108 protein-coding genes and 6 tRNA genes (2 of these 114 running past the window's edge) are annotated in these 115343 nt (G+C 63.6%); 84 read left to right on the top strand and 30 right to left on the bottom strand.

The genetic code is table 11. The features are described from left to right. Nucleotides 1–605, top strand: partial view of an ammonium transporter gene (locus ACY48M_RS03755; protein ID WP_462818889.1) — the 3' portion only. The gene continues 601 nt to the left of window position 1, outside the view; 605 of the gene's 1206 nt are visible here — the last part of the coding sequence; the start codon falls outside the window, past its left edge; its stop codon occupies nt 603–605. Between the two features lie 157 nt (nt 606–762). Next, nucleotides 763–1626, top strand: a complete 864-nt coding sequence (locus ACY48M_RS03760; RefSeq protein WP_462818890.1) for a hypothetical protein — start codon at nt 763–765, stop codon at nt 1624–1626. A gap of 61 nt (nt 1627–1687) precedes the next feature. On the opposite strand, the gene ACY48M_RS03765 is transcribed toward ACY48M_RS03760, so the two are convergent. From ACY48M_RS03765 to ACY48M_RS03780, 4 genes are all read right to left on the bottom strand, one after another. Next, the gene (locus ACY48M_RS03765; protein WP_462818891.1) at nt 1688–3433 is read right to left on the bottom strand and encodes a YcaO-like family protein; all 1746 of its coding nucleotides are present in this window, start codon (nt 3431–3433) and stop codon (nt 1688–1690) included. Further along, on the bottom strand, nt 3430–5634 hold the full coding sequence (locus ACY48M_RS03770; protein ID WP_462818892.1) for a YcaO-like family protein: 2205 nt from the start codon (nt 5632–5634) through the stop codon (nt 3430–3432). The genes ACY48M_RS03765 and ACY48M_RS03770 overlap by 4 nt, the downstream gene beginning before the upstream one ends. 186 nt (nt 5635–5820) lie before the next feature. Next, nucleotides 5821–7605, bottom strand: a complete 1785-nt coding sequence (locus tag ACY48M_RS03775; protein ID WP_462818893.1) for an ABC transporter ATP-binding protein — start codon at nt 7603–7605, stop codon at nt 5821–5823. Beyond that, nucleotides 7602–9323, bottom strand: a complete 1722-nt coding sequence (locus ACY48M_RS03780) for an ABC transporter ATP-binding protein/permease (protein WP_462818894.1) — start codon at nt 9321–9323, stop codon at nt 7602–7604. Before ACY48M_RS03780 ends, ACY48M_RS03775 begins: the two co-directional genes overlap by 4 nt. Before the next feature lie 167 nt (nt 9324–9490). Here ACY48M_RS03780 and ACY48M_RS03785 point away from each other — a divergent pair, with 167 nt between their 5' ends. The 3 genes from ACY48M_RS03785 to ACY48M_RS03795 are packed head-to-tail and all read left to right on the top strand — an operon-like array spanning nt 9491 to nt 12280. Then, complete coding sequence (locus ACY48M_RS03785) at nt 9491–10471, top strand: FecCD family ABC transporter permease (protein ID WP_462818895.1); 981 nt, start codon at nt 9491–9493, stop codon at nt 10469–10471. A 58-nt stretch (nt 10472–10529) separates the two neighbouring features. Beyond that, a complete protein-coding gene (locus ACY48M_RS03790; RefSeq protein WP_462818896.1) occupies nt 10530–11519 on the top strand; it encodes an ABC transporter substrate-binding protein in 990 nt (329 codons plus the stop codon). Next, entirely contained in the window at nt 11516–12280 is a 765-nt protein-coding gene (locus tag ACY48M_RS03795) for an ABC transporter ATP-binding protein (protein WP_462818897.1), read from the top strand. Before ACY48M_RS03790 ends, ACY48M_RS03795 begins: the two co-directional genes overlap by 4 nt. Nucleotides 12281–12336: 56 nt before the next feature. Here the strand turns inward: ACY48M_RS03795 and ACY48M_RS03800 are convergent. Beyond that, nucleotides 12337–12409 (bottom strand) — tRNA-Val (locus ACY48M_RS03800). A gap of 147 nt (nt 12410–12556) precedes the next feature. Between ACY48M_RS03800 and ACY48M_RS03805 the strand changes: the two genes are divergently transcribed. From ACY48M_RS03805 to ACY48M_RS03815, 3 genes are all read left to right on the top strand, one after another. Then, nucleotides 12557–12628: transfer RNA gene (locus ACY48M_RS03805), tRNA-Gly, on the top strand. Nucleotides 12629–12662: 34 nt separating this feature from the next. Continuing rightward, a tRNA-Cys gene (locus tag ACY48M_RS03810) sits at nt 12663–12736 on the top strand. Between the two features lie 14 nt (nt 12737–12750). After that, nucleotides 12751–12822: transfer RNA gene (locus ACY48M_RS03815), tRNA-Val, on the top strand. 194 nt (nt 12823–13016) lie between these two features. On the opposite strand, the gene ACY48M_RS03820 is transcribed toward ACY48M_RS03815, so the two are convergent. The 16 genes from ACY48M_RS03820 to ACY48M_RS03895 form a co-directional block, all read right to left on the bottom strand. Beyond that, entirely contained in the window at nt 13017–13592 is a 576-nt protein-coding gene (locus ACY48M_RS03820; protein ID WP_462818898.1) for a hypothetical protein, read from the bottom strand. Nucleotides 13593–13732: 140 nt separating this feature from the next. Beyond that, nucleotides 13733–14524 (bottom strand): hypothetical protein, encoded by a 792-nt coding sequence (locus ACY48M_RS03825; RefSeq protein ID WP_462818899.1) that lies wholly within the window; start codon nt 14522–14524, stop codon nt 13733–13735. Between the two features lie 768 nt (nt 14525–15292). Beyond that, nucleotides 15293–15730, bottom strand: coding sequence for a hypothetical protein (locus tag ACY48M_RS03830; protein ID WP_462818900.1), 438 nt, complete (start codon nt 15728–15730; stop codon nt 15293–15295). Between the two features lie 442 nt (nt 15731–16172). Further along, complete coding sequence (locus tag ACY48M_RS03835; protein ID WP_462818901.1) at nt 16173–16295, bottom strand: hypothetical protein; 123 nt, start codon at nt 16293–16295, stop codon at nt 16173–16175. A gap of 10 nt (nt 16296–16305) precedes the next feature. Further along, entirely contained in the window at nt 16306–17046 is a 741-nt protein-coding gene (locus ACY48M_RS03840; protein ID WP_462818902.1) for a hypothetical protein, read from the bottom strand. A 9-nt stretch (nt 17047–17055) separates the two neighbouring features. After that, nucleotides 17056–17391 (bottom strand): hypothetical protein, encoded by a 336-nt coding sequence (locus tag ACY48M_RS03845; protein WP_462818903.1) that lies wholly within the window; start codon nt 17389–17391, stop codon nt 17056–17058. Next, nucleotides 17388–17546 (bottom strand): hypothetical protein, encoded by a 159-nt coding sequence (locus tag ACY48M_RS03850; RefSeq protein WP_462818904.1) that lies wholly within the window; start codon nt 17544–17546, stop codon nt 17388–17390. Before ACY48M_RS03850 ends, ACY48M_RS03845 begins: the two co-directional genes overlap by 4 nt. Then, nucleotides 17546–17842 (bottom strand): WhiB family transcriptional regulator, encoded by a 297-nt coding sequence (locus tag ACY48M_RS03855; RefSeq protein WP_462818905.1) that lies wholly within the window; start codon nt 17840–17842, stop codon nt 17546–17548. Before ACY48M_RS03855 ends, ACY48M_RS03850 begins: the two co-directional genes overlap by 1 nt. Before the next feature lie 106 nt (nt 17843–17948). Continuing rightward, complete coding sequence (locus ACY48M_RS03860) at nt 17949–18989, bottom strand: AAA family ATPase (protein ID WP_462818906.1); 1041 nt, start codon at nt 18987–18989, stop codon at nt 17949–17951. Next, nucleotides 18986–19234, bottom strand: a complete 249-nt coding sequence (locus ACY48M_RS03865) for a hypothetical protein (protein ID WP_462818907.1) — start codon at nt 19232–19234, stop codon at nt 18986–18988. Before ACY48M_RS03865 ends, ACY48M_RS03860 begins: the two co-directional genes overlap by 4 nt. Nucleotides 19235–19350: 116 nt before the next feature. Next, nucleotides 19351–19608 carry a hypothetical protein gene (locus ACY48M_RS03870; RefSeq protein WP_462818908.1) on the bottom strand — a complete coding sequence of 86 codons (258 nt, stop codon included), beginning with the start codon at nt 19606–19608 and terminating at the stop codon, nt 19351–19353. Next, nucleotides 19605–19808 (bottom strand): helix-turn-helix domain-containing protein, encoded by a 204-nt coding sequence (locus ACY48M_RS03875; RefSeq protein ID WP_462818909.1) that lies wholly within the window; start codon nt 19806–19808, stop codon nt 19605–19607. Before ACY48M_RS03875 ends, ACY48M_RS03870 begins: the two co-directional genes overlap by 4 nt. A 260-nt stretch (nt 19809–20068) precedes the next feature. Continuing rightward, a tRNA-Arg gene (locus tag ACY48M_RS03880) sits at nt 20069–20141 on the bottom strand. A gap of 31 nt (nt 20142–20172) precedes the next feature. Then, entirely contained in the window at nt 20173–20463 is a 291-nt protein-coding gene (locus ACY48M_RS03885) for a hypothetical protein (RefSeq protein WP_462818910.1), read from the bottom strand. 2 nt (nt 20464–20465) lie between these two features. Continuing rightward, nucleotides 20466–20798, bottom strand: a complete 333-nt coding sequence (locus tag ACY48M_RS03890; protein ID WP_462818911.1) for a hypothetical protein — start codon at nt 20796–20798, stop codon at nt 20466–20468. Between the two features lie 88 nt (nt 20799–20886). Next, nucleotides 20887–22065, bottom strand: a complete 1179-nt coding sequence (locus ACY48M_RS03895; RefSeq protein ID WP_462818912.1) for a site-specific integrase — start codon at nt 22063–22065, stop codon at nt 20887–20889. Nucleotides 22066–22349: 284 nt separating this feature from the next. On the opposite strand from ACY48M_RS03895, the gene thrS reads away from it, so the two are divergent. From thrS to ACY48M_RS03955, 12 genes are all read left to right on the top strand, one after another. Continuing rightward, nucleotides 22350–24305 carry a threonine--tRNA ligase gene (gene thrS / locus ACY48M_RS03900; RefSeq protein WP_462818913.1) on the top strand — a complete coding sequence of 652 codons (1956 nt, stop codon included), beginning with the start codon at nt 22350–22352 and terminating at the stop codon, nt 24303–24305. After that, complete coding sequence (locus ACY48M_RS03905) at nt 24305–24874, top strand: HIT family protein (protein ID WP_462818914.1); 570 nt, start codon at nt 24305–24307, stop codon at nt 24872–24874. Before thrS ends, ACY48M_RS03905 begins: the two co-directional genes overlap by 1 nt. Before the next feature lie 42 nt (nt 24875–24916). Continuing rightward, on the top strand, nt 24917–25831 hold the full coding sequence (gene pdxS / locus ACY48M_RS03910; protein ID WP_462818915.1) for a pyridoxal 5'-phosphate synthase lyase subunit PdxS: 915 nt from the start codon (nt 24917–24919) through the stop codon (nt 25829–25831). After that, complete coding sequence (pdxT, locus tag ACY48M_RS03915) at nt 25821–26447, top strand: pyridoxal 5'-phosphate synthase glutaminase subunit PdxT (RefSeq protein WP_462818916.1); 627 nt, start codon at nt 25821–25823, stop codon at nt 26445–26447. The genes pdxS and pdxT overlap by 11 nt, the downstream gene beginning before the upstream one ends. Nucleotides 26448–26489: 42 nt before the next feature. Next, complete coding sequence (locus tag ACY48M_RS03920; protein WP_462818917.1) at nt 26490–27248, top strand: YebC/PmpR family DNA-binding transcriptional regulator; 759 nt, start codon at nt 26490–26492, stop codon at nt 27246–27248. Between the two features lie 10 nt (nt 27249–27258). Further along, entirely contained in the window at nt 27259–27846 is a 588-nt protein-coding gene (gene ruvC / locus ACY48M_RS03925; RefSeq protein WP_462818918.1) for a crossover junction endodeoxyribonuclease RuvC, read from the top strand. Next, nucleotides 27843–28469, top strand: coding sequence for a Holliday junction branch migration protein RuvA (gene ruvA / locus ACY48M_RS03930; RefSeq protein ID WP_462818919.1), 627 nt, complete (start codon nt 27843–27845; stop codon nt 28467–28469). Before ruvC ends, ruvA begins: the two co-directional genes overlap by 4 nt. Next, nucleotides 28466–29527, top strand: coding sequence for a Holliday junction branch migration DNA helicase RuvB (gene ruvB, locus ACY48M_RS03935; protein ID WP_462818920.1), 1062 nt, complete (start codon nt 28466–28468; stop codon nt 29525–29527). Before ruvA ends, ruvB begins: the two co-directional genes overlap by 4 nt. A 77-nt stretch (nt 29528–29604) precedes the next feature. Then, nucleotides 29605–29997: a preprotein translocase subunit YajC gene (yajC, locus tag ACY48M_RS03940; protein WP_462818921.1), complete on the top strand. Its 393-nt coding sequence runs from the start codon at nt 29605–29607 to the stop codon at nt 29995–29997. Between the two features lie 94 nt (nt 29998–30091). Next, the gene (gene secD, locus ACY48M_RS03945) at nt 30092–31924 is read left to right on the top strand and encodes a protein translocase subunit SecD (protein WP_462818922.1); all 1833 of its coding nucleotides are present in this window, start codon (nt 30092–30094) and stop codon (nt 31922–31924) included. Continuing rightward, entirely contained in the window at nt 31924–32919 is a 996-nt protein-coding gene (gene secF / locus ACY48M_RS03950; protein ID WP_462818923.1) for a protein translocase subunit SecF, read from the top strand. Before secD ends, secF begins: the two co-directional genes overlap by 1 nt. Before the next feature lie 76 nt (nt 32920–32995). Continuing rightward, nucleotides 32996–35242, top strand: coding sequence for a RelA/SpoT family protein (locus ACY48M_RS03955; protein ID WP_462818924.1), 2247 nt, complete (start codon nt 32996–32998; stop codon nt 35240–35242). Here ACY48M_RS03955 and ACY48M_RS03960 read toward each other — a convergent pair. From ACY48M_RS03960 to ACY48M_RS03970, 3 genes are all read right to left on the bottom strand, one after another. Further along, complete coding sequence (locus tag ACY48M_RS03960; protein WP_462818925.1) at nt 35232–35801, bottom strand: type IV toxin-antitoxin system AbiEi family antitoxin; 570 nt, start codon at nt 35799–35801, stop codon at nt 35232–35234. The genes ACY48M_RS03955 and ACY48M_RS03960 overlap by 11 nt on opposite strands. A 62-nt stretch (nt 35802–35863) precedes the next feature. Beyond that, the gene (locus tag ACY48M_RS03965; RefSeq protein ID WP_462818926.1) at nt 35864–37093 is read right to left on the bottom strand and encodes a DUF349 domain-containing protein; all 1230 of its coding nucleotides are present in this window, start codon (nt 37091–37093) and stop codon (nt 35864–35866) included. A 76-nt stretch (nt 37094–37169) separates the two neighbouring features. After that, complete coding sequence (locus tag ACY48M_RS03970) at nt 37170–37946, bottom strand: peptidylprolyl isomerase (protein WP_462818927.1); 777 nt, start codon at nt 37944–37946, stop codon at nt 37170–37172. A gap of 89 nt (nt 37947–38035) precedes the next feature. Between ACY48M_RS03970 and ACY48M_RS03975 the strand changes: the two genes are divergently transcribed. The 45 genes from ACY48M_RS03975 (at nt 38036) to pyk (ending at nt 87086) form a co-directional block, all read left to right on the top strand. Then, on the top strand, nt 38036–39367 hold the full coding sequence (locus ACY48M_RS03975; RefSeq protein ID WP_462818928.1) for a replication-associated recombination protein A: 1332 nt from the start codon (nt 38036–38038) through the stop codon (nt 39365–39367). A 175-nt stretch (nt 39368–39542) separates the two neighbouring features. Further along, nucleotides 39543–40172 carry a 30S ribosomal protein S4 gene (gene rpsD / locus ACY48M_RS03980; RefSeq protein ID WP_462818929.1) on the top strand — a complete coding sequence of 210 codons (630 nt, stop codon included), beginning with the start codon at nt 39543–39545 and terminating at the stop codon, nt 40170–40172. Between the two features lie 197 nt (nt 40173–40369). Continuing rightward, on the top strand, nt 40370–40597 hold the full coding sequence (locus ACY48M_RS03985; RefSeq protein ID WP_462818930.1) for a hypothetical protein: 228 nt from the start codon (nt 40370–40372) through the stop codon (nt 40595–40597). A 44-nt stretch (nt 40598–40641) separates the two neighbouring features. Then, nucleotides 40642–43299, top strand: a complete 2658-nt coding sequence (alaS, locus tag ACY48M_RS03990) for an alanine--tRNA ligase (protein ID WP_462818931.1) — start codon at nt 40642–40644, stop codon at nt 43297–43299. A gap of 2 nt (nt 43300–43301) precedes the next feature. Continuing rightward, the gene (gene ruvX / locus ACY48M_RS03995; protein WP_462818932.1) at nt 43302–43778 is read left to right on the top strand and encodes a Holliday junction resolvase RuvX; all 477 of its coding nucleotides are present in this window, start codon (nt 43302–43304) and stop codon (nt 43776–43778) included. Continuing rightward, on the top strand, nt 43762–45051 hold the full coding sequence (gene mltG / locus ACY48M_RS04000; RefSeq protein WP_462818933.1) for an endolytic transglycosylase MltG: 1290 nt from the start codon (nt 43762–43764) through the stop codon (nt 45049–45051). The genes ruvX and mltG overlap by 17 nt, the downstream gene beginning before the upstream one ends. Then, nucleotides 45044–45889, top strand: a complete 846-nt coding sequence (locus ACY48M_RS04005; protein ID WP_462818934.1) for a shikimate dehydrogenase — start codon at nt 45044–45046, stop codon at nt 45887–45889. The genes mltG and ACY48M_RS04005 overlap by 8 nt, the downstream gene beginning before the upstream one ends. A 54-nt stretch (nt 45890–45943) precedes the next feature. Next, nucleotides 45944–47155: a chorismate synthase gene (aroC, locus tag ACY48M_RS04010; RefSeq protein ID WP_462818935.1), complete on the top strand. Its 1212-nt coding sequence runs from the start codon at nt 45944–45946 to the stop codon at nt 47153–47155. After that, the gene (locus ACY48M_RS04015; protein ID WP_462818936.1) at nt 47152–47706 is read left to right on the top strand and encodes a shikimate kinase; all 555 of its coding nucleotides are present in this window, start codon (nt 47152–47154) and stop codon (nt 47704–47706) included. The genes aroC and ACY48M_RS04015 overlap by 4 nt, the downstream gene beginning before the upstream one ends. Continuing rightward, nucleotides 47703–48776: a 3-dehydroquinate synthase gene (gene aroB, locus ACY48M_RS04020; protein ID WP_462818937.1), complete on the top strand. Its 1074-nt coding sequence runs from the start codon at nt 47703–47705 to the stop codon at nt 48774–48776. The genes ACY48M_RS04015 and aroB overlap by 4 nt, the downstream gene beginning before the upstream one ends. Before the next feature lie 114 nt (nt 48777–48890). Next, nucleotides 48891–49454 carry an elongation factor P gene (gene efp, locus ACY48M_RS04025; RefSeq protein ID WP_462818938.1) on the top strand — a complete coding sequence of 188 codons (564 nt, stop codon included), beginning with the start codon at nt 48891–48893 and terminating at the stop codon, nt 49452–49454. Next, nucleotides 49454–49870 carry a transcription antitermination factor NusB gene (gene nusB / locus ACY48M_RS04030; RefSeq protein WP_462818939.1) on the top strand — a complete coding sequence of 139 codons (417 nt, stop codon included), beginning with the start codon at nt 49454–49456 and terminating at the stop codon, nt 49868–49870. Before efp ends, nusB begins: the two co-directional genes overlap by 1 nt. Nucleotides 49871–49957: 87 nt before the next feature. Then, on the top strand, nt 49958–50761 hold the full coding sequence (locus ACY48M_RS04035) for an ABC transporter ATP-binding protein (RefSeq protein ID WP_462818940.1): 804 nt from the start codon (nt 49958–49960) through the stop codon (nt 50759–50761). 76 nt (nt 50762–50837) lie between these two features. Beyond that, a complete protein-coding gene (locus ACY48M_RS04040) occupies nt 50838–51863 on the top strand; it encodes an aliphatic sulfonate ABC transporter substrate-binding protein (RefSeq protein WP_462818941.1) in 1026 nt (341 codons plus the stop codon). After that, nucleotides 51863–52771 carry an ABC transporter permease gene (locus ACY48M_RS04045; protein ID WP_462818942.1) on the top strand — a complete coding sequence of 303 codons (909 nt, stop codon included), beginning with the start codon at nt 51863–51865 and terminating at the stop codon, nt 52769–52771. The genes ACY48M_RS04040 and ACY48M_RS04045 overlap by 1 nt, the downstream gene beginning before the upstream one ends. 78 nt (nt 52772–52849) lie before the next feature. Then, nucleotides 52850–53398, top strand: a complete 549-nt coding sequence (gene pyrR / locus ACY48M_RS04050) for a bifunctional pyr operon transcriptional regulator/uracil phosphoribosyltransferase PyrR (protein WP_462818943.1) — start codon at nt 52850–52852, stop codon at nt 53396–53398. Next, the gene (locus ACY48M_RS04055; protein WP_462818944.1) at nt 53395–54348 is read left to right on the top strand and encodes an aspartate carbamoyltransferase catalytic subunit; all 954 of its coding nucleotides are present in this window, start codon (nt 53395–53397) and stop codon (nt 54346–54348) included. The genes pyrR and ACY48M_RS04055 overlap by 4 nt, the downstream gene beginning before the upstream one ends. Beyond that, entirely contained in the window at nt 54345–55676 is a 1332-nt protein-coding gene (locus tag ACY48M_RS04060) for a dihydroorotase (RefSeq protein WP_462818945.1), read from the top strand. Before ACY48M_RS04055 ends, ACY48M_RS04060 begins: the two co-directional genes overlap by 4 nt. Continuing rightward, complete coding sequence (locus ACY48M_RS04065; RefSeq protein ID WP_462818946.1) at nt 55669–56250, top strand: PH-like domain-containing protein; 582 nt, start codon at nt 55669–55671, stop codon at nt 56248–56250. The genes ACY48M_RS04060 and ACY48M_RS04065 overlap by 8 nt, the downstream gene beginning before the upstream one ends. Further along, nucleotides 56250–57395: a glutamine-hydrolyzing carbamoyl-phosphate synthase small subunit gene (gene carA / locus ACY48M_RS04070; protein WP_462818947.1), complete on the top strand. Its 1146-nt coding sequence runs from the start codon at nt 56250–56252 to the stop codon at nt 57393–57395. The genes ACY48M_RS04065 and carA overlap by 1 nt, the downstream gene beginning before the upstream one ends. Continuing rightward, nucleotides 57395–60700, top strand: coding sequence for a carbamoyl-phosphate synthase large subunit (gene carB / locus ACY48M_RS04075; protein WP_462818948.1), 3306 nt, complete (start codon nt 57395–57397; stop codon nt 60698–60700). The genes carA and carB overlap by 1 nt, the downstream gene beginning before the upstream one ends. Next, the gene (pyrF, locus tag ACY48M_RS04080) at nt 60693–61526 is read left to right on the top strand and encodes an orotidine-5'-phosphate decarboxylase (RefSeq protein ID WP_462818949.1); all 834 of its coding nucleotides are present in this window, start codon (nt 60693–60695) and stop codon (nt 61524–61526) included. Before carB ends, pyrF begins: the two co-directional genes overlap by 8 nt. A gap of 9 nt (nt 61527–61535) precedes the next feature. After that, nucleotides 61536–62480 (top strand): guanylate kinase, encoded by a 945-nt coding sequence (gmk, locus tag ACY48M_RS04085; protein WP_462818950.1) that lies wholly within the window; start codon nt 61536–61538, stop codon nt 62478–62480. A gap of 21 nt (nt 62481–62501) precedes the next feature. Beyond that, nucleotides 62502–62759 carry a DNA-directed RNA polymerase subunit omega gene (gene rpoZ, locus ACY48M_RS04090; protein ID WP_462818951.1) on the top strand — a complete coding sequence of 86 codons (258 nt, stop codon included), beginning with the start codon at nt 62502–62504 and terminating at the stop codon, nt 62757–62759. Between the two features lie 20 nt (nt 62760–62779). Beyond that, the gene (coaBC, locus tag ACY48M_RS04095; RefSeq protein WP_462818952.1) at nt 62780–63961 is read left to right on the top strand and encodes a bifunctional phosphopantothenoylcysteine decarboxylase/phosphopantothenate--cysteine ligase CoaBC; all 1182 of its coding nucleotides are present in this window, start codon (nt 62780–62782) and stop codon (nt 63959–63961) included. Nucleotides 63962–63986: 25 nt separating this feature from the next. Then, complete coding sequence (metK, locus tag ACY48M_RS04100) at nt 63987–65183, top strand: methionine adenosyltransferase (RefSeq protein ID WP_462818953.1); 1197 nt, start codon at nt 63987–63989, stop codon at nt 65181–65183. A 32-nt stretch (nt 65184–65215) separates the two neighbouring features. Beyond that, the gene (locus tag ACY48M_RS04105) at nt 65216–67180 is read left to right on the top strand and encodes a primosomal protein N' family DNA-binding protein (RefSeq protein WP_462818954.1); all 1965 of its coding nucleotides are present in this window, start codon (nt 65216–65218) and stop codon (nt 67178–67180) included. A 49-nt stretch (nt 67181–67229) separates the two neighbouring features. Further along, nucleotides 67230–68171, top strand: coding sequence for a methionyl-tRNA formyltransferase (gene fmt / locus ACY48M_RS04110; protein ID WP_462818955.1), 942 nt, complete (start codon nt 67230–67232; stop codon nt 68169–68171). After that, nucleotides 68168–69571, top strand: coding sequence for an RsmB/NOP family class I SAM-dependent RNA methyltransferase (locus ACY48M_RS04115; protein ID WP_462818956.1), 1404 nt, complete (start codon nt 68168–68170; stop codon nt 69569–69571). Before fmt ends, ACY48M_RS04115 begins: the two co-directional genes overlap by 4 nt. 9 nt (nt 69572–69580) lie before the next feature. After that, the gene (gene rpe, locus ACY48M_RS04120; RefSeq protein WP_462818957.1) at nt 69581–70243 is read left to right on the top strand and encodes a ribulose-phosphate 3-epimerase; all 663 of its coding nucleotides are present in this window, start codon (nt 69581–69583) and stop codon (nt 70241–70243) included. A gap of 38 nt (nt 70244–70281) precedes the next feature. Then, on the top strand, nt 70282–70656 hold the full coding sequence (locus ACY48M_RS04125; RefSeq protein WP_462818958.1) for an FKBP-type peptidyl-prolyl cis-trans isomerase: 375 nt from the start codon (nt 70282–70284) through the stop codon (nt 70654–70656). A 69-nt stretch (nt 70657–70725) separates the two neighbouring features. Then, entirely contained in the window at nt 70726–70989 is a 264-nt protein-coding gene (locus tag ACY48M_RS04130) for a phosphoribosyl-ATP diphosphatase (RefSeq protein ID WP_462818959.1), read from the top strand. A 58-nt stretch (nt 70990–71047) separates the two neighbouring features. Further along, on the top strand, nt 71048–71887 hold the full coding sequence (gene hisG, locus ACY48M_RS04135) for an ATP phosphoribosyltransferase (protein WP_462819256.1): 840 nt from the start codon (nt 71048–71050) through the stop codon (nt 71885–71887). Between the two features lie 7 nt (nt 71888–71894). Then, nucleotides 71895–72656, top strand: a complete 762-nt coding sequence (gene hisF, locus ACY48M_RS04140) for an imidazole glycerol phosphate synthase subunit HisF (protein ID WP_462818960.1) — start codon at nt 71895–71897, stop codon at nt 72654–72656. Nucleotides 72657–72681: 25 nt separating this feature from the next. Beyond that, on the top strand, nt 72682–73050 hold the full coding sequence (hisI, locus tag ACY48M_RS04145; RefSeq protein ID WP_462818961.1) for a phosphoribosyl-AMP cyclohydrolase: 369 nt from the start codon (nt 72682–72684) through the stop codon (nt 73048–73050). Beyond that, nucleotides 73043–74566 carry an anthranilate synthase component I gene (locus ACY48M_RS04150; RefSeq protein ID WP_462818962.1) on the top strand — a complete coding sequence of 508 codons (1524 nt, stop codon included), beginning with the start codon at nt 73043–73045 and terminating at the stop codon, nt 74564–74566. Before hisI ends, ACY48M_RS04150 begins: the two co-directional genes overlap by 8 nt. After that, complete coding sequence (locus ACY48M_RS04155; protein WP_462818963.1) at nt 74563–75189, top strand: Trp biosynthesis-associated membrane protein; 627 nt, start codon at nt 74563–74565, stop codon at nt 75187–75189. Before ACY48M_RS04150 ends, ACY48M_RS04155 begins: the two co-directional genes overlap by 4 nt. Before the next feature lie 33 nt (nt 75190–75222). Continuing rightward, a complete protein-coding gene (locus tag ACY48M_RS04160) occupies nt 75223–75453 on the top strand; it encodes a DUF6704 family protein (RefSeq protein WP_462818964.1) in 231 nt (76 codons plus the stop codon). A gap of 6 nt (nt 75454–75459) precedes the next feature. Then, the gene (gene trpC, locus ACY48M_RS04165; protein ID WP_462818965.1) at nt 75460–76233 is read left to right on the top strand and encodes an indole-3-glycerol phosphate synthase TrpC; all 774 of its coding nucleotides are present in this window, start codon (nt 75460–75462) and stop codon (nt 76231–76233) included. A gap of 28 nt (nt 76234–76261) precedes the next feature. Beyond that, nucleotides 76262–77473: a tryptophan synthase subunit beta gene (gene trpB / locus ACY48M_RS04170; RefSeq protein WP_462818966.1), complete on the top strand. Its 1212-nt coding sequence runs from the start codon at nt 76262–76264 to the stop codon at nt 77471–77473. Next, nucleotides 77470–78282 (top strand): tryptophan synthase subunit alpha, encoded by an 813-nt coding sequence (gene trpA / locus ACY48M_RS04175; protein WP_462818967.1) that lies wholly within the window; start codon nt 77470–77472, stop codon nt 78280–78282. Before trpB ends, trpA begins: the two co-directional genes overlap by 4 nt. 70 nt (nt 78283–78352) lie before the next feature. Then, a complete protein-coding gene (gene lgt, locus ACY48M_RS04180) occupies nt 78353–79444 on the top strand; it encodes a prolipoprotein diacylglyceryl transferase (RefSeq protein ID WP_462819257.1) in 1092 nt (363 codons plus the stop codon). 86 nt (nt 79445–79530) lie between these two features. Then, nucleotides 79531–84105, top strand: a complete 4575-nt coding sequence (gltB, locus tag ACY48M_RS04185; RefSeq protein WP_462818968.1) for a glutamate synthase large subunit — start codon at nt 79531–79533, stop codon at nt 84103–84105. Beyond that, nucleotides 84098–85552 (top strand): glutamate synthase subunit beta, encoded by a 1455-nt coding sequence (locus ACY48M_RS04190; RefSeq protein ID WP_462818969.1) that lies wholly within the window; start codon nt 84098–84100, stop codon nt 85550–85552. The genes gltB and ACY48M_RS04190 overlap by 8 nt, the downstream gene beginning before the upstream one ends. Before the next feature lie 85 nt (nt 85553–85637). Further along, nucleotides 85638–87086, top strand: a complete 1449-nt coding sequence (pyk, locus tag ACY48M_RS04195) for a pyruvate kinase (RefSeq protein WP_462818970.1) — start codon at nt 85638–85640, stop codon at nt 87084–87086. A gap of 136 nt (nt 87087–87222) precedes the next feature. On the opposite strand, the gene ACY48M_RS04200 is transcribed toward pyk, so the two are convergent. Then, a tRNA-Leu gene (locus ACY48M_RS04200) sits at nt 87223–87305 on the bottom strand. Between the two features lie 38 nt (nt 87306–87343). Between ACY48M_RS04200 and ACY48M_RS04205 the strand changes: the two genes are divergently transcribed. Continuing rightward, nucleotides 87344–87946, top strand: a complete 603-nt coding sequence (locus tag ACY48M_RS04205; RefSeq protein WP_462818971.1) for an ANTAR domain-containing response regulator — start codon at nt 87344–87346, stop codon at nt 87944–87946. An 11-nt stretch (nt 87947–87957) separates the two neighbouring features. Here ACY48M_RS04205 and ACY48M_RS04210 read toward each other — a convergent pair whose 3' ends face one another. After that, the gene (locus ACY48M_RS04210) at nt 87958–88386 is read right to left on the bottom strand and encodes a PaaI family thioesterase (protein WP_462818972.1); all 429 of its coding nucleotides are present in this window, start codon (nt 88384–88386) and stop codon (nt 87958–87960) included. A 59-nt stretch (nt 88387–88445) separates the two neighbouring features. On the opposite strand from ACY48M_RS04210, the gene polA reads away from it, so the two are divergent. From polA to rpsA, 6 genes are all read left to right on the top strand, one after another. Beyond that, on the top strand, nt 88446–91124 hold the full coding sequence (polA, locus tag ACY48M_RS04215; protein WP_462818973.1) for a DNA polymerase I: 2679 nt from the start codon (nt 88446–88448) through the stop codon (nt 91122–91124). 45 nt (nt 91125–91169) lie between these two features. Beyond that, on the top strand, nt 91170–92828 hold the full coding sequence (locus tag ACY48M_RS04220; RefSeq protein ID WP_462818974.1) for a DUF885 domain-containing protein: 1659 nt from the start codon (nt 91170–91172) through the stop codon (nt 92826–92828). Further along, entirely contained in the window at nt 92797–93456 is a 660-nt protein-coding gene (locus ACY48M_RS04225) for a DUF4166 domain-containing protein (protein WP_462818975.1), read from the top strand. The genes ACY48M_RS04220 and ACY48M_RS04225 overlap by 32 nt, the downstream gene beginning before the upstream one ends. Then, nucleotides 93453–94424: an epimerase gene (locus ACY48M_RS04230; protein WP_462818976.1), complete on the top strand. Its 972-nt coding sequence runs from the start codon at nt 93453–93455 to the stop codon at nt 94422–94424. Before ACY48M_RS04225 ends, ACY48M_RS04230 begins: the two co-directional genes overlap by 4 nt. 83 nt (nt 94425–94507) lie before the next feature. Continuing rightward, nucleotides 94508–96637 carry a zinc-dependent metalloprotease family protein gene (locus ACY48M_RS04235; RefSeq protein WP_462818977.1) on the top strand — a complete coding sequence of 710 codons (2130 nt, stop codon included), beginning with the start codon at nt 94508–94510 and terminating at the stop codon, nt 96635–96637. A gap of 197 nt (nt 96638–96834) precedes the next feature. Continuing rightward, nucleotides 96835–98289 (top strand): 30S ribosomal protein S1, encoded by a 1455-nt coding sequence (rpsA, locus tag ACY48M_RS04240; RefSeq protein ID WP_462818978.1) that lies wholly within the window; start codon nt 96835–96837, stop codon nt 98287–98289. 88 nt (nt 98290–98377) lie between these two features. Here the strand turns inward: rpsA and ACY48M_RS04245 are convergent, their stop codons facing one another. Further along, nucleotides 98378–98968, bottom strand: coding sequence for a DUF4126 domain-containing protein (locus ACY48M_RS04245; protein WP_462818979.1), 591 nt, complete (start codon nt 98966–98968; stop codon nt 98378–98380). Between the two features lie 81 nt (nt 98969–99049). Here ACY48M_RS04245 and coaE point away from each other — a divergent pair, with 81 nt between their 5' ends. The 12 genes from coaE to ACY48M_RS04305 all read left to right on the top strand — a co-directional run bounded on the left by coaE (nt 99050) and on the right by ACY48M_RS04305 (nt 113405). After that, nucleotides 99050–99670, top strand: a complete 621-nt coding sequence (gene coaE / locus ACY48M_RS04250) for a dephospho-CoA kinase (RefSeq protein ID WP_462818980.1) — start codon at nt 99050–99052, stop codon at nt 99668–99670. A gap of 58 nt (nt 99671–99728) precedes the next feature. After that, entirely contained in the window at nt 99729–101807 is a 2079-nt protein-coding gene (gene uvrB / locus ACY48M_RS04255; protein WP_462818981.1) for an excinuclease ABC subunit UvrB, read from the top strand. A 109-nt stretch (nt 101808–101916) separates the two neighbouring features. Continuing rightward, complete coding sequence (uvrA, locus tag ACY48M_RS04260) at nt 101917–104934, top strand: excinuclease ABC subunit UvrA (protein WP_462818982.1); 3018 nt, start codon at nt 101917–101919, stop codon at nt 104932–104934. A gap of 16 nt (nt 104935–104950) precedes the next feature. Beyond that, nucleotides 104951–106828, top strand: a complete 1878-nt coding sequence (gene uvrC / locus ACY48M_RS04265; RefSeq protein WP_462818983.1) for an excinuclease ABC subunit UvrC — start codon at nt 104951–104953, stop codon at nt 106826–106828. A gap of 44 nt (nt 106829–106872) precedes the next feature. Then, nucleotides 106873–107748, top strand: a complete 876-nt coding sequence (gene rapZ, locus ACY48M_RS04270; RefSeq protein ID WP_462818984.1) for an RNase adapter RapZ — start codon at nt 106873–106875, stop codon at nt 107746–107748. A gap of 60 nt (nt 107749–107808) precedes the next feature. Then, nucleotides 107809–108789: a DNA-binding protein WhiA gene (gene whiA, locus ACY48M_RS04275; RefSeq protein ID WP_462818985.1), complete on the top strand. Its 981-nt coding sequence runs from the start codon at nt 107809–107811 to the stop codon at nt 108787–108789. Nucleotides 108790–108856: 67 nt separating this feature from the next. Next, the gene (locus ACY48M_RS04280) at nt 108857–109483 is read left to right on the top strand and encodes a superoxide dismutase (protein ID WP_462818986.1); all 627 of its coding nucleotides are present in this window, start codon (nt 108857–108859) and stop codon (nt 109481–109483) included. 98 nt (nt 109484–109581) lie between these two features. Further along, a complete protein-coding gene (gene gap / locus ACY48M_RS04285; RefSeq protein WP_462818987.1) occupies nt 109582–110586 on the top strand; it encodes a type I glyceraldehyde-3-phosphate dehydrogenase in 1005 nt (334 codons plus the stop codon). 83 nt (nt 110587–110669) lie between these two features. Next, the gene (locus ACY48M_RS04290; RefSeq protein WP_462818988.1) at nt 110670–111884 is read left to right on the top strand and encodes a phosphoglycerate kinase; all 1215 of its coding nucleotides are present in this window, start codon (nt 110670–110672) and stop codon (nt 111882–111884) included. Then, nucleotides 111875–112675, top strand: a complete 801-nt coding sequence (gene tpiA / locus ACY48M_RS04295) for a triose-phosphate isomerase (RefSeq protein ID WP_462818989.1) — start codon at nt 111875–111877, stop codon at nt 112673–112675. The genes ACY48M_RS04290 and tpiA overlap by 10 nt, the downstream gene beginning before the upstream one ends. Nucleotides 112676–112782: 107 nt before the next feature. Next, nucleotides 112783–113034: a preprotein translocase subunit SecG gene (gene secG, locus ACY48M_RS04300; RefSeq protein ID WP_462818990.1), complete on the top strand. Its 252-nt coding sequence runs from the start codon at nt 112783–112785 to the stop codon at nt 113032–113034. 8 nt (nt 113035–113042) lie between these two features. Continuing rightward, on the top strand, nt 113043–113405 hold the full coding sequence (locus tag ACY48M_RS04305; protein WP_462818991.1) for an RNA polymerase-binding protein RbpA: 363 nt from the start codon (nt 113043–113045) through the stop codon (nt 113403–113405). Nucleotides 113406–113457: 52 nt separating this feature from the next. Here ACY48M_RS04305 and pgl read toward each other — a convergent pair whose 3' ends face one another. The 3 genes in view from pgl to zwf are tightly spaced (at most 2 nt apart) and all read right to left on the bottom strand, a layout consistent with a single transcriptional unit that may run on beyond the window. Then, nucleotides 113458–114222, bottom strand: a complete 765-nt coding sequence (gene pgl / locus ACY48M_RS04310) for a 6-phosphogluconolactonase (RefSeq protein WP_462818992.1) — start codon at nt 114220–114222, stop codon at nt 113458–113460. A gap of 2 nt (nt 114223–114224) precedes the next feature. Continuing rightward, the gene (locus ACY48M_RS04315; RefSeq protein WP_462818993.1) at nt 114225–115166 is read right to left on the bottom strand and encodes a glucose-6-phosphate dehydrogenase assembly protein OpcA; all 942 of its coding nucleotides are present in this window, start codon (nt 115164–115166) and stop codon (nt 114225–114227) included. Continuing rightward, nucleotides 115163–115343, bottom strand: partial view of a glucose-6-phosphate dehydrogenase gene (gene zwf, locus ACY48M_RS04320; protein ID WP_462818994.1) — the 3' end only. The gene runs 1358 nt beyond the window's last position; 181 of the gene's 1539 nt are visible here — the last part of the coding sequence; its start codon lies beyond the right edge, outside the window; its stop codon occupies nt 115163–115165. Before zwf ends, ACY48M_RS04315 begins: the two co-directional genes overlap by 4 nt.

Raw genomic sequence — 115343 nt, forward strand, 5'->3', positions numbered from 1 at the left:
GTGCCGCGATCCTGTGGTTCGGCTGGTTCGGCTTCAACGCCGGTGCTGAGTTCCTCAACGACATGGCGAACGTTGGCCTCATCGTCACGAACACGCTCGGTGCCACGTCGGCAGCCATCCTCGGTTGGCTCATCATCGAGAAGCTCAAAGACGGCAAGGCCACCGCGGTTGGCGCTGCTTCCGGTGCGGTTGCCGGCCTCGTCGCCATTACCCCTGCCTGTGCCAACCTTGAGCCCGGCTGGGCCCTGCTCCTCGGCATCATTGCCGGCGCGCTCTGTGCGCTGGCTGTCGAGCTCAAGTTCAAGCTCGGATTTGATGACTCGCTCGACGTCGTGGGCATCCACCTCGTCGGTGGTCTCATCGGTACCCTCTACCTTGGCTTCTTCGCCATGGAGACCGGTCTCTTCACCGGTGGCGACCTCGGTCAGCTTGCAACGCAGACGATCGCGGCCCTCGGCGTCATGATCTACTCGTTCGTCGTCGCCTTCATCCTTGGCTTCGCCATTGAGAAGACGATCGGCTTCCGCGTCAAGAACGAAGACGAGGTTGCTGGCATCGACACGATCGTGCACGGCGAAGAGGGCTACGCCCTCGAGAACGCCTAAGCGACACTAACCCTTCGGGGGTGCGGCCGATAAGGCTGCACCCCCGTTGTCGTGCGCTTGGCGCACATTTCAGCTGCATCGATGCCAGCGGTGCCGTTTCGGCGAGTCGGAATCGTCATTGGCGCGTTGCTCGCGCGGCACGGGGCAAGATGCAATGGTGATCGACCACCTGTACCTGCTGCTGGTTATGGGGCTTGCTGCCACGGGGGCTCTCGCAATCGTGCTTCTGCCATCATTCGGGCGCGGGGCCACTGCGTTCGTGGTAACCGCCTGGTACGGGCTGTGCTTCGTCCCGATCGTGCTGATGCAGTCCGATCATCTGCCCGATCCGCTTTCATTGAGCACAGCAACGGATTATGGCGCCGCGGCTGCGTTTCACGTCTCAATGTTTGGGCTGCTTGCAGCCATCGGCACCATCGGTTCACGGCGCCGATCTTCGCCGGCCATCTCTTCGGGCACGCGGTGGCCGAGTTTCGCCGAGACCATCGGCGTTGTTGTGGCGACAGTGCTCGCATGGACCGCGTGGCTCGTCGCGCTGGAAGGCGAGCTCAGTGCCTACACCTTTGGCATGGCGATCAACTGCCTCATCATGGCCGGCTGCGGGGCGCTCGTCGCCGTAATGCTCGGCCTTCTGCGACGAAACCGGCTCGCGAATCGCGATCTTCTCATCGGTGCCATCGCTGGGCTTGCCGCCGCCACGGCTGCCGCCGCTAGTGTGCCACCCGCTGGTGCCATCGCGGTTGGGGTCCTTGCGGGCGGCGCGGCCTTCTTCGCTTCCATGCGATGGTTGCGCGCTGGGGGGCCGGGGTTCAGCATCGCCCTGGGAGCCGGAGTCGGGGCCGTCATAGGCCTGCTAGCGATCGGCCTGATCGACGCCCGGGCCGGATTCTTCTTCTCGGGGCAGCCGACACTGGCGCTGGCGCAGTTCGCACTCGTCGCGCTGACGCTGACGCTGGGCTTTGCTATCGGGGTAGCTGCAGTGGCTGCAACCTGGCGAGTGCGCCGCAGGACGCAGGGGTGAGAGCGCGGGGAGCTCGGCACAACGCTTCAGCCAAATGGAATGGCAGGGCTGCAGCAGTGAGTTACCACCCGGGGTATGGTGCCGTGTCTTCTATCATCGCTGGAAAGGCGGCAGGCGTGAGCCGCTCGAATTCCGGCGCGAGGACCCGGCACGCGGCGAAGCCTGCCTCCCGCACTCGGGTGGTGGTGACGTCGATGATCACCACTCGAGTGCTGGAAGCGAGCAGCGCTGCAAGAGGCTTCGGCCCCGCCTCCCGGCGGCCAGTCGATCCGCTGGGAACTGTGCGTTTCCGCACGCGGGCGACGCTGGATCGACTGAGTCCATATTGAACGTGGCACATCGGGTCGATGAGGCGTCGCGCATTAGCGAACGTGGCTTCGGCGTAGCGGCGGTTCGCATCGAAGTCCGCGAGGCCAGCAACGCCGCCGTTGCCGATGTGTTCGGCGTCGCGGATGAGACTGCTGGAGGAGTTCAGGTCTTGGGCCGATGCGTACTGGACGAGTGCATCGGCTGCTGCCTGGGCGGCGGCGTCGTCAGGATCAGCTGCGGCCGCGAAGCCCAGGCCGATGATGTCGTCGTGGCGGTCGTCCGCGACGACGAGGCGTACGGGAACGTCGATGGAGGACGGCACATCGAGCACTCGAATCTCCAGGGATGACTCGTTCCACGCCGCGCGAAGGCCCGCGGGCGGATCGCATTCCTGGAGCGCCGTGGGGGTTCGCCACCATCTGGCAATGGCGTCGTGGGCGATGATGTGTGCGGCGGCACGGTTGGCTGCATCGCTGAGGTCTGAGCCAGCCTGGAGCCCGACGAGGTTGTGACTGTTGGTGGGCGGGAGAGGCTGCAGGCCGCTCGCGAGGTAGCCGGCGTGGACGAGGGCGAGCGGGGCCCAGCAGGTGTCGCCGCGCTCGTCGCCCGCGAGCCACCAGTTCATCGCCTGCTCATCGTCTCGAACGAAGGGAAACCCCGGCACTGCGTGCAGGCGTGGGTCGTGGGGCCGCCAATCCGTGACAGTGAGGACGCGGTCTCCGGTGTCGCGGAGTTCGTGGGCGGTGGCGCAGCGGAGCTTTCCTTGCCCGAGGTACGCGCCGCAGTAGTGAGCGATCCCGGAAAGCACGCCAGCACGCTCGGGCGTTTCGGGTCCGCCAGTGAAGGCTCCGGCTGGCGCGAGCAAGTCAGGCTGGAAGCGGGGATCAACGCTTGCGAGATGGGGTAATTCCGCGTGGAGGTGTTGAAAGCCGGGCGGGTGCCAGGGCTCAACGGGGCGGCTAACGATTCGTCGCAAGATGCCCGTGACGGAGTCGGTGCTTGGCGCAGGTCTTAGCCGGTGCGGCACCCATTCGTCACCCTCCCATCGTTCGAGCACGTCGGCGGCGGTGTCACGGGTGTCGCCAGCGAAGGTGCTGAGTTGGTCTGCGAGGAGTGGTCGCTCGATGAGCGCAGCAGCGAGGGCGGGCTCGCTGATGCCCGCGCGCAGGAGATTCTCGACCAGATCGACCGTAGCGCAGGCATTGGCGGGGTGGAGTGCGATGCGGTGTGGTCGTCCGGCGTACCGCCACAGCACGACGCGTTCCACGTCGCATCCGGCAGCGACGTCATGCAGTCCTAGCGTCGATTCAACCGTGATGTCATGCGCGCCGACCGGGATCTCGACATCGGGTGCTGACGCTCGGATCTCGGCAAGGGCGGCGAGGACCGGATCGGAGTGGACTGCCGCCGCCGGAGCATCGAGGATCCAGCGGCGGCCGTCATCTCCGCAGACGACGAGGTGGTCGCTCCCGAGGGCGTGCGCGGTGATTCGGGTCACGCGTGGGGGATGGGGAAGAAATTGAGGTCAGCCTCCGTCAGGCGCCGCGCCCGCCATCCCAATTCGACGGCGAGGTCTTGAACGCGTCCTCGCCCGAGAAACGGGAAGGCGGCGGGTGCGTTGCCGATGGTTCCGGGGACGATTGCTCGCACGACGGCCATCCCGGTGCTGGCGATGTCGGGCGAGGTGATGTCGACCACGATGACTTCGTGACCCGCGTTTTCGAGCGCACTTCGGTACGGGGCCGGTGTCCGTTCGCCGAGGCGGGGAAGGTCAGTGAGTCGGCGGGTGACGGGTCGTTCAAGAAGCGGAGCAACACGCTGGACGGCACGGGGGTCAAGGTGGACCTGTTGCTGCACCATGAGGTCGTCGCAGTCGCGCATGTCTTCCCGATAGGAGTCGAGGTATCGGCGGTCGGCGCGCCACGGCTTGAACGACCGGCTGTTGAGGTCCCCCCGAGCCATCGCATCCCAATGCGCTCCGTCGGCTCGGAGAAGGTCGCGGCTACCCTCTTGGAGTGTGCAGGCCTCCGTCCACGCTTTGAGGGCGGCTGCTTCGGGCGTATCTCGACACGCAAAGCCGACGTTCACCAGCGTGTCTATGTCGTTGTGGAGGACTCCTGCCATCACCGGCACGCCGAACTCGTTGTCCAGATGGATCAACGAGGGGCGCTGGCCGGCATCGAAGGGCACGTCGTCCCAGACGCGAGCGAGCTCGCCGGGATCGATGGCATCCAACGGCTGTCCATTGAGCCACCACACCATCGTCGCGTGACGCTCGATGATCTCCTCGAGTGCGGAGGTCACGGCATAGTCCGGGTTGGGGCCCGCCGCAACACCGGCAAATGGGCAGAATGTGGTGACCGGCGCGCCGGCATACCCTGCCGTAAACCAGTTGACGTAGACGGTGCTTGCGGGCACCAGCACGGCCTCGCCGGTCGTAAGCGATTGACCCGGAACCCAGTGCTGCTCGAGGTCGTGGGTCATCCGCACGAACGGAAAACCTGGGGTGTCGTACTGCTCGTCGGAGTACAGCACGAGTTCGTCCGGGTCGAGCACTCGGATGGAGCCGCGGTGGAGGGAGTTGTAGCTGCCGACGGTGACAGGGAGGGTGTCGAGCAGATTGCCGCAGTAGCGTTCAGCGGCTTCGCCGATTGCGCTCGCCCGTGCCTGTTCGGAGTCGCCGAAGGCGGAGCCTTGGCACGACGTGTTGTTGGCCCATCGTGAGACGCGGCGCATATTGCAGACGTCGCTTTGCGCTGTAGCGAGAAGCGAGGGGATGCTCGGGTGGTGCACGACGTCTCGGGTTCGCTGAACAAGCCCGGTCACCCGGTCGACGAGGTCGGCAGGCGTGTGCTGGCGGGATGCGCTGAGCACGCTGGTCGGCAACGGGAGTACGGGGTGCATGGTCGATGTGCCGTCCGCGGCGATCTCAGTGACGACGTCACCAACCCGGGTTCCGCTGAGAACAGCTACTGCCGCTCGGATGCTCTGGCCAAGGTGGTGCGGAGGGCGACCAGCGTCGCCGCCGGCTGCGGGGGCGCGGAGGGCACGATGGGCGACAGCGTCAAGCGCGGCGGCGGTGCGTCGGGCGGCGAAGTCTTCATAGTTCGCGCCAACTCCTGGTGTCACGAACGGTCCGACCCACAGGGTGGAGCGGGAGACTTCTACCGCTATCCACGGGGTGCGAGCGTCGCTGCAGAGTCGATCCAGGGCGATGAGGGTGGCGTCATCGGCACCGCGGACAGCATAAACGAGGAGTTCCCGGGTGCGGAACGCTCGGTGGATCACGCGCTGCCAATCGTCGGCGGGTACTGCTCGAACGACTCCGTCGCCGCCGTGCTGCAGCGCAGCGACGACCGCGGGGTCCCCGGTGACGAGAAGATCGCCAGGGTTCGCATCCGACCCGTCGCCCGTGTCGTAGTCGGGAGCAGTGTTGGGCAGCGACCCGGCTGGCTCCGGGTCGGTGAATGCGCCGTCGCGTTCGAGGACGTCGCGCAGCATTGCGGCGCCGTCTTCCCATCCGGCGGGAAGAAAAGGGGAGGAGATTCCTGTGCCCCAGGTGTCCAGCATGCGCAGTATGGCGGGAGGCTCGATGTCCACGGCGTAGGAGGTGTCGGCCGGTGTTGTGACGAGGGTTCGGGCGCCGGGCAGCGCGCGGACTTCGACGTGTACGGTGCGGGTGAGGGTGGAAGGGGACATGAGGCTCCGATCGGCGTGCCGGGTTGTTGGTGGTGGGTAGGGTGCCCCGCCGCGAGGACGGGGCACCTGACAGTCAGGACCAGGCGAACGCGGTGGACACGTGTCCGTGGTTATTCGCGTTGGGCGCGAGGATCTGGTCCTCGGAACGCTCCGTCGCAACCTGCGTAATGGTGATCTGCATATTCGTCACCCCCTCTCTTGTTTTTGTGCGCCGACCCGGATGGTCGATGCGTCAGGGTTATTGGTGTGGTCGAGAGCGAGCAGCGAGCAGTACCGAGGGTCGCCAGTGAGGGCGTCATGGGTGCCGTCAGCGATCACGCGACCGTTGTCGATCAGCACCACGCGCGGCATCCGGCGGATAGTGGATACCCGGTGAGCGATCACGATGGTCGTTCGCCTGAATCGGACGCGGGCGAGCATGTCGGCCAGGTCGCGTTCGAGAATGGTGTCGAGGTTCGCGGAGGCTTCGTCGAGGATCAGTACGGCAGGATCGCGGAGCATCGCCTGCGCGATCGCCACCCGCTGGCGTTGGCCTCCCGACAGTGCCGTGCCGCGTTCTCCAACGGGCTCGTCCAGGCCCGCGTCGAAGGCTGCGACGGTGTCACCGAGGCCCGCTCGTCGCACTGCCTCTTCCAGCTCTGCATCGCTCGCATCGGGGTTGGCTAGCAGCAGATTCTCGCGGAGCGAACCGCGGAAAATGAACGGGTGCTGGGGGATGAGTGACACTTCGTGTCGGGCGGTGTCGGCGGTCAGTGTGCGGAGGTCTCGCCCGTCGAGCACGATGCTCCCGGAGGTGGGATTCCAGAGGCGGGTGAGCAGTCGGGCGATTGTGGATTTTCCGGCTCCGGAGGCGCCGACGAGCGCGAGGTGTTCGCCGGGCCGGATGTCGAGATTGAGACCGTCGAGCACGAGTTGATCATCGGTATACCCGAAGCCGACATTGCTGAGTTGCACCGCACCGGAGCCCCCGCCCTGACGAGTGTCTTCTCCAGGGAAGACCTCATCTGGCTCGTCCAGGAGAGAGAGGATGCGGGTTGCGGCCGCTGACATTTCGCCGACGCGCTGCAGCATTGCGAATGCTCCGACGGCCGGGACGATGGACGCGGTCGCCAAGACGGTCGCTGGAGGGATGAGCACCGGGTCGATGGTGCCCGCTGCCGCCGCAGCGACAAGCGCGAGAAGGAACCCGAACGTGGTCGCGGCGACGATCAGGTCAGCCAGACTGCCTTCGATGGCGCTGCGCAGCGAGAAGCGCCGTTTTGCGGACTGAACGGCGCGGGTGTGTGCCAGGACCGTGTCGCGATGTTGATCGGTCAAACCCAGGGCGGCGATCTCCCGACGCGATTCCATCCCTTCGAACGTCGTCGCGCGCAACGCACCAATGCGTTCCCGAATATCTGCGCCTTGTCGGGTCTGCAACGGTGCGAGCAGCCACGGAACCGTCAGAAGCAGCGCGATCCCAAGTGGGACGAGGAGACCGATAGGGCCCACAAGAACTACGAGCGCGATGCCGAACAGTACAGGGGTGAGGAGGGCGTTGAGTGCGGCGCCGAGTGTGTGGGCATAAAACCACTCCATCGCCTCGACATCTCCCATCGCGGTCCCGGTAACCTCGCCAGCGCGTCGGCGAGCCGATCGGCCGGGCACGATGCGTTCGATCGCGTCGTATACCCGCAAGCGAAGTGCGGCAATCACTCGGTAGGCGAGCACGTGGCTCAGCCAGGACTCGACCCACGTGAATGCGCCACAGGTGACGATTGCGACGGCTAGGCCGATGAGGAGTGTTGTTACCAGGGCGCTGTCTCCTGCTGTAACGAAGGAAGCGATGCTGGCGCTGAGTCCAGCGGCCGCAGCTGCGGCGAGTTGGTAGGCGGTCATCGACAGCGCTGACCGGATGAAGAGGAGGCGATCGGCGGGAGCGAGTACCGCGAGGAGACGCAAAACCGGTCGGAGCATTGTCATCGTGCTCATGCCGCGACCTCGTCTCGCTGTGCAGCGTCTAGCTGCGCCAATGCACCGCCGGTCGCGACGAGTTCGTAGTAGCGGCCGCGTTCGAGGACGCGACCCCCGCCCATCACGAACACTTCGTCCGCGTCGCGGATACTGGTCAATCGATGGGCCACAATTACTGTCGTCACCGGTGTCCCGTTGCGCGTGAGCCGGGGGAGGCCTGCCAGCAGCGCGCGCTCTCGACGTGTTTCGATTGCGCTTGTCGCTTCGTCCAACAGCAGGATTGGGGCATCCAGGAGCAGCGAGCGAGCTATGGCGAGACGCTGGCGCTGACCGCCCGAGAGCAGGGCGCCAGCATCGCCGACCGGGGCATCCAAGCCTCCCTGCTCGACGCCAGCGAGCTCGAGCGCCTGTGCTGCTTCGAGCGCCTCGAGAAGGCGTGCGTCGTCGGCGTCTGGCGCGACCACCGCGAGGTTGTCGCGCACCGTGCCCGAGAAGATCACGGGATCCTGCGAGACAAGGGCCACAGCCGCGTGTCCCGGGCTGGTCTCTAGAACGGCAACGCGGCCAGACGCCGGCGCGATGAACCCGAGCAGGATGTTCGCAATGGTCGACTTCCCTGATCCTGACGCTCCCACGACGGCCACGCGGCTGCCTCGCCGAATGCGGAGTGTGACATGGCTGACTGCATCGGTGTCGGTGCCGGGATAGCGGGCGACGACGTCGTCGAGCTCGACCGCATACGGCGGTGCGGCGGCGACTCGCGAATCCGGATGAGCGGAGGCAGACCCGTGTGCACGGTCGAGTTCTGCCACGATGCGGCTGCCGGCAGCGACGCCGAGGTAGCCGGCGTGCCAGTGGTTTGCGAGATCGCGGAAGGGTCGATAGGCCTCGACGGCCAGCATCGTCACCAGGAACAGGGTCGATGCGGGGAGTGCGCCCGCGTTCACTCGGGCGACCCCTACGCAGAGCGCGATGGCGGGACCCGCGAGGAGGAGGAACCCGGTGAGTCCGGATTCGATGAGGGACAGTCTGAGCTGGGCAAGTGTGGCGGTCAGGAGGTTTTCGCCCGCGACGGTGAGCCGGTTCCGGGTTCGACGGGTGGCGCCGAGCAGTTTCAACGTTTCCATTCCTCGCATGGCATCGACGGTGTCGGCGTGGAGACCGGAGTACGCGCCCCAGTGGTCGTCACCGCGACGTTGGAGCGTTGCATCCCAGAGACGCGGCAGCACCGGCACCGCGACGGCTGCGATCCCCGTCACCATCCCCACCACCGGGTCGACCGCCGTGAGCAACACGACTACTGTCAGCGCAGTGATCGCCGTAATTACCACCTGGGGGATGTACCGTGCGACGTACGGCTCGATGTTCTCTACCCCATCGACGAGGAGTGAGTCCGACACCCCCGTCCGCTGCGTACCGGTCGTGATCGGGCCGGCGGCCGCGGCCGCGTCCAGCATCTGAGCCCGCAGCGTCGTCTTGGCCTTGGACGCTGCCGCATGAGCGGAGATCTCGCGACCGGCGGTAGCGAAGGGACGCGCAAGGAGAGCAGCCGCCATCACGAGCATTGGCACGACAAGGGCGGACAGCGATGCTCCCGTCACGATTCCTGAGAACACCTGTGCTGTCGATACGGCCTGCACGATCGCGAGTGCGCTGAGCATCAGACCCATCACGATCGTCGCGGCGACCGCAGCGCGCGCAGGTGCGGCCAGGTGCAAGAGTCGGAGATGAATCACGGCAGTCCTCAGTTTGGTAACGAGAATCAGTATCAGTAAGCTCAGTAACTGTGTACACCATCGATGCGCCTCCGCGCCACTCCGACACGTCATTCGGAACGCCGTTAGGTGACGCCGCCCGCCAAACTCGGCGTCGCGGAACTGTCCTTCTTGCCGCACTCTGCGGGGTGCTCATTGGATCGGCGATCGTCGCGGTCGGCATCGGCCCGGTAGACATTTCTCCGTTGGTTGTCGCACGCGTGGTCGGGGCGCAACTCGGTCTTCCGATCGATGTGACCTGGACCTCGGCCGAGGAATCGATAGTGTGGCTGATCCGGGTTCCTCGGGTGCTGCTTGGCGCGTTCGTCGGAGCCGTGCTCGCGATGACGGGTGCGGCCATCCAATCGCTCGTTCGCAATCCGCTCGCTGACCCTTACCTGCTGGGCATTTCATCCGGCGCATCAACAGGAGCGGCGGCAAGCCTTCTGTTCGGTGTTGGTTCCGGCCTCGGCGCGATCGCCCTCACCGGCAGCGCATTCATCGGGGCGATGCTGGCGATCGTGCTTGTGATGACGATCGCCAGGATCGGTGGCCGGTTCGTGCCCTCGCGACTGATCTTCGCCGGAATCGCGGTCGGTTTCGCGCTCACCGCTCTCACGAACTTCTTGGTGTTCGCCAGCGAATCCCGTGACGGCACTCGCGCTGTGCTCTTCTGGATGCTCGGCTCACTGGGCCAGGCTCGCTGGCAGTCCGTGCCGATCGGACTCGTTGCAGTGATTGTCGCGCTGGTGGCCTTCACTCTGTGGGCTCGCCGCTTCGATGCGATCGCCATCAGCGACGACACCGCGTTGGCGCTCGGCACCAACCCCACCCGCTTTCGGGCGTCTGCGGTGCTCGTTGTGTGTCTCGTTATCGCCGCCGCCGTCTCGGTGTCGGGGCTGATCGGCTTCGTCGGGCTGGTAGTGCCGCACATCGTCAGACGTCTCGTTGGTGGACGACACAGCATCGTCATCCCGACATCCGCTGTCCTTGGAGCCCTCCTGCTGGTCTGGGCCGATGCCGCCGCCCGAATCGCCTTCGCGCCGAGGGAGTTGCCATTGGGAATCCTCACCGCGCTCATCGGGACGCCCCTCCTTATCGCTCTGATCCGGCGTTCGGCAGAGCGTTGACCCAAGAATCACATGCCCCAGATCCAGTTTCACCCACACCGAAAGAGAGAACATTCGTATGACCAATCACCTCCAGAGACTTTCTGGCGCGGCCCTCGTCGCCATCGGAGCGCTCGTCGCAGTGACAGCATGTTCGGCTGCGACGGCAGATGTCGACGCCGATGGCCCGTACCCGCTCACTATTGAAAACTGCGGTGCGGATCTCGAGATCACTTCCGAGCCCATTTCCATCCTGACCATCGGCACCTCGTCGATCGCACTGCTCGATGCAGCGGGCGCATCCGATCGGATCACCGCCCGGAGTGGCGAGTTCGGCGCAGATCTCCCGGATGGCCTCGAGAACCCGCCTGCCGATGTGACGATCGTCGACCCCTCCGACCCGACGGCGGAGTCGATCATCGGAGCGGAACCCGACATCATCGTCGGCTACGGACTGTTCAACGCCTCGTCGAACGACATCGCCGCAGCCGGCATCCCTGAGATTGTCATCGACGGTGAGTGCAGCCATGACGCCGCCCTCACAGAGAAGACCGACTTTGACGCGATCTTCGCCGACGTCGAACGACTCGCGAGCGTCTTCGGCACGCAGACTGCGGCTGACGAACGCCTCACCGAACTCCGCGACGAACTTGATCAGCTCACCGCGTCCGTATCGACCGAGACTGAGAGGGGCACTGCCGCCGTCGTGTACTACTTTTCCTCGTCTTCCACCCTTTCCGCTCGCGGAGGGCAGGGTATCGCCGACGACGTACTGGACCGCGCCGGCTTCGACAACGTTTACGGCGATGAGCCCTCCGTCTACCTGGAGGCAAATGTGGAGACCCTGCTCGACGCTGATCCCGACACCATCGTCCTTGCCTACGGCCTCTACGGCGAAAGCTTCGAAGATGCGAAGACGCACCTGCTTTCCGAGCCCGGCGCGAACGACCTCGCCGCCGTGAAGAACGATCAGATCGTCGGGGTTCCCGCGTCTGATCTGTCGCCTGACCCGGGCGCGCTCCGCGGCCTTCGCGCCGTGCTTGAGGGCACCGGGCGTATTTCGCAGTGATCGACGTCGATGGCCTGGTCGTTCGGTACGGCCAGGCCGTCGCCGTCGCGAACGTGAGTCTTGGCCTTCACACGGGGAGGACTGTCGGACTGATCGGCCCGAATGGTTCGGGAAAGTCTTCGATCGTGCGGGCAATATTCGGCGCCATCGATCGCGTTCGCGGAACGGTCGTCATTGATGGCGACGTGCTTGACACGTTGTCTGCTCGAGATCGCGCCGAACGCATTGCGGTGGTGGCGCAGGAGGAACGCACCGGTCTGCCGCTCACAGCCTGGGAGTCCGTAATTCTCGGACGGTCCATCCGAATGTCGGGATGGAGCCGCTATCAGCCGCAAGATGAAGCAGCAGCCGAAGACGCGATGCAACGCGCGGGCGTCGTCCACCTCGCCCAGAGGTCGGTCGACACGCTGTCCGGTGGCGAACGCCAGCGCGTGTTGATCGCCCGGGCCATCACGCAGGGTGCAACCCACTTGCTCCTCGATGAGCCGACGAACCACCTGGACATCCGGTACCAGCACGAGATTCTGGCACTCGTGCGGAGTCTGCCGCTCACGTCGCTCGTCGTGCTGCACGACTTGAACCTCGCCGCGCGCTACTGCGACGAGCTCGTTCTCCTCGATAAGGGCAACCTTGTGGCCAGCGGTACGCCGGACGAAATACTGCAGCCAGAGCTCATCGCCGCGACGTACGGAATCGGCGCACGCCGCGCCGACAGCGACGGCGTGCCCCAACTGACGTTCTTTCCTCTTCTCGATCGGTGAGACTCAGAAAGGCCATCGGAGCAGCAAGAAACGTATGAACAATCGGGGGTTTTCTGTGGGCGATACCGGACTCGAACCGATGACCTCTTCCGTGTGAAGGAAGCGCGCTACCAACTGCGCCAATCGCCCGTCCGGACAATCTTGCCACAGGTTTCCGCAGCGGGAAGCACAGCATTCGAGCACCCGGGCCGCACGGGACGCGCCGCATGCGGCGCGGGTTTGGTGTGGGGAGATAAGTTCGGATAGAGTCATCGAGCACGCAGAGATGCGGGCAATGCGGATGTGGCGCAGTGGTAGCGCATCACCTTGCCAAGGTGAGGGTCGCGAGTTCGAATCTCGTCATCCGCTCGAGTGAAGTCTCACGCACGTGGGAACCCTCCATGGTGGCGTGGCCGAGAGGCGAGGCAGCGGCCTGCAAAGCCGTCCACACGGGTTCGAATCCCGTCGCCACCTCCACTCACGTACACCCCGGGCGATTGGCGCAGCGGTAGCGCGCTTCCCTGACACGGAAGAGGTCACTGGTTCGATCCCAGTATCGCCCACAGAGAAACCCCCGGGAAACCGGGGGTTTTCTGCTTCTGTGGGGTGGTCATGCAATACCCGTGCAATACCTTCAAACACGAAAAGCGCCCCCAAGAAAAAATCTTGGGAGCGCTTCGTGGTGCTAGCTGGTCAAAGCGTTTCATCCGCTCTCAACATGTAGAGCGAGTTCGCTGTCGTGCCTGCTAAGCGGAAATCAGGACTCCTTCTCCGCTTGCATCTGAGCGGCCCCAATGAGGCGCTGTAAGTCCCCATCTGACGCCCCTACACGCCTCCAGTGGCGTAGGTTGTTCGCGAAGTCACGTGCCCAGATGTTGAGCGGCTCGCCTGCTGCTACGGCGGCAGCTACATCAGCTTCGCTGGCAAGCTGCGGTGGGACCAAACTGAGTCTTCGCATCGTCTCGCGTGCTTGAGCGAGGCCTCTCGCTGTTTCGGTTTCGAACCACTCAGCGAGAAGGGCATTGCCAGAAGAACTAGTCGCAGCCTCGAGCAAAGTCAGGCCCACGCGGAGTTCCCGGAATGGCTCGGCAGCGCTCTCGGCCCGAAGGTTGATCGTGTTGAGAGTCGCAAGAGCACCGAGCGCCCGGACAAAGGCCTCGTCGCTTCTGTCTTCCAATCGGTCGGCCGCGATCTGTGCGCGCTCTTCGTCACGAGCCTCTGCGGCTGCCAGCCGTTCCGACTTGGCTAGGTTCACGGCCACCACTGTCGAGATGATGATGGCTGCTGAGGGAATGGCAACCCCCGCGATGACTTCCAGGAGGGTTTGATCCATGGGCGCACTCTATCGGCCGTGCACCGCGCCCAAGCACCCTGTTCGCCTCGTAAGGATGGACGCTGAGACACGAAGCGGTGCCGAAGCATGGGCGTGCTGAGAATGCGGGCTGGTGCAGCTGTGAAGCAGCCTAGGTTCTGCTAGACCCAAGTGACGCCAGGCTGTTCCTTCGCACGAGCCAGTGCATCCTCGGAGAGCTCCAAGTGAAGTATCTCGTCGGCGTGGTTGCATGCGTCGACCCAAGACGCCAAGCCCGGTTCTAGCAGATCCAGCATGTATCTGATGTCGAACATTACACTTTCGGGGGTTTGGCGATACCAAGTGCCATCCGGAGCCTTCTGACCCGGATGCGGTATCCCGAATACAAGTGACTCGTGGTGTGACACCCGGTTTCGCGCCCACCGAACTCTTCGGGTCAGCCCCGCCGCATCCTCCTGCGACAGCATCGAGTCTCGGAAAACGCCGTTCAGAGCTGGCTTCCACAGGAGTTCCGAGTAGTCCGCATTCTCGCTACTGCCCCGCTCGAGCGCGCTGCCTGGCCCAAATAGATCGGTCCACGCCCCAAAGTTCAGCTCGGCCACGAGCTTCCCAACCGGAAAGCGGCGGGGAAGGTAACGTTTGGCGTCCCGGATCTTCGATTTGGTTCGATAGTCAAACTGACCATGCAGGTCTATGAGCCAGCGCTCAGAGTACGCAGCTGTCATGCTGCGGTGGATCCGCTCTCTCAGGGTCACTTCCGCCAGATGAAGCATCTCGTGCAGAGCGCCAGACAACTCGATGTCCGCTAGATAGAGATCTAGGCCTCGTCGCACGTCCCCGCCGAAGACCGCTCGATAAGGGCGAATACGCGCGGGAGCTAGGGTTGCGTGGAGCGCAGCACGAACGCTCTCGTTAGGTTGACTCAGCATGCTGGACAGCGTATCGTTGGCCAAGAATTCCCCCTCGCAGGGGTTCCGGAACCGTCTCATTCATCGAATGCGACGGTCTCCTATTCATATTGGTTTCTAGAAACCCCAGAAACACAAAGAATGCGCCCTCAAGGATAAGTCCTCGGGGGCGCATTCTTGTTGCGGGCGGGCTAGACCGGTGTGGAGTCAGGGACATACTCGCGGATGGTGCCTTCCTTCGGAAAGATGACCCATTCGGTGACATGCATTGGTCCAAGCTCACCCGTTGCGGACAGGGTGATGCGACCAAAGACTCGTGCAGGCGTGCATGTCCATACTGGCGAGGGATTGCCGTGCCGCATCGTGTATCTCGCGACAGACTCCACAGAATCAGTCCAGGACCACCCATCCGCTAGATGTGAAGGCGCTGCACGGAGTAGGTGCACAGGGGGCGGCGGCGCGGTACTGACTAGAGTTACGTCGACTTCGATCGACGCATATTCGGACTCGCCAACCTGGTCGACAGTGTACGACGCATCGAACGGGCCGATACGGTCGAACTCCCGCAGCCACCACTCTTTCGGTCGCCGCTCGGTTGGGCCTCGCATGTCGCCTCCGCGGGTCCACTCGTAGATGAGACGCCGCGCATACTCATTGTTCCGCAGGCCGTCGATCACTGGCTCTCTCCTGTCATGTCAATGCGCCCGTACAGATCGAAGCTCAGTGGAATAGCGAGATCGTTCATCTTCTTGTCTCCAAACGAAAATGGGCCTCACGCGGAATGCGTGAAGCCCGAACTATGAAACTCGTTACTTACATGTCGACCACCAGCGGTCGAAGCGTTGCCGCCGTGCCCGCCAATGGCGCACCGAGGGCGATGTATCGGCCTTGCGTGTACACCTCGAGGTTGCGCCCGTCCCGAATGACGCGGCCTGGACGTGCCGACAGAAGCCCCCAGATATGCAGACCCTCGCCCGACATCGACACCTCCATGAACGTGCCCTGATTGGCGTCCACAAGCTCCTGCGCCCACGGCAGCAACTTGCCACCTTCGAAGCAGTGATCCAGATCCAGCACAGAGATACCGTCACCGTTCAAGACGAATCCGATGCCCTTGCCGATGGCGCTCGCCTTGGCTTCTGCATATGTGGACCATGTAGCCGGATCGATCGAAGAGGCCGTGCCTCCGTGAACAGAAAAGGGCACTTTCTTGGCATTGAATCGCACGAAACGGGGCTGTTTCTGCATCATTTTCGGCAAGAATGGGCCGTTTTTTGCCCGCCTAGCTGCGTACACGCGACACTTAGGGGAGCAGAACTTGGCGTCAGCCCTATAGAGGGTCAGCGGAGTCCCGCAATACCCGCACCCAGTGTCCATGACTCCAGTCTATCTGGAAACTGTTACGGTTATTCCCTTTGTTTATATGGGAAGTAGCCGAAACATGGGAGACAGAGACGAAAAACCGCCATCTAAGCGATTGAGGGCACCAGAAGCCCGAAAACCCCGGAAACACGGGGCAGAAGACGCATTCTGGGCCGCGCAGACGGGCCTAAAAACACAGCATCAGCGCACGCAGGATCAGAATTGCTATCCGGCGGTTTGGCGAGAGTCCGCGAGGGGGGCACCCCCACGGGATCGGGCTGGTGGTTGCAGCATAGCGGGGATGCCTTGGTGTAGACATCCCCGCTGCTGACTACTTGACTACTGGCAGTGCGTGTCCGCCCGCGATGAGCTGTTCTGCTGCCCCTGGGGTGACAGTGATGACCGCGCCTTGTGGCTTGCCGCCGAGTGGCTTGGTGAGTCGGATGTGCTGCATGGTGTTGTCCTTACTTCCGGTCCTTGGCTGAGTCGGCTTCGGTGTAGATGCCGGGGGTGTGTCCTTCTCGTGCTGCCCATACGAACCACGTGAGGCTGTTGTCTTGCATGTGGTCGCGCTTGCCTGGATCGCCTGTGTACTCGTAGCAGTCCGCGCGCTGGTGTGTGCTGCGGATTACTTCGAGGGTGCGAAGTGCGCGGGTCTGTTCGTAGATGGTGCTGAGTGCCGCCCATGCGTCGGCCACTGCGGGGATGTGCAAGAGGATGTCGAGCTGTCGTGGATCTTCTCGGGGATCCAGGCGCAAGGTTTCGGGTGCAGCGTCGAGAACGGTTCTGACGTGCACATCCACGAGGGGCCGGAACGTCTCAGTTACCCATGCTTCTCCGTGTTCCGCGAATACCGCGTGCGTGTCTCTCGACACAAGGATCTGCGCGTTGTAGAACATCTGCGCGAATGGCGCGTTGGGTGTGTTCGTTACGAGGGTGCGTGCGCTGGCTGCGGCCATGATGTCGGAGAGCTCAGCGGTGCCGTCTGCGATCCTGCGCACAGTGTCCGCGACGATCGTTTCGGGGTTGGATGCCTTGCGCTTCTGTTCGATACCGGCGAGTCGCTCGAGGGTTCGTGAACGTTCCTTCTCGATCTTGGGTGGGATGGTGACGCCTACAGCTTCGAGGGACTCGGTGATGCGCATGAGGTGCTGTGCGGTTGAGGTTCCGACGGGCTGTCGGCGGGTAGTGGTGTAGCGAGACATTGAGGTTCCTTAGTTGTTGAAGAGGTCGGTGACCATGTTGCGAATGGCGGCGTCATCGTCAGGGCCGGATGTGGTGTCGACGTTGCGCTGTGCATCGGTCATGGATTCGCTTAGGCGGTCCCATTCCTGCGCGGCGTGGCCCATCGCTGCATCGCGTCCGTTGGGCGCTTGTGCTGCTACGGAGTTGGCTGCGCGTAGGACTTGGGCGCGGAGTGTTGAGAGTGACTGTCCTGCTGGTAGGTCGGCGTGGTCGAGGAGGGCGAGATCCTTGTCTGTGATGTTCCGTCCGTTCGCTGCTGATTCGATGAGGTAGCGGACAGGGTTGTTCTTGGGCAGGTGGCTCATTTGGTTTCCTTCTTCTTGGGGGTGCGTCGGGTTGTGCGGAGTTCTTCGAGCCATGCCTGCCATTCGTGTCGCAGTTGCTTTTCGAGGTAGGCGATGGCGGTGTGATTCGGGTGGGGGCGGATAAGTCCCAACTCGGTTGGGTTCAGTCGGGGCATCACTTTTCCTTTCGGGTGCTGTAGGTTCTGCCTGCCCATACGCCGGCTTTTGGCCGGTCGAGTTGCGCGTATGTTTCGCATAGCTCGTAGAGGGGGCAGAGGTCGCAGATGGCTTTACAGGCGGCTTTGTCGGCTGCTGTGAGGTCGTCTGCGGTGAATAGCTCGTTCCCTTCACAGTCGGGCGGGGATGTCCACATGGCGGCGGTGAGGCGCTGGTATGCGTCTGAGGCTTGGCTCATGCGATTACGTCTCCTAGGACGATGAGGCGGTGGTTGTGAGTGCATTTGGGGCCGCATCCGAGTGCGTTGGTGAGTGCCAACGATTCGCGCCCCTCGTGCTCGTGATCGAAGAGGCGGATGCTTCCCCGTCCGCAGAAGCTCACTAGGGCGAAGACAGCGGCGGTCATGCTGCTACCTCTGCCCCAGTAGGGGTGTGAGTTGTGTGAGAAGTGGGAGTTTGAGGAGTCTCCGGTTCTCCGAAACTCTCACTTCTCACACTTCTCACAGGGGCATAGAAGCCTCGTGACAGCTTCTCGATGCGGCCTGAATCGAACGCTCGACGCAGGTATTCGTCTACGTTCGTCACGTCTGGGAGGAGTGTCTTGAGGTCGCGAGGCTTGACCCCCTCAGGGAAACGACTCACTGTCTCGATCACTTCGGCCATACGATCCCCGACACCCTGGGATGCCTTGGTGGTTTGAGCTGCACGTGCTGCATCTTCGAGGCTTTCACCGTCGAGCTCCCACACGCCTGAGTCGGTCATTGTGAGCGAGTATTCGCCTTCTGCCGCGTCGCGTGACGTGACTTGGAGCGTTGCCCGCTTCTCTTGGCGATCGCGCCTGAGCACGAGCACCGTATCTGCCGCCCCGGCGATGCCCTGAGTGCCGCTCACAGCGTCTAGGAAGTCACCGCCGTCCATCTTTCGGGTGTGGTGCACGATGACGAGTGACGAGCCTGGTACGGCGTCTGCGGTGCTTTTGAGTGCTGACAGCACCTTGTAGTCGTGGCCGTACTGACTGCTGTTACCTGCTGGTGGCATAACTTTGCCGAGGGTGTCGAGGATGACAACAGGATCTAGACCGTCGTGCTTCTGCATGAAGGCGCGGATGGTTTCCACGACGTGCCCGTCATCGATCGATGTCTGGAACTCGAGCCGGTGAGACACCTCCTGCGGGTTCAGCATTCGCAGTCGTGATTGCAGCCGGCGTTGTCCGTCCTCGAGCGCGAGGTACAGCACGGGGCGGGGGTTGCCAACGGGGATGCGCCCGAATGCGTTGCCGCCGTTGGATAGTTCGAGGCCGAGGCCTAGAACCATCCAGCTCTTGCCGATCTTCGGTGCCGCTACGAGCAGCGTCATGCCTTCGGGGATGATCCCTGGGACGACGTACTTTGTTGGCGGGAAGTGCTGCTGCATCAGCCACTGGGCGTTGAATGGTGTGCTCATCGGCTGGCCTCTTCCCAAAGCTCGTTCGTGGCATGCCTGAGAAAGTCGGCGGGTGTCTTGCGGTTGCTGTAACAGAAATAGAAGAGATCGGCCTCGTAGTTGAGGCGTTCGATGCGCTGCTCGAGCTTCACCATTTCGGCGTCCCGTGAGGCGCGGCCCTGGTCGTAGGCGAGGGTGTGCCATGCGAGCAGAGCAGGAGTGAGCTCGTGCAGTTCGACTTGGCCGAAGAACAACTGCCAGAGCAACGAGTCGAGCTGCTGCTCTACGGAGAAACCGATCAGATCGGCGGTAGAATTGGCGTAGTGGTTAGTGAGATTCGAAGCCGCTCGGTTCCCCTCCGGGCGGCTTTCTCGTTCCCCGGTCAACGGGTGCCCGCCATGACGTTACGAATCGCCGTCTCGCCGGTCGGATCCGCATGGGTCATGAAGTACACGTCGAAGTCGACGCTTGGCCCGCCTCGGCGGATGTAGGCGCGAACGATGCGCGCGACCTTGGCCGGCGAGATGAGCAGGGCTTGACCATCCACGATGTACATGGCGCGCCGGAGGAGTTGTTCGACCGTTTCGGTCTGGCTCACCTCGTGGTTCCAGGTGGCCTTGTTGGCGGTTGCGGCATTCAAGCGGCATCACCGCCGTACTGGAGCCTGTTGCCCATCGACTCGACGCTGCAGATGTCTACGCGGATGAGGCGCGGCCCGAAGCGCTTGGCTTCGATGTGGCCTGCGGTGATCCATCGGCGGATGGTCTTGGCACTGACCTGGTACCGGTCGGCTGATTCTTGGATTGTGGCCCACTCAGGGGCGGGTGCGGCTGTAGCCACGGTTGCACTCCCTATAAAGAGAAAGAACCGAACGCGACATATCTCATAGGGAGATAAATCGTGCTCGGTTCGAGTGCTCGAGGCCCACCAGGGGCGCGCAGCCAATCCGTTAGGCATTCACGCGTTCAAGCCACCAGGGCTCTAGTTCGCTTGCTCCTCCAGGGAGCGAATACGTAGCGTCGGTCTTAAGTTGTAAAGCCACTCTAGCTTCGAACGTGTGTTCGTGTCAACACTTGTCCACTTGCGGCGTGTCGTGGCTGTCCCGATGGCAGGATTCGAACCTGCGGCCAGAAGGGTAGAAACCAACTGCTCTGTCCACTGAGCTACATCGGGGAGTGCCCCGGCTTGTGCCGGGGCGGTGGTTCTAGGACGCGTTGAGCGTGTTCACCTCTGCGATGGCGGCGGTGAGTGCGTCGATGAGTCTCTGCGCCTCAGCCACCGTCAGATCGCCCGTGAAGTCCACGCCGATATCCCATGCTTCGTTGTCTTGGAACCGTTCGATTGTGACGCCGTAGTTCTCTGTTCGTGTGTGTGTGATGCACGGGTCGTGGGCGAGCACTGTCCACGTCTCGTGCCCGATGTCGTAGTGGGTGCAGTTCGGCTCGGTGCACTCTACGAGGGTCTTCTTGTTGGGGTCGATGGTGGCGGTTGACATGATTACTTCACCTCCGCGTTGAGTTCGTCGGCGAGCGTGGACGCTCCGATGAGGTGTTCGGCGTGGCTTCGAGCCTGATCTGCCGTGAAGATGCCGTCCTTCTCCGCGTCTGCGTAGACCGTCCATGTCGTACCCTCGTTACTGTCGATCTCGACGGCCACGAGGCCGGCGCGCGCATCGGGCGGTGTGCACGTGATCTGCCAGATGGTCGTGGGAGATTCATCGCCGTTCATCACATGCGTGAGGGTCAGGCCGCGCGCTCCCGCGATCGCTTCCGCGCGCTTTACGTCGAATCCAGCAGTGATTGCCCGGTCGATTACCATTGAGTTGTTCATGGTTTCCTCTTTCAGTGGGGTTGTGAACTGCCCTCGAACTGTTTGCCCAGGTCGGGGGCTCTTTCTTTGCACCGTGTGGTGCAAGTCTCTAGGCGAGCTCTGACATTCGTTTCGCTAGCTCGGTGTCGCGTCCTGCGGTGTGCTGGTATCGCATCGCAGCGGCCACTGTGGAGTGACCTAGGCGCTCTTGTATCTCTCTGAGGGTTGCGCCCGTCTGGGCGAATCTCGTGGCCCCGTAGTGGCGTAGTGCGTGGAATGGCATGTCGCCACGTTTGGCGGCTTCTCTCGCGGGGTAGTAGTGCTTCACGAATGTGGATTGCGCGAGGTGTGTGGTGCCGTCTGCGGCGGGAAACAGCAGAGCGTCGGGGGAGGCGTCTACGTAGTGCTCTAGGTGCCTCACGATGTCGTCGTGGATGTGTGGTGGCAGCATGATCGACCTCACACCCGCTTCGCTCTTGGTCTTGCCGATCGTGTAGCCGACGCCCGTTGTGTGGGTCACCGCGCGGGTCACGTCGATGATGATCGCTTCAAGCGCCTTGCCGTCCATGACCAAGCGCACATCTTTGCGGCGCAGTTCGGTGAGTTCCCCATAGCGACATCCGGCCCATGCTGCGATCTGCACTGCGGCCTTGTAGCGGGGGGTGATGGCGTCGAGGATCTTCTGCAACTCGACAGCGGTCGGGGGTACAACCTTCTTGCCCGTGTTGGCGTTCTGTGCGCCACGGATCATGCACGGGTTGGTGACGATCCGCCCATCCTGCACGGCGGTCGCAAGAATCGACTTGAGCAGCCCGTAGCCGCGTGCCGTCTGAGTCATCTTCCCGGTCTTCGATTGCGCGGAGTACCAAGCGCGGATCATCTCTGGGGTGAGCATCGCCATGCGTTCGCCCGTGAGCGTGGACAGGGGGCCATCTAGGAGGCGTTCGTACTCGACGCGGGTTCGTGGGCGCAGGGCTTCACCGTGGCGGTTGGTGCGGGTGTCCAGCCACTCGATCGCATAGGTTCCGAGCGTGTCTGTCTTGCCTGCCTTCTTGGCTGCTGCGCGTGATGCTTCGACGGGGGACCATTCACCCTTGACGAGTGCGGCCTGCTGAATCGAGAGCCACCCTCGAGCGTCGGTCTGATTGTCGAACGTGTGCGGAGCGTTGTAACGCTTGCCGTCGAGGCCCGTGTAACTCGCCTGGATACGGCCAGAGGGAAGGGTGCGGAGAGCGCCAAATGACTGCCGGCGCTTCCTGCTCTTCTGGGGTAACTGTTTTGTTCCCATGCCCTGATTCCATCCGATTCGTGCAATACCGTGCAATATCTCGTGTCCACTTGTGTCTACTTGTGAACAACAGTGACGCTACAGCATGAATCGCGAATTGCCTACAACAAAGGGCTAAAGCGGGCATATCCCAGTGGATTCGGGGGTGTAGTCCAGTAGCCCAAATACTGGTTCGATCCCAGTATCGCCCACAGTAGCCCCCGAGAAATCGGGGGCTTCTTTCGTTTGCAAAGCGTCGTATCCGGCGATCTCAGGAGCCGCGCCGCGACACTAAACTTGGCCGAATGAGCCAGCAGTCAGGATTCGACCTCTTTACCGACCGCGACATCGTCGCCATGCGGGTCAACGGTGAGTTGAGAGACTTGGCAGCCAGCGTCGCTGAGTCGGATTCTGTCGAGGCCGTGAGGATTGAGTCGGAGGAGGGCCTCGCGATCCTCCGCCATTCGGCCGCCCACGTCGCCGCTCAGGCAGTCCAGACGATCAATCCCGACGCAAGGCTCGGCATCGGCCCGCCCATCACGGATGGCTTCTACTACGACTTCGATGTCGCTGATCCCTTCACTCCCGACGATGTCAAAGCCATCGAGAAGGCCATGGAGCGCATCATCAAGCAGGGTCAGCGGTTCGTGCGGCGCGTGGTGACCGATGAGGAAGCACGTGCTGAGCTCGCATCCGAGCCCTACAAGCTCGAACTGATCGGGCTGAAGGGCTCGGCATCAGAGGGTGGCGACAACGAGTCGGTCGAGGTCGGCGCCGGCGAACTCACGATCTACGACAACGTCGATCCGAAGACGGGCGAGACGGTCTGGAAGGACCTCTGCCGCGGCCCCCACATCCCGAGCACACGGATGCTCGGCAACGGGTGGAAGCTCATGCGCACGGCGGCCGCCTACTGGAGGGGCTCGGAGAAGAACCCCCAGCTCCAGCGTGTCTACGGCACCGCCTGGGCGTCCAAGGATGACCTCCGTGCATACACGGCACGGCTCGAGGAAGCGGCGAAGCGCGACCACCGCAAGCTCGGCTCGGAACTCGACCTCTTTTCGTTCCCCGACGAGATCGGCTCGGGGCTCGCAGTGTTTCACCCTCGCGGCGGCATCATCCGCAACGAGATCGAGAACTACATGCGGCAGCAGCTGCTCGCCTACGACTACGACCTCGTCAACACGCCCCACATCACAAAGGGGCACCTGTTCGAGACCAGCCAGCACCTCAACTGGTACAAGGACGGCATGTTCCCCGCGATGCATCTCGACGAGGAGCGGGATGCCGCCGGCAATGTGACGAAGCAGGGCCAGGACTATTACCTGAAGCCCATGAACTGTCCATTCCACAACCTCATCTTCCGTGCGCGCGGACGCAGCTACCGGGAATTACCGCTTCGCCTGGCCGAATTTGGCACGGTGTATCGCTACGAGAAGAGCGGCACGCTTTCGGGCCTCACCAGGGTGCGAGGCCTGACTCAGGACGACGCACACATTTACGTCACACCCGAGCAGGTGAAGGACGAAATCGGTCGTCAGCTCGACTTCGTCTTCGAGACGCTTCGCGGGTACGGCCTCGAGGACTTCTATCTCGAGCTCTCCACTCGAGACCCTGAGAAATCTGTCGGCAGTGATGCGCAATGGGAGGAGGCGACTGAGACCCTCCGGCAGGTCGGCGTCGAATCCGGTCTTGAGCTTGTCAACGATCCCGGCGGCGCCGCGTTCTATGGCCCGAAGATCTCGGTGCAGGCGCGAGACGCCATCGGTCGGACCTGGCAGCTCTCCACCGTGCAACTCGACTTCAACCAGCCCGCGCTGTTTGAGCTCGAGTACACAGCATCCGATGGCAGCCGCCAGCAGCCCGTCATGATCCACCGCGCCCTGCTCGGTTCGATTGAGCGGTTCTTCGCCATCCTGCTCGAGCACTACGCGGGTGCATTCCCCGTGTGGCTCGCCCCTGTCCAGGTCGTCGGCATCCCTGTGGCCGAGGAATACAACGAGTACCTCGGGGAGATCATTGCGCGCCTCAAGTCGCGGGGCGTCCGTGCCGAGGTCGATCTCTCGAGCGATCGGATGCCGAAAAAGATCCGCAATCACACGAAGGCGAAAGTGCCGTTCCAGCTCATTGCCGGTGAGGACGACCGTGCCGCTGGCGCCGTGAGCTTCCGGTTCCGGGACGGAACGCAGGAGAACGGCGTGCTGATCGAGACAGCGGTTGCTCGCATCCTGGATGCGATCGCGTCGAAGGCGCAAGTCTGATGCCGAGTTCTGGTCCGGATGAGTTCGCCGGCGTCGAAGCTGAGACGGCAGACGGGTTCGCCGCCGTGCCGGATGCCTTTCAGAGGCTCTGGACGCCGCACCGTCTTGTATACATCCAGGACGGGCAGCAGCCACAGGCGCACGAGTGCCCCTTTTGCATTGCGCCAGGTCGCGATGACGAAACCGCCCTCATCGTTGCTCGAGGAGACCACGCGTTCGTCTTGCTCAACCTGTATCCGTACAACTCCGGGCATCTCCTCGTGTGCCCATATCGCCATGTTGCGACGTATGACGAGGCGAGCCTCGAGGAGATTGGGGAGATCGCTACGCTGACGCAGACCGCAATGCGGGTCTTGCGTGAGACATCCCTGTGCGACGGCTTCAACATCGGCATGAACCAGGGGAGGATCGCGGGGGCGGGCATCGCTGAGCACCTTCACCAGCACATCGTGCCGCGCTGGGCGCTCGACTCAAACTTTTTTCCGATCATCGCGGGCACCAAGGCAGTGCCTCGGCTTCTCGGCGAGGTGCGCGACGAGCTTGCGTCCGCGTGGCCCGCGTCGGCTTGACCGTGCGAAATCCGCACTCCACACGAAGGTAGAATTGCCGCTATGGCCAACAGCACTGCGAACGAGAACCCCAGCACCGAAACCGGCTCAAACCGCGTTAAGCGCGGCCTCGCCGAGATGCTGAAGGGCGGCGTCATCATGGACGTCGTCACAGCAGATCAGGCGCGCATTGCCGAGGATGCCGGGGCCGTCGCCGTGATGGCGCTTGAGCGTGTTCCTGCCGATATCCGTTCACAGGGTGGCGTGGCGCGCATGAGCGATCCAGACCTCATCGACGGCATCATCGAAGCGGTATCGATTCCCGTCATGGCAAAAGCCCGCATCGGCCACTTCGTGGAAGCCCAGGTGCTGCAGTCGCTCGGTGTCGACTACATCGACGAGTCTGAAGTGCTCAGCCCGGCCGACTACGTGAACCACATCGACAAGTGGCCGTTCACCGTGCCGTTCGTCTGCGGCGCGACCAATCTTGGCGAGGCGCTCCGACGCATCAACGAGGGTGCCGCCATGATCCGCTCAAAGGGCGAGGCTGGCACCGGCGATGTTTCAGAGGCTACGAAGCACATCCGCACCATCCGCCGCGAAATCGCACGCCTGACATCGCTGAGCAACGACGAGCTCTATGTTGCGGCGAAAGAGCTCCAGGCGCCGTATGAACTCGTTCTCGAGATCGCGAAGACCGGCACGCTCCCGGTCGTGCTCTTCACCGCAGGCGGTGTAGCGACACCAGCGGATGCTGCGCTCATGATGCAGCTCGGCGCTGACGGGGTCTTCGTCGGATCCGGCATCTTCAAGTCTGGTGACCCTGCAAAGCGTGCTGCCGCCATCGTGAAGGCCACCACCTTCTTCGACGACGCCGATGTCATCGCCGAGACGTCGAGGGGCCTTGGCGAGGCGATGGTCGGCATCAATGTCGCTGACCTTGCAGCCCCGCACCGCCTCGCCGAGCGTGGCTGGTAGGTCCGCTGCATCCGTGTCGCCCAGGGTTGGAGTCCTCGCGCTGCAGGGTGACTTTCGAGAACACCTGAAGGTCCTCCACTCGCTCGGTGCTGACGCTCGACCGGTTCGCACGCCTCACGATCTCAACGAGGTCGACGGACTCGTGATCCCCGGTGGTGAATCGACCGTCATCGACAAGCTGTCACGCACGTTCGGGCTGGCGGACCCAATCCGAGAGTCGGTGGCCGCGGGGATGCCGATGTTCGGCACGTGTGCCGGGCTCATCATGCTTGCTGACCGTGTGCTCGATGCTGGCCCAGGGCAGCAGTCGTTTGGCGGCATTGATGTGACGGTGCGCCGCAACGCGTTTGGCTCCCAGGGCGATTCATTCGAGACCGATCTCGACGTGCCGGACCTCGGGGAGCCGCCAGTCCATGCGGTGTTCATTCGAGCACCGGTCGTCTCGGAGGTCGGCGCAGGCGTGAGCGTGCTCGCGTCGCTCAACGACGGGCGCGTCGTTGCGGTGCGGCAGGGCAACCTTCTTGGAACATCGTTCCATCCCGAAGTGACACAGGATTACCGCTTTCACGAGCACTTCCTCGGGATGGTCAGCGAAGCACCCCGGCGGCGGAGCTGACGGGAATCTTGGCTGCGCTCGTGGCTGGGTAGAATATTTCCCATGTCAGGTCACTCCAAATGGGCAACCACGAAACACAAGAAGGCGGTCATCGACGCACGAAGGGCGAAGTCCTTCGCGAAGCTGATCAAGAACATCGAAGTTGCCGCGAAGATGGGCGGCGCTGATCTCTCGGGCAACCCAACGCTCGTCGACGCCATTCAGAAGGCCAAAAAGACCTCCGTTCCAAACGACAACATCGATCGCGCGGTCAAACGTGGCGCCGGGCTCAGCGGTGAGTCCATCGATTACGCGACCATCATGTACGAGGCCTACGCGCAGGGCGGTGTGGCATTGCTCGTTGAATGTCTCACCGACAACAAGAACCGCGCCGCTGCTGAAGTGCGCACCGCGATGACCCGCAATGGTGGCACCATGGCCGATCCTGGTAGCGTCGCGTACAACTTCAGTCGCAAAGGTGTCATCTCGATCACCAAGACCGACGACGTTACGGAAGACGACATCCTGCTGGCGGTGCTCGATGCGGGAGCCGAGGAGGTCAAGGACCACGGGGGTGGTTTCGAGGTGATCACGGAGCCTTCCGAGCTCGTCGCGGCGCGCTCGGCGCTGCAGGAGGCCGGCATCGACTACGACTCTGCCGAGGCGGAGTTCGTTCCGAATCTCCTCGTCGAGCTCGATGCCGAGACCGCTCGCAAGGTCTTCAAACTCATCGATGCGCTCGACGACCTCGACGACGTGCAGAACATCTTCGCCAACTATTCTGTGGCGCCCGAGACGCAGGCCGAACTCGACGAGGACTAGGCGCCGCCCCGTGAGTGTTCGCATCCTCGGCATCGATCCGGGGCTCACACGATGCGGGGTCGGCATCATTGACGTCGGTCGCGGTCGTGACGCCACACTGGTAGAGGTCGGCGTCATCAGGACCCCAACTGACCTTCCCCTCGAGCATCGCCTGCTCCTCATCGGCGACGCGCTCGATCGCATCCTTGCCGAGTTCACGCCAACGGCGGTTGCGCTCGAACGCGTGTTCGCGCAGCACAACCTCAAGTCAGTCATGGGGACCGCCCAGGTGAGCGGGGTCGTGCTCCTTGCCGCCGCGCGGCACTCGCTCGCCGTCGGTCTACACACCCCTTCGGAGGTGAAAGCTGCGGTCACGGGCTACGGCGCTGCCGACAAGCAGCAGGTGGGGCAGATGGTCGCGCGAATCCTGCGGCTGGACGCCCCACCGAAGCCGGCGGATGCTGCAGATGCGCTCGCACTCGCGCTGTGCCATGCCTGGCGTGGTAATCCGGCGGGCGAGACGCCCTCGTCGGATGCCGCGACTCCAGCGCTTCGTGCGTGGCGCGCCGCCGAGCGCTCCACGGCAAGGTCGGCGGAGGCTCGTAGGCTGAACCCATGATCTCTTCGGTCCGTGGCGTCGTGCTTTCCGTTTCCGGCACGTCGACCGTGGTTGAAGTCGGCGGAATCGGATTGGCGATGAGTGTCACCCCCGATCACGCCAGGATGCTGCGCGTCGGTTCAGAGGCGAGCATCCGTACTGCGCTCGTCGTTAAAGAGGATGACCTTGCGCTGTTCGGCTTCGCCGACGGCGATCGCCTCGCAGTGTTCGATCTCCTCCGCGGGGTGACCGGCGTCGGCCCCAAGTCGGCGATGGGGGTGCTCTCGGTGATGTCGCCGGATGAGGTTGCGCGCGCGGTCAATGCCGATGATGACAGCGCCTTCCGCAAGGTGTCGGGCATCGGGCCGAAGACGGCCAAGCTCATTGTCTTGTCGCTCGCAGGCAAAGTCCACGCAACCCGCTCGGCCACCTCATCCACCGCGCGGGTTCCCGGCGATGCGAGGGCGGATCTCGTTGAAGCGCTCATGGGCCTCGGGTGGAACGAGCGTGCCGCTGTCCAGGCTGCCGATGATGCGGTCGAGGTCGTGGAGCCTGCGCTTCGCGACAGCGTTCCCGCACTGTTGCGGGTTGCGCTCACGTCGCTTGGCCCCGCGCAGCCGGCAGGCAGGGGAGTCGGGCGATGACGGCGAGTGACCGGGTTGAGTACGGCAGTTTTGAGCGGAGCGCTGATTCGGTCGTGACGCCGAAGCCAGAATCCCAGGCAGAACTCGCGTTCGAAGGCGCACTGCGACCGAAATCCCTCGCTGAGTTCGTCGGACAGTCGAAAGTCCGAGCTCAACTGGAACTGCTGCTCGACGCGGCGGCGATCCAGAATCGGGCGCCAGACCACATTCTGCTTGCAGGGCCTCCAGGGCTCGGCAAGACGACCCTCGCCATGATCATCGCGCAGGAGAGCGCTCGCCCGCTCCGGCTCTCCAGCGGGCCGGCGATTCAGCACGCGGGAGACCTCGCGGCCCTGCTGTCGTCGCTGATTCCCGGAGAGGTGCTCTTCATCGATGAGATCCACCGGATGGCGCGCTCCGCTGAAGAGATGTTGTATCTCGCGATGGAAGACTTCCGAATCGACATCATGGTGGGCAAAGGGGCGGGCGCAGCATCGATCCCACTTGACCTCGCGCCATTCACCCTCGTCGGTGCCACCACCAGGTCGGGCCTCCTCCCGAACCCATTGCGCGACCGCTTCGGATTCACCGCACACCTCGAGTTCTACTCTGAAGACGAGCTCGGCAGCGTTATCGCCCGCGCTGCCCGGCTGCTCGACCTCGACGTCGATGACACCTCGCGCGCCGAGATCGCCGGCAGGAGTCGGGGTACGCCTCGCATCGCGAACCGACTGCTTCGTCGCGTGCGCGACTACTCGCTCGTGCATCGCACGGATGGCCTCGATGCCGTCAGGGCCGCGCTGCACCTGTACGATGTCGACGCGCTCGGGCTCGACCGGCTCGACCGCGCCATCCTCACCACCATCGTGCGGCAGTTCGATGGTGGGCCCGTAGGTCTCAGCACCCTCGCGGCATCCGTTGGAGAAGAGGCCGAAACGATTGAGTCGGTGGTCGAACCCTTCCTCGTGCGGATGGGTCTACTGGCACGAACTCCGCGCGGACGAGTTGCCACGCGCGCGGCCTGGGCCCATCTCGGAGTCGAACCGAGCACGTCGGGTGTATTCGGAGAAGGCCTGTAGTCTTTTACGGTCGCGCCAGACGCGTGACTATCGTGCGCAGTACTGCGCGTCTCCACCCCGGAAGGTCTCCACTCCGCATGGATCCCCTGCTCATTGTCATGATCGCCGTTCTGGCGCTGTTCGTGTTTTTTCAGTTCCGCACCTCGAAGAAGCGCCGTGCTGAGCAGGAACAGCTCAGCAGCAAGATGGTGCCCGGCGCCGAGATCATGACGCAGTTCGGTCTGTACGGCACCCTCCTGTCGATCGACGAAGACAAGAACGAGGCGTTCGTCGAGACAACCCCTGGCACCATCATCCGTCTGCACCGTCAGACCATCCTCAAGGTCGTTGAAGACGAGCCCACCGAAGACGAAGCAGTCGATGCTGACTCGACGGTTGCCGTTGATGAGCCGGCCGCTGATTCCGTCGTTGACCCCCTCGATGACCCGAAGGGTCAGACCCCTCGGGCAAACGGCAAGAGCGACGACTAAGCACTAGTCTTTTCTGAGTTCGGGCGAGGACGCATCGAACCACCCGTCTGATCCGCGCGCACCCTGCGCCGGAGCGTAGAAAGCTGAGTTCCCGTTGGCTGCACCACGATCGACACCGGCCAAGAAGGCCTGGCGTTCCCTGAGCTGGCTTGGCGTCATCATTGCTGGGCTCATCGGCCTCAACCTTGCTGGCGTGTTGTGGCAGGGATCCGGATGGACGCCAAAGCTTGCGCTCGACCTCGAGGGCGGAACGCAGATCATCCTTGCCCCGCAGCTTGAGAGCGGCCAGCAGGTCACCAGCGAGCAGCTCGATCAAGCAGTTTCGATTATTCGCCAGAGAATCGACGCCGCGGGTGTCTCCGAGTCCGAGATCAACACTCAGGGCGCGCAGAACATTGTCGTTTCGATTCCCGGTACCCCAGACCAAGAGACGCTCGATCGCATCGAGTCCTCGGCCAAGCTTGAGTTCCGCCCGGTGCTGCAGTCAGCGTCAGCAACCGAGACTGCGACAGATACGACGACAGACGACGGTACTGTCACCGATGAATCCGTTTCGCCCTCTGCTGACACGGGGGAGACTGACACGGGAGAATCGGGCACCGGTGAAGGCGGCTCAGGAGGAGTCACTACTGAGGCAGAACCTTCGGCGTCTGAAACCCCGGTTGAGGGTGAAGAGACCGTTGAGGAGTCTCCCACGCCGACCGACGCGAGCGACCTCGCCTGGATCACGGATGAACTCCAAGACGAGTTCAACAACTTCGACTGCGCTTCAGTCGATGATTCCGGCACGAATGTTGCACCGGCGGCAGAGCCACTCATCACCTGTGACAGCTCGCAGACAGTGAAGTACATCCTCGGCCCTGTCGAGGTCTCCGGTGAGGAGATCGACGACGCTACTCACAGCCTTGTGGCGAATAGCCAGGGCGTGAGCACGGGGCAGTGGGGCGTGAACATTGTCTTCAGTGACAAGGGCACAGAGCAGTTTGCTGAGGTGACCACCCGCCTGTATTCGTTGGAGGGCGTGCAAAACCAGTTCGCGATTGTGCTCGACGGCAGTGTCATTTCTGCGCCGACCACGAATGCGGTGATCACGAACGGTCAGCCTCAGATCACAGGAAGTTTCACGCAGGAGACGGCGCAGACCCTTGCCGACCAGCTGAAGTTCGGTGCGCTCCCGATCGGCTTCGAGGTGCAGAGCAGTGAGAACATCTCCGCAACCCTCGGCGAGAGCCAGCTGTGGAGCGGTCTCATCGCCGGCTTCATTGGGCTCGGTCTCGTGGTGGTCTACTCACTATTCCAGTACCGCACCCTCGGTCTTGTCACGGTAGCCTCGCTCGGTGTTGCTGGCGTCATTGTCTACCTCGTCATCAACCTCATGTCGTGGCGCGAAGGCTACCGGCTCTCTCTCGCCGGTGTCGCGGGGCTCATCGTGGCGATCGGCATCATCGCAGACTCCTTCATCGTGTACTTCGAGCGCATCCGAGATGAGCTTCGTGACGGAAGGATGCTCGGCTCCGCTGTCGAAGCGGGCTGGAAGCGTGCGATCCGTACGGTGCTCGCATCGGACTCGGTCAACTTCTTAGCCGCAGCGGTCCTGTTCCTTCTCGCCATCGGCAACGTTCGCGGCTTCGCACTGACGCTCGGCATCACGACGCTCATCGACCTCGTCGTCGTCATGCTCTTCACACATCCGCTCATGCAGCTGCTCGCGAAGACGAAGTTCTTTGGCGAGGGGCACCGACTGAGTGGGCTGAATCCGCAGGCACTCGGCGCCGTGTATCGGGGCCGAGCAACGTTCCGAGAACCGACCGGTGTGAGTAGCGCGAAGCGCACCACGAGCAGTCGCGAGGCTCTCAAGCGACAGACGATCGCCGAACGCAAGGCGGCAGAAGCATCTGCTCCCGCTTCGAAGGGCAAGGATTCCTGATGGCAAGCTTCTCTCAGTTCGGCAATGACCTCTACACCGGCCGCCGTTCCATCAACTTCATTGGTCGCCGCAAACTCTGGTACGGCATCGCGGCCGTTTTGATCGTCGCCTCCATTGTCGGACCGTGGCTTCGTGGGGGATTCGAGTTCGGCATCGAGTTCCGTGGAGGCTCGCAGTTTCAGGTGGAGCGCACCTCAGAGCTGAGTCAGGAACTCGGCGAAGAAGCCGTGCAGAGCATTGTCGAAGATGCGCTCCCGCGCGTGAGCATCATCGGTTCAGACACGGTTCGCATTCAAACCGACACTGTCACCGACGATGAAGCCATTGAGGTTCGTGAAGCGCTCGCCACCGCGTACAACGTTCCGGTCGAGCAGGTCAGCTCCTCGTTCATCGGTGCGACCTGGGGTGCTGACATCACGGCACAGTCGATTCGAGCGCTTCTCGTCTTCATCGCACTCGCAGGCGTGTTCATGGCCCTGTACTTCCGCACCTGGAAGATGTCGCTCGCGGCGACGCTCGCACTCGCCCATGACCTCATCATCACAGCAGGGATCTACGGAATTCTCGGCTTCGAGGTCACGCCGGCCGCGGTCATCGGCTTCCTCACAATTCTTGGATACTCCCTCTACGACACGGTTGTGGTCTTCGACAAGATTCGTGAGAACACGGGAGAAGACGGCGAGGCGTCGCGGCGGACATTCGGTGAATCGGTGAACCTTGCGGTCAATCAGACCCTCGTTCGTTCGATTAACACCTCGGTGGTCGCGGTGCTCCCGGTGGCGGCGATTCTCTTCATTGGGTCATTCGTACTCGGCGCGGGAACCCTTCGTGATATTTCGCTCGCGCTGTTCATCGGCATCATCGTCGGTGCGTATTCGACGATCTTCATCGCCGCGCCCGTCTATGCACACCTGCGCGAGAGTGAGCCGGACATCGCAAAGCAGGCCAAGCGGGTTGCGACCGACCGAGAGGCAGCGACGGCTGCAACTCGCTGATCTCCAGGGTGCTGCGCCGTCTCTAGGCCAGCACCACTGGTGATAGTTTTGCACTCACAATTCGTTGGGAGGTGAGATGACCGAGGTCAGCACGAACAGCCCAGCCACGCGCCGGATGCTGCTGCCACGGCTCTTTTCGCGTGCCCAGTATGCCGGTGCGATCGAGAACCTTATTCGCACTGTGCGAACCCACCACCCCAAGGCCGATGTTGACACGATCGAGCGTGCGTACAAGGTCGCGGAGGTTGCGCATCGGGGACAGCAGCGCAAGAGCGGCGAGCCCTACATCACGCATCCGGTGGCAGTCGCCCAGATCCTCGCCGATCTCGGCATCGGATCGAAGACGATTGCGGCAGCGCTCCTCCACGACACGGTTGAAGACACCGAGTACACGCTCGATATGGTGCGCAAGGACTTTGGCGATGAGATCGCGATGCTCGTCGATGGGGTCACCAAGCTCGACAAGCTGAAGTACGGCGACAGCGCTCAGGCTGAGACCGTACGCAAAATGGTCGTGGCGATGTCGAAAGACATCCGTGTGCTCGTAATCAAACTTGCAGACCGCCTGCATAACGCGCGAACCTGGGGCTTCGTTTCATCGGAATCCGCCAAGCGCAAGGCGCAGGAGACACTCGAGATTTACGCTCCGCTGGCGCATCGGCTCGGCATCCAGGCCATCAAGTGGGAGCTTGAAGACCTCTCATTCGCCGTGCTGCATCCGAAGCTGTATGTCGAGATCGAGAGCCTCGTTAAGCAGCGCACCCCGCAGCGTGAAGAATTCGTACAGCAGGTCATCGACGCGGTGAACGAAGATCTCAAGGCTGCGCGCATCAAGGGCAAGGTCGTCGGGCGTCCGAAGCAGTATTACTCGATCTACCAGAAGATGATTCTCCGCGGTCGAGAGTTCGACGAGATCTATGACCTCGTCGGCCTCCGCGTGCTCGTGGCCTCAGTGCGTGACTGCTACGCCGTTCTCGGTTCGATCCACGCACGGTGGACCCCGATCCCTGGTCGATTCAAGGACTACATCGCGACACCGAAGTTCAACCTGTATCAGTCGTTGCACACCACCGTGATTGGCCCGCAGGGTCGGCCGGTTGAGATTCAGATTCGCACTGAAGAGATGCACCAGCGCGCTGAGTATGGCGTCGCGGCACACTGGAAGTACAAGGAGCGTGTCGCCGGAGCGCGCGATGTGAGCTCGGGAGCCGTCGGGGATTCGGACATGGCGTGGCTCGCCCACATCTCGGATTGGCAGGCCGAGACCTCAGACCCAACCGAGTTCCTCGACTCACTTCGCTTCGAAATTGGGGCGAAGGAGGTCTACGTGTTCACCCCGCAGGGCAAGGTCATCGGTTTGCCGGCGGGAGCGACACCCGTTGACTTTGCCTACGCGGTGCACACCGAAGTCGGCCACCGCACAATGGGGTCCAAGGTGAACGGACGCCTCGTTCCGCTGGAGAGTGAGCTCTCCAGCGGTGACGTTGTCGAGGTATTCACGTCGAAGAATCCAGACGCCGGCCCGAGCCAGGGATGGCTCACGTTCGTCAAGAGCACCCGCGCACGAAACAAGATTCGGCAGTGGTTCACCAAAGAACGTCGTGACGAGGCGATGGAACAGGGCAAGGATGCCATTGCCCGCGCCATGCGCAAACAGAACCTTCCCCTGCAGAAGCTCATGAATCAGGGCGCGATCAGTGAGGTCGCCGCCCAGCTGCGCTACGACGACATTTCTGCGCTCTACGCTGCGGTCGGTGAAGGTCACGTCTCGACACAGTCGGTGATCGAGAAGATCGTTTCGACGCTGCAGGTCGAGAGTGAGGCCGAGGAGGAGTTCACGGTCGCGCGGGGCCGAAGCAAGCAGCGCAGGTCCGGCAATTCCGGGGTGCTCGTGAAAGGCGCCCCAGACATCCTCGTCAAGCTTGCCAAGTGCTGCACACCGGTGCCCGGCGACACGATCATGGGCTTCGTCACGCGCGGTTCAGGCGTATCGGTGCACCAATCATCCTGTGTCAACGTCGCGTCGCTGCTGAAAGAGCCCGAGCGGGTGGTCGACGTCGAATGGGCGCCCTCATCGACAAGCCTTTTCTTGGTGCAGATTCAGGTGGAGGCGCTCGACCGGTCCGGCCTGCTCTCGGATGTCACCAGGGTGCTGTCCGAGCATCATGTCAACATTCTCTCCGCGACTGTCGCTACCTCGAACGACCGCCTTGCCATCAGCAGGTTCGTCTTCGAGATGGGCGACACTACGCACCTCGACCGCGTGCTCAATGCCGTGCGAAGGATCGATGCGGTGTACGACGTGTACCGCGTCACGAGTTAGTAGCGCACTCTGGCCGCGCTTCTAGCGCAGTGATTCGCTCGAGAGCATTGCGCTTGCCGGCGAGCTTGTGCCGTCGAGTGACGTCCCGGCGGCAATCGCCGAGGCTGAATCCGTGCGTTGTACTGAGCTGACGCACAACGGCGCGCTCTTCCGAGTCAAAACGTGCACCGCGGATGATGTCGACGGCCGTGCGCAGCGGCGTCGTCACGGTGATTCCCCCAATGCGCACGGTGTCGTTGCCGTCGATCGCAACTTCCCGAAAGCGAAAGCGCCGTGTCGAAGGCACCCGTATGCGTGCAGTGAGCGAGACGCAGAACTCGTGAGTGATCGGTGGGTGCCGCCGGGCGCCGTGAACCCATGCGGCCGACATCCCCTCCGCGATCAGCCGTGGCGTCATGAGGATGGCCAACGATTGTGCGCGATGGCGACTCTGTTCGAATTCGTCGATGGGCGCGAATCCTTCGCCGATCATGTAGACCTCGCCATCGAGCCGCGCTGCCTGAAGTTCTTCGAGCGGGAGGTCGAGCGCGCTGAGCACGGGGGAGAGCTTCGGGTTCATCGCACCATGGTCGCGCAGCCTTTCCTCGAGAGGGGACAGCGCGAACAATCTGTGGAGAGTGGCTAGACGATCACTCCGAGCCATGCGCGGCGAGCATCCAGGGCCTCCTGTGCTTCGGCAATCCGCTTCGCATCGCCGCTCGCTTTTGCCTCTGCGAGGTCCCGCTCGAGCTGCTCAATCGCGGCTTCGAGCTGAGCAGCGAGGCCCTCGGCACGAGCCTTGCGCTCGGGGTTGTTGCGCTGCCAGTGGTCTTCATCGAGCTTGCGGACGGCGGCTTCAACCTTCCGAAGTCGATCCTCGACTACCTTGACCTTCGCGCGCGGAACCTTGCCGATGGCATCCCACTTCGTCTGAATGTTTGCCAGCGAGGCACGGGCCGCATCGCGGTCGGTTGCGGTGAGCAACGACTCGGCCTCTTTGAGCAGTGCTTCTTTCAACACCAGGTTCGCTTCGAACTCTTCGTTGTCCCGTGCGTCGACTTCTGACTTTGCTCCGTAGAGTGCGTCGCCGGCGGCCTTGAACTTGGCCCAGAGTGCGTCGTCATACTTCTTGCCCGCACGGCCGGCGGCCTTCCACGCGTCGAGGAGACGGCGATACTCGGGGATCCCGTCCGCTCCTTTCGAGACCAGGCTCTCGGCCTGGGCGACGAGCTCCTGCTTCTGCGTGCGAGCGTGCTTGTGGGTCGCATCAAGTTCGGCGAAGAATGCCTTGCGGTGAGTTTCGATGATGGAGCGCGCAGCACGGAAGCGTTTCCAAAGATCGTTGCCTTCGCCCTTTGGCAGGCGCGGCCCGGTCTGCTGGTGGGTCTGCCACCGCGAGAACAGCTCGTCCATCGAGGCGCTGACCTGCTTCCACTGCGCCTTCGCGGGATCCTGCGCGGCGAGCGTCTCAGCCTCGACGACGAGCGCCGTGCGATACGCGATCGCCTCGTCGAGTGCGGCGCGATCCTCAGCCTGCTGCTTCTCGGTGAGCTCCCCGACAGCGCCACCGAGGGCTTCGAGGCGGGCTTTGAGTGATGCCAGATCGCCGACGGCATTCGCCGTAACGACCGTCGCCAAGAGTGCATCAACGGTTTTGGAAACATCCGAAGGAGGCGTGCCGCGCTTGATGCGCTGTTCCAGCAGCGTGACTTGCCCGGCGAGGTCGGTGAACTTGCGTTCGAAATAGGCCATGGCTTCGTCAGCAGTTCCATCGGGATACTGGCCGACGGCACGCTCGCCATCGCCCTCGCGCACGTAGACGGTGCCTGTCTCGTCGACGCGACCCCATGGTGCCTGGTTGTTGTTCGTCAAAGCCTCACCTTGCTGCCGGGGCCGACCCGCTTCGGCCGACCGCGCACTAGCCTATTGCACCGGCATGCGACGGCGATCAGTCAAGCGTGACGGAGGTGATCGTCGTCGCGACGACTGGCGAGCCGTCGGTTTCGGAGCTGCCAGGGGTCACCCCGGCATCGGTGATTCCCGCGCGAAGCTCATCGAGCCCGCTGGTGATCCGGCCAAGCACGGTGTAGCCACCCGCCTCGTCCGCGGGGATGGTCGTGTCTTCGTAGACGATAAAGAACTGGCGGCCGTTGCTCTCGGCGTCATTCGACGCGCGTGCCATGGCAATAGTTCCCGCCGGATAGACGTCGTCGGCGGGGGCATTCTCGATCGGGCCGAACGTGAAGGTGGAATCGGGTGACCCCGCCCCGTCAATCGAGCCACACTGCAACACATAAAAGCCACCGTTGGTGAGTCGGTGGCACGTCTTGTCGACGAAATAGCCGTCGCGGGTGGTCTGCACGAAAGCAGCGACCGCTTGCGGAGCGGCCTGGCCGTCGAGTTCGATCGTGAGCGGGATGTCGTTGAGGACAAGTTCGCCGGTCCAGATGCGATCCTCGGCGAGGTCGGGAGAGGGAACCGTTGAGGTCTCCGCCTCCGCCGAGGCTTCTGGAGTCGGCTCCGGCTGTCCTGGGCCGACCGTGAAGAAGAGCACTTGCGCCACAACGGCGAGCGTGACGATGAGCACGGATGCGATCACCGCAACAATGTTGTCCCTACGCCGACGAGCGATGCGATGCTGGTGCACTCCCTGGCGAGCGCGATACACCCGCAAACGCTCGCGCGCCGCGCGCGTGTCCTTCTCGCTGCTCCGGTTCGTTCCCACTGGTCCTCCGACTCGCCGTGATTGCCACGAGAACCCTAGCCGAACAATGGAGGACTTCGGCGTCGTCGGGGGCCCGTACCATGGCCTCCATGAGTGCCATGCAAGGCCTGTTCTCCGGGTCAACCCCCTTGGCCGTGCGTATGCGTCCACGAAGCCTCGACGAAGTTGCTGGGCAGAAGCACCTCCTCACTCCCGGGTCACCACTTGTCTCGCTCGCCGCCCCAGAAGCACAGCAGGGCGCGGTGTCACTCATCCTCTGGGGCCCGCCGGGCACCGGCAAGACGACGCTTGCACAGGCCATCGCCCACAGTTCTGGCCGGCGCTTCGTCGAGCTTTCCGCCGTGACCGCCGGAGTGAAAGACGTGCGAGAGGTGATGGAATCAGCCCTCTCGCAGCGCGACCTTTACGGTCAGTCGACCGTGCTGTTTCTTGACGAGATCCACAGGTTCACCAAGGCCCAGCAGGATGCCCTGCTTCCAGGGGTCGAGAACGGGTGGGTAATCCTTGTGGCGGCGACGACAGAGAACCCGTCGTTCTCCGTCATTTCGCCATTGCTCTCGCGCTCGCTCTTGCTCACACTCGAACCGCTGAGCGATGAGGACCTCGGGGTGCTCGTCGATCGCGCGGTGTCAGACGAGCGCGGGCTCAAGGGGCGCTTCACTCTCGATGACGATGCCCGCGAGTCCATCGTGCGGCTCGCATCCGGCGATGCACGCCGAGCGCTCACAGCGCTCGAGGCTGCGGCCGCCTCGGTCGCGGCAGGTATGGGCGACGACCCCGGTCCCGCACCAATCACCGCCGAATCCGTCGCACTTGCCGTCGATCGAGCGCTCCTGCGTTATGACCGCAACGGCGACGAGCACTACGACGTGATCAGCGCCTTCATTAAGTCGATCAGGGGTTCCGATCCCGACGCCGCGTTGCACTACCTCGCCCGAATGGTCGAGGCGGGGGAGGACCCTCGCTTTATCGCACGCCGAATCATCATCAGTGCCGCTGAAGACATCGGCCTGGCAGACCCACAGGCACTCGTTATTGCGACCTCGGCAGCAAACGCCGTGCAGCTCATCGGCATGCCAGAGGGGCGGCTGCCGCTCGCAGAGGCAGTCGTCTACCTCGCGACGGCTCCCAAGTCGAATGCCGCCTATGCGGGAATCAATGCGGCGGTCGCGGATGTCCGCGCTGGCAAGTCCGGCCGCGTGCCAAAGCACCTGCGAGACGCGCACTATGCCGGCGCAAAGAAGCTCGGCCACGGCAAGGGGTATCGCTACCCCCACGACGCCGAACTGGGTGTCGTCGAGCAGGACTATCTGCCGTCAACACTGCGCGGGCGCAGATACTACGAGCCGACCGACCACGGGCACGAACGCGAGATCGGCCCCCGACTGCAGAAGTTGCTTCGGATCATCCGGGGCAAGTGATAGTATTGGCCCCGCCTACAGTGGGTATTCGTGCACGGCTGCCTCGATACCAACGCTGACGGGGAGAGTCCTTTAGCCGGGCGCCCCACGGCACCATCCCTCTTCTGTTCGTTCGCAGGCCTGCGCCTGCGGAACCACTGTTGAAGACCGATGACGTCTGTATCGAAAGGAACTCGTGTCTACTAAGTCACGTACTCGTAGCAAGACCAAGCTCTCCCGTGCGCTTGGCATCCCGCTGACCCCGAAGGCCGCCAAGGGCTTTGAGAAGCGTCCATACCCGCCCGGAGAGCACGGTCGCACCAAGCGCAAGACCGACAGTGACTACGCCGTCCGTCTCCGCGAGAAGCAGCGCCTGCGCGCCCAGTACGGCATCCGTGAAGCGCAGCTTCGGATCGCCTTTGCCGAGGCACGCCGCACCGAAGGCCTGACGGGTGAGAACCTCGTCGAGCTGCTGGAGATGCGTCTCGACGCGATCCTCGTTCGCGCCGCGATCGCTCGCACCACCGCCCAGGCCCGCCAGATGATCGTGCACCGTCACATCATCGTCGACGGCCAGCGCGTCGACCGCCCGTCGTTCCGCGTGAAGCCCGGTCAGCTCGTTGCCGTGCACCAGCGCAGCGAGGGCATGGAGCCATTCCAGGTTGCCGCGGCCGGAGGTCACGTCGATCTCCTCCCCAAGACGCCCGCCTACCTCGAGGTCGAGCTCGACAAGCTTCAGGTGCGTCTTGTGCGTCGCCCGAAACGTGCCGAGGTTCCGGTCACGTGTGAGGTCCAGCTCGTCGTCGAGTACTACGCCGCACGCTAGTCTCGATTTACGCTTGGAAGCGGGTCGCCTTTGGCGGCCCGCTTTCGGCGTTTGAGACTTGCGCACACTTCTTGAGGGTTGCCTCAACAGAGCACTCACGTTGTGGCAGGTTCGAGCCGATAGGCTCGCAGACAACGACCTAGCGGGCTCATTCGATGCTCGCACTATCAACGACGACAACTTCCAGGGAGCCAGTCATGAAGAACCTTCTGATGCTCATCATCGGCGTCGGCATCGGATTCGTCGCCGCGCACCAGATCAATAAGACTCCCGAGGGTCGCCGCTTCTTCGAAGAGGTCGACAGCCGAGTGGGGGAGTTCACCGGTGCCGTCGTCGATGGCTACCGTGCTCGCGAAGCGGAACTCCGTGCCGCCGTCGCCGAGGCTGAAGAGACGATCGCTGACCTCAAGCGCGCGCAGGGTTAGCCTTTCGCACGCTTCTCATTTCGCACCAGAACCAACAGGAACCCATGCAGACTGCTGAACTTCGTCAACGCTGGCTCGACTATTTTGCCGAACGGGGTCACACCGTCGTGCCGTCAGCTTCGCTCGTGAGCGACGATCCGACGCTGATGTTCACGGTCGCTGGAATGGTGCCATTTATTCCGTATCTTTCCGGACTCATTCCTGCGCCATATCCGAGAGCCACGAGTGTGCAGAAGTGCATTCGCACGCTCGACATTGAAGAGGTGGGCAAGACCACCCGGCACGGCACGTTCTTCCAGATGGCCGGCAACTTTTCATTCGGGGACTACTTCAAGGAGCAGGCGATCACCTACGCCTGGGATCTTCTGACGTCGAGCGAAGCCGATGGTGGTTACGGATTCGAAGAACGCGACCTCTGGGTCACCGTGTACGAAGACGACGATGAGGCGATCGAACTCTGGAAGCGCATCGCCGGTCTGCCGGAACACCGCATTCAGCGCCTCGGCAAGGCCGACAATTACTGGCACACTGGCCAACCGGGCCCCGGCGGGCCGTGTTCGGAGATCTACTTCGACCGTGGCCCGAAATACGGGGCAGAAGGCGGCCCGGCAGTCGACGACTCTCGGTATGTCGAAATCTGGAACCTCGTCTTTATGCAGTACCTCCTCGATGATGTGAAGAGCAAGACCGACTTCACGGTCGTCCGCGAACTGCCGAAGAAGAACATTGACACGGGGCTCGGGCTTGAGCGTGTTGCGTTTCTCAAGCAGGGCGTTGAGAACATGTACGAGATCGATCAGGTGCGTCCCGTGCTCGATCGTGCCGCCGCACTGTCCGGGCGTCGCTACGGCGCAGATCACGACGACGACGTGCGGATGCGCGTGGTTGCCGACCACGTGCGTTCGGCCCTCATGCTCATGGCTGACGGCGTTACACCGTCGAACGAAGGCCGCGGATACATCCTCCGTCGCCTGCTGCGTCGTTCGGTGCGAGCGATGCGGCTGCTCGGCGTCGACACTTCTACCTTCAGCGAGCTTTTTCCGGCATCACGAGAAGCGATGAAGGATGCCTACCCGGAGGTGCAGCAGAACTACGATCGCATCGCACGCCTCGCCTACGCCGAGGAGGAGAACTTTCTCGGAACCCTCGCAAGCGGCACCAGCATCCTCGATCTGGCCGTCTCGAAGACGCGGGATGAGGGCCGCCGCCAGCTTCCTGGCGATACCGCTTTCCTTCTGCACGACACGTTTGGGTTCCCGATCGACCTGACGCTTGAGATGGCTGAGGAGGCTGGACTCACGGTCGACCGTGTCGCTTTTGATTCACTCATGACCGAGCAGAGAACGAAAGCCAAGGCGGATGCGAAGGCGAAGAAGACTGCCCTCGCCGATCTCTCGGTCTACAGCGACTTCCGCGCGCAGGGCGAGACGGTGTTCACCGGGTACGACTACCTCCAGACAGAAACGCGGGTGCTCGGCCTCATCGTCGATGGGGCAAGCGTCATGCGCGCGGTCGCCGGGCAGACGGCCGAGGTCATCCTCTCCGAAACGTCGCTCTATGCAGAATCGGGCGGGCAAGAGGCCGACGCCGGGACCATATTTGGGGCCGGGTTCGAGCTCGAGGTGCTCGATGTGCAAAAGCCTGTCAAGGGCCTTGTGAGTCATCGAGTGATGGTGGTTTCCGGCGAGGTTGGCATCGACGACGCCGCAACCACGATTGTCGATGCCGAGTGGCGCAGGGGAGCGACGCAGGCTCATTCCGCGACCCACCTTGTTCATGCAGCGTTGCGTCAGGTCCTCGGACCGGATGCCCACCAGTCGGGTTCATACAACAAGGCCGGCTATATGCGTCTCGACTTCGGCTGGAATCAGGCACTGTCAGCAGAGACGCGCAGCGAAATCGAGGAGATCACGAACCTCGCGATTCGACGCGATCTCGACGTCGAGACGCGCATCATGCCGCTCGACGAGGCGAAAGGCCTCGGTGCAATGGCGCTGTTCGGAGAGAAGTATGGCGATAGCGTCCGCGTTGTCGATATTGGCGGGCCATGGTCACGCGAACTCTGCGCTGGAACCCACGTGACGAGTACTGCCGGCGTCGGCCTCGTGAACCTTGTCAGCGAGGCATCCGTCGGGTCCACGAACCGGCGAGTCGAGGCGCTCGTTGGCATGGATGCCTTCCGTGACCTCGCTGTCGAGCGAACGATCGTTTCGCAGCTCACGGCGAACCTCAAGACACCGCGAGACGCCCTGCCGGCGAAGATTGCGGACCTTCTGTCGTCACTCAAAGCAGCAGAAAAGCGCATCGCCGAGTTCGAATCAGCCGCGCTGACTCAGCGCATTCCGGAGATCGTCAGCGGTGCGACTCGTCGTGGATCGCTCACGCTTGTCCGAGAGAGCGTCGGCTCGCTCGGATCAGCAGACGATTTGCGCAATCTCGTGATCGGCGTGCGTGGTCGCCTTGGCAGCGACGCCGCTGTTGTCGTGCTTGCCGCCGACGTGCAGGGCAAGCCAGCGGTCATCGTTGCAGCGAACGACGCGGCACGGACGCTCGGCGTCAAGGCCGGCGCCCTTGCGAAGGCCGCAGCAGGCGTGCTCGGCGGCGGCGGCGGCGGTAAAGACGATCTTGCACAGGGAGGCGGGGTTGACGTTGCTGCCATTCCTGCCGCGCTGGACATCGTCGTCGAGGGGCTCCCGCACTGACGATGCGAAGCGGCGTGCGACTGGGAATCGATGTGGGCCGTGCCCGCATCGGTCTCGCTCGCAGCGACCTCCACGGAATGCTTGCGACGCCCGTCGCGACGATTCAGCGCGGCACCGGTGACGTCGCCGAGATCATTCGCCTCGCTCATGAGATCGACGCCGACGAAGTGATCGTCGGGCTTCCCCTCTCGCTGTCCGGTGCTGCCACGGCATCGACGGAGGATGCACGATCGTTTGCCCACCTCATCGCGGCGCAGGGTTTGATCGTGCGCCTCGTCGATGAGCGACTGTCAACTGTCTCTGCGAACCAGGCACTCCGAGCGAACGGACGGACAGCACGGAATTCGCGGTCGGTCGTCGACCAAGTTGCGGCCGTTATAATCCTCCAGCATGCCCTCGATATCGAGAGATCTAGGGGAGTTCCCCCCGGTTCGCTCGTTGTCCCGCACGAAGGACCACTCAATGCACCAGGACAATGACCGTCGCGACGGTGAGAACGCGGGCAATGGCGAACCCGACTGGGATGCGATATTCACATCGCAGCCCGACGCGGAGCCATCACCTTCTCCGAATGTCGGCGAGGAGCCGCTTCGCCGCGACCGCCGATCGGCCTCATCGTCCCGCAGACAGCCGCGTGAGCCGCGTGAGCGGCGTGACCGCAGCGAGCGACCGCGCCGACGTTGGATCGGGTGGGTCATCGCCCTCCTCGTTGTGTTCGGCCTCGGCGCGGGTGCCGTTGCATTCGTCTGGCTGAATTTTGAGGAGCAGGTCCGCAGTGTGATGGGCTGGGAGATCCCGCCGGAGGACTATACGGGCGAGGGCACAGGAGAGGCGTCGATCGTCATCGCCGAGGGCGATACGGGCGGCGACGTCGCAAACTCTTTGCTGGAGGCCGGTGTCATCAAGAGTTATGACGCGTTCTGGGACTTGCTGCTCAAAGAGAACCCGCAATTTTTTCCGGGCTACTACGTTCTCGCACAGGAGATGAGCTCGCAAGCGGCCCTCGATGCACTCCTCGATCCGGCGAATCGCGTCGAGAACACCGCGCTCGTGCAGGAGGGGTGGAGTGCCGACCAGGCATACGAGGTTCTCAGCGCTGCAACGGGTCTGTCGATCGAAGACTTCGAGGCGGCCGCAGCAGATCCGACCGTGTACGGCATCGGGGCAGAGGCCGTTAACATCGAGGGCTATCTCTTCCCTGCCCGGTATACCTTCGATCCCGGAGTGGACGCAGTGACTGTGCTCTCCACCATGGTGAATCGCACATTCCAGTCGCTTGACGCCGCCGGCGTCGCACCAGAGGATCGCCACCGAGTGCTCACCATCGCGGCGCTGATCCAGCGCGAGGCTGGCAGCAAGAGCGAGGACTTTTACAAGGTCTCACGCGTCATCCAAAACAGGCTCGACCAGGGGATGCTGCTGCAGTTCGATTCGACAGCGCACTACGGCTACGCCTGGGCGCATGGTGAGCGTCAGCTTGGCGGAGTATTCAGCACGAGCGAAGAGCTCAATGATGACAATCCGTACAACACATACGTGCATACCGGTCTGCCTCCAGGCCCCATTTCGGCGGCAGGCGATCTCGCCATCGAGGCCGCACTGGCGCCGGCAGACGGCGCCTGGCTCTACTTCGTGACCGTCAACCTCGACACGGGTGAGACGAAGTTCACCGACACGCTTGATCAGCACAACGCGGCGGTCCGAGAGCTGCAGGAGTGGTGCCGTTCCTCGGACAGCGAGAACTGTGGTTGACGCCGCCCGACGCCTGGCAGTGCTGGGAAGCCCAATCGGGCATTCCCGCTCACCGCGGCTACACCGTGCCGCCTACGCTGCGTTGGACCTGCCGTGGACGTATGAGGCGGTCGAGATGCCTGCTGAGCGTCTTGAACCATTTCTCGACGGTCTTGGCGGGGAGTGGCGCGGATTGTCTCTCACGATGCCTCTCAAACACACCGTCATTCCTCTCCTGCATGAGGCGCACGAGCGTGTTCGCCTCACTGGGGTCTGCAACACCCTTCTTCTCGACTCCGGCCGGCGCCGTGGTTTCAACACCGATATCCACGGCATCGTCGCAGCATGTGCCGAATCCGGGGTCACTCACTGCACCGACGTGCAGATTCTCGGTGGTGGTGCCACTGCGTCGTCGGCGATCGCAGCGGCGGCTGAGCTCGGCGCTCGTCGCGTGACGCTGTCGGTCCGGAATCCACAGCGAGCCCTTCAGCTTGTCGAGCTCGGGCCGCTCCTCGGAGTCCACATCGAGATCGTCCGCTTGGAGGACGCGCCACCCACGGCACCGGATCTTGTCATCAGCACCCTCCCGAATGGTGCAGACGCAATGGTAACGTTCGACCCGGCGCTTCGACGGGATGCAACATTGCTTGATGTCGCGTACGACCCGTGGCCGAGCGCGCTCGCGTCGCGCTGGAGCGAGGTCAACGGCCGTGTGATCTCGGGTCTCGAAATGCTGCTGCATCAGGCGGTAATGCAGGTCCGCATCTTCGTCAATGGTGATCAGGATGCTCAGCTCCCTGACGAAGCGAAGGTCACGACCGCCATGCGGGCAGCATTGCACGTCTCCTCGCCGCGCTGAGCGCGCCATCGCGGGCGGACATCCCTGCTCCGGGGCTGTGGGAGGATCGTGTACATGCTTCGTTGGTTGACCGCTGGAGAATCTCACGGCCCCGAACTGGTGGCGATCCTTGAGGGATTGCCTGCCGGGGTTCCCGTATCGCTCGATGACATCCGTGCAGATCTTGCACGCCGCAAGCTCGGGTATGGGCGAGGCGCTCGCATGAAGTTCGAGGAGGACGAGCTCTCGATCTCTGGAGGCATCCGGTTCGGGGCGACTATGGGAAGCCCGGTGGCGCTTCGTATCGGCAACACTGAATGGCCGCGCTGGGTCGACGTGATGAGCGCCGAACCGGTCGACCCCGCAACCCTCCCGAAGGGGAGGGGAGCGCCACTCACCCGTCCCCGTCCCGGCCATGCAGATCTGGTCGGCATGCAGAAGTATGAATTCCCTGAAGCCCGAAACGTGCTCGAGCGTGCGAGTGCGCGTGAAACGGCTGCACGAGTCGCCCTCGGTGCCGTTGCTCGCCGGTTCCTCGCTGAGCTTGGGGTCGAGCTCGTGAGTCACACGCTCTCGATCGGCACCGTAAAGGTTCCTGAGGGCAGCATCCTCCCGAAGGCGTCGGATGTTGCTGCACTCGACGCCGACCCGCTGCGCTGTTTCGACGCCGGAACGTCCGAGCGCATGGTTGCCGAGGTTGACCGTGCGCACGATGACGGCGATACCCTCGGCGGTGTTGTCGAGGTGCTTGCCTATGGCCTTCCACCCGGACTTGGTTCGTACGTGCACTGGGATCGTCGACTCGATTCGCAGCTCGCTGCCGCACTCATGGGGATTCAAGCGATCAAGGGAGTGGAGCTCGGTGACGGCTTCCTCACCACCACACGGCGAGGCTCCGAGGCGCACGATGAGCTCTTTCAGTCGGATGGCGCGATCAGCCGAGCGACGGACCGGGCCGGTGGCACTGAGGGGGGCATGTCCACCGGGACAGTGTTGCGAGTGCGCGCTGGCATGAAGCCAATCGCCACCGTCCCGCACGCCCTGCGCACGGTCGATGTTGCCGCCGGTGGCCCGGCCGAGGCGCACCACCAGCGGTCGGACGTGTGCGCTGTGCCCGCTGCTGGGGTCGTGGCTGAAGCGATGGTTGCTCTCGTCCTCGCCAACTCGATGCTTGAGAAGTTTGGTGGCGACTCAGTCGCAGAGACGCGGCGAAACCTTCGGGCATACCGCGACGCAATACCGTCAGCACTCTCGACCTCGGCTAGTTCCGACCCCGATCTGCAGTGAGCACCTCCATCGCCACTCCGATTGTGGTCTTCATCGGGGCCCCTGGCTCTGGCAAGACGCGGATCGGCAAGCGGGTCGCCCGCTTACTCGGTGTCGAGTTCGTCGATACCGACAAGCGCATCGTTGCGACGCATGGTCCGATCGCTGATCTCTTCGAGCAGTTCGGCGAACCGCACTTTCGCGCACTCGAGCGCGACGCCGTTGTCACGGCACTTCAGGAACCCGTGGTCATGTCGGTGGGTGGCGGAGCAATTATTGATTCCGCCACCCGGTCCGATCTCGAGGGTCGCCGGGTCGTGCGCCTGATCGTGAGTCCAGAAGCCGTGGCCAAACGAATCGCTGGCGGCAAACGTCCTCTACTCTCAGGCGGTGTCGAGGCCTGGAAGGCGCTCGTCGAGCAACGAGCACCGCTGTATGACGCCGTGGAGTCGTCGATATGGGACACCTCATCGCGCCCGATCGATCAGATCGCATACGAGATTGCGACCTGGATCGCAGAGGACACGGGCATGCCGCTGAAGGACCCACGCGAGAAGGAGAACGAACTGTGAGCATCACGAGAATCACCGTCGGGGGAGAGGCACCGTACGACGTGCTCGTTGGCCGCGACATCCTGAGCGAACTCGGTGACCTCATCGGATCGGATGCACGCAAAGTGCTCATCGTGCACCCGCCGACACTCGGTGCGCGCGCCTCAGCGCTCCGCGACGCGCTTCTCGACCAATTCGAGGTGCTGCTCGCGGAGGTGCCCGATGCGGAGGCCGGCAAGCGGGTGGAGGTTGCCGCGTTCTGTTGGCAGGTGCTCGGGCAGGCCGATTTCACGAGGAGCGATGTCGTCATCGGGTTCGGCGGCGGCGCTGTCACCGACCTCGCGGGATTCGTCGCGGCAACGTGGCTGCGTGGGGTACGTCTCGTCCAGGTGCCGACGACACTGCTCGGCATGGTCGATGCTGCAATTGGCGGCAAGACCGGCATCAATACCAACGAGGGCAAGAATCTCGTCGGCGCCTTCTACGCTCCTGCCGCGGTTCTCGTCGACCTCTCATTGCTCGAGGGGCTGAGCCCCATGGAGATCCTCGCGGGCTTCGGCGAGGTCGTGAAGTATGGCTTCATTGCTGAGCCGGAGATCCTCGACATCATCGAACGCGATGTGGATGTCGCGACCGACCCGCGCACGGAGGAGTTCCGCCGTCTCGTCGAGCTTTCCATCGGCATCAAGGCCCGCGTGGTGGGCGGCGACTTTCGCGAGGCGGGGGAGCGCGAGATCCTGAACTACGGCCACACCCTCGGCCACGCCGTAGAGTTCGCCGAGCGATTCCAGTGGCGTCATGGTGCTGCCGTCGCGATCGGCATGATGTTCGCGGCTGAACTGGCCCGACTCAGCGGTCGCCTCTCTGACGAGGTTGTCGACCGGCATCGCCGTATCCTCGAGTCTCTGCAACTGCCGACGACGTATCCCGCTGGCCGGTGGAACACCCTCTTTGCCGTCATGAAGCGCGACAAGAAGGCCAGGGGCGACCTCCTCCGGTTCATCGTCCTCGATGACATCGGGAGACCCACCGTGCTTGCCGGCCCGGACCAGAGCCTGCTCTTTGCCGCCTACCAAGAAATCGGGGTCTGAGCCGTGCATTCGGTAGTGACCAGGTCGAGCCGGTAAACTCTCCCTTCGGCGCTCACGCCACCGAACACCGGCCACCACACCGGCTCACGTCCCGATCGAACGGATCCCCCTCTCATGGCCTCTACCGCTGACATCAAGAACGGCGTCGTCATCAAGATTGACGGCCAGCTTTGGACGGTTATTGACTTCCAGCACGTCAAGCCGGGCAAGGGCGGCGCGTTCGTTCGCACCAAGATGAAGAACGTCGTCACCGGGAAGACCGTTGACAAGACGTACAACGCCGGCACGAAGATCGAGACTGAGAACGTTGACCGTCGTGACTTCACGTACCTTTACGCCGACGGCGAGTCGTTCGTGTTCATGGACTCGACCGACTACGACCAGATCACGATCCCCGACTCCATCGTCGGCGACGCCAAGAATTTCATGCTCGAGAACCAGCCGGTGACGATCGCGCTCAACAACGGCAACCCGCTGTATATCGACCTGCCGGCATCCGTCGTGCTCGAGGTGACGTACACGGAGCCTGGCCTTCAGGGCGACCGGTCGACCGGTGGCACCAAGCCGGCGACCGTCGAGACGGGCTATGAGATCCAGGTCCCGCTCTTCCTTGAGACCGGCACACGGGTTAAGGTCGACACGCGCACGGGCGACTACCTGGGCCGCGTCAACGACTAGTGAGTGCTCGCAGCAAGGCGCGCAAGCGCGCCCTCGACCTCTTGTACGGCGCAGATCTTCGCGAAATCTCACTCAACAGCGCCATCGCGACAGAGTCTGAGCGTGCCGCCCTCGAACCGGCGCGCCGCGACTCGTGGCGATATGCGCTCGAGATCGTTACCGGAATCACCGAGCATGGCGACGAGATCGATGAGCTTATCGAGACGTATGCGCAGGGCTGGACTATCGACAGGATGCCCGTGCTCGACCGTGCGCTCGTGCGCATCGGCATTTGGGAAATCATGTTCAACGACGAGGTCCCAGACGCTGTCGCAATCGCGGAGGCCGTCAAGCTTGCAGAGGAGCTGAGCACCGACGACTCCGCTGGTTTCGTCAACGGACTGCTCGGCCGGATTGCCACGCTGCACTCCGCCTAAGTCATTCGCTTAGCCGATCCGCCTGCAACATTTCGCTGCGTTACGACGCGGTTTTTGGCTCGGCATTACGAGACCTACGCTCGGTATGTGACCTTCGCCTCTACGCTCGCGCCCTCGACCGGTGCCCTCGCCGTACGCCTCGACGGCGTCGGGAGGACCTTCGACGAGCGCGTGGTGCTTCGTGACATCGACCTTGACATTGCATCGGGCGAGATCGTTGCGCTCATCGGGGCATCCGGATGCGGAAAGTCGACGCTGCTTCGCCAGGTCTCCGGCCTCGACCACCCAACGGCAGGGGCGATCGCCATCGGCCGCACCCCCGTATCGGGCATCGACCTCCGCTGCTCCGTCGGCTTTCAGGAGCCGAGGCTGTTGCCATGGCGCACGATCGAGCACAACGTGTCGCTCGGCCTGCCAAAGGGCGTCGATCGCCAACTCGGCCGGGATCGTGTCGCTGAGCTTCTTCGATTGGTGGGACTCGGGGCATCCTCGGGTCTTCGTCCCCGCCAGGTGTCCGGCGGCATGGCGCAGCGCGCCTCGCTCGCGAGAGCCCTCGCCCGCCGCCCAGGCGTTCTCGTACTCGATGAGCCGTTCGGTGCTCTCGACGCTCTCACCCGGCTGCAGATGCAGGATCTCCTCCTCGAAGTCCACTCTGCCGAGCCGACCACCATTCTGCTCGTGACGCACGACGTCGATGAGGCCTTGTATCTTTCCGACCGAGTCGTGCTGATCGGCACCGACCCCGACGCCCCTGCGGGCTCGGGCGCGACCATCCGCAGCATCACACAGGTCCCCGGCGCACGACCGCGAGACCGGGGGGATGCCACACTCGCGCACCTCCGCGCCGAACTCCTCACGGGGCTCGGTGTTTCAACACACCACCACAGTTAGACCCATCACCGCCCGACGGCCACAGCAATCGTCGCCGGGCAACACGTCCCCACCAATCCCGAACCAAGGAAATGCAATGCGATTCAAGCCCACCATCACCGCGGCAGCCCTGCTCGCCGCCGGTTCACTCGTGCTCACCGGCTGCGCCGCCGGCGAAGGCTCCGCCACACAGGCTGAGTCCACCTCCGGCGAGTGGAGCACCGACACGCTCAACATCGACTTCGCCACCTACAACCCGTTGAGCCTCATCATCAAAGATCAGGGCTGGCTCGAGGAAGAACTCGACGGCGTCACCGTGACGTGGCTGCAGTCGGCAGGCTCCAACAAGGCCAACGAGGCCCTCCGCGCCGGTGCCGTCGATGTTGGATCGACGGCAGGCTCGGCGGCACTGCTCGCCCGCTCGAACGGCTCACCCATCCAGGTCGTCGACATCTACTCGCAGCCTGAATGGTCTGCCATTGTCGTTGCCGAAGGCTCCGACATTCAGTCGGTCGACGACCTTCGGGGCAAGACCATCGCCGCAACCAAGGGCACTGACCCGTACTTCTTCTTGCTCCAGACGCTCGAGGAGGCCGGTATCGGCATCGAAGAGGTCACAATCGAGAACCTGCAGCACGCTGACGGCTCCGCCGCACTGCTCTCAGGAGCCGTCGATGCCTGGGCGGGTCTCGACCCGATCATGGCAACGGCCGAGGTCGACTCGGGTGCCGAGCTCATCTACCGCAACATCGACTTCAACACCTACGGCTTCCTCAACGCGACCGAGGACTTCATCGAGAACAACGCCGATGTGCTCCAGGTCGTCGTGAACGCCTACGAGAAGGCCCGCCAGTGGGCTGAAGAGAACCCTGACGAGGCGGCCGAAATTCTCGCCGAGGTCTCCGGCACCGACATCGCCATCGCCGAGAAGGTGCTGCTGGAGCGCACAAACCTCGACGTGGGTGAGCCCGGCCAGGCACAGCGCGACGTGCTCGAGATCGTTGGTCCGATCTTCGTCGAGTCGGGTGACGTCGAGACGCAGGAGCAGATCGACGAGGCACTCGACAGTCTCTTCAACACCGACTTCTACGCGGCCGCAGACCCGTCGGAGATCGGCGACTGATGACCCCGCGCCGTAAGGCGGCGACAGACGCCCCCGCACCGGAGTCCGGTGCGGGGGCGTCTGCGAGCCTCCACCAGTACTCATCCGGATATGGCTACTCTGCCGCGGGAACTGAAGCAAACGCGATCCCCGAGCGTCGGGACAAGCCGGACCGGGCCCGCCGAGGTTGGCTGGTTGCTGCGGGAGCGGTGCTGCCCATTCTGCTGTTCGCCACCTGGTATTTCGTGAGTGCACTCGAACTTGTCCCCGCCTACAGGCTTCCGTCTCCGGCGTCGGTATGGACGGCTGCAGTGCAGTTCGCGCAGGACGGGACACTCGCTCGGCACATCACCATTTCGACGCAGCGTGTACTGCTGGGGTTCGTTTTCGGCGCGGTCGCTGGGCTCATTATCGGAGCGATCGTCGGCCTCTCGCGGTGGGGTTCTGCATTCTTGTCGCCAACCATCGGCGCCTTCAGAGCGGTGCCATCGCTTGCCTGGGTTCCCCTGCTCGTGCTCTATGTCGGCATCAACGAGGACTCGAAGGTTGCACTCATCGCCATCGGCGCGCTCTTTCCTGTCTACACGACAGTGGCAGGCGCACTGCGACACGTCGATCCGCAACTCGTCGAGCTTGGTCGCGCGTATGGGCTCGGTCGTCTGAGTCTCCTGTCACAGGTGCAGTTCCCCGCAGTCGTGCCCAGCATCGTCTCGGGTTTGAGGCTCGCGCTCGCGCAGGCCTGGCTCTTCCTTGTCGCGGCAGAACTCATCGCCTCGTCGATGGGGCTTGGATTCCTGCTCGTCGACTCCCAGAACAACGGGCGTGTCGATCGCATGTGGCTCACCATCATCTTGCTTGGCATCCTCGGCAAGCTCACTGACTCCCTCATCGGCCTACTCGAGAAGTACCTCCTCAAGCGCTGGGGCTGACCGCGCGCCAGCGCACGCTACGATTATCTGAACGACATCCTTTAACAGCCGTCCTGTGAGGCGGGGAAGGAGGTCAGAGTGCCGGAACGCATTGTGCTCCAGCAGGCTGACATCGCGCGTGCACTCACGCGCATCTCACACGAGATCCTCGAACTCAACCGCGGCTCCGACGGGCTTGTGATCCTGGGCATTCCCACCCGCGGCGTGGTCTTGGCCAAGCGGATCGCGGCGATCACGGCGGGCATCTCCGGAGGCCCGATCGCCTCAGGCTCTCTCGATGTGACCATGTACCGCGATGACCTCTCCCGCGGTCGCATCCGAACGCCATCGCCGACTGCGATCCCCGCTGCCGGCATCGAGGGTGCCGTCGTGGTGCTCGTTGATGACGTGCTGTACTCGGGACGCACGATCCGTGCCGCTCTCGATGCCATCGGAGACCTCGGACGCCCGCGTGCGGTCCGACTCGCGACGCTCGTCGATCGCGGCCACCGCGAGCTCCCTATTCGCCCCGACTTCGTCGGCAAGAACCTCCCGTCGGCACAGCACGAGCGCATCAATGTGCGTCTCGACGAGGTTGACGGCGCCGAATATGTCAGCATCGACTCCGGATCCGGGGATGCCGGATGAGGCACCTCCTGAGTACCCGCAATCTGACGCGAGATGAGGCCGTCGCTATCCTCGATGTCGCCGAAGACATGGCGGATGTCTCGACCCGAGAAATCAAGAAGCTCCCGGCGCTTCGCGGCAAGACCGTCGTCAACCTGTTCTTCGAAGACTCGACACGCACCCGCATCTCGTTCGAGGCCGCGGCGAAGCGGCTGAGCGCCGACGTCATCAACTTCTCGGCCAAGGGTTCGAGCGTCTCCAAGGGGGAGAGCCTCAAAGACACGGCGCAGACCCTTGCCGCGATCGGTGCCGACGCGGTCGTGATGCGGCACGGGGCATCCGGGGCTCCCCAGGTGCTTGCGACCAGTGGCTGGATCGACGCAGGCGTCGTCAATGCCGGCGACGGCACGCATGAGCATCCGACACAGGCGCTGCTCGACGCCTTCACGATTCGCCGCCGGTTCTTTGGGCCGAATGCTCGCGGCCGCGACCTCGCCGGACTCTCGGTTGTCATCGTCGGCGATGTGCTGCATTCTCGAGTCGCGCGCTCGAACGCCTGGTTGTTGGCAGCTCTCGGTGCGGCGGTGCGGCTCGTCTCCCCACCGACACTGCTCCCCGTCGGCATCGGCTCGTGGCCGGTGACTGTGGGCTTCGACCTCGACACGGCGCTGTCTGAGCCGACCGACGTCGTGATGATGCTGCGTATCCAGGCCGAGCGAATGGATGCGGCGTACTTTCCCAACGCGCGGGAGTATTCGCGGTTGTGGGGGCTCGACGACGAGCGTCTCGCGCGTCTCGGCGAGGGTACGATTGTGATGCACCCCGGTCCGATGAACCGCGGCCTCGAAATCTCTTCGGGAGCCGCAGATTCGGCACGATCAACCGTGCTCGAGCAGGTGTCGAACGGGGTCTCGGTGAGGATGGCTGTGCTGTACCTCTTGCTTGCAGGCGAACGGGAGGGATTGGCATGAGTGGCACGATTCTGGTGCGGGGAGCCTCGTTGCACGACGGCGCGACGACTGATGTGCTCGTGCGCGATGGTGTCATCGCCGAGATCGGTCGCGGGCTGGATGCTACGGGCGCCCGCGTCATCGACGCTGACGGACTCCTCGCGCTCCCGGGCCTCGTCGATCTCCACACGCACCTGCGCGAGCCGGGCTTCGAACAGAGCGAGACAGTGCTCACGGGTTCCCGTGCTGCTGCCGCCGGCGGGTTCACTGCGGTTCACGCGATGGCGAACACGTCACCCGTCGCTGATACTGCCGGCGTGGTCGAGCAGGTCGCCTCTCTTGGCGATGCCGCCGGCTATGTCACCGTGCGGCCCGTCGGGGCTGTCACGGTCGGGCTTGCGGGCAAGGCTCTCGCCGAGATCGGTGCCATGGCACACAGCAGGGCCGCGGTGCGGGTCTTCAGCGACGACGGCAAGTGCGTGTCAGACGCGCTCCTGATGCGCCGCGCGCTCGAGTATGCGAAGGCCTTCGACGGTGTCATTGCGCAGCACGCGCAGGAGCCGCGCCTGACCGAGGGCGCCCAGATGAACGAGGGCGTCGTCTCGGGGGAGCTCGGCCTCACCGGCTGGCCGGCGGTCGCCGAAGAGGCGATCATCGCGCGTGACGTCCTCCTCGCAGAGCATGTCGGTTCCCGAGTGCACATCTGCCACCTCTCTACCGCTGGTTCGGTCGAGGTCGTGCGCTGGGCGAAGTCCCGCGGCATTGCGGTCACGGCCGAGGTCACCCCGCACCACCTGCTGCTCGATGAGGAGCTCGTGCGCTCCTACGATGCCAGGTACAAGGTGAATCCGCCGCTCCGTCGCGCGGAGGATGTCGAGGCACTCCGGGCCGGTCTTGCGGATGGCACGATCGACATCGTCGCAACGGACCACGCTCCGCATCCGTCCGAAGACAAAGATTGCGAATGGGCGTCGGCCGCGTTCGGCATGGTGGGGCTCGAAACAGCGCTCTCCGTCGTGCAAGCCGCGACCGTCGACACGGGCTACCTGACCTGGTCGGATGTCGCACGCGTGTTGTCGAGCGCACCCGCCGCGATCGGCAGGCTCGGCGGCTACGACCGCGGCATTGCGGTCGGTGCCCCCGCGAATTTCACGCTCTACGACCCAACGGTGTCGCAGGTGTTCGAGCGCAGCGCCCTCCAGGGCAAGAGCGCGAACTCACCGTATCTTTCACTCACTCTTCCCGGTCGCATCGTTACGACGGTGCACTCCGGGTACACCACGGTGCTCGACGGTCGACTCGTCGATGCAGAGACCGTGGCTCATGCAGCAGGAGGTCGAAATGCTTAAGTCCGCACTTCTCGCGCTCGTCGTGGTGATGCTCGTCGTGCTCCTTATTCTCATGGTGCTCGGCTGGTACGGGCGTCGGCGGCGCCAATCATCGCTCCCGGCTCCACGACGACTCACGGGTGATGCGGGGGAGATCCTGTTCAGTGCTGACGCCTTCTACGTCGCCACCACCACCGCAGGTGACCCGCTGGATCGCATCGCGGTGGGTGGGCTCGGGTTCCGTGCTCGCGCGGGTGTGAGTGTGACCGCCACCGGAGTGGTGCTCACCATCCCGGGCCAGGATCACCTGTGGGTTCCGAGCGCTGAAATCAGCGGGGTGGATCGCGCAACGTGGACAATCGATCGCGTGGTGGAACAGGACGGCCTCGTGCTGTTCGAATGGCGATTGCCGAGTGACGACGACGCGGCCGTGTCTGTAGCACCCGCATCCGTAGCACCCGTGACCGTCGCCTCCTACTTCCGTTTCGACGCTCCCGCCGACGCTGACGGCTTCATCGCCGCAGTCTCGACACTTCTCTCACCAGATCATCTTTCCTCAGCTCCGATCGATTCCCACCAGGGAGGAACCGCCTAGTGGCCATCCCACATCCCGCCGTGCTCGTCCTCGAAGACGGCTCCCGCTTCACCGGTCGTGCCTACGGTGCGCTTGGCACAACCCTCGGCGAGGCCGTGTTCGCGACCGGAATGACCGGCTACCAAGAGACGCTCACCGATCCGTCGTATGCCGGGCAGATCGTAGTCATGACGGCGCCCCACATCGGCAACACGGGCGTCAACGATGACGACGATGAATCGAAGCAAATCTGGGTCAACGGTTTCGTCGTGCGCGATCCTTCGCGCGTCGTCTCCAACTATCGGGCCAACGGTTCGCTCGATGATCGACTTGTCCGCGACGGGATTGTCGGCATCAGCGGCATCGACACTCGCGCCGTGACGCGCCGCCTGCGCGATGCCGGGGCGATGCGAGCCGGGATCTTTTCAGGACCGGATGCCGCGAGCGAGCCGGGTCTCCAGCTCGAGGCGGTGAGGACTGCCGAAGGCATGGCCGGCCAGAACCTCTCAGGCAGCGTCTCGACGAGCGAGGCCTACGTGATCCCGGCCGATGGCGACCGTCTCGGCGTCGTCGCCGTGCTCGACCTCGGGGTGAAGGATTCGACGCTGAACTACATCGCCGCGCGGGGCTTCGACGTCCACGTGTTGCCGCAGACGGTGACGATCGACGATGTCCTCGCGGTGCATCCGGATGCCGTGTTCTATTCGAACGGACCGGGCGATCCAGGAGCATCCGACCAGCACGTTGCACTGTTGCAGTCGGTGCTGCGCGAGGGCCTGCCGTTCTTCGGCATCTGCTTTGGCAACCAGCTGCTCGGTCGGGCACTCGGCTATGGCACCTACAAGCTGCCATTCGGCCACCGCGGCATCAATCAGCCGGTGGTCGACAAGGGCACCGGTCGCGTCGAGATCACGTCGCACAATCACGGTTTCGCTGTCGATGCCCCGACGGGTGGGCCGAGCGAGTCGCCGGCGGGCTTCGGCCGCGTTGAGGTGAGTCACGTCAATCTCAACGACAACGTCGTCGAGGGGCTCAGGGCACTCGACATCCCCGCGTTCTCGGTGCAGTACCACCCGGAGGCTGCGGCCGGGCCGCACGACGCCAACTATCTCTTCGATCGATTCCGCGACATGGTGCTTGAGCACCAGCAGAAGGAAAGCAAGTAATGCCCAAGCGCGACGACATCAAGTCCGTTCTTGTCATCGGTTCCGGCCCCATCGTCATTGGGCAGGCCGCGGAGTTCGACTACTCGGGCACGCAGGCGTGCCGTGTGCTCCGAGAGGAGGGGGTCCGCGTTATCCTCGTGAACTCGAATCCCGCGACCATCATGACCGACCCCGACTTCGCCGACGCGACGTACATTGAGCCCATCACCTGGCAGGTCATCGAGACGATCATCCAGAAGGAGAAGCCGGATGCGATCCTCCCGACCTTGGGCGGCCAGACGGCGCTCAACGCGGCGATCGAGTTGCACGAGAACGGCATCCTCGAGAAGTACGACGTCGAGCTCATCGGTGCGAACTTCGAGGCCATCCAGAAGGGTGAGGATCGCCAGATCTTCAAGGAGCTCGTGCTCGAGTGCGGTGCCGACGTCGCGCGGTCACACATCGCGAAAACGGTCGAGGAGGCCGTCGGCTTCGCTGAAGATCTCGGCTACCCGCTCGTGATCCGCCCCTCCTTCACGATGGGTGGGCTCGGTTCCGGCTTCGCCTACACGCAGGCCGAGCTGGTGCGCATGGTCACCGACGGCCTGCACCAGAGCCCGACAACCGAGGTGCTCCTCGAGGAGTCGATCCTTGGGTGGAAGGAATACGAGCTCGAACTCATGCGTGACACGTCCGACAACACCGTCGTCGTGTGTTCTATCGAGAATGTCGACCCCGTTGGTGTGCACACGGGCGACTCGATCACGGTTGCGCCGGCGCTCACCCTCACCGACGTCGAGTATCAGAACCTCCGCAACATCGGCATCGAGATCATCCGCGCGGTCGGCGTCGACACTGGCGGATGCAACATCCAGTTCGCCATTGATCCGGCGACGGGTCGAGTCATCGTCATCGAGATGAACCCCCGCGTCTCCCGTTCAAGTGCTCTCGCGTCAAAGGCGACCGGCTTTCCGATCGCGAAGATCGCCGCCAAGCTCGCGATCGGCTACCGGCTCGACGAGATCCCGAACGACATCACGAAGGTGACCCCCGCGAGCTTCGAGCCGACCCTCGACTACGTCGTCGTCAAGGTGCCCCGCTTCGGGTTCGAGAAGTTCCCCGCGGCCGACCAGACGCTCACGACGACCATGAAGTCGGTTGGCGAGGCAATGGCGATTGGCCGCAACTACGCGACCGCGCTGCAGAAGGCGCTCCGTTCGCTCGAGAAGCGCGGGTCATCGTTCCACTGGAACGGTGACGCCCGGTCAAAGGACGAGCTCCTGACGGTCGCCTCGGTGCCGACAGATGGCCGCATCATCACGGTGCAGCAGGCACTCGTGGCGGGCGCGAGCATCGACGAGGTTTTTGCCGCGACCGGCATCGATCCCTGGTTTATCGATCAAATCGTGCTCATCAACGAGGTGGCGGCGGATGTCGCGGCCGCCCCCGAGCTCGACGCCGATGTGCTTCGCCACGCAAAGGAGCACGGCTTCAGCGACCAGCAGATCGCCGACCTTCGTGGCCTGAGCGAGGAGGCGGTACGCGATGCGCGTCACAGTCTCGGCATCCACCCGGTGTTCAAGACGGTCGACACCTGTGCCGGAGAGTTCCCCGCACTCACGCCGTATCACTACTCAAGCTACGAGCAGGAGACCGAGGTTATTCCGAGCGACCGGCGCAAGGTCGTCATCCTCGGTTCCGGCCCGAACCGCATCGGGCAGGGCATCGAGTTCGACTATTCGTGCGTCCACGCGTCGTTCGCACTCTCCGACGCGGGCTTCGAGACCATCATGATCAACTGCAACCCAGAGACGGTGTCGACCGACTACGACACCTCGGATCGCCTCTACTTCGAGCCGCTCACGCTCGAGGACGTTCTCGAGATCATCCACGCGGAGCAGGCGAGCGGCGAGGTCGTCGGAGTCATCGTGCAGCTCGGCGGCCAGACCGCACTTGGACTCGCAAAGGGGCTCAAGGCCGCTGGCGTTCCGATTCTCGGCACCTCGCCCGAGGCGATCGATCTTGCTGAAGAGCGCGGACTGTTCCAGGGCATCCTTGACGCCGCTGGGCTCATTGCGCCACGGAACGGCACCGCGATTGACCTTGCTGAGGCCGTTGCGGTGGCCGAATCAATCGGCTATCCCGTGCTGGTTCGCCCCTCATATGTGCTCGGCGGTCGCGGCATGGAGATCGTGTACGACACTCCGACCCTCGCTGACTACTTCGATCGGATGGAGGGCCAGGTCATCATTGCGGCCGGGCATCCGCTGCTCGTCGACCGCTTTCTCGACGACGCGATCGAGATCGACATCGATGCGCTTTACGATGGCGAGCAGCTCTACGTCGGCGGCGTTATGGAGCACATCGAGGAGGCCGGCATTCACTCGGGCGACTCAAGCTGCACGCTCCCGCCCGTGACGCTCGGTCGCGAGCAGATCGCGCGGGTGCGGGATGCGACGCTCGCCATTGCCAATGGCCTCGGCGTTCGTGGCCTCCTCAATGTGCAGTTCGCGGTCGGCGCCGGCGTGCTCTACGTGCTCGAGGCGAACCCGCGTGCATCGCGCACCGTGCCGTTTGTCGCGAAGGCAACCGGAACGCAGATCGCGAAGGCCGCAGCGCGCATCATGGTCGGCACCACCATCGCGGAGCTCATCGATGAAGGCATGCTGCCGAAGCATGATGGTTCGATCGTCCCGATGGATTCGCCAGTGGCGGTGAAGGAGGCTGTGCTCCCGTTCAAGCGCTTCCGCACCCACGAGGGCAAGATCGTGGATTCAATTCTCGGGCCGGAGATGCGCTCGACGGGTGAGGTCATGGGTTTCGACTCGAACTTCCCGAAGGCCTTTGCAAAAAGTCAGGTTGCCGCGGCCGTGCGACTCCCGCGCCAGGGCGCCGTCTTCGTCTCGGTCGCCGACCGTGACAAGCGTGCGATCGTGCTGCCCGTCGTGCGCCTGCAGCAGCTCGGCTTTACGATCCTCGCCACGATCGGTACCGCCGAAATCCTCAGCCGCAACGGTATTCACGCCGAGGTCGTGCGCAAGTATGACCAGGGCGAGGCGACGGTCGCAGACGAACCGTCGATTGTCGAGCTGATCGATCAGCAGAAGGTTGCGATCGTCATCAACACGCCGAGCGGTCGTGCCGCTCGAGCCGATGGCTACGAGATTCGTGCCGCTGCGGTCGCCGCCGACCTCCCGCTCTACACGACCATCGCGCAGGTCGGTGCCGCCGTCGCATCAATCGAGTCGATGCGTGAAGGATTCACAGTGAAATCGCTGCAGGACTATGCGCTGGAGCGCCGCGAGCGTCTGGCCCTCGTTGACTAGTTTCGGGGAGCGACTTCACGACGCGGTGGACCGCGTTGGTCGGCTTTGTGTCGGCATCGACCCGCACCCGTACCTGCTCAGGGAGTGGGGGCTCGACGATTCCGCTGAGGGACTTCGCGAGTTCTCGCTCCGTGTTGTGAGCGCGGCCGGCCCTCGCGTCGGTGTAGTCAAGCCCCAGGTCGCCTTCTACGAGCGTCATGGTGCTGCCGGCATCGCGGTGCTGGAGGAGACGATCGCGACAGCCCGCGCGGCCGGACTGCTCGTCATCGCCGATGCCAAGCGAGGCGACGTCGGCTCGAGTGTCGAAGCATACGGCCAGGCGTGGCTGAGCCCCGGTGCGCCGCTCGAAGCGGATGCCCTCACCGTGAGCGCCTTCCAGGGGGTTGGTTCGCTTGAGGCCGTCGTGCGTCTGGCCCGCACCCACGGAAAGGGGCTCTTCGTGCTCTCGGCGACCTCCAACCCCGAGGCATCCGTCGTTCAGAAGGCCACGACGGCAACCGGACGCTCGGTCGCAGCGGCGATCGCCGCAGACGTGGCCGCCCTCGAGCCAGAGTCGAGCCGCGAATCGTGGAGTTCATTCGGGCTTGTACTCGGCGCAACCCTCGACCTCGCTGACTTCGGGCTGGATACGGCGACCCTCGCCGGTGTACCAATCCTCGCGCCCGGATTCGGCCACCAGGGTGCCGCTGTCGCCGATCTCGCACGCATCTACGGTGCCGCAGCCGACGCTGTGCTCGTGAGTGCGTCACGGAGCATCCTCGTTGCCGGCCCGGACGACCTCGCCGTCGCGATAGAAGCCCATGTGACCGAAATCGCCGGTGCCTAGGATGTGCGCATGGCAAGCGTGAACCCACCGGAGGTCGACCGTGTCGCCGCAGCCCATGCGGCCGTCGCGGCGCGCAGGGCTCGCGCCGCAGTGAAGCGGGATGTCGCAACGGGTGCTCGCTCGCCGCTCGACGTTGTGCGGCGCGCGTGGGACGGCGAAGACAGCTCGCCGGAGGCGACCCTCAGGGTGCGCGAGCTCTTGCTCAGCATCCCGGGACTCGGACCAGTGCGGGTCGGGGCTGTTCTGCAACAGCTTCGGATCGCTGAATCCAAGCGGGTTGGCGGTCTTGGTCGCCGACAGCGCGTTCGACTCGAAGAGTGGCTCGAGTCTCGGGTGCGCTCGGGCGCAGACGGGGTCGGCGCGGCCGGCACGGATGCTGCAGAGACCAGGCTCGTTGTGCTTGCCGGCCCCACCGCCGTCGGCAAGGGCACGGTGTCTACCTTCATTCGTGAGAACTTTCCGAATGTCCATCTCTCCGTTTCGGCGACGACGCGCGCGCCGAGGCCGGGGGAGACCGAGGGCGTCAACTATTACTTCGTGAGTGACAAGGAGTTCGACGAGCTCGAAGCATCAGGCAGCATGCTCGAGACGGCGACAGTGCACAATGCGTATCGCTACGGCACGCCGCGGGCCCCCATCGATGATGCGCTCGCGTCTGGCCAGAGTGTGCTGCTTGAGATCGACATCCAGGGGGCGAGGGCGGTGAAGGCGGCCATGCCGGAGGCGATCCTGGTCTTTTTGCTCCCGCCGTCATGGGAAGAGCTCGTGCGCCGACTCACCGGTCGCGGCACGGAAGATGCTGCCGAACAGGCCCGCCGTCTCGAGACCGCGAAGATCGAGCTCGCGGCGCAGGATGAGTTCGATGTCCGTGTCGTGAACCGCGACGTCAGCGAGGCGGCGCGGGAAGTCGTAGACTTGATGTCTACCTCACGAACACGCACGACTGCCCGCTGAGGGCATCAAGGAGTCTCGACCATGGTCAACCGTACACAGGGCATCATCGATCCGCCCATCGACGAGCTGCTCTCGAAGGTCGATTCCAAGTATGCCCTCGTCATCTTCGCGTCGAAGCGTGCGCGTCAGATCAACGACTACTACGCCGACCTGCATGAGGGAAGCCTGTTCGACAATGTCGGGCCCCTCGTTGACTCGACGATCGATGACAAGCCGTTGACAGTGGCGCTCCACGAGATCAACGAGGACAGGCTCGTCGTCAAGCCGCTCGCCGAGTAGGCGACGGCTCGCGGGCGAACGTGAACATCCTCTTCGGCGTCACGGGAGGTATCGCCGCCTATAAGGCGGTCGCGGCAATCCGTGGCCTTGTGCTCGCGGGACACGACGTCCATGTCGTTGCGACCGAGGCGGCGCTTCGGTTCATCGGGCGCCCGACCCTTGAGGCGATCAGCCGAAATCCGGTCAACACAGACCTCTATGAGGGTGTCGATGAGGTGCGCCATGTTGCGCTCGGCCAACGAGCCGATGTCATCGTCATCGCGCCGGCGACAGCGAATATCATCGCGAAGCTCGCGGGCGGAATTGCCGACGATCTGCTCGGCAACTCCGTGCTCGCGAGCGTGGCCCCCGTAATCATCGCTCCCGCCATGCACACCGAGATGTGGCAGCATCCTGCGACAGTGGCGAATGTCGAGACGCTTGTGGCTCGCGGCGTCACCGTCATCGGCCCGGATTCGGGTCAGCTCACGGGTTCCGACTCCGGCCCGGGACGACTCGTCGAACCGGAGGTGATCGTCGATGCCGTTGTCGCCGCTGCGAGCGTCGAACAGGATCTCCAGGGCCGCTCGATCGTCGTCACCGCTGGCGGAACCCGCGAGCCCATCGATCCCGTCCGCTTTATCGGCAACCGTTCGACGGGCAGGCAGGGCGTCGCGATCGCGGAGCGTGCCGCGCGACGCGGGGCCGACGTCACCCTGATACTCGCGAACAGCGAGGTGAGCGAGCCACGGGGCATCCGCATCGTTGCCGTCTCGACCACTGAAGAGCTCAGGGCCACGGCCGTGGATGCTGCGGCAACGGCCGATGTCGTCGTGATGGCTGCCGCCGTCGCCGACTACCGCCCGAAGGCGGTCGCGAATGCGAAGATCAAGAAAGACCAGCAGGGGGATTCGCTCGCGCTCGAGCTCGTCCGCAACCCGGACATCCTCGCCGAGCTCGCTGCCGAGAAACGCCCAGCCCAGGTCGTGATTGGCTTCGCAGCCGAGACGGAGCCCGATGACGCGGTGATGCTGCAGTTGGGACGAGAGAAGATCCAGCGCAAGGGGTGCGACTACCTCGTAATCAATCGTGTTGGGTGGAGCGAGGGTTTCGCCACGGACGGTAACACGATCACCGTGCTCGATCGCAGCGGCACTATCGTGGCGGAGGCCTCGGGAACAAAGACGTCGGTGGCCGACCGTATCCTTGACCTGCTCCACTGACCGTTTCACCAAAGGTTTTCGCTCTATGACCTCACCACTGCGTCTGTTCACGTCCGAATCGGTGACCGAGGGCCACCCGGACAAGATCTGCGACCAGATTTCTGACTCGATCCTTGACGCCCTGCTCGCGCAAGACCCGGCGAGCAGGGTTGCCGTCGAGACACTTGTCACCACCGGCCTCGTGCACGTCGCCGGTGAGGTCACGACCGACGGCTACGTCGACATCCCCGGCATCGTCCGCGACGTCATCACGCGAATCGGGTATACCTCGTCTGAAGTGAGCTTCGACGGACGCAACTGCGGTGTCACGGTTTCGATCGGTGCCCAATCACCCGACATCGCGCAGGGCGTTGACACGGCGCTCGAGCAGCGTGAGGGCACCGCCGGCGACGAGTTCAGTCGGCAGGGCGCCGGCGACCAGGGCATCATGTTCGGGTTTGCCACGAATGAAACACCGCAGCTCATGCCGGTGCCGATCTGGCTCGCCCATCGTCTCGCCGAGCGTCTCTCCGAGCTGCGCAAGGACGGGCACGTCGACTACCTGCGTCCCGATGGAAAAACTCAGGTGACCGTGGGCTACGAAGGTTTCGTGCCGCGCACGGTCGACACCGTCGTGCTCTCGACCCAGCATGCACCGGGCATCAGCCAGCGCGATCTTGGCGCTGCAATGCGCGAGCTCGTGATCGATCCCGTGATCGAGGCAGCTGGGCTCGACACTTCGGATGTCACGCCGCTGGTAAACCCGACCGGCAAGTTCGAGATCGGTGGCCCGAAGGGTGACGCGGGTCTCACTGGGCGCAAGGTCATTGTGGACACCTACGGCGGCGCGGCGCGGCATGGCGGGGGCGCGTTCAGTGGCAAAGATCCGTCGAAGGTCGACCGTTCTGCCGCCTATGCGATGCGCTGGGTCGCCAAGAATGCCGTTGCGGCCGGGCTCGCGGAGCGGCTCGAAGTGCAGGTGGCGTACGCCATTGGGCGCGCAGCTCCGGTGGGGCTGTACGTCGAGTCGTTCGGCACGGGCGCTGTCGATGATGCGGTGATCACCGAGGCGATCCGTGCGGTCTTCGATCTTCGGCCTGCCGCGATCATCCGCGACCTGGATCTGCTTCGGCCGATCTATGCGCAGACGGCAGCCTACGGTCATTTCGGCCGCGAACTCCCTGACTTCACGTGGGAGCGTCTCGATCGCGTCGACGACCTGCGCGCCGCCGCGGGGCTGTAATGCCGAGGGGATCGGCACCCGTCGCGCGGGTCATGATCGATTCCCCACTCCCGCAGCTCGACCGCTTGTTCGACTACGAGATTCCGGCTGAGCTGGTCTCGGCGTGCCGCCCAGGCGTTCGAGTGCGGGTGCCGCTCCGCTCGGCGGGCCGCATGGCAGACGGGTTCGTCATCGAGGTGGCGGAACGTGGCGACTACGAGGGAACCCTCAGTGTTATCGAGGATGTCGTGTCGCCGGTCCGAGTGCTCACACCGGAGGTCTGGGAGCTCGCGAGGAGAGTTGCCGACCGTGCGGCTGGGTCCGCAAGCGACATCATCCGGCTCGCGGTGCCTCGCCGGCAGGTTCGTGTGGAAAAGCAGTGGATGGCGCGTGAGACCGCGCCGACGGTGTCGACACCGCGGTCGACAGCCGACATCGCAGACATCCCGGAATATGGTGCCGGCCGCCTTGCTGAGGCAATCGCCAGTGGCGAACGGCTCTCCCTTGCGGCGCTTCCCCGTCTGGAGGAGGTTGCCCCGGCAGGCTCGGGGGAGCCACGCTGGGTTGGCCATTGGGCGGTGTCGCTCGCGACTGCGGCGGCGCACAGCCTCGCCCTCGGTCGTAGCGCCATTCTTGCGGTTCCCGACTATCGCGATCAGGAGCAGCTCGCGCTCGCACTTTCCGCCATGATTCCGAGCGACCTAATCCTGCGATTTGATGCTCGACAGTCGAATCCTGATCGCTACCGTTCTCTGCTCACCGCGCTTGACAGTGTGCCGCGCGTGCTCATTGGCAATCGTTCGGCTGTGTATGCGCCGGCGCCATCACTTGGGCTCATCGCCCTTTGGGACGACGGTGACCCTCTGCACGCCGAACCGCTTGCACCGTATGTGCACGCGCGCGACGCGGCGCTCGTCAGACAGGAGCAGCAGCACTGCGCCCTGATCTTCTCTGCGCACGTGAGGAGTGTTGAAACCCAGCGCCTCGTCGAGCTCGGCTGGCTTACGGCGTGCGATCCGGTGCGCGCCGTGTCACCGAAGGTGATCCCGACTGCCGCGCAAGACGGCGATGGCTTCGCCGCATCCGCCCGCATTCCGACGACTGCGTGGCGCGAGGCGAAAACGGCGCTGGAGCACGGGCCGGTGCTCGTGCAGGTCGCGCGACCCGGCTATGCGCCGAAGATCGCGTGCGCGACGTGTGGCAGCGCGGCACGCTGCCGAAGCTGCGAGGGACCACTCGCCATGCGCCGTGCTGGCGTCGTTCCCTCGTGCACCTGGTGTGGTGCGCTCGCGTCGGGGTGGCGCTGCCACGACTGCGATGGCGCGACGATGCGAACGGTCGGCTCGGGATCGCAGCGCACCGCGGAAGATCTCGGGCGCGCATTCCCCGGCGCCCGCATCCTCGTTTCCGATGGCGAGAAGCCGATCGAACGGGTTTCCGCCGCCCCGGCGCTCGTGATCGCGACCAGGGGGGCCGAGCCCGTCGCAGACGGCGGCTACCGTGCAATCTTGCTGCTCGATGGCGAGCGGATGCTCGCCCGCGAGAGTCTCACGGTCGCGGTCGACTGTCTCCGCTGGTGGGGCAACGCCATCGCCCTCGCAGCACCACGGGCGCCGAGCATCCTTGTCGGTGTTGGGGGAGACCTCGCTGTCGCGCTCGCAACTTGGCGCACCGCCGACTTTCTTCACCGGGAGCTCACCGACCGACGCACGCTCCGCTTTCCACCGGCTGTGCGGGTCGCGACCCTGACCGGCTCGGGTGAGCTCGTGCAGGCGGCATCCGATGCGGTTGCCGCTCTCGCCGGTGTCGATGTCTTGGGTCCGACGACGCTGGAGGACGGTGTGCGGGCGATCGCCCGGTTTGACTACGGCGCCGGCCAGGAGGTCGCCCGCACGCTCAAGGCGGAGGTGATCCGTGCTGCGACAAATCGACGCAAGCGGGTGCCCCCAGGCAACTCGGGCTATGCAGCACTGCCTAGACTCAGGGTGCGGTTCGATGATCCCGAACCGTTCCTGTGACCGCCTGAACGCGGTCTCTCCTGCTCTCTCGAAATGTGGTGCCACTGCTATGCGTCTCGTCTTCGCGGGTTCTCCCGACGCTGCCGTGCCAACCCTGCTCGCCCTCGCGGCATCGGAGCACGAGGTTGCGACGGTCATCACACGGGCCGATTCTCCGCATGGGCGCAAACGCATCATGACGCCGACACCGGTCGCCACCGCCGCCGAAGAGCTCGGCATCGATGTCATCCGCACTAATCGTCTCGGTGAGCATGTCGAGTCCGCCGTCCGTGCACTCGCGCCGGATCTCGGCGTGATCGTCGCCTATGGCGGTCTTGTGCGCGAACCGCTTCTTTCGTTGCCGAGGCTCGGGTGGATCAATCTGCATTTTTCGCTCTTGCCGCGATGGCGAGGTGCGGCTCCCGTGCAGCGTGCGATCATCGCCGGCGACGAGGTGACCGGAGCATCCGTGTTCCGTCTCGTCGAGGAGCTCGACGCCGGGGACGTGTTTGGGCATCTCACGCAGCGCATCGGCGCACAGGAGACTGCCGGCGATCTGCTCGCTTCTCTCGCAAGCGCGGGCGCCGTGCTTACGCTCGATGTGATCGACGCCCTCGCGGCGGGCACCGCACGCGCGGAACCGCAGGTGGGGGATGTGACACTCGCCCCGAAGCTTTCGCTCGCCGACGGTCGGGTCGACTTTGCGCAGCACGCGAGCGTCGTTGTGAACCTGGTGCGCGGTGTCACTCCAGAGCCAGGCGCGTTCGCCGAGGTCGATGGCGTGCGGGTCAAGCTGCTCGAGGTCAAGCACTGTGCCGAGGGCCCAGAACTCGGCGCCGGCGAGGTCGCAGTCCACGACGATCGTGTGGTGTGTGGCACGGCGTCGACCGCGATCGAACTCGTGACGGTGCAGCCTGCGGGCAAGTCGCCGATGCCCGCCTCGGCGTGGATCCGTGGCCGTCACGGCGTCTCCACCCGGTTCGCAGTTTCAGCAGTCGGCGAGGCATCATGAACGAGCGTGCGCGCCGTCCGCAGCGACTACAGTCGGCGTCGGTACAGCCAGCACGTCGCATCGCGTTTGAGGTCATCACCGCCGTGCGAGAGGCGGATGCCTACGCGAACCTCCTGCTGCCGGTCAAGCTTGAGCGGGCGAGGCTTGGGGCTGCCGACGCCGCTCTCGCCACGGAGCTCACCTACGGAACGCTCCGGCTCCAGGGCTACTACGACGCTGTTATCGCTCTGGCCGCTGGCCGGGCTATTGACAAGATCGATGCCCCGGTGCTCGACGTACTGCGGCTCGGCGCACACCAGCTTCTCTCGCTGCGCGTTGCGCAGCACGCGGCGGTCGACGAGTCGGTGAATCAGGCGAAGCTCGTCGCGTCCCGCTCGGCTACGGGTTTCGTCAACGGCGTCTTGCGCACGATCGCGCGGTCGAGCCCCGACGAGTGGCGCGAACGGGTGTCGGCGACGCCCCGGAGTGACGATGATCGTCTCGCGGTAGTGCACTCGCACCCGGCGTGGGTGGTTCGGGCGCTGCGCAAGGCGCTCGCTATCGAGGGTCGCGATGACGAACTCGAAGCGCTGCTCGAGGCGAACAACGTGCCGCCGCGGGTATCGCTTGTTGCACTGCCTGGGCTCTCGGTGCGTTCGGAAATCAAGGGCGCAGACCCCACACGATTCTCGCCGATCGCGGCGACGAGTGGCGGCGGTGACCCGTCGTCATTGCCTGCCGTGGCCGAGGGTCGGGCACGGGTGCAAGACGAGGGGTCTCAGTTGGCGGCCCTCGCGCTGAGCCGCGCAGAGCCAGTTCGCCCTGGTGAGCGCTGGCTCGATCTTTGTGCGGGTCCCGGCGGCAAGGCGGCGCTGCTCGCTGCCGAAGCCGCGGCATCCGGCGCCTCGCTCGTTGCGAACGAGGTGGTTCCGGCTCGCGCCGATCTTGTGCGAACCGCACTCGCGGCCGTACCGGGCAACGTCGAGGTCACAGCGCTCGACGGGCGAGACTTCGGCTCGACGGCAACGGCATTGTTCGATCGCGTGCTGATCGATGCGCCATGCACGGGTCTTGGCGCGCTCCGGCGCCGGCCTGAAGCCCGGTGGCGCAAACGGCCGAAGGATGTCCCACCGCTTGCCGCACTCCAGATCGAGCTGCTCGAATCGGGCCTCGCCGCGACGAAGCCGGGGGGCCTCGTCGCCTACGTGACCTGTTCGCCCCACCTTGCGGAAACCCGTGTCGTGCTCGATTCGGTGCTGAAGCGGCATCCTGCGGTTGAGCGAGTCGATGCGCGAGCGGTGTTGTCCTCGATCGTGTCGTCTCCGCTCGACCTGGGGGAGTCGGATGGCACAGTGCAGTTGTGGCCTCATCGCCACGGCACCGATGCCATGTTCATCTCGCTCCTACGGGTGCCTCGCTAGGCTCTCGCCATGACCGTTCGCGTGAACCCCAGCATCCTTTCCGCCGATTTTGTGAACCTGGAACACGAGCTTGGCCGCATCGCGAACGCCGATCTCGTGCATGTCGATGTCATGGACAACCATTTCGTGCCGAATCTCACGTTTGGCCCCCAGATGGTCGAGCGCATCCAGGCGGTCTCACCCGTGCCGCTCGACGTGCACCTCATGATCGATGACCCCGATCGCTGGGCGCCCGGATACGCCGAGCTCGGCGCGTACTCGGTGACGTTCCATGCCGAGGCAGCGGCCGATGCGGTGTCGCTCGCACGCCGCCTTCGCGGTATCGGCGCCCGCGCGGGCATTGCGGTGAAGCCTGCAACGACGATCGAACGGATTCTCGAGATTCTCCCCGAGTTCGACCAGGTGCTCGTCATGACGGTGGAGCCAGGCTTCGGTGGCCAATCGTTCATGCGCGAAGTTATGCCGAAGCTCACGTCGCTCCGATCTGAGGTCAACCGGCGCGGACTCGACGTGTGGCTGCAGGTCGACGGCGGTATCACCGAAGACACGATCACGATCGCTGCCGAGGCCGGTGCCGATACCTTCGTCGCCGGGTCGAGCGTCTACAACGCCGAGAGCCCGTCGCTGCAGATCGACGCGCTGCGCTCGGCCGCTGCGACGCACACACACTGAGGTCGTGGAGTGGGTCGTCGATCTGGTTGGATGGTTGCATGACTGATTCAGAGCGCAGCAAGCCAGAGATCGAGTTCTTCGAGGGCGAGGCTCCCACCGAGCTCGTCGTCACTGACATCGAGGTTGGTTCCGGCGCTGAAGCGACGCCAGGTGCGACCGTTGATGTGCATTACCTCGGCGTGGACCTCGAGAGCGGTGAGGAGTTCGATTCCTCGTGGAGTCGCGGTCAGTCCATCAACTTTCCGCTTGGCAGTCTCATCGCTGGCTGGCAGGAGGGCATCCCCGGCATGAAGGTCGGCGGCCGCCGCCAGCTCGTGTGCCCTCCGCACCTCGCGTATGGACCAGTCGGTGGCGGACATCAGCTTTCTGGCCGCACCCTGATCTTCGTGATCGACCTCCTCGGCGTCAGCTAAAGAACCATGCCCGACGCTGACGGTCGCTCCGCGCCGACAGCACCGCGCCGGACGAGTACCCTTGACACCGTGAAGACCTTCGATGATCTGTTCGCCGAGTTGAGCGACAAGGCGGAGCAGCGCCCAGAGGGGTCGCGCACTGTTGCCGAGCTCGATGCCGGAGTGCACGCCATCGGCAAGAAGATCGTAGAGGAGGCTGCTGAAGTGTGGATGGCAGCCGAGTATCAGTCCGATGCCGAGACTGCTGAAGAGATTTCGCAGCTGCTCTACCACCTTCAGGTCCTCATGCTTGCGAAGGGCCTCACCACCACCGACGTGTACCGACATCTCTGATCAGCAACCGCCGCTCACCGATGATCGACCTGGGCTCAGTGCCCGCAGAGAGAGAATGATGCTTCGCATTGCAGTGCCCAACAAGGGTTCGCTCGCCGAGACCGCCGCGGAGATGCTGCACGAGGCCGGGTACGCCGGTCGGCGCGATCCGCGTGCGCTCACGGTTGCCGACCCACAGAATGACGTCGAGTTCTTCTTCCTCCGCCCCCGCGACATCGCGACATACGTTGGTTCTGGCGCGCTCGATGTTGGCATCACGGGCAGGGATCTCTTGCTCGACTCCGGTTCGTCGGCGGTCGAGATCGCGAATCTCGATTTCGGGTCATCCACGTTCCGCTTCGCCGGCCCAGCCGGGCGCTTCGCTGCGCTTGGTGACCTCGAGGGTGTTCGTGTCGCGACGAGCTATCCGGGCCTCGTCGGCGCATTCCTGCACACGCACGGCATTTCAGCCGAGCTCGTCAAGCTCGACGGCGCGGTCGAGTCAGCGGTCAAACTTGGCGTGGCGGATGCTGTCGCCGATGTCGTCTCGACCGGCTCGACCCTTCGCGCGCAGGGTCTGGAGATCTTCGGCCCCGTAATTTTGGAGTCGAGCGCCGTGCTCATCAGCGCCGACGCAGCGCTCTCGGGGATTGCGACACTGCACCGGCGGCTCCAGGGCGTGCTCGTGGCGCGGCAGTACGTGATCATGGATTACGACCTGCCGGTGGAGCTTCTCGAGGCTGCGGCCGCGATTACGCCGGGGCTGGAGTCTCCCACCGTGTCGCCGCTTCGCGACGATCGCTGGGTCGCGGTCCGCGTTATGGTGCGACGTGTTGGCATGAACCGCATCATGGACCAGCTCTATGACCTCGGCGCGCGGGCGATTCTGGTGAGCCCGATCCACGCGGCGCGGCTCTAGGCGCGTCATGCCCGTCGCTGTCAGAGTCATCCCGTGTCTGGATGTGGCCGCCGGCCGAGTCGTCAAGGGTGTCAATTTTCTCAATCTTCGCGACGCCGGTGACCCGGTTGAGCTTGCCCGCAAGTACTACGAGCAGGGTGCAGACGAGATCACCTTTCTTGACGTGACGGCGACGGTTGATGACCGTTCGACGATGTATGACGTCGTGCAGGCGACGGCAGAACAGGTGTTCATCCCGCTCACGGTTGGTGGGGGAGTGCGCACGACCGATGATGTTGCGCGATTGCAGGGACACGGCGCAGACAAGGTCGGCGTCAACAGTGCGGCAATCGCCCGGCCCGCGCTCCTGTCCGAAATCGCGGACCGTTTCGGCTCACAGGCGCTCGTGCTCTCGCTCGACCTCAAGCGCTCTGAACGCACCGAATCTGGCTTCGTCGTCACGACGCACGGGGGGCGCACCGAAACAGACCTCGACGGGCTCGCCTGGGCAAGGGAGGCCATCGAGCGCGGCGCCGGCGAATTGTTGGTCAACTCGATCGATGCCGATGGCACCAAAGCCGGTTTCGACCTCGAGCTCATTCGCGAGATGCGCGCAATCAGCCCGGTTCCGGTGATTGCGAGCGGCGGAGCTGGCGCACTCGAGCACTTCGCTCCGGCGATCGCGGCCGGTGCGGATGCTGTGCTTGCCGCGTCCGTGTTCCACAATGGCGAGATGACGATTGCCGAAGTCAAGCAGAGCCTGCACGACGCCGGTGTCCCGGTCAGATGAAGTGAAGGATGAGGTGGGCGCAGTGATGAGCAGCATCGAGGTCGAGTCGGTCGTGCGCCGGGCTGTGTTCAACGCCGATGGGCTTCTTCCGGCGATCATCCAACAGCATGATTCCCGCGAAGTGCTCATGCTCGGGTGGATGGATGCCGAGGCGCTGAGTCGCACCCTCACGGAGGGCCGGGTCACGTTCTGGTCGCGCTCGCGGCAAGAGTATTGGCGCAAGGGCGACACCTCAGGCAACCGCCAGTATGTGAAGGCTGCCGCCCTCGACTGCGATGCCGACACCCTCCTCGTGAGTGTTGAGCAGGTCGGTCCCGCCTGTCACACGGGTGCCCGACGCTGCTTTGACGTCGAACCCCTCGATCCCGCTATTGGAACCCCAGATCATGAATGACTCCACGACGCGCGAGCGCTTTGACGCGCTCCTCCCCACTCACCGTGTGATCCCAGTCATCCGGGAGGTGTTCGCTGACGGCGAGACGCCGGTCGGTGTGTATCGCAAACTTGCTGATGGCCGTCCGGGTTCGTTCTTACTCGAGTCCGCCGGTCAGGGCGGCATCTGGTCGAGATTCTCGTTCATCGGTATCTCATCGTTCGGTGTGCTGACAGAAGAGAATGGTGCTGCTCGCTGGCTCGACTATGGGCTGTCGGCCGACCGTGCGCTCGGCAGCGAGAGTCCGACCGCTCCGCTGGCCGCACTCGATCACCTGCAACGACGGTGGGCCACGCCGAAAGTGGATGGCCACCCTCCGCTCACTGGCGGTCTCGTCGGCTTCATTGGCTGGGAGGCGGTGCGTCAGATCGAACGATTGCCGAACGCTCCGGCCAGCGACTATGACTTTCCGGCCCAGGCTATGAGTTTCGTCTCTGAGCTCGCGGTGATGGATCACCGCACTGGCGCTGTGCTCCTCGTCACGGCCGCACTCAATGACGGCACCGAGACATCCGATGAGCTGTGGTCGAGTGCACTGGACAGGCTCGACGCACTGCAGCGGCGGCTCTCGATGCCCTCGGAGGCGTGGCTCGCCGAGGTCGACTTGACTATCCAGCCCTCACCGACGCCGCGAATCGAAGAAGCGCAGTTTCACGACTGGGTGCACCGCGCCAAGCAGTTCGTGCGCGACGGTGACGTGTTTCAGGTGGTGCTCTCTCAGCGCTTTGACCACGAAATCGCTGCGGCACCGCTCGATGTCTACCGGGTGCTCCGCACGCTGAATCCGAGCCCGTACATGTACCTTCTCGCGCTCGAATCCGCTGCGGGCGAGCCATATTGGGTGGTTGGGTCTTCGCCCGAGGCGCTCGTTAAGGTCGAAGACGGCCGCGTCTTCAGCCACCCCATCGCTGGTTCGCGTCCACGCGGTGCAACCCCAGAGGCGGATGTAACGCACGCCGAAGATCTCCTCGCAGATCCGAAGGAGCGAGCCGAGCACCTCATGCTCGTCGACCTCGCACGCAATGACCTGCAGAAGGTGTGCGATGCGGGTTCCGTCGAGGTGACGGAGTTCATGCAGGTCGAGCGCTACAGCCACATCATGCACCTCGTGTCGAGCGTTGAAGGCGACCTGGCCAAGGGTGTCTCTCCCCTCGAAGTCTTTGCTGCGACCTTCCCGGCAGGCACCCTCTCTGGAGCGCCGAAGCCGCGAGCCCTCGAGATCATCGATGAGCTTGAGGTCGCCCAGCGCGGGCTCTACGGCGGTGTCGTCGGCTACTTCGGTCTCGCCGGCGATGTTGATCTCGCGATCGCGATCCGCACCACAACCATTTCGGGTGGGGTGGCCCGCGTGCAGGCAGGCGCGGGTCTTGTGGCGGATTCGGATCCCGAGTCCGAGTATCAAGAAGCGCGGAACAAGGCGGCCGCGCCACTGCGCGCAATCGCCGTGGCCAACGCCATGCGTCGGATCACAGAATGACGCGTCTGCGCGCGTCCAAAGGCACCGCGCTCACCACCGTGGCTGTCCTCGCCGGCCTCAGCATGCTCACGTGGTCGCTGCCGTGGGTCGAGGTCACACTCGTCGCTGGCGCGTCCCTCGACTCCGTCATCACGGTGGCTGGGGATGCTGCGGCGCCAGCTCTCGTGCCACTGAGCCTCGCGGCACTCGCCCTTGTCGCCGCTCTCGCTATCGCCGCGCCTGCGCTCCGCTACGTGCTTGCTGCCCTTCTTGCGGTACTTGGCGCCGGCATCGCGCTCACTGGAGTGGTCGCGATAGCGGATCCCGTCGCGGCCGTCTCGGCTTCGGTGACTGAGACGACAGGCCTCAACGGAGACCGTGCGGTCGATGCCGCTGTCGCTTTGCTCGCTGTAAGCATCTGGCCGGGGTGCACGATCGCTCTCGGCGCTCTCGTTGTGGGCGCGGCGCTCTGGATCGCTGTGACGGCCCGGCACTGGCCAAGCTCGTCCAAGCGGTACGAGTCGCTCGACCCGACGCAGCCCGATCATGCCCAGGAGGGCGCCGCGACACCGCCATCGGCTGTTTCCGACTGGGACTCGCTGAGCGCGGGCGACGACCCGACCGGGGCACCCAACGCACGATAGGCTTGTCTTTACTGCACCCGAGAAGGAGTTTTAGTGAGCGACGACAACACCGAACCAGGCCACGGCCACTCGCCTGCGGCATGGACCGCCGTCACCATCATGCTCGTGGCGTTCACATTTGGCACCGTAGCATTCTGGTTCGACATGCCGGTCTTCGTCTGGGCATCCGCCGGTCTCTTCGTGGTTGGCGCTATCGTCGGCTGGGCCATGGCCAAGGCGGGGTATGGCGTCGGCGGTGCTCGCTCGGCCCCAAAAGGTCATTGACGCCCGGTGCTTGACGATCTCCTTGCCGGAGCCCTTGCCGACGCCGACATGCGTCGCGCTGTCCGCCCCCTGAGTGCGGTCGAATCCCTAGCGCTTGCGCAGCCCGCGCCGATCGACGCAATCGAAGCACTGTCTCCCTCCGAGCGCGTGAAGATTATTGCTGAGGTGAAGCGCGCGAGCCCATCCCGCGGTTCACTCGCGGAGATTCCTGACCCTGCAGCCTTGGCGGTGGCCTACGAGACGGGCGGGGCGAGCGCTATCAGCGTGCTCACGGAGGGTCGCCGCTTCGGCGGTTCGCTCGCGGATCTCGAAGCTGTTCGGACTGCCGTTGGCATTCCTGTCCTTCGCAAGGACTTCATCGGAGACCCGTACCAGGTCTTCGAGGCGCGGGCGTCTGGCGCAGATCTCGTCTTGCTCATCGTCGCGGCACTTGACCAGCGGCGATTGCGCGAGCTTTACACCCTCATTCGTGAGCTCGGCATGACCGCCCTTGTCGAGACGCACACGGCAGATGAGGTGAGCCGTGCGCTTGAACTCGGTGCCGGCATCGTGGGTGTCAACGCGCGCGATCTCAGCACGTTCGAGCTCGACCAGGGCCTGTTCGGCGAGCTCGCTGTGCAGATCCCTGCCGGCGTCATCCGCGTCGCAGAATCCGCGGTGAAGACTGCTGCGGATGTCTCGCACTATCGAGCCGCCGGTGCCGACGTCGTGCTCGTTGGCGAGGCACTCGTCACCCAGGGCGACCCGATACGCACCCTGCAAGAATTCCTCGCCGTCTGACGGCCTCAAGAACGGAACACCCCGCACCATGGCGCTACGTGATCAGTCCGGACCATTCTTCGGAGAGTACGGCGGGCGATTTATGCCCGAAGCACTCATCGCCGCGGTTGACGAGATTGCCGAGGCCTACGAGCAGGCTCGCAACGATCCCTCGTTCGCGGCAGAACTCGCCGAACTCCACCGCACGTACACGGGGCGGCCGTCGATCATCACCGAGGTGCCGAAGTTTGCCAAGCATGCCGGTGATGCTCGGATCATTCTCAAGCGCGAAGACCTCAACCACACTGGCTCGCACAAGATCAACAACGTGCTCGGTCAGGCGCTGCTCACCAAACGGCTCGGCAAACGGCGTGTTATCGCCGAAACCGGTGCAGGGCAACACGGTGTTGCGACGGCGACTGCGGCGGCGCTGTTCGGTCTTGAGTGCACCATCTACATGGGCGAAGTCGATACACAGCGTCAGGCGCTGAATGTCGCGCGCATGCGGCTTCTTGGTGCCGAGGTCGTCTCGGTTACTACCGGGTCCCGCACGCTGAAAGATGCCATCAACGAGGCCTACCGCGAGTGGGTCACTTCGGTCGAAACGACAAACTACGTGTTCGGCACGGCGGCGGGGCCGCACCCGTTCCCAGCGATGGTGCGTGACTTTCAGAAGATCATCGGCGAGGAGGCGCGCGCGCAGGTGCTCGAGCTCACGGGTCGACTCCCCGACGCCGTGGCCGCGTGCGTCGGGGGCGGGTCGAACGCGATCGGCATCTTTCACGCCTTTCTCGACGACCCAAGCGTTCGCCTTTTCGGCTTCGAGGCCGCTGGCGATGGCATCGACACCGCGCGGCACGCCGCATCAATCGAAAAGGGCCGACCCGGCATCCTTCACGGCGCTCGGAGCTACCTCTTGCAAGACGAAGATGGTCAAACCATCGAGTCGCATTCGATCTCAGCGGGCCTCGACTACCCAGGGGTCGGCCCAGAGCACGCCTGGCTCGCCGATCTCGGCCGGGCGGAGTACCGGCCGGCAAGCGACACAGAGGCGATGGAGGCACTTCGCCTGCTGAGCCGCACGGAGGGCATCATCCCGGCGATTGAGTCGGCACACGCTCTCGCGGGTGCGCTCAGCCTTGGCCGCGAGCTCGGGCCCGATGCCGTGATCCTTGTTAACCTGAGCGGTCGAGGCGATAAGGATGTCGCGACCGCCGGTCGCTGGTTCGGGCTCTTCGATGAGGGAGTGACCCCAGAATGAGTGCACACGATTCGCAGCAGCGCATTTCGGCCGTCACTTCCGTCATCACGAAGCGGCGCGATGCAGGCAGCGGTGCACTCGTTGGCTACCTCCCGGTCGGCTTTCCCGACCTCGCCACAAGCATCGATGCCGCAGTCGCTCTCGCCGAGAACGGCGTCGATGTGCTCGAGCTCGGCGTCCCCTATTCAGACCCGGTGATGGACGGGCTGGTGATTCAACAGGCGACGCAGGTGGCGCTTGACCGCGGCTTCAGGCTCAGCAATGTGTTCTCCGCGGTTGAAGCGATCAGGGCGCGGGTAGACATCCCCGTCCTTGTGATGACGTATTGGAACCCCGTGTTGCAGTACGGCGTCGACCGCTTCGCTGACGACCTCCTCGCGGCGGGCGGCGCGGGCCTCATCACGCCCGACATCACTCCGGATTCCGCCGCTGACTGGATCTCCGCGAGCATGCGCACGGGGCTCGACCGGGTGTTCCTCGCAGCGCCGACGTCAACAGGTGCACGGCTGCGCCAGACGGTCGAAGCGACGACAGGCTTCGTCTACGCCGTATCAACCATGGGAATCACGGGGCTCCGCACAGATCTGGATGCTGCAGCCCGCACTCTCGTCGGTCGGCTGCGTGACGTCGGCGCTCCGACAGTGTGCGTCGGTATCGGCATCTCGAACCCCGAGCAGATTCGGCAGGTGCTCGGCTACGCCGATGGCGCGATCGTCGGCACTGCGTTGGTAAAGGCGTTGGCTGATGGGGGAGTGAGCGAGCTCGCCCGCACCGCGGCAGCACTCTCGGCCGGTACTAGGCTGGACTAGCTTCGCAGTCCGGCGTCGGCGCGAGCCGAGACCCACACCTGATCGACGAAAGGTTGTCCCGCGCGTGTTCGTGCCCTTCAGCATCCCCAGCCCGAGCGAAGACTGGCGAGTGTTCAACCTCGGCCAGTGGCTGCGTGACATCGGTCTCGAATGGTTCCCATTCAATATCTCGATCTATGCCTACGCCCTGTGCATCCTTGTCGGCATTTTTGCCGCAGCGTGGCTCACGAATCGCCGCCTCACTGCGCGCGGTGCCGAGCCGTGGGTCGTCATTGATATCTGCTTCTTTGCCGTCCCGCTCGGCATCATCGGTGCGCGCATCTTCCACGTGCTCACCCATCCGGATGACTACTTCGCCGAAGGGGTTGATCCCCTTACGGTGTTGTATGTCTGGGAGGGTGGCATCGCTATCTTCGGTGCACTCATCGGCGGCGCTATCGGCGCGATCATCGGTTGCCGTGTCACGGGCATTCGCTTCTGGGCATTCGCCGACGCGCTTGCGCCAGGCATCCTCTTGGCCCAGGCTCTTGGCCGCTTCGGCAACTGGTTCAATCAGGAGCTCTATGGGCTCCCAACGGATCTGCCGTGGGGCTTGGAGATTAGCCCAGACAACGCGGCGTTCCCCGCCGGCCTTCCTGATGACACACTGTTCCACCCGACCTTCCTCTACGAGGTCATCTGGAACCTTCTCGGGGTGGCGGTGATCCTGCTCGTCGAGCGTCGCATCCACCGAAACCGCGGTGTTGCCGCGACCGGCGCTCGACCGGGCCCCTTCGGCTTCAGCTTCGGCGAGCGTCGCCTGCAGTGGGGCAGAACGTTCGGCCTCTACCTCGTCTGGTACGGCGCCGGTCGCATCGTGTGGGAGTCGATCAGAATCGATCCGAGCGAGATCTTCTTCGGTGTGCGCACGAATGTGTGGGCAGCCATCGCGGCGGTCATTGTCGGCCTCATCATCATCATCGTGCAGGGCCGTCGCCACCCCGGTATCGAGCCCAGCCCGTACGTGCCCGGTCGCTCGTGGGAGCCGGAGGGTGTTGTACACTCTGACGACACATATTCAGACGATGACAGCGACTACACGGCGGTAGTCCCGTCCGACACTTCGTCAACAGATGTGTCACCAACGCAGCCCGCCACAAGCGGCTCCAGTAAATCTCCCTGACTCCGGCGTCAACCCCCTGCCCCGGTCGATGGGGTTCCAGCGCGGGCCATCGACGTCCCAAGTTCTATGTTCGAGGACGGTCCTGAATGACTCATCCCAATCCTTACTCTCGGTTCTCTACCGTTCCCGCCGCCACCGGCATGTTCGATCCCGATCAGGAGCGCGACGCCTGCGGGCTCGCGATGGTGGCGACACTTCGGGGTACGCCGGGGCACGACATCATCCAGACGGCATTGCAGGCCCTCCGCAATCTGGAGCATCGCGGCGCGATCGGGTCCGATGCTGGCACTGGTGACGGCGCCGGCATTCTTACTCAGATCCCTGACGCCTTCTTCCGTGCAGTCGTAGACTTCGAGCTTCCTCGCGCCGGCGAGTACGCGGTCGGCATGGCGTTTCTTCCCACGAATACTGCTGAGCGCACGCAGGAGAAGGCAGCCATCGAGAGCATTGCGGGCGAGGAGGGTCTTGAGGTGCTGGGGTGGCGAGCTGTCCCGATCGTGCCCGAGGAGCTCGGCAATCTCGCACGAGATGCGATGCCCGCTTTCGAGCAGCTTTTCGTTGCATCGCACCCGGCAGATGACGCTTCGCGCCTCTCGGGGATCGAGCTCGATCGCCGTACCTTCCGTCTGCGCAAGCGCGCAGAGCGGACCCTCGGCTCCTATTTTCCGTCGTTGAGTTCTCGCACTCTGGTCTACAAGGGCATGGTGACGACCCTTCAGCTGGAGCCCTTCTACCCAGACCTCTCCGACGAGCGCTTTGCGTCAAAGCTCGCGCTCGTGCACTCGCGGTATTCCACGAACACGTTCCCCTCGTGGCCGTTGGCCCAGCCGTTCCGCATGATCGCGCACAACGGCGAGATCAACACTGTGCAAGGCAACCGCAACTGGATGCGCGCCCGCCAGTCTCAACTCGAGTCCGAGGTGCTTGGTGACCTCGGTCCGCTAATGCCGATCGTGAGCCCCGGGGCCAGCGATTCCGCCTCATTCGACGAGGTCGTTGAGCTCTTGCAGCTCTCCGGACGGTCACTTCCGCACACCATGATGATGATGGTGCCCGAGGCATACGAGAACCAGGTCGATATCGACCCCGCCCGCCGTGCCTTCTACGAATATCACTCGATGCTCATGGAGCCGTGGGACGGCCCTGCCGCCCTCGTCTTCACCGACGGCAGTCTTGTCGGGGCCACGCTCGACCGCAATGGCTTGCGACCGGGGCGCTTTCTCATTACGGATGACGGACTCGTCGTTCTCGCGAGCGAGATCGGCGTGCTCGATGTTGAACCAAGTCGCGTGGTGCGCAAGGGGCGCCTGCGTCCCGGGCGCATGTTTCTTGTCGACACTGAGGCCGGGCGCCTCATCGAAGATGACGAGATCAAGGGGGAGCTCGCCGCGTCACAACCGTGGCAGCAGTGGCTTGATGCTGGGCGCATTAATCTCAAGGACCTGCCAGAGCGTGAGCACATCGTGCACACCCCAGCATCGGTCTCCCGTCGCCAACGCACCTTCGGCTACACGGAGGAGGAGCTGCGCATCCTCATCGCCCCGATGGCGGCGAACGGCGCGGAGCCAATCGGCGCTATGGGATCGGACACTCCGATTGCGGTGCTGTCCGAGCGTCCACGACTCCTGTTTGACTACTTCACTCAGCAGTTCGCGCAGGTGACCAACCCGCCCCTCGATTCCATCCGCGAGGAGGTGGTGACCTCGATGCGCGGAGGCCTCGGCCCCGAGCGGAATTTGCTCGCGGCCACCCCGGAGCACGCATATCAAGTCGCGCTGGATTTCCCCGTCATCGACAATGATGAACTCGCGAAGATCCAGCACATCGATGCGACCCCGGGAAGTCGCACGACGACGACCATCCGGGGGCTCTACCGTTTCGATGAAGGCAGCGATGCCCTCAAACGACGCCTCGAATCAATCTGCGGCGAGGTGGATGACGCCATCGAGCGTGGTGCGAAGTTCATCGTGCTTTCGGATCGAGACTCCAACAAAGATCTCGCGCCAATTCCCTCGCTCCTTCTCCTCTCGACGGTGCACCACCACCTCATCCGCCGTGAGAATCGCCTCAAGGTTGGACTCATCGTCGAAGCCGGCGATGTGCGAGAGGTGCACCACGTCGCATTGTTGATTGGCTATGGCGCATCAGCGATCAACCCGTATCTCGCAATGGAAACGGCCGAAGAGCTGGTCCGCAATGGCACGATCACGGGTGTCGATGCCAACAAGGCCGTGAAGAATTTGATCAAGGCCCTCGGCAAGGGTGTGCTGAAGATCATGTCGAAGATGGGGATCTCGGTCGTCGGCTCCTACGTCGGTGCACAAGCATTCGAGGCTGTTGGTCTTTCACAGGAGTTCATCGACGAGTACTTCACGGGCACGACGACAAAACTCGGCGGAATCGGCATTGAAGCGATCGCCGCGGAGAATCTTGCCCGCCACTACTTCGCATACCCGGAGGAGGGCACATCACGAGCCCATGAGCGACTCGCAACTGGTGGCGAGTATCAGTGGCGCCGCGAGGGTCCGCCTCACCTCTTCAACCCGGACACGGTGTTCCGCCTGCAGCACGCGACACGCAGTCGGCGGTACGACATCTTCCGCGAGTACACGCGCATGGTCGATGAGCAGGCAGGCAATCTCATGACCCTGCGCGGGCTCTTCGCCCTGAAGACCGGCGTTCGACCGGCGGTGCCGATCGACGAGGTTGAGCCCGTCTCCGAAATCGTGAAGCGATTCAACACCGGTGCGATGAGTTACGGCTCGATCAGCCAGGAGGCTCACGAGACGCTGGCGATCGCGATGAATCGACTCGGCGGCCGAAGCAATACAGGGGAGGGTGGCGAAGATGTCGAGCGTCTCCTCGACCCCGAGCGCAGAAGCGCCATCAAACAGGTAGCTTCTGGTCGGTTTGGGGTCACGAGCATGTACCTCACCCACGCCACCGACATTCAAATCAAGATGGCCCAGGGTGCAAAGCCGGGCGAGGGCGGGCAACTCCCCGCTGGCAAGGTCTATCCCTGGATTGCGCGTACACGGCACGGCACGGCAGGCGTCGGGCTCATTTCCCCGCCGCCCCATCACGACATCTATTCGATCGAAGACCTCAAGCAGCTCATTTTCGATGTCAAGCGCGCAAACCCGGCAGCGAGAGTGCATGTGAAGCTCGTGAGCCAGAACGGAATCGGCGCGGTCGCCGCCGGGGTCTCCAAGGCTCTCGCGGACGTCGTACTCGTTTCAGGCCACGATGGCGGCACCGGCGCGAGCCCACTCAACTCGTTGAAGCACGCTGGCACGCCGTGGGAGCTCGGCCTTGCAGAAACGCAGCAGACCCTCATGCTGAACGGGATGCGGGAACGCGTCGTCGTGCAGGTCGATGGCCAGCTCAAGACCGGTCGCGATGTGATCGTGGCAGCGCTCCTCGGTGCAGAAGAATACGGATTCGCCACGGCTCCCCTCGTTGTCGCCGGATGCATCATGATGCGTGTATGTCATCTCGACACCTGCCCGGTCGGGGTTGCAACCCAGAACCCCGAGCTCCGAGCTAGGTTCACGGGACAGGCCGACCACGTCGTGAACTTCTTTGAGTTCATAGCGCAGGAGATCCGCGAGTATCTCGCCGAGCTTGGGTTCCGTTCGCTCGATGAGCTCATCGGGCGGCGCGACATCCTCGACATCGATCGAGCAATGACACATTGGAAGGCCGACGGTCTCGACCTCTCACCGATTCTCATTGGCCCGAACTTTGCCGAAGACGAGCCCCGGCTCAATCGGACTACCCAGGATCATGAGCTCGACAAGCACTTCGACGTCGAGCTCATCCGGCAGTCAGCGCCGGCGCTCGAACACGGCACTCCGGTGTCAATCGAGCTCCCGATCCGTAACACGGAGCGCGCCGTCGGCACCATGCTCGGGCATCACTTGACTCGTACCTATGGCGAACACGGACTCCCCGAGGGCACGATCGACGTGCATCTTCGTGGCTCCGCCGGGCAGTCGCTTGGTGCATTCCTCCCCTCTGGCATCACCATCCGCCTCGAGGGCGACAGCAACGACTATGTCGGAAAGGGGCTGTCGGGCGGTTCTGTCATAGTTCGGCCCGACCGCGACAGTGTGTTCCCCGCCGAAGTGAACGTCATCGCCGGCAACGTCATCGGCTATGGCGCCACGCGGGGGAGCCTCTTTATCCGCGGTCGCGTCGGCGAGCGTTTTCTGGTGCGCAACTCCGGTGCGACCGGAGTCGTTGAAGGGGTTGGTGATCACGCACTCGAGTACATGACCGGCGGTCTCGCCGTCATCCTCGGCTCAACGGGTCGCAACCTCGGTGCTGGAATGTCGGGAGGTACGGCATATATTTACGACCTCAAGCACGAGCGTGTGAACCGCGAATCTCTGGCAAGCGGCGAGCTGCGGCTTGAGCAACTCGGCAGCGGCGACGTTGCGATTCTCACTGATTTGCTTGAGCGTCACTTTGCCGAGACGGGATCTGCGCTCGCACAACGCCTACTCGCCGACGGCGAGGCAGCGATGGCCCGGTTCGTCAAGGTCGTGCCCCGCGATTACGCCGCCGTGCTCGCCGCTCGCGAGACAGCAATCAGTGAAGGACTTGACCCAGACGGCGACGTCGCGTGGTCGCGCATCATGGAGGTGACCGGTGGCTGACCCCAAGGGATTCTTGAAGACGCGGGACCGCGAGCTCCCCGCTCGACGTCCGGTCGCGCTGCGGCTCATGGACTGGAAAGAGGTCTACGAGCAGGGCGACACCGCGACGCTCCGTCGACAGGCGGGCCGCTGTATGGATTGCGGCGTGCCGTTCTGCCATCAGGGTTGCCCGCTCGGCAATCTCATTCCTGAGTGGAACGATCACGTGCGACGGGGAGAGGGCCGCGAAGCCATCGAGCGACTCCACGCGACGAACAACTTTCCGGAGTTCACTGGTCGTCTGTGCCCCGCGCCGTGCGAAAGCTCATGTGTGCTTGGTATCAACCAGCCGCCTGTCACCATCAAGCAGGTTGAGGTCTCGATTATCGACCAGGCCTGGGCAAACGACTGGGTCGAACCACATCCGCCTGAGCGGCTGACAGGCAAGACTGTCGCTGTCGTTGGTTCGGGGCCGGCTGGCCTCGCTGCGGCGCAGCAACTTACACGGGCCGGCCATACCGTTGCCGTGTTCGAGCGCGATGACCGGATCGGCGGGCTCCTCCGCTACGGCATCCCAGATTTCAAGATGGAAAAGAAGGTGCTTGAGTCGAGGCTCAAGCAGATGCAGGCTGAAGGCACGCGCTTCCGCGCAGGAGTGACGATCGGTGTTGACATCTCGTGGAGCGATCTCCGCGCGCGATACGACGCAGTGATCGTTGCTACCGGTGCCACCGTGCCTCGTGATCTTCCCGTTCCCGGACGCGACTTCGCGGGTGTGCACTTTGCGATGGAGTACCTCGTCGAGCAAAACCGTGTGGTTGCTGGCGACAAGGTCACCGACCAGATCACAGCCGAGGGCAAGCACGTCGTCGTCCTTGGCGGTGGCGACACCGGGGCCGACTGCATCGGTACTGCGCACCGTCAGCGTGCGCTCTCCGTTACCAACCTCGCGATCGGCAAGCAGCCGCCGAGCGAGCGGCCGGAGCACCAGCCGTGGCCGACCGCGCCGACGCTCTTCGAGGTGCAATCCGCACACGAGGAGGGCGGAGAGCGGATGTTCTTGGCCTCCACGGTCGAGTTCCTCTCAAATGATGTTGGCGAGGTTCGAGCGATTCGCGTTGCAGAGACCGAGTACATTGACGGGCGCCGGGTGCCAAAGTCGGGCACGGAGCGCGAGATTCCTGCCGATCTCGTGCTGCTGGCGCTCGGGTTCACGGGCCCAGACAGCCAGGATCTTGAGTCGCAGCTCACGGTGCCGTTCTCCCAGGGTGTTCCTGTGCGTGGGGGCAACTACGAGACCGACCAGTCTGGTGTGTTCGTCGCGGGTGACGCTGGTCGTGGACAGTCGCTCATCGTCTGGGCCATCGCCGAAGGTCGCGCTGTTGCCTCCGAGGTCGACAGATTCCTTGAAGGAGACACGTTGCTTCCTGCACCCGTTCGTCCGAGCGATCGACCGATCTCACTCTGATCGATCCTCGTATTCGAGCGGGCGACCCCTCTAGTCCTAGGCTGGGATCATCCAGGTCACGTACGACCCAAGAAGAAAGAACTGCATGAGACGCGCAAAGATTGTCGCAACCCTTGGGCCGGCGACATCCAGCTATGAGAACATCAGGGCGATCATCGAGGCGGGCGTCGATGTCGCCCGAATGAACCTGAGCCACGGCAGCTACGCCGTGCACGAAGAGATTTTCGGCAAGATCCGTCGCGCAGCGGGCGCGACCGGTCGTCACGTGGCTGTTCTGGTCGACCTGCAGGGCCCAAAGATTCGACTCGGAAAGTTTGCCGCCGGCCCGCATCATCTCGAGGTCGGCGATCGATTCACGATCACCACAGAGGACATCGAGGGCACGGCGGAGATTTGCAGCACGACCTACAAGGGGCTTCCGGGCGACGTGCAACCCGGCGACATCCTGCTTATTGACGATGGCAAGGTCAAGCTTCGAGCCGTGTCATCCGACGGGACGAGTGTCGTCACCGAAACCGTCGTGGCCGGCGCAGTCTCCAACAACAAGGGCATTAACCTCCCGGGCGTCGCAGTGAACGTTCCTGCGCTGTCTGAAAAAGACGAAGACGACCTTCGCTGGGGGCTCAAACTGGGTGCGGACTACATCGCACTGAGTTTCGTGCGAAACGCCGAAGATGTGACCAGGGTGCACGAGATCATGGCAGAGGAGGGCGTGCGCGTCCCCGTGATCGCCAAGATCGAGAAGCCGCAAGCCGTGGACAACCTCGAGGCGATTATTGATGCGTTCGACGGGATCATGGTCGCCCGAGGCGATCTTGGTGTCGAGCTTCCGCTGGAGGCGGTGCCCATCGTGCAAAAGCGAGCGGTTGAGCTCTGCCGCCGGATGGCAAAACCGGTCATTGTTGCCACACAGATGCTTGAATCCATGATCGAGAATCCGATTCCGACACGCGCTGAAACCTCGGATGTGGCGAACGCGGTGCTCGACGGCGCCGATGCTGTCATGCTCAGCGGCGAGACGAGTGTCGGCAAGTATCCGGTCGTCACCGTGCAGACGATGGCGCGCATCATCGAATCGACCGAAGATCATGGTCTTGAGCGCGTTCCACCGCTCGGCACAAAACCCCGCACGCAGGGCGGTGCAATCACCCTCGCAGCGGCGGAGGTCGCTGAGTTCGTCGAGGCGAAGTTCCTCTGCGTCTTCACCGAATCGGGTGACTCGGTGCGTCGTATGACGCGACTGCGCAATAGCATCCCCATTCTCGGGTTCACACCGGAGGCAGCAATCCTGCGGCGCATGTCGCTGAGCTGGGGGGTGCAGAGCTACGAGGTTGAGCGCGTGACCCACACGGATGCTATGTACCGCCAGGTCGATGACATCCTGCTGGGCGAGGAGCTCGCCGAGATCGGTGACAAGGTCATCGTCATCTCGGGGTCGCCTCCCGGCATTCCAGGCTCCACCAATGACCTTCGTGTGCACCGCGTCGGCGATGCACGCAACGCGGTCGCTCCTGCCTGGGCTGACCACGCGTAGCCCGGAGCTCGTCGCTTGAACGCAAAAGCGTCCGGCGTTTGCGCACTCACTGTGCTCTCACGCTGGACGCTTTTGTGTGATCGCATGCCGGGCGCTTTTCGACATCTGGGTCGTCACACTGCTGGGCTGCGGTTCGTGCCGGTGGTGGGGGTCGAACCCACACGTCCTCTCGAACAAAGCATTTTGAGTGCTCCGCGTCTGCCATTCCGCCACACCGGCGCACGTTAACCGCGTCAAGAATACCGTAGGCTTACGGCGTGGCAGACCAAGAAGCAACACAGGCCCCCCGTCGCGTCGTCGTAGCCGAAGACGAGTCGCTCATCCGGCTCGATATCGTCGAGACCCTCCGTGACAACGGATTCGACGTCGTGGGCGAGGCCGGCGACGGTGAAGCAGCCGTCGCGCTCGCGACCGAGCTGCGGCCGGACCTCGTCATCATGGATGTCAAGATGCCACTCCTCGATGGCATTTCCGCCGCCGAAAAGCTTTCCAAGAACCACATTGCGCCTGTCGTGCTCCTCACGGCATTCAGCCAGAAGGAGCTTGTGGAGCGCGCGACGGAGGCCGGCGCCCTTGCGTATGTCGTAAAGCCGTTCACGCCGAATGACCTTCTTCCTGCGATCGAAATCGCCCTCGCTCGCTACGCACAGATCATCGCTCTCGAGTCCGAGGTTTCAGACCTGGTCGAGCGTTTCGAAACCCGCAAGCTCGTCGACCGAGCCAAGGGCCTGCTCAACGAGAAGATGGGGCTCACCGAACCCGAGGCGTTCCGTTGGATTCAGAAGGCGTCGATGGATCGTCGTCTCACGATGCACGACGTCGCCAAGACGATCATCGACCAGTTCGCCTCGAAGAAGTAGCGATCGCCCAACTAGCGTCGGTCGCGGAGCATGTTTGTCATGCGCACCGTTGAGAGGCGATTGCCCTCATCGTCCTCGATGACGATCTCATGCGTCGCGAGTGTGCGGCCAAGCGTGATCGCCCGGCAGGTAGCAGTGACCCACCCTTCAGTGATTGATCGGCTGTGGGTCGCGTTGATTTCGATTCCGACCGCGTAGCGCCCCGGCCCAGCGTGGATCGCCGACGACATTGACCCGAGCGACTCGCCGAGCACAACGTGGGCTCCGCCGTGGAGAAGGCCGACGACCTGTCGGTTTCCCTCAACCGGCATCCGTGCAACGGAATAGTCGGCCGAAAGCTCGATGAAATCGATACCCATCTTCCGAGGGAGCTCTCCGCCGTGGGAGTTGGCGAGCCGCTCTACGAGTTCTGGGTCGAGTCCAGGGGGAAGCTTCGTCATCGAGGGTGCCTTTCGCAGCGTCACGGTGGCGTGTCAGAAGGCCCCGTTAGGCTGTCTTCGTGTCGGATACTGAAAAGCCTACCCTCCTCGTCATCGACGGCCATTCGCTCGCTTTCAGGGCGTTCTACGCCCTTCCGGTCGATAGTTTCCAGACACGTGACGGGCAGCATACGAATGCCATTCACGGGTTCTTGTCGATGCTTCTGAGTCTGCTCAATCAAGAGAAGCCGACGCATCTGGCTGTCGCGTTCGACATTTCGCGCTATTCCTTCCGTACCCGCGAGTACGCCGAGTACAAAGGCACTCGCGGCGAGACCCCGCCCGAGTTCATTGGACAGATTCCTCTTCTCGAAGAGGCGCTTGCTGCCATGAACATCGTGACGATCTCCAAAGAAGACTTCGAAGCGGACGACATTCTTGCAACGCTCGCCACCCGCGGGGCCGCTGAAGGATTCCGGGTGCTCGTCGTCAGCGGTGACCGCGACACGATTCAGCTCGTCAATAGCGATGTCACGCTGCTCTATCCCAATGCCCGCGGTGTATCCGAGCTCAAGCGCTACGACCGCGATGCGGTGGTCGAGCGCTACGGTATCGAGCCGCAGCAGTATCCGGATGTCGCGGCGCTCGTCGGCGAAACCAGTGACAATCTCATCGGCATCGACAAGGTGGGGGAGAAAACCGCCGTCAAGTGGATCAAGCAGTACGGCGGTCTCGACGAGATTCTGGCCCACGCCGATGAGATCAAGGGCGTCGTTGGAGAGAAGCTTCGGGAGCAGCGTGAAAATGCTGTTCGCAATCGTCGGTTGAACCATCTCATCACCGATGTCGAGCTGCCGGTCGGCCCCGCTGATCTTGAGCGCCGTCCGATCAACGCGGGCGCAGTGAAGGAGGTGTTCGATCGCTTGCAGTTTCGCACGCTGCTCGAACGCGTACTCAAGATTGCCGCGGCGGAGGGGTCGAGCGACGAGGTCACCGGCGCTGCTGTGGTCGATGACGACAGCTCCGCTCAACTCGCTCCCGTCGTGCGCACGCTTGTCGATGAGGAGCTCGCGCAGTGGCTCATGCGCCAGTCTGCTGATGGCACGGCACCGCTTGGCCTGCGCGTCGAGATCGGCGGTGATGGCGTTACCGGGTTCGGCATCGCGTCAGCCACCGACTCGGCGTACGTGCCCTGGGCAGCCGGAAGGCTTGACTATGCCGCGCTCGAGTCATGGCTTGCCGGCCCGTCGCCGAAGTACCTCCTCGACTCGAAGCGCCAGCTGAAGGCGCTCACGCAAGTCGGGCTGGCTCTCGGCGGCATCGCGTTCGACACGAGCCTCGCGTCGTGGCTGCTTCGCCCGGGGGGCAAGTCAGAAGATCTCGCGTCGCAGGTGTATGCCGTCCTCGGCGAGACGGTGTCTGTGTCAGATCCCAACCAGCTGCTGCCAGAGGTAGAGGCCCTCAGCGCCGCCACTGAGGCCTGGTATGTGCTCCGCGTTGCCAATGCACTCGCTGAGCGTCTCGATGAGGGCACGCGACGCGTGCTGATCGACCTCGAGCTTCCGATCGTGCCGGTGCTTGCTCAAATGGAACTCACAGGCATCCAAGTGGCATCGGATGTTCTCGCCGACCTCCGCGGCCGACTCGCCTCATCAGCAGCCGAGTTCGCGGGCAAGGCCTACGAAGAGATCGGGCGCGAGGTCAACCTCGGGTCGCCGAAGCAGCTTCAGCAGGTGCTCTTCGAAGAGCTCGGTATGCCGAAGACGAGGGCAAACAAAACCGGATACTCGACCGACGCGGCGTCGCTCACCGATCTGCAAGAGAAGAGCCCTCACCCGTTCCTTGGGCTGCTCCTCCAGCACCGCGACGTCACGAAGCTCGGTCAGATCGTCGACACGCTCGAGAAGAGCGTGCACGCCGATGGGCGCATCCACACGAGCTACGAGCAGACGGGCACGAGCACTGGGCGCATTTCGTCGAATGACCCGAATCTCCAGAACATCCCGGTAAAGACAGAGGTGGGGCGAGAGATCCGCTCGGCGTTCATCCACGGTGCCGAGTTCACGACACTGCTCACAGCCGACTATTCGCAGATTGAGATGCGAATCATGGCGCACCTCTCTGGCGACGCCGGACTCATCGAGGCGTTCAATGCGGGAGAAGATCTTCACCGCTTCGTTGGTGCCCGCATCTTCCACGTCGACCCGGCTGACGTGACTCCGACGATGCGAACCAAGGTCAAAGCAATGTCGTATGGGCTTGCGTATGGCCTCAGCGCGTTTGGCTTGTCAAAGCAACTCCGCATTGACACGGGTGAGGCGAAACAGCTGATGACCGACTACTTCGAGCGCTTCGGCGCCGTGCGGGAGTATCTCCGCTCCGTGGTCGAGAAGGCACGTGAAGATGGCTACACCGAGACCATTCTGGGTCGGCGCCGACCGTTCGGAGACCTTCGCTCCAACAACCGTGTGCTGCGCGAGAATGCTGAACGGGCCGCGCTCAACGCGCCGATCCAGGGGTCCGCAGCCGACATCATGAAGGTCGCGATGATTGATGTCGCGGGCGATCTTCAGCGCGGTGATCTGCAGTCAAGACTGCTGCTCCAAGTGCACGATGAGCTCGTCTTCGAGGTCGCCGACGGCGAGCTTGAGACTCTCACGACGATCGTGCAGACGCGAATGGCCGGGGCGGCAAAGCTCGCCGTGCCACTCGAGGTGCAGGTCGGCATTGGCGCCAACTGGGATGCCGCAGCGCACTGACGTTCGAGCATGTGATCCCGCAGCGGCCTGGAATACGCTTGCAGCATGACTGAGGCTAGGACTCCGACAAACATCGACCGCATCGCCGAGAACTGGGTGACAACCATCACCGATCTCGACCCGACTATCGCGACCTATATCGGTGTCCCTGGGCGCCTCGCCGAGTATGGCGACTACTCCCCGGCCGGCGCGGACGCGATGGTTGCAGCAGCGAAGCAGGTCTTGCGAGCGCTCGACGCCGAGACGCCGGTCGACGATGTCGATCGGGTTACTCTCGCCGACCTCCGGTCGACGCTTGAGCTCGATATTGACGCGCACCAGGCGCGGTTGCACCTCCGGGACCTGAATGTTCTTGCCTCGCCTGCAACCGAGATTCGTGAGGTGTTTGACCTCATGCCCACTGAGACAGAGTCTGATTGGAGCGACATCGCCGGTCGCATGGCGGCGCTGCCTCAGGCTGTTGCTGGCTATATCGAGACGCTGCGAGCGGGCGTCGTCGAGGGCGTCACGCCCGCACGAAGGCAGGTGATCGCGGTCGCGGAGCTCACCGAGCGCGTCGGAGATCCATCCGGCTTCTTTGCTTCGTTCGCCGCGGAGGCCACGGATGTCCCCGCATCGCTGGGCGCAGAGCTCAACTCTGCTGCCGGTCGCGCAGCAGAGGCGTACCAAGAGCTCACCGCGTTCTTTCGCACTGAACTGGCGCCGAAGGCGACCGAGGATGACGCGGTGGGCCGAGATGCGTACGCACTCCACTCCCGCCGCTTTCTCGGTTCGACCATCGATCTCGACGAGACATACGAGTGGGGCATCGAGGAGCTCGCCCGAATGACCGCTGAGCAGGAGAGGGTCGCTCAGCAGGTCAGCCCCGGAGCCTCGGTTACGCAGGCGATCGAAATCCTCAATGGCGATCCGAAGCGAATCCTCAAGGGCACGGAAGCACTCCGCGAGTGGATGCAAGAACTCAGCGATCGTGCTGTTCGTGAGTTGGCGGCAACCCAGTTCGACATCCCTGAGCAGATCCAGCGCCTCGAGTGCATGATTGCGCCGACGCAGAATGGCGGCATCTATTACACGGGGCCGTCAGACGATTTCAGTCGTCCAGGCCGCATGTGGTGGTCGGTGCCCGTCGGTGTCACCGAATTTTCGACGTGGCGTGAGACCACGACCGTGTACCACGAGGGCGTTCCAGGCCATCACCTTCAGATCGGTCAAGCGGTCGTCAATCGCGCCGAGCTCAACACGTGGCGCCGGCAGCTCGCAGGCACATCGGGCCATGCCGAGGGCTGGGCGTTGTATGCCGAACGTCTGATGGAGCAGCTCGGCTATCTCGCCGACCCTGGCGATCGACTCGGCATGCTTGACGCGCAGCGTATGCGCGCGGCACGAGTCGTTCTCGACCTTGGGGTGCACCTCGGCAAGCCGAAGCTCAACGGCACCGGCGTGTGGGATTTCGACTACGCACTCGAGTTCTTTCGGGCGAACTGTCACGACAGTGCCCCGAGTACCCTGTTCGAGGTCAATCGGTACTTTGGTTGGCCTGGGCAGGCGCCGTCGTACAAGGTGGGGCAGCGCATTTGGGAGAGCATCCGCGACGAGGCGGCGAGTCGTGAGGGCGAGCACTTTGATATCCGCGACTTCCATCGCCGAGCACTCGCGCTCGGTGGAGTGGGGCTTGACACGCTCCGCTCTGCGGTCGTCGGTTGACGCGGTGAATGCCGACGACGACGCCCCGTACGTCGCCGCGCTCGGCGATCGGATGTCCGAACTTCACCCTCGGCTTCGCACCTACTTTTCTCGCATTCCCGCCGGCATGACGGGTGTCGGCGAAGGAGTGTTCGAGGTTGTCGGCACGCCTCGTCGCTGGCTGTGGCCCGCTTTGAGTCTGCTTGAGCGTGACGGCGTCCTCTTTCCGGGCTGGCGGCATCTCGTGCCCTTCTCGATCAGGAATGTGCCTCTCCCTGGCGGGGGAGTGGCGGCCGCGAGGACGTTCGAGTTCGATGATGGTCGACGCGTCATGGTCGACAAAATGGTGTGGAACAACGGCCTCACCGATTGCCTCGGGCGCTCCGGAAGGCTGCGGGCCCGCTTCGAGGTCGACGTCGTGCAGGGGGAGTTGCATCTCACTTCGACGCGCGTCGGCATAAGCATTCTGCGGCGAGTGATCTGGGCGCCGTCAGCACTCGCACCCGTCGTGCATCTTACCGAGCGATTCGACGATGCGACCGCGCGCCAGCAGGTCGATGTGCGCATTGAGCATTCCTGGCTCGGTAGTTTGTATCGATACGCAGGGAGCTTCACCTATGAGCTCCGTCGGGGGGATGGTGCGCAATGAGTAGACGAGTGGTAGTCGCGGGCGCTTCGGGCTTCATCGGTCAGCGAATGGTGGAGTCATTCCGCGCCGACGGTGACATCGTGACCGTCATCGGTCGCAGTGGCGCAGATGCCACGTGGGGCGACACTCCGGCGATCACGCGCCTTCTCGACGGAGCGGACCTCCTCGTGAATCTCGCGGGCAAGAGCGTCAATTGCCGCTACAACGCGAAGAACCGACGGGAAATCTTGCGGTCGAGGGTCGAGACAACCCGCGAACTCAGCCGTGCCGTTGCCGCGTGTGCGTCCCCGCCATCCATCTGGATGAACTCGTCGACCGGCACGATCTATCGGCACGCTGATGACAGGCCGATGACCGAGGCGGAAGGTGAGATCGGTGCGGGGTTTTCTGTCGATGTTGCGACCGCGTGGGAGCGGGAGTTTTTCGCGCACGACCTTCCCGGCACCCGCAGAGTGGCGCTCCGCATTGCAATCGTTCTCGGCAATGGCAGCGTGATCCCACCGTTTCTTCGCCTTGCTCGAGCTGGGCTCGGCGGCCCCCAACTTGACGGGCGATGGTTCGCGTCGCCGCGCCGCGTTGCCGCAGGCACCTACCATGCGTACCGGCCGACCAGGGGGCGACAGAAGTTCAGCTGGGTACACATTGACGACGTCGTGCGCGCCGTTCGGTTTATCGCGGAGCGCGATGGGATCGACGGCGTGGTGAATGTGTCCTCACCGCATCCATCCGATAGCCGCACACTGATGGCGACGATCAGGTCGGCTGTTGGCGTCCCGTTCGGTCTGCCCACCTTTCGATGGATGCTCGAGCTTGGGTCTGCCCTGATCCGAACTGAGACCGAACTTGTGCTCAAGAGCCGCTGGGTGGTGCCTGCCCGTCTCACGAGTGAGGGGTTTCAGTTCCGGCATCCGCATCTCACCGGTGCGCTGGCGCAAATCATGTCCGAGCGCCGCGCCTCGGGAGGCTGACCCTAGAACTGGGGGCACAAATCTGAAAGATATTCCGGAACAGAGCATCGCCTTATTTCGGGGTACATGCCTAGGCTTCAGGAATGACCAACCGAATGCGTGCTGGCCTGTTCGTCCTGGGGGGACTCCTTTCCACTCTGGCGCTCGGCGTCGCTGAACTCACTCCTGTACCCGCGGGCGCTGCTGTCGCGGCCGTGGCCGCTTCTGAGGTGCACACTGAGGCGGCCGACACCGTTGCAGAATCCTCGCCGGAGCCGACGCCCGGTGAAGAGATCCCAGTGGCGGATGCCGCGCTGAGCGCATCTGCCGCGGTCGAGCTCTCGGGCGAGATTGTCGTGACGATCTCGGAGCATGCTCAGACCCACGAGGGCGACGCCGTCGAGGCGCCATCGAATGACCACCTCTACTCCGTCGAGACCGTCGAGGGTGACGTGGTCCCGATCTCCGGCGCAATTCCAGACACGGTCGTGACCGGTGACAGCTTCGCGGGAGCGGTCGCCGTCGATCAGGCTGTTCTCGACACGCTGACACCGGAATCTGCGGCCGAGCTCGAGGGCACTGTCGGTGGTGCCGCACCGCTACCGCAAGACTCGGCGGCAGCCCAGGAAGTACTCGCAGCCGCGAGCGAGACATCAACCGAACTCGCCGTCGTCGATGCGCAGGTCACGGTCGCAGCAACCGCCACCACAAGCATTCAACGCCATGAACTCGTGTTCGTCGTGAACTCACCCCCCGGGGTTGCTGCGGTCACCCACAGCGACGCACAGGTGCGCACGCTCGGAGCCACGGCCGCGACCCACTGGCAGTCGAGCTCCAACGGCTTGATTTCAGAGTTTGCAACGAATCAGACGATCACTCGCACGAGCGCTGGCTCCTGCGGGGAGGATCCATGGGTGACGTGGAACCGCGCTGCACAGCAGCTCGGCTACGCCAACTGGGCCGCATTCAAGTCGCAGTCACCGGCAGGGACCGCGCGTCATCTCATCGTGTTGCTTCCTGCAGACTGCCAGGGCGCGGCCGGGGTTGGAGTCGGCATCGTTGGAAGCAGCCTCCACTACGGAGGTGCGGTGCGTCAGATCATCGGTGGCGGGGCCGACACGTCGACCCTTGCCCACGAGATCGGTCACAACTTCGGTCTCGGCCACTCGGATCTGCACTACTGCGTTGGATCCGCCTGCTCCTCCTACGAGTACTGGGATATCTACGACGTCATGGGGCTTGGCATCAGTGGTCGCGACGTGCTGACCCCGCTCAATACGACCACTGCATCGATGCTCGGGTTCCTCCCCTCGGGAAGCACCGCCAGCTACTCCCTCGCAGCCGGAAGCACGACGCAAACCCTGTCGCTTTCAGTCACACGACTGAGCGCGACGAGCGGGATTCGACTGCTCAAAATCACCGATCCGCGCACGGCCGAGGTCTTCTACATCGAACTCCGTGATGGGCTCGGAGACCCTCAGCCGTACTACGCCCTCAATCCGACCATTACCCAGTTTGGTGGCCGCAGTGTCACCTTTACGCCAGGGGTGCGGATGCTGCGGGTCGACGGCAACGGTTCGGCAGTGATCGCGGCGAGCCAGACCACCGGAAACAACCGAACTGCGATTCAGGCTGGGCAATCGATGTCGAGCCCCTCGGGCGGCATCACGATTACCGCCGTGTCTGGTTCTACCAACTCCGCGATGCAGCTCAGCGTGCGGTTGTCGTCATCCGCATCGTCGGGATCGGCGGGGGCGTCCGCGAATGGTTCTATGCCGGTGTATCGATTCTGGAGCGACACGTACCAGGGGCACTTCTACACCGTGAGTGCGAACGAGAAGGCAAACATTATCGCCACGTATCCGCAGCACATCTGGCGTTACGAGGCGGTTGCGTATCGGGCCTTTACAACGCAAGTTGCTGGAACCGTGCCCCTCTACCGGTTCTGGAGCGACACGATGCGCGGGCACTTCTTCACGGCAAGTGCCTCCGAGAAGCAACACGTCATCAACGCGTATGACGACAGCGTCTGGAAGTACGAGGGGATCGCGTATTACGTGTACCCGATGTCGAACACGACGGCCGACGCGAAACCCGTGTATCGCTTCTGGAGCGACACAAAGCGGCATCACTTCTATACGTCGAGCGAGTCCGAGAAGAACCACGTCATCGCGACGTATGCCAGATCGGTCTGGGCCTACGAGCAGGCTGCATACAAGGTGCCAACCTCGTAGCTCCCTCACACCGCTTCGCTTGCTGAGCATCGCATCAGGCGGCTATGCTGGAGAGTCGCAATTCTGCGATCATCTATCCGCCTGCCACGGCGACGTCACCAGGGTTCACTCGGGTCGACGAAACATCACGCACCATTTCGTTCGTGGCCTGAGTATTGTGCCCAACCCGGGCATGTCCATCCTGGAGCAACTACTACATGACAATCGCAACGACCGGCAAGGCACCCAAGCAGGTCGCCATCAACGACATCGGATCTGCTGAAGACTTTCTCGCCGCAGTCGAAAAGACGCTGAAGTTCTTCAACGACGGAGACCTCATCGAGGGCACCGTCGTCAAGATCGACCGTGACGAGGTTCTCCTCGACGTCGGCTACAAGACCGAGGGCGTCATCCCCTCGCGTGAGCTTTCCATCAAGCACGATGTGAACCCCGACGAGGTTGTCACTGTCGGTGACACCGTCGAGGCACTCGTTCTCCAGAAGGAGGACAAAGAGGGTCGTCTCATTCTCTCCAAGAAGCGCGCGCAGTACGAGCGTGCGTGGGGCGATGTCGAGAAGATCAAAGAAGACGACGGCGTCGTCACCGGTACCGTCATCGAGGTCGTCAAGGGCGGTCTCATCGTCGACATCGGTCTTCGTGGGTTCCTCCCCGCATCGCTCATCGAGCTTCGCCGCGTGCGCGACCTCACGCCGTACCTCGGTCAGGAGATTGAGGCCAAGATCCTCGAACTCGACAAGAACCGCAACAACGTGGTGCTCTCCCGTCGTGCTCTGCTCGAGCAGACGCAGTCCGAAAGCCGCACCACCTTCCTCAACAACCTCGCCAAGGGCCAGGTCCGCAAGGGCGTCGTCTCGTCGATCGTCAACTTCGGTGCATTCGTGGACCTTGGTGGCGTAGACGGTCTCGTCCACGTTTCCGAGCTCAGCTGGAAGCACATCGAGCACGCCAGCGAGGTCGTCGAGGTTGGCCAAGAGGTCACCGTCGAGATCCTCGAGGTCGACCTCGACCGCGAGCGTGTTTCGCTCTCGCTCAAGGCCACGCAGGAAGACCCGTGGCAGGTCTTCGCTCGTACCCACGCAATCGGTCAGGTTGCACCGGGCAAGGTCACGAAGCTCGTTCCCTTCGGCGCGTTCGTTCGCGTCGCTGAGGGCATCGAGGGCCTCGTTCACATCTCCGAGCTCTCGGGCAAGCACGTCGAGCTCGCCGAGCAGGTTGTCTCCGTTGCTGAAGAGGTCTTCGTCAAGGTTATTGACATTGATCTCGAGCGTCGCCGCATCTCGTTGAGCCTCAAGCAGGCCAACGAGGGTGTCGACCCTGAGGGCACCGAGTTCGACCCGGCCCTCTACGGCATGCTCACGGAGTACGACGAGCAGGGCAACTACAAGTACCCGGAGGGCTTCGACCCGGAGACCAACGAGTGGAAAGACGGCTTCGACGAGCAGCGCTCGAAGTGGGAAGCCGACTACGCCGCCGCGCAGGGCCGCTGGGAAGCCCACAAGAAGCAGGTCGCCACGGCATCCGTCAAGGAGATCGAAGACGCTCCGGCTTCTGCCGGCAGCGGATCGACGTTCTCCAGCGAGTCCGCTACGGCGGGCACCTTGGCCGATGACGAGGCACTTGCTGCCCTTCGTGAGAAGCTTTCGAGCAACTAGCAAGACGTCACAGCACCGCGATTCCGCGATGCAGTGAAGAACGGCCGGGCCTTCGGGTCCGGCCGTTCTGTCGTTCTCGCCCGGATCGTCAGGTGGCTGCCGCGCGCCGACGACGCCCGCGGTGGAGCGACGCTACGAGCCACCACACGAAGAGTGGCACGGCAACGATCACAAGGATCGGGATGATGATGGCGAGCAGTGAGAGGACGACGCTCCCAACATCCTCAGCGGCGCTGACGAAGGGCGCTGCGGCCCCTGCCGTCATGGCGTTGAGCACGGGTCGCACTGACATTTTGATCAGGTGCACGATCAACGCGATGACCGCCCCCGTTGCGATCGGCACCCACTGGTTTGACGCAAAGAACTCGGATGGGTCGGTCATGGCGATCGTCTCGCTGCTTGCACCAGATCCGAACGCTAGACCACCGGCTGTCGGCCGCACGAGCGTCTGGATCCAATCATTGACACTGTCAACCACCGGAATCTTGTCTGCGATCATCTCGACGATGAGCAGCACGCCGAGTATGCCGAGCACCCATTCGTTCTCGAGCCACTGCCATGCGCTCGGGAGCGTGACGGGTTCGAGAAGCCTGCTCGCGAGTCCGAGAGTGATGAGCGGGATGTAGGCGTTCAGGCCGGCCGACATTGCGAGACCCGCACCGGTCAACAGTTCGATCATGATTCCTTCCGATGGCCGCGTGTCTGACAGATCGCGCGGCCGGCTCCCATCGGCACGAGGCTAGCCCACTAGCATTGCGCCGTGTACCTCATCGCGCTCACTGGCGGAATTGCATCCGGCAAATCTCTCGTCGCTTCCAGGCTCAAAGAGCTGGGCGCGGTGCATATCGATGCTGATGTGCTTGCCCGCGAGGTGGTTGCTCCTGGCACGCCGGGTCTCGACGAGATCCGCGCGGAGTTCGGCGACGACGTCATCTTGCCGGACGGCTCGCTCGATCGCGCCGCTCTCGCTGCTGTCGTCTTCACCGACAGTGCGCGCCTCGCGCGTCTCAACTCGATCACCCATCCTCGCGTGCGTGCGCTCACCGCCAGTCGAATCGCTCAGGCCGTCGAAACCGACCCTTCGTCGATCATTGTGTACGACGTTCCGTTGCTGGCGGAGACCGGCACGGATGTGCACCAGTTCGACAGTGTCGTGGTGGTTCATGCCGACAGCGCGACGCGGATCGATCGGATGGTCGAGCACCGCGGAATGGCGCGCGAGGAGGCAGAGCACCGGGTCAACGCACAGGCGACGGATGCCGCGCGTCTCGCGATCGCGGACGTCGTAATCGAGAACACCGGCACAGTCGAACAGCTCCTGGCGCAGGTAGACCGACTGTGGTCTGCAGTGCGCGACAGACCTCTTGAGGCGGAGCGCTAGACACCGGACGTTATCGCTTCTCAGCGTGAATGTCGGTGCCCCTCTCTAGACTTGAAGGATGCAAGCGACCAGGTCTGTGCGGCCCTTCGAGGTCATCAGCGACTACACCCCAAGCGGCGATCAGCCGGCCGCGATCGCCGAACTCGCCGGACGGGTGAACGCGGGTGAGGCCGATGTCGTGTTGCTCGGTGCCACAGGAACCGGCAAGTCAGCGACGACGGCCTGGCTCATTGAACAGGTGCAGCGACCAACCCTCGTGATGGCGCACAACAAGACCCTGGCGGCGCAACTCGCCAACGAGTTCCGGGAGCTGCTGCCCAACAACGCGGTCGAGTACTTCGTTTCGTACTACGACTACTACCAGCCAGAGGCCTACGTGCCCCAGACCGATACGTTCATCGAGAAGGACAGCTCGGTGAACGCCGAGGTCGAGCGGCTCCGACACTCGACGACGAATTCCCTGCTCAGCCGTCGAGATGTCATCGTCGTCTCCACCGTGTCGTGCATCTACGGGCTCGGAGCAGCAGAGGAATACCTCGAAGCCATGGTCGCGCTCCAGGTGGGCGAAAACATCTCGCGTGATGCGATCATCCGTCGCTTCGTCGCGATGCAGTACCAACGCAATGACATCGACTTCTCGCGCGGCAAGTTCCGCGTTCGCGGAGACACGATTGAGATCATTCCGATGTACGAGGAGAACGCGATCCGCATCGAGATGTTCGGTGACGAGATCGAGGCCCTCTATGCGCTGCACCCGTTAACGGGCGAGGTTCTCCAACAAATGGACGCGGTCTCAGTTTTTCCTGCGACGCATTACGCCGCGAGCCCAGCCACGATGCAGCGCGCCATTGTGACGATCCGCGAGGAGCTTGAAGAGCGGCTCACAGAACTTGAACGGCAGGGCAAGCTGCTCGAGGCCCAGCGGCTCCGCATGCGCACGACCTTCGACCTCGAGATGATGGAGCAGATCGGCTTCTGCAGCGGCATCGAGAACTACTCGCGGCACATCGACGGCCGGCTTCCCGGGGCGCCACCGAGCTGTCTTCTCGACTACTTTCCCGAGGACTTCCTCGTGGTAATCGACGAATCCCACGTGACAGTGCCGCAGATCGGGGCCATGTTTGAAGGGGATGCTTCGCGAAAGCGCACTCTCGTCGAGCACGGTTTCCGTCTGCCGAGCGCGCTCGACAACCGGCCGCTGAAGTTCAGCGAGTTTCTCGACCGCGCCGGGCAGAAGGTGTACCTCTCCGCGACCCCCGGCAAGTATGAGCTCGGGGTTGCCGATGGCTACGTTGAGCAGATCATCCGACCGACGGGGCTCATCGATCCTGAGATCGTCGTGAAGCCGAGCAAAGGCCAGATCGATGATCTGCTCGAAGAGATCCGTCGTCGCGCCGAACGCAACGAACGCGTGCTCGTCACGACACTCACGAAGAAGATGGCCGAGGAGCTCACCGACTTCCTCACCGAGGCCGGGGTGCGTGTGCGCTACCTCCACTCGGATGTCGACACACTCCGTCGCGTCGAGCTCCTCACCGAGCTCCGGCAGGGCGTCTACGACGTCCTCGTGGGCATCAACCTCTTGCGCGAGGGCCTTGACCTTCCCGAGGTCTCGCTCGTCGCCATCCTTGACGCGGATAAGGAGGGATTCCTCCGTTCGTCGACTTCCCTTATCCAAACCATCGGACGCGCCGCACGAAACGTCTCGGGTGCCGTGCACATGTACGCGGATGTCATGACTGATTCGATGAAGTTTGCGATCGAGGAGACAGACCGCCGCCGTGAGAAGCAGGTCGCATACAACCTCAAGCACGGTATCGACCCCACACCGCTTCGCAAGAAGATCGCCGACATCACCGATACCCTCGCTCGCGAGGAGGCCGACACCGCCGAGTTCCTCGCGGGGCGCGGAGATCGTCGACGGGCACCCACGCCCTCGCTCGGCAAAGAAGGGCGACGCTTTGAGGGACTCGCGGCCGCGGGCGCGGGCGATCTCGATGCACTCATTCGCGACCTCAACGATCAGATGCTTCAGGCCGCCGGCGAATTGAAGTTCGAGCTCGCGGGTCGACTTCGAGACGAGGTCGCCGATCTCAAGAAGGAGCTACGCCAGATGGAAGCTGCCGGACACATCTGACGCGGTACACTAGAACAGATGTTCGAGTGACCCGCTTCGGACTCACCCCACTCAGCGATGCCGACGACTCCCGGCACGCCCGCAGTAGAGAGAACGTAGGCTGACAATCGTGTCGATCACTCCCGTCGAATCCAATTCTCGCCTCAGCGTGCGCGGCGCCCGCGTGCACAATCTCCACAACGTGGATCTCGAGATCCCGCGCGACTCGCTGGTCGTGTTCACGGGCCTTTCGGGTTCCGGCAAGTCCTCACTCGCGTTCGACACGATCTTCGCCGAAGGGCAGCGACGGTACGTCGAGTCGCTGTCTGCCTACGCGCGACAGTTCCTCGGACAGGTCGATCGGCCGGACGTGGACTTCATCGAAGGGCTGAGCCCTGCGGTGTCGATCGACCAGAAGTCGACCAACCGCAATCCCCGGTCCACGGTGGGCACCATCACCGAGATCTACGACTACATGCGGCTCCTGTGGGCGCGGATCGGTATTCCACACTGTGCGGTCTGTGGCGAGCCAATCGCGCGGCAAACTGTGCAGCAGATCGCCGACCAACTCATGACGCTCGAATCCGGAACGCGCTACCAGGTGGTCAGCCCAGTGGTCTCGCAAAAAAAGGGCGAGTTCGTCGACCTCTTCAAAGAGCTCGCCGCCTCGGGCTACTCCCGCGCGATCGTCGACGGCGACGTCGTGCAGCTGAGCGCTCCTCCGACACTAAAAAAGCAGGTCAAGCACGACATCTCCGTCGTCGTTGACCGTCTCGTGGCCGCCGACGACGTGCTTTCTCGGCTCACCGATTCACTCGAGACTGCCCTCCGCCTTACCGACGGTCTCGTCTCGATCAACTTCGTCGATGAGGAGGGCGACGCTGCCTGGCGCACGTTCTCCGAAAAGCTCTCGTGCCCGAACAATCACCCGGTGCAGCTTACCGAAATTGAGCCGCGCACCTTCTCCTTCAACGCCCCGTTCGGCGCGTGCCCAGAGTGCTCAGGTCTTGGCACCCGCATGGCGGTCGACTCGGAGCTCCTGCTCGGCGATCCCTCGCTCAGTCTCGCCGACGGCGTTATCCTGCCGTGGACGCAGAGCGGCAAGGGGCTGTACAACTACTTCCAGCGTCTGCTCGAGGGTCTCGCTCGCGATCTGGGCTTCTCACTCAAGACCCCGTGGGAAGACCTCGCAGACGAGGCAAAAGAAGCCGTGCTGCGCGGCAACGACTTCCAAGTCAGCGTGAAATGGCGCAACCGTTTCGGCCGCGAGATGAAGTACTCGACCGGGTTCGAAGGCGTCATCCCGTACATCGAACGCAAGTACCTCGAGGCGGAGACCGATGCCGCGAGGCAACGGTTTGCCAGCTACCTTCGCGAGATCCCCTGCGCCGTCTGCAATGGCAAGCGCCTCAAGCCCGAAGTCCTCGCCGTGACGGTGCAGAACGAGAGCATCGCGGATATCTGCGAGCTGAGCTTGAGCGACGCCCACACGTTCATGCAAGAGCTCCACCTCACCGAGCGTGAGTCCCACATCGCCGCGGCAGTCCTCCGCGAGATTCGCGCCCGACTTGAGTTCCTCCTCGAAGTGGGGCTCAACTATCTCAACCTCGCCCGGTCGGCCGGATCCCTCTCGGGAGGGGAGGCGCAGCGCATCCGTTTGGCGACGCAGATCGGGTCTGGTCTTACGGGGGTGCTCTACGTGCTCGACGAGCCGAGCATCGGCCTTCACCAGCGAGACAACCGACGGCTCATCGAAACACTCGTCAAGCTCAAGAACCTTGGCAACACGCTCATCGTCGTCGAACACGATGAAGACACCATCCGCACCGCCGACTGGATCGTCGACATCGGGCCAGGTGCCGGCGAGCACGGCGGCAAGGTCGTGCACTCGGGCTCGTACGAAGATTTGCTTGTCAACGAACTCTCGATGACAGGCGACTACCTTTCGGGACGCAAGAGCATCGCGGTGCCCGCGACACGGAGAGACATCGACGCGGATCGTATCCTCCGGGTCGAAGGGGCCAGAGCAAACAACCTCCGCGACGTCACCGTCGAAATCCCTTTGGGCCTGTTCACCGCTGTCACAGGCGTCAGTGGCTCAGGCAAGTCCTCACTCATCAACGACATCCTCTACAAGGTGCTCGCAAACGAGCTCAACGGCGCACGGCAGATCCCCGGCAAGCACACGCGGGTCACGGGCCTCGAAAGTCTCGACAAGGTTGTTCACGTCGATCAGGCGCCGATCGGCCGCACACCGCGGTCCAATCCCGCGACCTACACGGGCGTCTTCGACCGCATCCGCACGCTGTTCTCCGAGACGGCAGAGGCGAAGGCCCGCGGCTACCTCCCTGGCCGGTTCAGCTTCAATGTCAAGGGTGGTCGCTGCGAGCACTGCTCGGGCGACGGCACCATCAAGATCGAGATGAACTTCCTCCCCGACGTCTATGTGACGTGCGAGGTGTGCGGGGGAGCGCGCTACAACCGCGAAACTCTCTCGGTGCACTACAAGGGCAAGAACATCGCTGAAGTGCTCGAAATGCCGATCAGCGAGGCGGCGGAGTTCTTCCAGGCGATCGGCGCCATCCATCGCTTCCTCTCCACGCTCGTCGAGGTCGGGCTCGGCTATGTGCGGCTCGGCCAGAGCGCCACGACCCTTTCCGGCGGCGAGGCACAGCGGGTCAAGCTCGCCACTGAACTGCAACGTCGGTCGAACGGGCGAAGCATTTACGTGCTCGATGAACCGACGACTGGGCTCCACTTCGAAGACGTGCGCAAGCTGCTTCTTGTGCTCAGCGGACTCGTCGAGAAGGGCAATACGGTCGTCGTCATTGAGCACAACCTCGATGTCATCAAGTCAGCCGACTGGGTCATCGACATGGGCCCGGAGGGTGGAGCCGGCGGCGGGCAGGTTATCGCGACCGGTACACCAGAGCGAATCGCGGGCGCCGAGGTGAGTCACACCGGGAGATTCCTGCGAGAGCTTCTCCCGGCGGATGCTGTGGCGAAGGCCGGCAAGGCGACTCCCAAGTCCGGGGCGCGCGGCACCCGGGCCGCGAGCACTAAGACGACCGGCGCGAAGACGGCTGGCACGAAGGCCACCGCGAAGGCGGCCAGCACGAAGGCGCGCAAGGCGCGCGCGGCCGGCTGACCCTCGTGCTTGGCGCATGAGCGACACGGTCAGTTATCGTCCGAAGGCGGGGGAGATCCCGACCCAACCGGGCGTGTATCGGTTCAAGGATGCGAACCAGCGCGTGCTGTACGTCGGCAAGGCAAACAACCTCCGAGCAAGACTGAGCAACTATTTCGCGCCGCTGCGGAGCCTGCATGAGCGCACGCGGCGCATGGTCACGACCGCCGCATCCGTCGAATGGACCGTCGTCGGGAGCGAATTCGAGGCCTTGCAGCTCGAGTTCACCTGGATCAAGGAGTTCGATCCGCCGTTCAATGTGAAGTTCCGCGACGACAAGTCCTATCCGTACCTCGCGATCACGCTGCAGGAGTCGGTTCCGCGCGTCCTCATCACCCGCAACAAGAGCATGCGCGGTGCCCGCTATTTCGGGCCGTACACCAAGGTTGGTGCGCTGCGCGAGACGGTTGATCTCATGCTCAAGGCGTTCCCCATGCGCAGCTGCTCAGACTCGGTCTATCGACGGGCCGAGCAGTCCGGCAGGCCATGCCTGCTCGGCGACATCGGCAAGTGTTCCGCGCCGTGTGTTGGTCGCATTTCGAAGGGCGATCACAAGTCGACCGCGCTCGACTTCGCGTCGTTCATGGCGGGTCAGGATCGCCGCTATTTCAGTGACCTCTCCACCCGCATGACCGCGGCGGCGGAGGAGCAGGATTACGAGACGGCGGCGAAGCTCCGCGACCAGCGGGCCGCGCTCGAGACCGTGCTGTCCAAGAACACCGTCGTGCTTTCTGACTCGATCGACGCCGACCTCTTCGGCATTGCGCACGACGAGCTCGCGGCGGCGGTCCAGCAGTTCTCTGTGCGGGGCGGGCGCATCCGCGGCGTCCGCAGCTGGGTTGTCGATAAGGAGCTCGATCTTGAGCTTCCCGAGCTCGTCGAGTCCGTGATCCAGAAGGCCTATGGTGACGACTTCGAGCCCCCGAAGCGAATCTTCGTTCCGGCGCTGCCTGACGATGCAGTCGAGCTCGAGCACTGGCTTGCCTCTCGCAAGTACGAGCTCACGGGGCGCAGTGGCAAAGTCTCGCTCTCAGTCGCGAAGCGCGGGGAGATCGCGACCCTCGTGCAGACTGTCGACAACAACGCCCGCGGCGCACTCGTGCTCTACAAGACGAGGCGCAGCGGGGATTTCACGGCGAGATCGCAGGCGCTGGCCGACATTCAGGAGGCACTCGGCATGCCCGATGCGCCCCTTCGCATGGAGTGCTTCGACGTCTCACACCTCAGCGGCACCAACATCGTCGCCTCGATGGTTGTGTTCGAAGACGGATTGCCGCGCAAAGATCAGTACCGCCGCTTCGGGATCGAGGCCGCTGCCGACGACACCGAGGCGATCGCCGATGTCCTGCGCCGCCGGCTGGCGCACCTCGACACCGACACACCGGAGTCTCGACGATTCGCCTACCGCCCGAACCTCCTCATCGTCGACGGCGGCCAGCCCCAGGTCAATGCGGCGGCCCGCGTGCTGCAGGAGTACAACATCACCGACATCGCCCTGTGCGGCATCGCGAAGCGTCTCGAAGAGATCTGGCAGCCGGAGTCGGACTTTCCCGTCATCCTGCCCCGCAATAGCGACGCTCTCTTCCTCATCCAGCGCATCCGTGACGAAGCCCATCGCTTCGCCATCACGTTCCAACGCCAGCGCCGCAAGCGGGACATCTCGACCGTGCTCTCCGAGATCCCCGGCGTCGGGGCATCCAGGGTCAAGGTTCTCCTCATGCATTTCGGATCGGTAGCTCGCCTTCGCGAGGCGACACCCGAGGAGATCTCAACCGTGAAGGGGATAGGGCCAGTGCTGGCGACAACGATCCATGGCCGTTTGCACGAGTCACAGACTCCTTCGCTTGGTGGGTAGGCTTGGCACTGCACACTACGGCGATGAGATAGAGGGCAACCGAGATGGCGGAGGGTTCCGAACGACAGGAAGTCCTGATCGTTACGGGCATGTCCGGTGCCGGTCGCTCCACTGTCGGCAACGCACTCGAAGATCTTGGCTGGTATGTCGTCGATAACCTGCCGCCCCAGATGCTCCGCCCACTCGTCGAACTCGCGGGTCGCGCCGGCAGCAACCTGCCTCGCATCGCCGCGATCGTCGATGTCCGTGGTGGCAGACTCTTTTCCGACCTCGCCGAGACGATTGTCGCGCTGAGAGCCGGATCGACCGTGCGGGTGGTCTTCCTGGATGCGACGGATGCCTCGCTCGTGCGTCGTTTCGAGCAGGTCAGGCGCCCGCATCCCCTGCAGGGCGACGGCACACTACTCGATGGCATTTCTGCTGAGCGCGCACGCATGCTGGAGATTCGGGAGTCGAGCGATATTGTCATTGACACTTCGGATCTCAACATCCATCAGCTTGCGACCCTCGTGGCCGAAACCTTTTCGTCCGAGAGCACGCCAGGGGTGCGGCTTACGGTCATGAGTTTCGGTTTCAAGTATGGCCTGCCGACCGATGCCGATCTCGTGGCGGACATGCGCTTCCTCCCGAACCCGTTCTGGATGCCCGACCTGCGGCCGTTCAATGGACTCGATGAGGTCGTGAGCTCGTATGTGCTCGCACAAGAGGGGGCGCAGGAGTTCGTGAGCGCCTACACTCGTGCGCTCGAGCCTGTGTTCGCGGGCTATCAACGCGAGAACAAGCGCCACGTGACCATCGCCGTAGGATGCACGGGCGGCAAGCATCGCTCGGTGGCCGTGGCTGAGGAGCTCGCTCGTCGCCTCGGTGATCTTCCGGGCGTCGTGGCGAGCTCGAAACATCGCGACCTCGGTCGCGAATAGTCTTCAGCCGACAGTGTCGGCCCAGCATCATTTTCCAGTACTGCACGAAAGGATTCGCCTGTGGCTCTCACCGCCGATGTCAAGGAGGAGCTCACCGGGGTCGAGGTGAGCAAGACGACCGTGAGGGCGGCCGAGCTTTCGACGATTCTCCGGTTCTCGGGCGGGCTTCACATGATCTCCGGCCGCATTGCGGTGGAGTCGGAGCTCGACAGCCCCGCGCTTGCGAGGCGGGTCCGCAAAGACCTTGCCGAACTTTATGGAGTGCGCGGTGACGTCGCGGTTGTCGCCGCAAATGGCATGCGCAAGTCCACGAACTATTTGGTTCGCGTGCTCGAAGGGGGCGAGACGTTGGCCCGACAGACCGGTCTCCTCGATGCACGACGACGACCGATCAGGGGTCTGCCGAACCGACTCACCACTGGTTCGCGCGAGGATCTCTCCGCTATCTGGCGCGGAGCGTTCCTCGCGCAGGGCACACTCACTGATCCCGGCCGATCTGCCGCACTCGAGGTCGTGTGCCCGGGCAACGAGGCGGCAATGGCACTCGTCGGGGCAGCCTCTCGCCTCGGCATTTCTGCAAAGGCCCGCGAGGTCAGGGGTGTGCACCGCGTCGTGATCCGTGACGGCGAATCGATCAGCGCCATGCTCATCACCATGGGCGCGGCAGAGACGGTGCAGGCGTGGGAGGCACTTCGGCAGCGACGCGAGGTGCGCGCGACCGCGAATCGTCTCGTGAACTTCGACGATGCGAACCTCAGGCGCTCAGCTCAGGCTGCCGTCGCGGCGTGCGCCAAGGTCGAGCGTGCACTCGAGATCCTCAGCGACGACATCCCAGAGCATCTGCGCTACGCGGGCGAGCTTCGTTTGAGATTCCGCGATGCGAGCCTCGACGAACTCGGCCACCATGCCGACCCGCCCATGACCAAGGACGCGGTCGCTGGTCGCATCCGTCGACTTCTCGCGATGGCAGACAAGAAGGCAGAAGACACCGGGATTCCCGGCACTGATGCGAACCTGCCGCCCGAGTATGAGGACGCGTAGACTTTCATCAACCCCCGCAGCGCGCACACTATTCGATGTGCCGACGCGACACATAAGGAGAGCACAAATGGCTGACTACACCCTTCCAGAACTCCCGTACGACTACGCAGCACTTGAGCCGAGCATCAGCGCCACCATCATGGAGCTGCACCACAGCAAGCACCACCAGGCGTATGTGACCGGTGCGAACACGGCGCTCGCGCAGCTTGCCGAGGCACGTGACAAGGGCGAGCTCGCCAATGTGAACAAGCTCGAGAAGGACCTCGCGTTCAACCTTGGCGGCCACGTCAACCACTCGGTGTTCTGGACGAACATGTCCCCGGATGGCGGCGACAAGCCCACCGGTGACCTCGCGTCGGCGATCGATGACAACTTCGGCTCGTTTGAGAAGTTTCAGGCGCACTTCACCGCCACCGCGCTCGGCGTGCAGGGCTCCGGATGGTCGGTGCTCGCGTGGGATTCGATCGGCCAGCGCCTTATCATCGAGCAGCTTTTTGACCAGCAGAGCAACGCGGCGTTCGGCACGATCCCGCTTCTGATGCTCGATGTCTGGGAGCACGCGTACTACATCGATTACAAGAACGTGCGCGCCGACTACGTCAAGGCGTTCTGGAACATCGTCAACTGGCAGAATGTGCAGCAGCGCCTTGAAGCAGCTCGCACGGGCACGACGGGCCTCCTGGTACTGTCATAGCCTGCTCGGCCGGGCTCCGGCTCGGGCAAACGACACCCCCCCAAATCGCCTCACGACATCACCCTTCGTCGGCAGGCACACAACACTCAGGAGTCCCATTGACCGTCAGAATCGGCATCAACGGCTTCGGCCGGATTGGCCGCAACTACTTCCGCGCAGCTCTTGCGCAGGGCAGCGATCTCGAGATCGTTGCCGTGAATGACCTCACCGACACCAAGACCCTCGCCCACCTGCTCAAGTACGACTCCGTCACCGGTCGTCTTGCCGCCGACGTGTCCGTCGATGGCGACACCATCACGGTCGATGGCAAGGCCATTACTGTGCTTGCAGACCGCGACCCTGCCAACCTGCCGTGGGGAGACCTTGGCGTCGACATCGTGATCGAGTCGACCGGCTTCTTCACCAAGGCGGAGGGCGCTCGCAAGCACATCGACGCCGGCGCCAAAAAGGTGCTCATCTCGGCACCCGCTTCGGGCGAGGATGCGACCTTCGTGATGGGCGTGAATCACGAGTCCTACGATCCAGCGAACCACCACATCATCTCGAACGCGTCGTGCACGACGAACTGTCTTGCGCCGCTCGCGAAGGTGTTCAACGACAAGTTCGGCATCGAGCGTGGTCTCATGACGACGGTGCACGCGTACACCGCCGACCAGAACCTGCAGGACGGCCCGCACAGCGATCTCCGTCGTGCCCGCGCTGCGGCCCTGAACATCGTCCCGACGTCGACCGGCGCCGCGAAGGCGATTGGTCTCGTCATGCCGGAGCTCATCGGCAAGCTCGACGGTTTCGCACTTCGCGTCCCCGTGCCGACCGGCTCGATCACGGACCTCACGGTCACGGCGACACGCTCTGCTTCGGTCGATGAGATCAAGGCCGCGTACAAGGAGGCTGCCGAAGGTCCGCTCAAGGGGATCCTCAAGTACACGGAGGATGAGATCGTTTCGAGCGATATCGTCACGGACCCGCACTCGTCGATCTTCGACTCCGGCCTGCTCCGTGTGCTCGGCGACCAGGTCAAGCTCTCGGCGTGGTACGACAACGAGTGGGGCTACTCCAACCGCCTCGTCGACCTCACCGAGTACGTCGCCGCGCGACTCTAACCATCATCGGGGTGGGCGGCGCAGTGCCGTCCACCCCTGTGTGCGCCAGCCGATCCAACCAGCAACGCGGAGACAGATCACCAATGACCCTTCGAACCCTTGATTCACTCGGCGATGTCGCCGGCGCGACGGTGATTGTCCGCTGCGATCTCAATGTGCCGCTCGATGATGGCCGAATCACCGATGACGGTCGCATTCGCGCCTCCGTCGCGACGCTTCGCCGTCTTCTCGATGGGGGAGCGAAGGTCGTCGTGGTCTCGCACCTGGGCCGACCGAAGGGCGTGCCCGAAGCAAAATACAGCCTCGCCCCGGTCGCCACACGGCTCGGCGAACTGCTCGATCGGCCCGTCGCGTTCGCCACCGACACGGTCGGTGACTCGGCCACTGCAACGGTCGCAGCACTTGCACCTGGTGAGATCGCCCTTCTTGAGAATCTCCGGTTCAACCCGGAAGAGACCTCGAAGAGTGACGCCGAACGCGCCTCCTTTGCGGCGAGGCTCGCCGCCTACGGTGACGCGTTCGTGTCTGACGGCTTCGGGGTCGTCCACCGCCAGCAGGCGAGCGTCTTCGAGCTTGCGAAGGCGCTGCCGAGTGCTGCCGGTCTGCTCATTGAGGCAGAACTCGATGTGCTCGATCGCCTGACGGCACGGCCCGAAAGCCCGTACACCGTGGTGCTCGGAGGCTCCAAGGTGTCAGACAAGCTCGGCGTGATCGGCCACCTCCTGCCGCGCGTCAACACGCTCCTCATCGGTGGCGGCATGATGTTCACCTTCCTTGCCGCGCAGGGGCACAAAGTCGGCTCGAGCCTGCTCGAGGTCGACCAACTCGAGACGGTTCGCGGCTACCTGGCAGAGGCTGAGCGACTCGGGGTCGAAATCATTGTGCCCACCGACACTGTCGTGGCGTCACACTTCGGCGCAGATGCCGAGCATCAGGTTGCCAGCGCGGACTCGATCGAGTCGACCCCATGGGGCTCTGCTGGCCTCGGGCTCGACATCGGCCCTGACACGGCGCTCCGCTTTGCCGAGGTCATTCGGGGCTCGCGCACAGTGTTCTGGAACGGACCGATGGGTGTCTTCGAGCTCGCACCCTTCGCGAACGGCACGCGCGCCGTCGCAGAGGCGCTCACGAAGGTGGACGGCCTCTCTGTCGTCGGGGGTGGCGACTCGGCCGCAGCGGTCCGTGCACTTGATTTCAACGATGACCAGTTCGGTCACATTTCTACCGGTGGTGGCGCGAGCCTCGAGTTCCTTGAAGGCTCGTCACTGCCAGGACTGGAGGTCCTCGGATGGCAGTGACACAGCGAGCGGGACGCACCCCGCTCATCGCAGGCAACTGGAAGATGAATCTCGACCATTTGCAAGCAATCGCCGTCGTGCAGAAGCTCGCCTGGAGCCTCAAGGATGCACGATTCGACTACAGCGAGGTCGATGTCGCGGTGTTCCCGCCATTCACCGATCTCCGCTCCGTGCAGACACTCATCTCGGCCGACAAGCTGCACCTGCAGTTCGGCGCTCAAGATGTGTCGGCCCACGACTCCGGCGCCTACACGGGCGAAATCTCGGGCGCGTTTCTCAAGGCACTCGACTGCGCCTACGTGATCATTGGTCACTCGGAGCGTCGCACACTGCATCGGGAGACCGACGAACAGGTCGGTGCGAAAGCGCTTGCCGCGCTAAAGCACGGCCTCGTGCCCATCATCTGCGTCGGAGAGACTGCCGATGACCTCGCTGAGCACGGCCCGAGCGCTGTGCCGGTGGCGCAGCTTACGGTCGCGCTGGAGAGCCTGCCCGCAGGATCTGACATCGTCGTGGCCTATGAGCCGGTGTGGGCGATCGGTTCCGGTCAGGCGGCAACCCCGGAGCAGGCCGAGCAGGTAGCGGAAGCCCTTCGGGCCGTCATCGCCGAGAAACTGGGCGATGATGCCGCGGCCGCGACACGCATCCTCTACGGCGGCTCGGTCAAGTCCTCCAACATTGCTTCGTTCATGCGGCAGGCGAATGTCGACGGGGCTCTCGTCGGCGGAGCAAGTCTCGACGTGCAAGAGTTCGCAAACATCTGCCGGTTTAAGGCCCACGTCGGGACTTGATCTCAGCGCCGCGCGGGCGCGGAACCGTCGGGCTATACTGATCTACGGCTTCCGCGCTCCCGAAGGCGCCTCATTCGCGCCGGCGCGCATCCACCGAAAGGCTTTACGTGCAAATTCTTCAGGTCGTGCTTCAGGTGGTGCTGGGCATCACCAGCCTCCTGCTGACACTGCTCATCCTGCTTCACAAGGGCCGCGGTGGCGGACTCTCCGACATGTTCGGTGGTGGGGTAACATCCAACCTTGGAGCATCGGGAGTTGCTGAGCGCAACCTCAACCGTTTTACCGTGATCCTTGGACTCATTTGGGTTACGTGCATCGTCGTGCTCGGTCTCATCACTAAGTTCGACTCGGCAATCTAGGAGTAACCGTGGCGTCAGGCGGCAGTGCAATTCGTGGTTCCCGTGTTGGAGCAGGTCCCATGGGCGAGCAGGATCGTGGCTTTCATGCCGAGCGCATCCAGGTGCACTACTGGTGCGGGAGTGGCCACCAGCTGAGCCCGTACTTTCTCGCCACGATCGAGCCGGAAGAGATTCCGGAGCAGCTCGACTGCCCGAACTGTGGCGCACCCGCCGGACGTGACCGCGAGAACCCACCGCAGGTTGCCAAGCTCGAGCCGTACAAGACGCACCTTGCTTACGTGAAGGAGCGCCGCACCGAAGAAGAGGCCGTCGCACTTCTTGAAGAGGCACTCACGCAGCTTCGTGCGCGCCGCGGGTCCGTAACACAGTAGACCCTCCGCGGTCATGATTGATCGCGAGTGGCAGCGTTATTGAGACGCAGCGCTAACGGCGCCCCTCCGCGAGGAGGTCGCGCGGAACATCCGCAGCGGCATCAGTGTCCATGAAGAAGATGGTCTCTTCTTGCGCCTGCACTCCCGCGACCGGCACCAGGTTCCGGCTGGCTCCCGCCAGCGCAAGGCCGACCGCGGACGCTTTGTCGGCGCCAGCAACTGCCAGCCAGATCCGAACGGAACCGTTGAGTACCGGGAGAGTAAGGCTCAACCGCTCCGGCGGCGGCTTCGGTGAGTCGCGCACGGCGACAACCGCGTCTGTGGAATCTACCTGCGCGTGATGCGGAAACAGGGAAGCGATGTGGCCGTCGGGCCCAACCCCGAGAAAGGTGATGTCAAACTCCGGCGCGTCCGCACCATCGCCCGCATGGGTCTTGAGCTCGGCGGCGTAGTGTTGCGCGGCAATCTCGAGCGGGAGACCGTCATCCGAGGGGAAGCGGTGGACGTGTGCGGCGGGCACAGGAACATGATCAAGGAGAGCCTCCGCCGCCTGCTGATCGTTGCGATCGGCATGCCCGGCGGGCACCCAACGCTCATCTCCCCACCAGAAGTGGATGCGGCTCCAGTCGATGGTGTCGCTCACCTCTGGTCGTGCAACGGCGGCGAGCACCGCGATGCCCACCGATCCTCCCGTGAGGCACACGTGGACGAAGTCGTTCTGCGACTGCAAGTCCACGACGGTGGCGACGAACTGCCTCGCCACGACATCGATGAGCGCATCCTTGCTTGGCTCGACGACGACAATGGTCTCTGGCACGGCTACTCCTCGGGTTCGGATGCGCGAAGGTGTACGAGTCCGTCCTGAAGCACATCACCGAAGAGCACGTCGGGACCGAGCCTGCGAAGCTCCTCAGCAAGACAGTCGCGCAGACCCCTCCGCGGCAGCGAAATGTCGTGCACCGGCTGGCCCGGCTGTGTCAGCGTTGCAACCGGGACATGGGTGCGTTCGAGGGTGATCTCTCCGGATGCGCGAGTGAGCGTCACTCCGCCGATGCCGTGATCACCTGACCTCGTCAGGTCAACTGTGACGGCGACGTCGAGCTGACGTTGCAGCCAGGCCGCGAGCAGAAGCGTCGAGGGGGAGCCTGACGAGCCCGTGACGTGCGCTGCCGTGACAGATTCGAATGGCGGCTGATCGAGCACTGCGGCGATCTGCGCGCGCCACAGGGTGAGCCGCGTCCACGCGAAATCGGTATCGCCGGGGGCGTAGGTGCCACTCAGTTCGCGAAGGAAGCCTGAAGGGTTGGCCTGCGACGCGGCATCCGTGATGCGTCGCTGCGCAATGCGCCCGATGGCGGATTCGGAGACGACAGCCGGCGTGCGCCCCGGCCACCACGCAACGACGGGCGCGTCTGGCAGCAGGAGGCCCATGACCAGGCTCTCTTCGTTGAACGCGTTCTCACCGTAGGCCTTAACCACGATGACCTCGCTTGCGCCGGCGTCACCGCCGACCCGGATTTGCGCATCGACGCGCGCGGATTCGCTCGATGGATTATCTGAGGTGGAGACCACGATGACGCGCATCGGGTGTTCTCTCGACGCTTCGTTAGCGGCCTCAATTGCCTGCTCTTCCGAGCCGATGTCTGTCGCGATCACGAGCGTGAGCACGCGGCCAAGTGCTACAGCCCCGCCCTCCTCACGAATATTCACCAGTGTCTTCGAGATAGCACTCGTGGTGGTGTCTGGCAGATCAACGATCATGGTCGTCTCCATTGCCGGCCGTCACGCGCGAGAAGCTCGTCAGCGGATGCCGGACCCCACGTTCCCGGTCGGTACTGTTCTGGGCTGCCCTGGGTCTCCCAGAACTCTTCAATCGGGTCGAGAATCTTCCACGAGAGCTCGACTTCTTCATGCCGCGGGAAGAGCGGCGGATCGCCG

The organism is Homoserinimonas flava, from assembly GCF_054969005.1.

Bases quoted from the DNA above. Each gene is read 5' to 3' on its own strand.
- ACY48M_RS03770 (WP_462818892.1), bottom strand. From the start codon at position 5,634: ATGTCCCCTTCCACCCTCACCCGCACCGTACACGTCGAAGTCCGCGCG.
- ACY48M_RS03775 (WP_462818893.1), bottom strand. From the start codon at position 7,605: ATGAGCACGATGACAATGCTCCGACCGGTTTTGCGTCTCCTCGCGGTA.
- ACY48M_RS03790 (WP_462818896.1), top strand. From the start codon at position 10,530: ATGACCAATCACCTCCAGAGACTTTCTGGCGCGGCCCTCGTCGCCATC.
- ACY48M_RS03820 (WP_462818898.1), bottom strand. From the start codon at position 13,592: ATGGATCAAACCCTCCTGGAAGTCATCGCGGGGGTTGCCATTCCCTCA.
- ACY48M_RS03830 (WP_462818900.1), bottom strand. From the start codon at position 15,730: ATGATGCAGAAACAGCCCCGTTTCGTGCGATTCAATGCCAAGAAAGTG.
- ACY48M_RS03835 (WP_462818901.1), bottom strand. From the start codon at position 16,295: ATGCAGCACATCCGACTCACCAAGCCACTCGGCGGCAAGCCACAAGGC.
- ACY48M_RS03840 (WP_462818902.1), bottom strand. From the start codon at position 17,046: ATGTCTCGCTACACCACTACCCGCCGACAGCCCGTCGGAACCTCAACC.
- ACY48M_RS03845 (WP_462818903.1), bottom strand. From the start codon at position 17,391: ATGAGCCACCTGCCCAAGAACAACCCTGTCCGCTACCTCATCGAATCA.
- ACY48M_RS03850 (WP_462818904.1), bottom strand. From the start codon at position 17,546: ATGCCCCGACTGAACCCAACCGAGTTGGGACTTATCCGCCCCCACCCG.
- ACY48M_RS03855 (WP_462818905.1), bottom strand. From the start codon at position 17,842: ATGCGGCCCCAAATGCACTCACAACCACCGCCTCATCGTCCTAGGAGA.
- ACY48M_RS03860 (WP_462818906.1), bottom strand. From the start codon at position 18,989: ATGAGCACACCATTCAACGCCCAGTGGCTGATGCAGCAGCACTTCCCG.
- ACY48M_RS03885 (WP_462818910.1), bottom strand. From the start codon at position 20,463: ATGTCAACCGCCACCATCGACCCCAACAAGAAGACCCTCGTAGAGTGC.
- ACY48M_RS03890 (WP_462818911.1), bottom strand. From the start codon at position 20,798: ATGAACAACTCAATGGTAATCGACCGGGCAATCACTGCTGGATTCGAC.
- ACY48M_RS03895 (WP_462818912.1), bottom strand. From the start codon at position 22,065: ATGGGAACAAAACAGTTACCCCAGAAGAGCAGGAAGCGCCGGCAGTCA.
- thrS (WP_462818913.1), top strand. From the start codon at position 22,350: ATGAGCCAGCAGTCAGGATTCGACCTCTTTACCGACCGCGACATCGTC.
- ACY48M_RS03905 (WP_462818914.1), top strand. From the start codon at position 24,305: ATGCCGAGTTCTGGTCCGGATGAGTTCGCCGGCGTCGAAGCTGAGACG.
- pdxS (WP_462818915.1), top strand. From the start codon at position 24,917: ATGGCCAACAGCACTGCGAACGAGAACCCCAGCACCGAAACCGGCTCA.
- ACY48M_RS03920 (WP_462818917.1), top strand. From the start codon at position 26,490: ATGTCAGGTCACTCCAAATGGGCAACCACGAAACACAAGAAGGCGGTC.
- ruvA (WP_462818919.1), top strand. From the start codon at position 27,843: ATGATCTCTTCGGTCCGTGGCGTCGTGCTTTCCGTTTCCGGCACGTCG.
- ruvB (WP_462818920.1), top strand. From the start codon at position 28,466: ATGACGGCGAGTGACCGGGTTGAGTACGGCAGTTTTGAGCGGAGCGCT.
- yajC (WP_462818921.1), top strand. From the start codon at position 29,605: ATGGATCCCCTGCTCATTGTCATGATCGCCGTTCTGGCGCTGTTCGTG.
- secF (WP_462818923.1), top strand. From the start codon at position 31,924: ATGGCAAGCTTCTCTCAGTTCGGCAATGACCTCTACACCGGCCGCCGT.
- ACY48M_RS03955 (WP_462818924.1), top strand. From the start codon at position 32,996: ATGACCGAGGTCAGCACGAACAGCCCAGCCACGCGCCGGATGCTGCTG.
- ACY48M_RS03960 (WP_462818925.1), bottom strand. From the start codon at position 35,801: ATGAACCCGAAGCTCTCCCCCGTGCTCAGCGCGCTCGACCTCCCGCTC.
- ACY48M_RS03975 (WP_462818928.1), top strand. From the start codon at position 38,036: ATGAGTGCCATGCAAGGCCTGTTCTCCGGGTCAACCCCCTTGGCCGTG.
- ACY48M_RS03985 (WP_462818930.1), top strand. From the start codon at position 40,370: ATGAAGAACCTTCTGATGCTCATCATCGGCGTCGGCATCGGATTCGTC.
- alaS (WP_462818931.1), top strand. From the start codon at position 40,642: ATGCAGACTGCTGAACTTCGTCAACGCTGGCTCGACTATTTTGCCGAA.
- ruvX (WP_462818932.1), top strand. From the start codon at position 43,302: ATGCGAAGCGGCGTGCGACTGGGAATCGATGTGGGCCGTGCCCGCATC.
- mltG (WP_462818933.1), top strand. From the start codon at position 43,762: ATGCACCAGGACAATGACCGTCGCGACGGTGAGAACGCGGGCAATGGC.
- aroC (WP_462818935.1), top strand. From the start codon at position 45,944: ATGCTTCGTTGGTTGACCGCTGGAGAATCTCACGGCCCCGAACTGGTG.
- efp (WP_462818938.1), top strand. From the start codon at position 48,891: ATGGCCTCTACCGCTGACATCAAGAACGGCGTCGTCATCAAGATTGAC.
- ACY48M_RS04040 (WP_462818941.1), top strand. From the start codon at position 50,838: ATGCGATTCAAGCCCACCATCACCGCGGCAGCCCTGCTCGCCGCCGGT.
- ACY48M_RS04045 (WP_462818942.1), top strand. From the start codon at position 51,863: ATGACCCCGCGCCGTAAGGCGGCGACAGACGCCCCCGCACCGGAGTCC.
- ACY48M_RS04055 (WP_462818944.1), top strand. From the start codon at position 53,395: ATGAGGCACCTCCTGAGTACCCGCAATCTGACGCGAGATGAGGCCGTC.
- ACY48M_RS04060 (WP_462818945.1), top strand. From the start codon at position 54,345: ATGAGTGGCACGATTCTGGTGCGGGGAGCCTCGTTGCACGACGGCGCG.
- ACY48M_RS04065 (WP_462818946.1), top strand. From the start codon at position 55,669: ATGCTTAAGTCCGCACTTCTCGCGCTCGTCGTGGTGATGCTCGTCGTG.
- carB (WP_462818948.1), top strand. From the start codon at position 57,395: ATGCCCAAGCGCGACGACATCAAGTCCGTTCTTGTCATCGGTTCCGGC.
- gmk (WP_462818950.1), top strand. From the start codon at position 61,536: ATGGCAAGCGTGAACCCACCGGAGGTCGACCGTGTCGCCGCAGCCCAT.
- rpoZ (WP_462818951.1), top strand. From the start codon at position 62,502: ATGGTCAACCGTACACAGGGCATCATCGATCCGCCCATCGACGAGCTG.
- metK (WP_462818953.1), top strand. From the start codon at position 63,987: ATGACCTCACCACTGCGTCTGTTCACGTCCGAATCGGTGACCGAGGGC.
- ACY48M_RS04105 (WP_462818954.1), top strand. From the start codon at position 65,216: ATGATCGATTCCCCACTCCCGCAGCTCGACCGCTTGTTCGACTACGAG.
- fmt (WP_462818955.1), top strand. From the start codon at position 67,230: ATGCGTCTCGTCTTCGCGGGTTCTCCCGACGCTGCCGTGCCAACCCTG.
- ACY48M_RS04115 (WP_462818956.1), top strand. From the start codon at position 68,168: ATGAACGAGCGTGCGCGCCGTCCGCAGCGACTACAGTCGGCGTCGGTA.
- rpe (WP_462818957.1), top strand. From the start codon at position 69,581: ATGACCGTTCGCGTGAACCCCAGCATCCTTTCCGCCGATTTTGTGAAC.
- ACY48M_RS04125 (WP_462818958.1), top strand. From the start codon at position 70,282: ATGACTGATTCAGAGCGCAGCAAGCCAGAGATCGAGTTCTTCGAGGGC.
- hisG (WP_462819256.1), top strand. From the start codon at position 71,048: ATGCTTCGCATTGCAGTGCCCAACAAGGGTTCGCTCGCCGAGACCGCC.
- hisF (WP_462818960.1), top strand. From the start codon at position 71,895: ATGCCCGTCGCTGTCAGAGTCATCCCGTGTCTGGATGTGGCCGCCGGC.
- hisI (WP_462818961.1), top strand. From the start codon at position 72,682: ATGAGCAGCATCGAGGTCGAGTCGGTCGTGCGCCGGGCTGTGTTCAAC.
- ACY48M_RS04150 (WP_462818962.1), top strand. From the start codon at position 73,043: ATGAATGACTCCACGACGCGCGAGCGCTTTGACGCGCTCCTCCCCACT.
- ACY48M_RS04155 (WP_462818963.1), top strand. From the start codon at position 74,563: ATGACGCGTCTGCGCGCGTCCAAAGGCACCGCGCTCACCACCGTGGCT.
- trpB (WP_462818966.1), top strand. From the start codon at position 76,262: ATGGCGCTACGTGATCAGTCCGGACCATTCTTCGGAGAGTACGGCGGG.
- trpA (WP_462818967.1), top strand. From the start codon at position 77,470: ATGAGTGCACACGATTCGCAGCAGCGCATTTCGGCCGTCACTTCCGTC.
- gltB (WP_462818968.1), top strand. From the start codon at position 79,531: ATGACTCATCCCAATCCTTACTCTCGGTTCTCTACCGTTCCCGCCGCC.
- pyk (WP_462818970.1), top strand. From the start codon at position 85,638: ATGAGACGCGCAAAGATTGTCGCAACCCTTGGGCCGGCGACATCCAGC.
- ACY48M_RS04210 (WP_462818972.1), bottom strand. From the start codon at position 88,386: ATGACGAAGCTTCCCCCTGGACTCGACCCAGAACTCGTAGAGCGGCTC.
- ACY48M_RS04220 (WP_462818974.1), top strand. From the start codon at position 91,170: ATGACTGAGGCTAGGACTCCGACAAACATCGACCGCATCGCCGAGAAC.
- ACY48M_RS04230 (WP_462818976.1), top strand. From the start codon at position 93,453: ATGAGTAGACGAGTGGTAGTCGCGGGCGCTTCGGGCTTCATCGGTCAG.
- ACY48M_RS04235 (WP_462818977.1), top strand. From the start codon at position 94,508: ATGACCAACCGAATGCGTGCTGGCCTGTTCGTCCTGGGGGGACTCCTT.
- rpsA (WP_462818978.1), top strand. From the start codon at position 96,835: ATGACAATCGCAACGACCGGCAAGGCACCCAAGCAGGTCGCCATCAAC.
- ACY48M_RS04245 (WP_462818979.1), bottom strand. From the start codon at position 98,968: ATGATCGAACTGTTGACCGGTGCGGGTCTCGCAATGTCGGCCGGCCTG.
- uvrB (WP_462818981.1), top strand. From the start codon at position 99,729: ATGCAAGCGACCAGGTCTGTGCGGCCCTTCGAGGTCATCAGCGACTAC.
- uvrC (WP_462818983.1), top strand. From the start codon at position 104,951: ATGAGCGACACGGTCAGTTATCGTCCGAAGGCGGGGGAGATCCCGACC.
- rapZ (WP_462818984.1), top strand. From the start codon at position 106,873: ATGGCGGAGGGTTCCGAACGACAGGAAGTCCTGATCGTTACGGGCATG.
- ACY48M_RS04280 (WP_462818986.1), top strand. From the start codon at position 108,857: ATGGCTGACTACACCCTTCCAGAACTCCCGTACGACTACGCAGCACTT.
- ACY48M_RS04290 (WP_462818988.1), top strand. From the start codon at position 110,670: ATGACCCTTCGAACCCTTGATTCACTCGGCGATGTCGCCGGCGCGACG.
- tpiA (WP_462818989.1), top strand. From the start codon at position 111,875: ATGGCAGTGACACAGCGAGCGGGACGCACCCCGCTCATCGCAGGCAAC.
- ACY48M_RS04315 (WP_462818993.1), bottom strand. From the start codon at position 115,166: ATGATCGTTGATCTGCCAGACACCACCACGAGTGCTATCTCGAAGACA.